Annotated in this window: 110 protein-coding genes, 4 tRNA genes, 1 other RNA gene and 2 pseudogenes (2 of these 117 only partly in view); 46 read left to right on the top strand and 71 right to left on the bottom strand. The window is 65.4% G+C overall.

The features are described from left to right. Positions 1-430, bottom strand: partial view of a LysR family transcriptional regulator gene (locus WKB25_RS02245; RefSeq protein WP_340568479.1) — the beginning only. The gene continues 488 nt to the left of window position 1, outside the view; only the first 430 of its 918 coding nucleotides appear in the window; its start codon is at positions 428-430; its stop codon lies beyond the left edge, outside the window. Positions 431-527: 97 nt separating this feature from the next. Between WKB25_RS02245 and WKB25_RS02240 the strand changes: the two genes are divergently transcribed. Beyond that, on the top strand, positions 528-1,778 hold the full coding sequence (locus WKB25_RS02240; RefSeq protein ID WP_340568477.1) for an SGNH/GDSL hydrolase family protein: 1,251 nt from the start codon (positions 528-530) through the stop codon (positions 1,776-1,778). A 63-nt stretch (positions 1,779-1,841) separates the two neighbouring features. Here the strand turns inward: WKB25_RS02240 and fur are convergent, their stop codons facing one another. Continuing rightward, a complete protein-coding gene (fur, locus tag WKB25_RS02235; RefSeq protein WP_025878865.1) occupies positions 1,842-2,249 on the bottom strand; it encodes a ferric iron uptake transcriptional regulator in 408 nt (135 codons plus the stop codon). A 103-nt stretch (positions 2,250-2,352) separates the two neighbouring features. On the opposite strand from fur, the gene bamE reads away from it, so the two are divergent. Continuing rightward, positions 2,353-2,748 (top strand): outer membrane protein assembly factor BamE, encoded by a 396-nt coding sequence (gene bamE, locus WKB25_RS02230; protein WP_049468453.1) that lies wholly within the window; start codon positions 2,353-2,355, stop codon positions 2,746-2,748. Between the two features lie 36 nt (positions 2,749-2,784). Here the strand turns inward: bamE and WKB25_RS02225 are convergent, their stop codons facing one another. Both WKB25_RS02225 and WKB25_RS02220 read right to left on the bottom strand, forming a co-directional pair. Continuing rightward, positions 2,785-3,042 (bottom strand): RnfH family protein, encoded by a 258-nt coding sequence (locus WKB25_RS02225; protein ID WP_340568475.1) that lies wholly within the window; start codon positions 3,040-3,042, stop codon positions 2,785-2,787. Between the two features lie 3 nt (positions 3,043-3,045). Then, the gene (locus tag WKB25_RS02220) at positions 3,046-3,471 is read right to left on the bottom strand and encodes a type II toxin-antitoxin system RatA family toxin (protein ID WP_025878862.1); all 426 of its coding nucleotides are present in this window, start codon (positions 3,469-3,471) and stop codon (positions 3,046-3,048) included. A gap of 57 nt (positions 3,472-3,528) precedes the next feature. On the opposite strand from WKB25_RS02220, the gene smpB reads away from it, so the two are divergent. After that, positions 3,529-4,032: an SsrA-binding protein SmpB gene (gene smpB / locus WKB25_RS02215; RefSeq protein ID WP_025878861.1), complete on the top strand. Its 504-nt coding sequence runs from the start codon at positions 3,529-3,531 to the stop codon at positions 4,030-4,032. Positions 4,033-4,123: 91 nt separating this feature from the next. On the opposite strand, the gene WKB25_RS02210 is transcribed toward smpB, so the two are convergent. From WKB25_RS02210 to WKB25_RS02190, 5 genes are all read right to left on the bottom strand, one after another. After that, positions 4,124-4,696, bottom strand: a complete 573-nt coding sequence (locus WKB25_RS02210; protein ID WP_100552273.1) for a hypothetical protein — start codon at positions 4,694-4,696, stop codon at positions 4,124-4,126. Positions 4,697-4,853: 157 nt separating this feature from the next. Further along, positions 4,854-5,285 carry a GNAT family N-acetyltransferase gene (locus WKB25_RS02205; RefSeq protein WP_340568474.1) on the bottom strand — a complete coding sequence of 144 codons (432 nt, stop codon included), beginning with the start codon at positions 5,283-5,285 and terminating at the stop codon, positions 4,854-4,856. A 1,134-nt stretch (positions 5,286-6,419) separates the two neighbouring features. After that, entirely contained in the window at positions 6,420-7,451 is a 1,032-nt protein-coding gene (locus WKB25_RS02200) for a hypothetical protein (protein WP_340568472.1), read from the bottom strand. 53 nt (positions 7,452-7,504) lie between these two features. Next, complete coding sequence (locus tag WKB25_RS02195) at positions 7,505-8,059, bottom strand: hypothetical protein (protein WP_340568470.1); 555 nt, start codon at positions 8,057-8,059, stop codon at positions 7,505-7,507. Positions 8,060-8,147: 88 nt separating this feature from the next. Next, positions 8,148-8,270 (bottom strand): hypothetical protein, encoded by a 123-nt coding sequence (locus tag WKB25_RS02190; protein WP_340568469.1) that lies wholly within the window; start codon positions 8,268-8,270, stop codon positions 8,148-8,150. A 426-nt stretch (positions 8,271-8,696) separates the two neighbouring features. Here WKB25_RS02190 and WKB25_RS02185 point away from each other — a divergent pair, with 426 nt between their 5' ends. Next, positions 8,697-9,713, top strand: coding sequence for an IS30 family transposase (locus WKB25_RS02185; RefSeq protein ID WP_340568468.1), 1,017 nt, complete (start codon positions 8,697-8,699; stop codon positions 9,711-9,713). A 115-nt stretch (positions 9,714-9,828) separates the two neighbouring features. Here the strand turns inward: WKB25_RS02185 and WKB25_RS02180 are convergent, their stop codons facing one another. From WKB25_RS02180 to WKB25_RS02170, 3 genes are all read right to left on the bottom strand, one after another. Continuing rightward, the gene (locus WKB25_RS02180; RefSeq protein ID WP_340568467.1) at positions 9,829-10,131 is read right to left on the bottom strand and encodes a hypothetical protein; all 303 of its coding nucleotides are present in this window, start codon (positions 10,129-10,131) and stop codon (positions 9,829-9,831) included. 7 nt (positions 10,132-10,138) lie between these two features. After that, positions 10,139-10,909: a hypothetical protein gene (locus WKB25_RS02175; RefSeq protein WP_340568465.1), complete on the bottom strand. Its 771-nt coding sequence runs from the start codon at positions 10,907-10,909 to the stop codon at positions 10,139-10,141. A 980-nt stretch (positions 10,910-11,889) separates the two neighbouring features. Then, positions 11,890-12,084, bottom strand: a complete 195-nt coding sequence (locus WKB25_RS02170) for a hypothetical protein (protein ID WP_340568464.1) — start codon at positions 12,082-12,084, stop codon at positions 11,890-11,892. Here WKB25_RS02170 and WKB25_RS02165 point away from each other — a divergent pair. Next, the gene (locus WKB25_RS02165) at positions 12,026-12,487 is read left to right on the top strand and encodes a site-specific integrase (protein WP_340568504.1); all 462 of its coding nucleotides are present in this window, start codon (positions 12,026-12,028) and stop codon (positions 12,485-12,487) included. The two genes, WKB25_RS02170 and WKB25_RS02165, sit on opposite strands and share 59 nt — an antisense overlap. A 4-nt stretch (positions 12,488-12,491) precedes the next feature. On the opposite strand, the gene WKB25_RS02160 is transcribed toward WKB25_RS02165, so the two are convergent. The 3 genes from WKB25_RS02160 to ssrA form a co-directional block, all read right to left on the bottom strand. Further along, on the bottom strand, positions 12,492-12,872 hold the full coding sequence (locus WKB25_RS02160) for a HEAT repeat domain-containing protein (RefSeq protein WP_340568463.1): 381 nt from the start codon (positions 12,870-12,872) through the stop codon (positions 12,492-12,494). A gap of 24 nt (positions 12,873-12,896) precedes the next feature. Further along, positions 12,897-13,250 (bottom strand): TM2 domain-containing protein, encoded by a 354-nt coding sequence (locus WKB25_RS02155; RefSeq protein WP_340568462.1) that lies wholly within the window; start codon positions 13,248-13,250, stop codon positions 12,897-12,899. Between the two features lie 119 nt (positions 13,251-13,369). After that, positions 13,370-13,762: a transfer-messenger RNA gene (gene ssrA, locus WKB25_RS02150) on the bottom strand. Positions 13,763-14,080: 318 nt separating this feature from the next. On the opposite strand from ssrA, the gene WKB25_RS02145 reads away from it, so the two are divergent. Continuing rightward, positions 14,081-14,524 (top strand): hypothetical protein, encoded by a 444-nt coding sequence (locus WKB25_RS02145; protein ID WP_340568502.1) that lies wholly within the window; start codon positions 14,081-14,083, stop codon positions 14,522-14,524. Between the two features lie 36 nt (positions 14,525-14,560). On the opposite strand, the gene WKB25_RS02140 is transcribed toward WKB25_RS02145, so the two are convergent. Then, complete coding sequence (locus tag WKB25_RS02140) at positions 14,561-14,977, bottom strand: isoprenylcysteine carboxylmethyltransferase family protein (protein WP_340568461.1); 417 nt, start codon at positions 14,975-14,977, stop codon at positions 14,561-14,563. A gap of 196 nt (positions 14,978-15,173) precedes the next feature. On the opposite strand from WKB25_RS02140, the gene WKB25_RS02135 reads away from it, so the two are divergent. The 4 genes from WKB25_RS02135 to WKB25_RS02120 all read left to right on the top strand — a co-directional run bounded on the left by WKB25_RS02135 (position 15,174) and on the right by WKB25_RS02120 (position 19,847). Continuing rightward, positions 15,174-17,180: an alpha/beta hydrolase gene (locus WKB25_RS02135; RefSeq protein ID WP_340568460.1), complete on the top strand. Its 2,007-nt coding sequence runs from the start codon at positions 15,174-15,176 to the stop codon at positions 17,178-17,180. A gap of 112 nt (positions 17,181-17,292) precedes the next feature. Beyond that, complete coding sequence (gene hchA / locus WKB25_RS02130) at positions 17,293-18,165, top strand: glyoxalase III HchA (RefSeq protein WP_340568459.1); 873 nt, start codon at positions 17,293-17,295, stop codon at positions 18,163-18,165. 5 nt (positions 18,166-18,170) lie between these two features. Next, positions 18,171-18,875, top strand: coding sequence for a PA1136 family autoinducer-binding transcriptional regulator (locus WKB25_RS02125; RefSeq protein WP_340568458.1), 705 nt, complete (start codon positions 18,171-18,173; stop codon positions 18,873-18,875). A 117-nt stretch (positions 18,876-18,992) separates the two neighbouring features. Beyond that, on the top strand, positions 18,993-19,847 hold the full coding sequence (locus tag WKB25_RS02120; protein WP_340568457.1) for an endonuclease/exonuclease/phosphatase family protein: 855 nt from the start codon (positions 18,993-18,995) through the stop codon (positions 19,845-19,847). 18 nt (positions 19,848-19,865) lie between these two features. Here WKB25_RS02120 and WKB25_RS02115 read toward each other — a convergent pair whose 3' ends face one another. Further along, the gene (locus WKB25_RS02115) at positions 19,866-20,129 is read right to left on the bottom strand and encodes a hypothetical protein (protein WP_340568455.1); all 264 of its coding nucleotides are present in this window, start codon (positions 20,127-20,129) and stop codon (positions 19,866-19,868) included. Positions 20,130-20,268: 139 nt separating this feature from the next. On the opposite strand from WKB25_RS02115, the gene WKB25_RS02110 reads away from it, so the two are divergent. Further along, positions 20,269-20,646: a VOC family protein gene (locus tag WKB25_RS02110; RefSeq protein WP_340568453.1), complete on the top strand. Its 378-nt coding sequence runs from the start codon at positions 20,269-20,271 to the stop codon at positions 20,644-20,646. Between the two features lie 40 nt (positions 20,647-20,686). On the opposite strand, the gene WKB25_RS02105 is transcribed toward WKB25_RS02110, so the two are convergent. From WKB25_RS02105 to WKB25_RS02080, 6 genes are all read right to left on the bottom strand, one after another. Continuing rightward, positions 20,687-22,108 carry an efflux transporter outer membrane subunit gene (locus tag WKB25_RS02105; protein ID WP_340568452.1) on the bottom strand — a complete coding sequence of 474 codons (1,422 nt, stop codon included), beginning with the start codon at positions 22,106-22,108 and terminating at the stop codon, positions 20,687-20,689. Then, a complete protein-coding gene (locus WKB25_RS02100) occupies positions 22,102-22,839 on the bottom strand; it encodes an SDR family oxidoreductase (RefSeq protein WP_340568450.1) in 738 nt (245 codons plus the stop codon). Before WKB25_RS02100 ends, WKB25_RS02105 begins: the two co-directional genes overlap by 7 nt. Positions 22,840-22,902: 63 nt before the next feature. Continuing rightward, positions 22,903-26,073 carry a multidrug efflux RND transporter permease subunit gene (locus WKB25_RS02095; protein ID WP_089240410.1) on the bottom strand — a complete coding sequence of 1,057 codons (3,171 nt, stop codon included), beginning with the start codon at positions 26,071-26,073 and terminating at the stop codon, positions 22,903-22,905. Between the two features lie 127 nt (positions 26,074-26,200). Then, positions 26,201-27,424 carry an efflux RND transporter periplasmic adaptor subunit gene (locus WKB25_RS02090; protein WP_340568447.1) on the bottom strand — a complete coding sequence of 408 codons (1,224 nt, stop codon included), beginning with the start codon at positions 27,422-27,424 and terminating at the stop codon, positions 26,201-26,203. A 98-nt stretch (positions 27,425-27,522) separates the two neighbouring features. Next, complete coding sequence (locus WKB25_RS02085; protein WP_340568445.1) at positions 27,523-28,293, bottom strand: SDR family NAD(P)-dependent oxidoreductase; 771 nt, start codon at positions 28,291-28,293, stop codon at positions 27,523-27,525. Beyond that, positions 28,290-28,517: a hypothetical protein gene (locus tag WKB25_RS02080; protein WP_089240403.1), complete on the bottom strand. Its 228-nt coding sequence runs from the start codon at positions 28,515-28,517 to the stop codon at positions 28,290-28,292. The genes WKB25_RS02085 and WKB25_RS02080 overlap by 4 nt, the downstream gene beginning before the upstream one ends. A gap of 147 nt (positions 28,518-28,664) precedes the next feature. Here WKB25_RS02080 and WKB25_RS02075 point away from each other — a divergent pair, with 147 nt between their 5' ends. Further along, positions 28,665-29,696, top strand: coding sequence for a LysR substrate-binding domain-containing protein (locus WKB25_RS02075; protein WP_340568442.1), 1,032 nt, complete (start codon positions 28,665-28,667; stop codon positions 29,694-29,696). A gap of 165 nt (positions 29,697-29,861) precedes the next feature. Here the strand turns inward: WKB25_RS02075 and WKB25_RS02070 are convergent, their stop codons facing one another. Then, complete coding sequence (locus WKB25_RS02070) at positions 29,862-30,557, bottom strand: OmpA family protein (protein ID WP_089240401.1); 696 nt, start codon at positions 30,555-30,557, stop codon at positions 29,862-29,864. A 141-nt stretch (positions 30,558-30,698) separates the two neighbouring features. Next, a complete protein-coding gene (locus tag WKB25_RS02065) occupies positions 30,699-32,114 on the bottom strand; it encodes a deoxyribodipyrimidine photo-lyase (RefSeq protein WP_340568440.1) in 1,416 nt (471 codons plus the stop codon). Between the two features lie 112 nt (positions 32,115-32,226). Here WKB25_RS02065 and WKB25_RS02060 point away from each other — a divergent pair, with 112 nt between their 5' ends. Next, positions 32,227-32,808, top strand: coding sequence for an SUKH-4 family immunity protein (locus WKB25_RS02060; protein ID WP_340568438.1), 582 nt, complete (start codon positions 32,227-32,229; stop codon positions 32,806-32,808). A gap of 76 nt (positions 32,809-32,884) precedes the next feature. Here the strand turns inward: WKB25_RS02060 and WKB25_RS02055 are convergent, their stop codons facing one another. Genes WKB25_RS02055 through WKB25_RS02040 form a run of 4 tightly spaced genes read right to left on the bottom strand, consistent with a single transcriptional unit; the run spans position 32,885 to position 38,070 of the window. Continuing rightward, positions 32,885-33,037 (bottom strand): hypothetical protein, encoded by a 153-nt coding sequence (locus tag WKB25_RS02055; protein WP_340568437.1) that lies wholly within the window; start codon positions 33,035-33,037, stop codon positions 32,885-32,887. Between the two features lie 10 nt (positions 33,038-33,047). Then, positions 33,048-34,397 carry a metallophosphoesterase family protein gene (locus WKB25_RS02050; protein ID WP_340568501.1) on the bottom strand — a complete coding sequence of 450 codons (1,350 nt, stop codon included), beginning with the start codon at positions 34,395-34,397 and terminating at the stop codon, positions 33,048-33,050. 11 nt (positions 34,398-34,408) lie between these two features. Further along, positions 34,409-35,518 carry a phytase gene (locus tag WKB25_RS02045; RefSeq protein WP_340568435.1) on the bottom strand — a complete coding sequence of 370 codons (1,110 nt, stop codon included), beginning with the start codon at positions 35,516-35,518 and terminating at the stop codon, positions 34,409-34,411. Then, positions 35,518-38,070, bottom strand: coding sequence for a TonB-dependent receptor (locus WKB25_RS02040; RefSeq protein ID WP_340568434.1), 2,553 nt, complete (start codon positions 38,068-38,070; stop codon positions 35,518-35,520). The genes WKB25_RS02045 and WKB25_RS02040 overlap by 1 nt, the downstream gene beginning before the upstream one ends. Before the next feature lie 153 nt (positions 38,071-38,223). Here WKB25_RS02040 and upp point away from each other — a divergent pair, with 153 nt between their 5' ends. Together upp and WKB25_RS02030 are read left to right on the top strand one after the other, a co-directional pair. Continuing rightward, the gene (upp, locus tag WKB25_RS02035) at positions 38,224-38,856 is read left to right on the top strand and encodes a uracil phosphoribosyltransferase (protein WP_340568433.1); all 633 of its coding nucleotides are present in this window, start codon (positions 38,224-38,226) and stop codon (positions 38,854-38,856) included. A 152-nt stretch (positions 38,857-39,008) separates the two neighbouring features. Further along, complete coding sequence (locus tag WKB25_RS02030) at positions 39,009-39,290, top strand: PsiF family protein (RefSeq protein ID WP_340568431.1); 282 nt, start codon at positions 39,009-39,011, stop codon at positions 39,288-39,290. Positions 39,291-39,582: 292 nt separating this feature from the next. Here WKB25_RS02030 and WKB25_RS02025 read toward each other — a convergent pair whose 3' ends face one another. The 6 genes from WKB25_RS02025 to rsmD form a co-directional block, all read right to left on the bottom strand. Beyond that, on the bottom strand, positions 39,583-40,470 hold the full coding sequence (locus tag WKB25_RS02025; protein ID WP_340568430.1) for an MBL fold metallo-hydrolase: 888 nt from the start codon (positions 40,468-40,470) through the stop codon (positions 39,583-39,585). Positions 40,471-40,590: 120 nt separating this feature from the next. Beyond that, on the bottom strand, positions 40,591-42,318 hold the full coding sequence (gene ggt / locus WKB25_RS02020) for a gamma-glutamyltransferase (RefSeq protein ID WP_340568428.1): 1,728 nt from the start codon (positions 42,316-42,318) through the stop codon (positions 40,591-40,593). Further along, positions 42,315-42,596, bottom strand: coding sequence for a YfhL family 4Fe-4S dicluster ferredoxin (locus WKB25_RS02015; RefSeq protein ID WP_025878828.1), 282 nt, complete (start codon positions 42,594-42,596; stop codon positions 42,315-42,317). Before WKB25_RS02015 ends, ggt begins: the two co-directional genes overlap by 4 nt. Before the next feature lie 132 nt (positions 42,597-42,728). After that, positions 42,729-43,220 carry a hypothetical protein gene (locus WKB25_RS02010; protein WP_089240385.1) on the bottom strand — a complete coding sequence of 164 codons (492 nt, stop codon included), beginning with the start codon at positions 43,218-43,220 and terminating at the stop codon, positions 42,729-42,731. A gap of 78 nt (positions 43,221-43,298) precedes the next feature. Then, positions 43,299-43,808: a pantetheine-phosphate adenylyltransferase gene (gene coaD / locus WKB25_RS02005; RefSeq protein ID WP_008267036.1), complete on the bottom strand. Its 510-nt coding sequence runs from the start codon at positions 43,806-43,808 to the stop codon at positions 43,299-43,301. 26 nt (positions 43,809-43,834) lie between these two features. After that, positions 43,835-44,413, bottom strand: coding sequence for a 16S rRNA (guanine(966)-N(2))-methyltransferase RsmD (rsmD, locus tag WKB25_RS02000; RefSeq protein WP_340568425.1), 579 nt, complete (start codon positions 44,411-44,413; stop codon positions 43,835-43,837). 702 nt (positions 44,414-45,115) lie between these two features. On the opposite strand from rsmD, the gene htpG reads away from it, so the two are divergent. Further along, on the top strand, positions 45,116-47,008 hold the full coding sequence (gene htpG, locus WKB25_RS01995) for a molecular chaperone HtpG (RefSeq protein WP_340568423.1): 1,893 nt from the start codon (positions 45,116-45,118) through the stop codon (positions 47,006-47,008). Positions 47,009-47,100: 92 nt separating this feature from the next. Here the strand turns inward: htpG and WKB25_RS01990 are convergent, their stop codons facing one another. Continuing rightward, complete coding sequence (locus WKB25_RS01990) at positions 47,101-47,403, bottom strand: hypothetical protein (protein ID WP_340568422.1); 303 nt, start codon at positions 47,401-47,403, stop codon at positions 47,101-47,103. A 131-nt stretch (positions 47,404-47,534) separates the two neighbouring features. On the opposite strand from WKB25_RS01990, the gene ftsY reads away from it, so the two are divergent. The 3 genes from ftsY to WKB25_RS01975 all read left to right on the top strand — a co-directional run bounded on the left by ftsY (position 47,535) and on the right by WKB25_RS01975 (position 50,388). Continuing rightward, a complete protein-coding gene (ftsY, locus tag WKB25_RS01985; RefSeq protein WP_340568421.1) occupies positions 47,535-48,872 on the top strand; it encodes a signal recognition particle-docking protein FtsY in 1,338 nt (445 codons plus the stop codon). A gap of 116 nt (positions 48,873-48,988) precedes the next feature. Beyond that, complete coding sequence (gene mutY, locus WKB25_RS01980) at positions 48,989-50,113, top strand: A/G-specific adenine glycosylase (RefSeq protein ID WP_340568419.1); 1,125 nt, start codon at positions 48,989-48,991, stop codon at positions 50,111-50,113. Positions 50,114-50,118: 5 nt separating this feature from the next. Next, entirely contained in the window at positions 50,119-50,388 is a 270-nt protein-coding gene (locus WKB25_RS01975; RefSeq protein ID WP_025878821.1) for an oxidative damage protection protein, read from the top strand. A 67-nt stretch (positions 50,389-50,455) separates the two neighbouring features. Here WKB25_RS01975 and WKB25_RS01970 read toward each other — a convergent pair whose 3' ends face one another. The 10 genes from WKB25_RS01970 to WKB25_RS01925 form a co-directional block, all read right to left on the bottom strand. After that, entirely contained in the window at positions 50,456-50,905 is a 450-nt protein-coding gene (locus WKB25_RS01970) for a DUF6491 family protein (RefSeq protein ID WP_093820190.1), read from the bottom strand. Between the two features lie 108 nt (positions 50,906-51,013). Beyond that, on the bottom strand, positions 51,014-51,727 hold the full coding sequence (lolD, locus tag WKB25_RS01965) for a lipoprotein-releasing ABC transporter ATP-binding protein LolD (RefSeq protein WP_340568417.1): 714 nt from the start codon (positions 51,725-51,727) through the stop codon (positions 51,014-51,016). Further along, a complete protein-coding gene (locus WKB25_RS01960) occupies positions 51,720-52,961 on the bottom strand; it encodes a lipoprotein-releasing ABC transporter permease subunit (protein WP_025878818.1) in 1,242 nt (413 codons plus the stop codon). Before WKB25_RS01960 ends, lolD begins: the two co-directional genes overlap by 8 nt. A gap of 23 nt (positions 52,962-52,984) precedes the next feature. Next, positions 52,985-53,344 (bottom strand): hypothetical protein, encoded by a 360-nt coding sequence (locus WKB25_RS01955; protein WP_340568415.1) that lies wholly within the window; start codon positions 53,342-53,344, stop codon positions 52,985-52,987. 40 nt (positions 53,345-53,384) lie between these two features. Further along, entirely contained in the window at positions 53,385-53,633 is a 249-nt protein-coding gene (locus WKB25_RS01950; RefSeq protein ID WP_340568414.1) for a succinate dehydrogenase assembly factor 2, read from the bottom strand. 97 nt (positions 53,634-53,730) lie between these two features. Then, positions 53,731-54,516, bottom strand: coding sequence for a succinate dehydrogenase iron-sulfur subunit (locus WKB25_RS01945; RefSeq protein ID WP_025878815.1), 786 nt, complete (start codon positions 54,514-54,516; stop codon positions 53,731-53,733). A gap of 66 nt (positions 54,517-54,582) precedes the next feature. Then, positions 54,583-56,373: a succinate dehydrogenase flavoprotein subunit gene (gene sdhA, locus WKB25_RS01940; protein ID WP_025878814.1), complete on the bottom strand. Its 1,791-nt coding sequence runs from the start codon at positions 56,371-56,373 to the stop codon at positions 54,583-54,585. 31 nt (positions 56,374-56,404) lie between these two features. Further along, a complete protein-coding gene (sdhD, locus tag WKB25_RS01935; protein ID WP_025878813.1) occupies positions 56,405-56,791 on the bottom strand; it encodes a succinate dehydrogenase, hydrophobic membrane anchor protein in 387 nt (128 codons plus the stop codon). Beyond that, positions 56,788-57,180, bottom strand: a complete 393-nt coding sequence (gene sdhC, locus WKB25_RS01930) for a succinate dehydrogenase, cytochrome b556 subunit (RefSeq protein WP_025878812.1) — start codon at positions 57,178-57,180, stop codon at positions 56,788-56,790. The genes sdhD and sdhC overlap by 4 nt, the downstream gene beginning before the upstream one ends. Positions 57,181-57,236: 56 nt before the next feature. Continuing rightward, positions 57,237-57,410 (bottom strand): DUF1674 domain-containing protein, encoded by a 174-nt coding sequence (locus tag WKB25_RS01925; RefSeq protein WP_080149151.1) that lies wholly within the window; start codon positions 57,408-57,410, stop codon positions 57,237-57,239. Between the two features lie 39 nt (positions 57,411-57,449). On the opposite strand from WKB25_RS01925, the gene WKB25_RS01920 reads away from it, so the two are divergent. After that, entirely contained in the window at positions 57,450-58,325 is an 876-nt protein-coding gene (locus WKB25_RS01920) for a folate-binding protein (protein ID WP_340568411.1), read from the top strand. Positions 58,326-58,426: 101 nt separating this feature from the next. Here WKB25_RS01920 and ugpC read toward each other — a convergent pair whose 3' ends face one another. Beyond that, entirely contained in the window at positions 58,427-59,509 is a 1,083-nt protein-coding gene (ugpC, locus tag WKB25_RS01915; protein WP_340568410.1) for a sn-glycerol-3-phosphate ABC transporter ATP-binding protein UgpC, read from the bottom strand. 352 nt (positions 59,510-59,861) lie between these two features. Between ugpC and zwf the strand changes: the two genes are divergently transcribed. The 5 genes from zwf (at position 59,862) to WKB25_RS01890 (ending at position 65,891) form a co-directional block, all read left to right on the top strand. Continuing rightward, positions 59,862-61,298: a glucose-6-phosphate dehydrogenase gene (zwf, locus tag WKB25_RS01910; protein WP_340568408.1), complete on the top strand. Its 1,437-nt coding sequence runs from the start codon at positions 59,862-59,864 to the stop codon at positions 61,296-61,298. Further along, positions 61,295-62,302, top strand: a complete 1,008-nt coding sequence (glk, locus tag WKB25_RS01905; protein ID WP_340568406.1) for a glucokinase — start codon at positions 61,295-61,297, stop codon at positions 62,300-62,302. The genes zwf and glk overlap by 4 nt, the downstream gene beginning before the upstream one ends. Further along, complete coding sequence (gene pgl, locus WKB25_RS01900) at positions 62,299-63,021, top strand: 6-phosphogluconolactonase (RefSeq protein ID WP_340568405.1); 723 nt, start codon at positions 62,299-62,301, stop codon at positions 63,019-63,021. Before glk ends, pgl begins: the two co-directional genes overlap by 4 nt. Positions 63,022-63,079: 58 nt before the next feature. Next, positions 63,080-64,996: a phosphogluconate dehydratase gene (gene edd, locus WKB25_RS01895; protein WP_340568404.1), complete on the top strand. Its 1,917-nt coding sequence runs from the start codon at positions 63,080-63,082 to the stop codon at positions 64,994-64,996. Between the two features lie 235 nt (positions 64,997-65,231). Further along, on the top strand, positions 65,232-65,891 hold the full coding sequence (locus WKB25_RS01890; protein ID WP_340568402.1) for a bifunctional 4-hydroxy-2-oxoglutarate aldolase/2-dehydro-3-deoxy-phosphogluconate aldolase: 660 nt from the start codon (positions 65,232-65,234) through the stop codon (positions 65,889-65,891). A gap of 289 nt (positions 65,892-66,180) precedes the next feature. Here WKB25_RS01890 and WKB25_RS01885 read toward each other — a convergent pair whose 3' ends face one another. The 3 genes from WKB25_RS01885 to ispG form a co-directional block, all read right to left on the bottom strand. After that, positions 66,181-66,828, bottom strand: a complete 648-nt coding sequence (locus WKB25_RS01885; RefSeq protein ID WP_025878804.1) for a response regulator — start codon at positions 66,826-66,828, stop codon at positions 66,181-66,183. Between the two features lie 202 nt (positions 66,829-67,030). Next, positions 67,031-67,780 carry a phosphatase PAP2 family protein gene (locus WKB25_RS01880; protein ID WP_340568400.1) on the bottom strand — a complete coding sequence of 250 codons (750 nt, stop codon included), beginning with the start codon at positions 67,778-67,780 and terminating at the stop codon, positions 67,031-67,033. Next, positions 67,761-69,026, bottom strand: coding sequence for a flavodoxin-dependent (E)-4-hydroxy-3-methylbut-2-enyl-diphosphate synthase (gene ispG / locus WKB25_RS01875; protein ID WP_088101382.1), 1,266 nt, complete (start codon positions 69,024-69,026; stop codon positions 67,761-67,763). Before ispG ends, WKB25_RS01880 begins: the two co-directional genes overlap by 20 nt. Before the next feature lie 114 nt (positions 69,027-69,140). Between ispG and WKB25_RS01870 the strand changes: the two genes are divergently transcribed. Further along, complete coding sequence (locus WKB25_RS01870) at positions 69,141-70,361, top strand: ATP-binding protein (protein ID WP_093819996.1); 1,221 nt, start codon at positions 69,141-69,143, stop codon at positions 70,359-70,361. Then, a complete protein-coding gene (locus tag WKB25_RS01865; protein ID WP_032952096.1) occupies positions 70,358-70,927 on the top strand; it encodes a response regulator transcription factor in 570 nt (189 codons plus the stop codon). Before WKB25_RS01870 ends, WKB25_RS01865 begins: the two co-directional genes overlap by 4 nt. 49 nt (positions 70,928-70,976) lie before the next feature. Here WKB25_RS01865 and pgi read toward each other — a convergent pair whose 3' ends face one another. The 7 genes from pgi to pcnB form a co-directional block, all read right to left on the bottom strand. Then, complete coding sequence (gene pgi / locus WKB25_RS01860; protein ID WP_340568395.1) at positions 70,977-72,491, bottom strand: glucose-6-phosphate isomerase; 1,515 nt, start codon at positions 72,489-72,491, stop codon at positions 70,977-70,979. Beyond that, positions 72,488-72,868 (bottom strand): aspartate 1-decarboxylase, encoded by a 381-nt coding sequence (panD, locus tag WKB25_RS01855; RefSeq protein ID WP_004153087.1) that lies wholly within the window; start codon positions 72,866-72,868, stop codon positions 72,488-72,490. The genes pgi and panD overlap by 4 nt, the downstream gene beginning before the upstream one ends. Before the next feature lie 87 nt (positions 72,869-72,955). Continuing rightward, entirely contained in the window at positions 72,956-73,450 is a 495-nt protein-coding gene (locus tag WKB25_RS01850; RefSeq protein ID WP_340568393.1) for a hypothetical protein, read from the bottom strand. A 66-nt stretch (positions 73,451-73,516) separates the two neighbouring features. After that, positions 73,517-74,356 (bottom strand): pantoate--beta-alanine ligase, encoded by an 840-nt coding sequence (gene panC / locus WKB25_RS01845; RefSeq protein WP_340568392.1) that lies wholly within the window; start codon positions 74,354-74,356, stop codon positions 73,517-73,519. Then, the gene (gene panB, locus WKB25_RS01840; RefSeq protein WP_340568390.1) at positions 74,353-75,168 is read right to left on the bottom strand and encodes a 3-methyl-2-oxobutanoate hydroxymethyltransferase; all 816 of its coding nucleotides are present in this window, start codon (positions 75,166-75,168) and stop codon (positions 74,353-74,355) included. Before panB ends, panC begins: the two co-directional genes overlap by 4 nt. A 34-nt stretch (positions 75,169-75,202) precedes the next feature. After that, positions 75,203-75,688 (bottom strand): 2-amino-4-hydroxy-6-hydroxymethyldihydropteridine diphosphokinase, encoded by a 486-nt coding sequence (folK, locus tag WKB25_RS01835; RefSeq protein ID WP_340568388.1) that lies wholly within the window; start codon positions 75,686-75,688, stop codon positions 75,203-75,205. Positions 75,689-75,691: 3 nt separating this feature from the next. Next, on the bottom strand, positions 75,692-77,071 hold the full coding sequence (gene pcnB, locus WKB25_RS01830) for a polynucleotide adenylyltransferase PcnB (protein ID WP_340568386.1): 1,380 nt from the start codon (positions 77,069-77,071) through the stop codon (positions 75,692-75,694). 49 nt (positions 77,072-77,120) lie between these two features. On the opposite strand from pcnB, the gene WKB25_RS01825 reads away from it, so the two are divergent. Beyond that, a tRNA-Glu gene (locus WKB25_RS01825) sits at positions 77,121-77,195 on the top strand. Between the two features lie 370 nt (positions 77,196-77,565). Here the strand turns inward: WKB25_RS01825 and WKB25_RS01820 are convergent. Next, positions 77,566-78,990, bottom strand: coding sequence for a sugar porter family MFS transporter (locus tag WKB25_RS01820; RefSeq protein WP_340568384.1), 1,425 nt, complete (start codon positions 78,988-78,990; stop codon positions 77,566-77,568). A gap of 187 nt (positions 78,991-79,177) precedes the next feature. Here WKB25_RS01820 and fdxA point away from each other — a divergent pair, with 187 nt between their 5' ends. Beyond that, positions 79,178-79,501: a ferredoxin FdxA gene (gene fdxA, locus WKB25_RS01815; protein WP_005409054.1), complete on the top strand. Its 324-nt coding sequence runs from the start codon at positions 79,178-79,180 to the stop codon at positions 79,499-79,501. A gap of 189 nt (positions 79,502-79,690) precedes the next feature. On the opposite strand, the gene WKB25_RS01810 is transcribed toward fdxA, so the two are convergent. Then, positions 79,691-80,206, bottom strand: coding sequence for a hypothetical protein (locus WKB25_RS01810; protein WP_340568382.1), 516 nt, complete (start codon positions 80,204-80,206; stop codon positions 79,691-79,693). A 32-nt stretch (positions 80,207-80,238) separates the two neighbouring features. After that, positions 80,239-81,132 carry a 4-hydroxy-tetrahydrodipicolinate synthase gene (gene dapA / locus WKB25_RS01805; protein WP_340568380.1) on the bottom strand — a complete coding sequence of 298 codons (894 nt, stop codon included), beginning with the start codon at positions 81,130-81,132 and terminating at the stop codon, positions 80,239-80,241. A gap of 164 nt (positions 81,133-81,296) precedes the next feature. Here dapA and WKB25_RS01800 point away from each other — a divergent pair, with 164 nt between their 5' ends. The 10 genes from WKB25_RS01800 to WKB25_RS01755 all read left to right on the top strand — a co-directional run bounded on the left by WKB25_RS01800 (position 81,297) and on the right by WKB25_RS01755 (position 87,558). Continuing rightward, complete coding sequence (locus WKB25_RS01800; protein WP_025879444.1) at positions 81,297-81,857, top strand: glycine cleavage system protein R; 561 nt, start codon at positions 81,297-81,299, stop codon at positions 81,855-81,857. A gap of 91 nt (positions 81,858-81,948) precedes the next feature. Beyond that, the gene (locus tag WKB25_RS01795) at positions 81,949-82,428 is read left to right on the top strand and encodes a peroxiredoxin (RefSeq protein WP_340568376.1); all 480 of its coding nucleotides are present in this window, start codon (positions 81,949-81,951) and stop codon (positions 82,426-82,428) included. A gap of 84 nt (positions 82,429-82,512) precedes the next feature. Next, positions 82,513-83,913 carry a PhoH family protein gene (locus WKB25_RS01790; protein WP_340568374.1) on the top strand — a complete coding sequence of 467 codons (1,401 nt, stop codon included), beginning with the start codon at positions 82,513-82,515 and terminating at the stop codon, positions 83,911-83,913. After that, positions 83,910-84,416 carry a hypothetical protein gene (locus WKB25_RS01785; protein WP_340568372.1) on the top strand — a complete coding sequence of 169 codons (507 nt, stop codon included), beginning with the start codon at positions 83,910-83,912 and terminating at the stop codon, positions 84,414-84,416. Before WKB25_RS01790 ends, WKB25_RS01785 begins: the two co-directional genes overlap by 4 nt. Positions 84,417-84,425: 9 nt before the next feature. Beyond that, entirely contained in the window at positions 84,426-85,094 is a 669-nt protein-coding gene (locus tag WKB25_RS01780; RefSeq protein WP_340568371.1) for a YoaK family protein, read from the top strand. 409 nt (positions 85,095-85,503) lie between these two features. Next, positions 85,504-86,313: a bifunctional hydroxymethylpyrimidine kinase/phosphomethylpyrimidine kinase gene (gene thiD, locus WKB25_RS01775; protein WP_340568369.1), complete on the top strand. Its 810-nt coding sequence runs from the start codon at positions 85,504-85,506 to the stop codon at positions 86,311-86,313. Beyond that, the gene (locus WKB25_RS01770; protein WP_340568368.1) at positions 86,310-87,236 is read left to right on the top strand and encodes an alpha/beta fold hydrolase; all 927 of its coding nucleotides are present in this window, start codon (positions 86,310-86,312) and stop codon (positions 87,234-87,236) included. The genes thiD and WKB25_RS01770 overlap by 4 nt, the downstream gene beginning before the upstream one ends. Further along, positions 87,227-87,303, top strand: a tRNA-Arg gene (locus WKB25_RS01765). Before WKB25_RS01770 ends, WKB25_RS01765 begins: the two co-directional genes overlap by 10 nt. Positions 87,304-87,372: 69 nt before the next feature. Beyond that, positions 87,373-87,449 (top strand) — tRNA-Arg (locus WKB25_RS01760). 32 nt (positions 87,450-87,481) lie between these two features. Continuing rightward, positions 87,482-87,558: transfer RNA gene (locus tag WKB25_RS01755), tRNA-Arg, on the top strand. A gap of 634 nt (positions 87,559-88,192) precedes the next feature. On the opposite strand, the gene WKB25_RS01750 is transcribed toward WKB25_RS01755, so the two are convergent. Continuing rightward, a complete protein-coding gene (locus tag WKB25_RS01750; protein ID WP_340568365.1) occupies positions 88,193-89,113 on the bottom strand; it encodes a LysR family transcriptional regulator in 921 nt (306 codons plus the stop codon). Between the two features lie 140 nt (positions 89,114-89,253). On the opposite strand from WKB25_RS01750, the gene WKB25_RS01745 reads away from it, so the two are divergent. After that, on the top strand, positions 89,254-89,955 hold the full coding sequence (locus tag WKB25_RS01745) for a pirin family protein (RefSeq protein WP_340568362.1): 702 nt from the start codon (positions 89,254-89,256) through the stop codon (positions 89,953-89,955). A 54-nt stretch (positions 89,956-90,009) separates the two neighbouring features. Here WKB25_RS01745 and WKB25_RS01740 read toward each other — a convergent pair. The 5 genes and pseudogenes from WKB25_RS01740 to WKB25_RS01720 form a co-directional block, all read right to left on the bottom strand. Continuing rightward, positions 90,010-91,538, bottom strand: a pseudogene (locus WKB25_RS01740) (TonB-dependent receptor). Positions 91,539-91,693: 155 nt separating this feature from the next. Further along, positions 91,694-92,235 (bottom strand): annotated as a pseudogene (locus WKB25_RS01735) (alpha/beta hydrolase). A gap of 94 nt (positions 92,236-92,329) precedes the next feature. Then, positions 92,330-93,121, bottom strand: a complete 792-nt coding sequence (locus WKB25_RS01730; protein ID WP_340568360.1) for a Fic family protein — start codon at positions 93,119-93,121, stop codon at positions 92,330-92,332. Positions 93,122-93,123: 2 nt separating this feature from the next. Continuing rightward, complete coding sequence (locus WKB25_RS01725; protein ID WP_340568357.1) at positions 93,124-93,960, bottom strand: hypothetical protein; 837 nt, start codon at positions 93,958-93,960, stop codon at positions 93,124-93,126. A gap of 2 nt (positions 93,961-93,962) precedes the next feature. Then, entirely contained in the window at positions 93,963-94,658 is a 696-nt protein-coding gene (locus WKB25_RS01720; RefSeq protein WP_340568355.1) for a hypothetical protein, read from the bottom strand. A 402-nt stretch (positions 94,659-95,060) separates the two neighbouring features. Between WKB25_RS01720 and WKB25_RS01715 the strand changes: the two genes are divergently transcribed. Next, positions 95,061-96,200, top strand: a complete 1,140-nt coding sequence (locus WKB25_RS01715) for an MFS transporter (RefSeq protein WP_340568353.1) — start codon at positions 95,061-95,063, stop codon at positions 96,198-96,200. 4 nt (positions 96,201-96,204) lie between these two features. Here the strand turns inward: WKB25_RS01715 and WKB25_RS01710 are convergent, their stop codons facing one another. Next, on the bottom strand, positions 96,205-97,356 hold the full coding sequence (locus tag WKB25_RS01710) for an alpha/beta fold hydrolase (protein WP_340568351.1): 1,152 nt from the start codon (positions 97,354-97,356) through the stop codon (positions 96,205-96,207). 183 nt (positions 97,357-97,539) lie between these two features. Between WKB25_RS01710 and WKB25_RS01705 the strand changes: the two genes are divergently transcribed. The 4 genes from WKB25_RS01705 (at position 97,540) to WKB25_RS01690 (ending at position 104,425) form a co-directional block, all read left to right on the top strand. After that, entirely contained in the window at positions 97,540-98,886 is a 1,347-nt protein-coding gene (locus WKB25_RS01705; protein WP_340568349.1) for a cytochrome c, read from the top strand. Then, complete coding sequence (locus tag WKB25_RS01700) at positions 98,883-99,809, top strand: c-type cytochrome (protein ID WP_340568347.1); 927 nt, start codon at positions 98,883-98,885, stop codon at positions 99,807-99,809. The genes WKB25_RS01705 and WKB25_RS01700 overlap by 4 nt, the downstream gene beginning before the upstream one ends. 118 nt (positions 99,810-99,927) lie before the next feature. Next, positions 99,928-102,306, top strand: a complete 2,379-nt coding sequence (locus WKB25_RS01695) for a TonB-dependent receptor (RefSeq protein ID WP_340568346.1) — start codon at positions 99,928-99,930, stop codon at positions 102,304-102,306. Between the two features lie 10 nt (positions 102,307-102,316). Next, positions 102,317-104,425 carry a phospholipase C, phosphocholine-specific gene (locus tag WKB25_RS01690; RefSeq protein WP_340568344.1) on the top strand — a complete coding sequence of 703 codons (2,109 nt, stop codon included), beginning with the start codon at positions 102,317-102,319 and terminating at the stop codon, positions 104,423-104,425. 55 nt (positions 104,426-104,480) lie between these two features. On the opposite strand, the gene WKB25_RS01685 is transcribed toward WKB25_RS01690, so the two are convergent. The 4 genes from WKB25_RS01685 to WKB25_RS01670 form a co-directional block, all read right to left on the bottom strand. Next, positions 104,481-106,076, bottom strand: coding sequence for an alkaline phosphatase D family protein (locus WKB25_RS01685; protein ID WP_340568343.1), 1,596 nt, complete (start codon positions 106,074-106,076; stop codon positions 104,481-104,483). An 11-nt stretch (positions 106,077-106,087) separates the two neighbouring features. Next, positions 106,088-109,018, bottom strand: coding sequence for a TonB-dependent receptor (locus WKB25_RS01680; RefSeq protein WP_340568342.1), 2,931 nt, complete (start codon positions 109,016-109,018; stop codon positions 106,088-106,090). Between the two features lie 141 nt (positions 109,019-109,159). Continuing rightward, entirely contained in the window at positions 109,160-110,197 is a 1,038-nt protein-coding gene (locus tag WKB25_RS01675) for a FecR domain-containing protein (protein WP_340568341.1), read from the bottom strand. Further along, entirely contained in the window at positions 110,194-110,709 is a 516-nt protein-coding gene (locus WKB25_RS01670) for a sigma-70 family RNA polymerase sigma factor (protein ID WP_165376818.1), read from the bottom strand. The genes WKB25_RS01675 and WKB25_RS01670 overlap by 4 nt, the downstream gene beginning before the upstream one ends. A gap of 271 nt (positions 110,710-110,980) precedes the next feature. Here WKB25_RS01670 and aceE point away from each other — a divergent pair, with 271 nt between their 5' ends. Then, positions 110,981-112,585 carry the 5' portion of a pyruvate dehydrogenase (acetyl-transferring), homodimeric type gene (gene aceE, locus WKB25_RS01665; protein WP_340568338.1) on the top strand. Its footprint extends 1,068 nt past the window's final position, so the window shows 1,605 of its 2,673 coding nt (coding positions 1-1,605); it begins with the start codon at positions 110,981-110,983; its stop codon lies beyond the right edge, outside the window.

Below are 112,585 nucleotides of genomic sequence, written 5' to 3'. Positions count from 1 at the left end.
CGGTGCGCTGCTCCAGCAGATCGATCACTTCGTCGGTCAGGGTCAGATCCACCCCTACCTGCGGATGCCGCTGCAGGAATTCCGGCAGCAGCGGCAGCAGGAAGTGCTGGCCGAACGGCACGTTGGCATTCACCCGCAGCCGCCCGCGCGGCTCGGCATGGGCGCTGGCGCAGCGTTCGGCTTCTTCCAGATCAGCCAGCACCCGCAGGCCACGCTCATAGAACGCACAACCCTCCGGGGTCAGCTGCAGCTGGCGGGTGGAGCGCTGCAGCAGGCGCGTTCCCAGCCGCTGTTCCAGCCGTGCAACCAGCTTGCTGACCGCCGACGGCGTCATCTCCAGGCTGCGGGCGGCAGCGGAAAAGCCGCCGGTCTCGATGACCCGCACGAACACTTCCAGTTCGCCGGATCGGTTGATGTCGGTGCGTGCCATGGCAATGAATTTGATTCACAGATGATTGTCCATGCGCAGTCTAGTTCACAGGTGAGCGCGGACGCACCATGGCCGTCCCTGCCACCGGGTCATTCCCATGAATCACTTGAGCCAGCTGACCGCCACCGCCCTGCTTGCCCTGTCCGGCGCCGCCGCCGCGTCACCTGACCCGCACTGGGTCGCCAGCTGGCAAGCCAGCCCGCAGCCGGTGTGGGGGAGCGATTTTCTGTTTCCGACGCTCATCCCCGGCCAGCTGCAGGACCAGACCTTCCGCCAGAGCGCGCGCCTCAGCCTGGGCGGGCCCCGCCTGCGGGTCCGGCTGAGCAATGCCTATGGCACCCAGCCATTGAAGATCGGCGCTGCCAGCGTGGCCGCACATACGGGTGATACGCCGCAGCCGCTGCGCTTCGACGGCCAGCCCGGGGTCGTGATCGGGCCGGGGCAGGACCGCCTGAGCGATCCGCTCCCCCTTCCCACGGCTGATCGGCAGGCCTTGCAGGTCAGCGTCTACCTGCCCGACCCCACGCCGCTGCAGACCTTCCATTGGGACGGGCGGCAGACCAGCTGGATTGCGCCGGGTGACCAGCATCAATGGCCCGCACTGCAAGGCACCAGCAGCACCACGGCCCGCCTGCTGCTGTCGGGCATCGAGGTCGAGGCTGCGGCCAGCGCGCGCAGTGTGGTGGTGATCGGCGATTCGATCACCGATGGCGCCACCGCCAGCCTCGACCAGGACCAGCGCTGGACCGATCATCTCGCCGCGCGGCTGGCACCAGAGGGCGTGGCAGTGGTCAACGCCGGCATCTCCGGCGGTCGCCTGCTCCGCGATGGCATGGGCGAATCGGCGCTGGAGCGCTTCCAGCGTGACGTGCTCGACCAGCCCGGCGTCGCCAGTGTGATCGTCCTGATCGGCATCAACGACATCAGCTGGCCGGGCACCGCCTTTGCCCGCGACGAGACGCGGCCGACCCTGGCCGAGCTGCAGGCCGGCTACCGCGAGCTGGCCAAACGCGCCCATGCGCGCGGCCTGCACATCCTCGGCGCAACCCTGACCCCGTTTGCCGGTGCCCTGCCCGGCACCCCGCTGGACGACTACTACACCCCTCGCAAGGACGCCCTGCGCCAGCAGCTCAATGCCTGGCTGCGCACGGACGGTCCGTTCGATGCGGTAATCGACCTCGACGCCGCCCTGCGTGATCCGGCCGATCCCCCAAGGATGGCGGCTGCCTATGACTCCGGCGACCACCTGCACCCGGGCGATGCGGGGAACCGGGCGATGGCCGAGGCGGTGGATCTGGAGGTTCTGCTGGGTCCATCCACGCATGGCGTGGATCTACCGCGACGCTGAGGCCAGACAAGCAAAAACCCCGGGCATGCCCGGGGTTTCGTCACAATCAGCTGGCTACGTGGCTTACTTGCGCTTCTTGCGCACGTACAGCACCAGCGAGTGCTCTTCCAGCTCGTAGCCGTGGTCGGCAGCGATCTTGCGCTGCAGGTCTTCGATCTCGGTGCTTTCGAACTCGATGATCTTGCCGCTGTCCACATCGACCATGTGGTCGTGGTGGCCGCCGCGGTCGAGTTCGTAGACGGCCTGGCCGCCTTCGAAATTGTGCTTGAGCACGAGGCCGGCGGCCTCGAACTGGGTCAGTACCCGGTACACCGTGGCCAGGCCGATCTCGTCGCCATGCTCCAGCAGCTGGCGGTAGATGTCTTCGGCGGTCATGTGGTGCTGGGCATTGCGCTGCTCGAGCAGCGCCAGGATCCGCATCCGCGGATGGGTCACCTTCAGGCCGACTTTACGCAGGTCGTGGGTTTCCATAGGTCTCCGTTCATTGGCGATTTAGCGCCAGCTGCCTCGGATTGGGTCGCGGTGGCACGCCGGGAGTGTATCATCGGATTGATTTCCCCAACCGCCAGTCCCGATGCGCAATCTCCTGTTGGTCGCCGCCGTCGCCTTGTCCACCACCGGGTGCGGCATCATCTACAAGCAACCCATCTACCAGGGCAATCTGATCCGGGAAGATGCCGTGGCCAAGCTCCAGGTCGGGCAGAGCAAGCAGCAGGTCAACGCTCTGCTGGGCACCCCCTCGGTGCCGGACCCGTTCCACGCCCAGCGCTGGGACTACACCTCGACCGAGCGCGTGAACCGCTTGGGCCGTACCGACGTGAAGAATTTCGTCGTGTACTTCGAAAATGATGTGGTCACCCGTTGGGAAGGCGATTACTTCCCGGCCAACGACAAGGCCCTTGCCCAGCAGACCGTGCGCCAGTTCGGCCGCAATCTGCCGAAGGACAAGAAGAAGAAGGGCGGCCGCTGAGCCACCCTGCCCGTCCTTCGGGACGGGTCTTGAGGATCATCCGCCGCGCGCGCGGCGCCGGCGGTTTTCCTTCGGGTCGGCCTGCAGCACGCGCAGCAGCTCGACACGATCGCCATCCAGCAGCACCTGCTGCGGCCGCGCCAGCACGCCATGCACGGCAACGGCCGGACAGTCGGCACTGCCTTCGAGCCGGGCCGCTGCCACGGCATCAGCCACGGTTGCCCCTTCCTCCAGCTGCAGCCGGCGCGACAGCACCTGTTGTGGCCAGGCCAGCACGACCTCGACCTCGATCATCGTTCAGCCCTCGTCGGCGACGCGGACGAAATCGTTGACCATGCGATCGGCCAACCCCTGGAAGCCGATCGCCAGCGCCGGACCCAGCAGGCGTGAGCTCGGTTCGAAGTCCAGGGTGAGGGTGACCTTGCAGGCATCTTCGGCCAGGGCATGGAATTCCCAGCGGCCATGCAGTTGCTTGAACGGCCCCTCACGCAGCTGCATGTCGATGCTGTGCGGGCGCTGCAGGGTGTTTTCGGTCTGAAACCAGGTACTGAACGAACCCAGGCCCAGGTCCAGGCGAGCGACCAGCCGGTCTTCGCCCTGCTCGAGGATGCGGGCGTCGGAGCACCAGCGGAAGCGGCGCGGATAGGCCTGGACGTCGTTGACCAGATCGAACATGCGCGCGGCCGAATGTTCGACCAAGGCACTGCGGCGGATAGTAGGCATGAATACAGGACGCTTCGGCAATCGACCGGGCGGGCCCGAATCGGAGACAATACGGAAATGAGCAAGAACACCGGCAAGGATAAAGCAAAGAGCGCGACGGCCAACAAGACCATCGCGTTGAACAAGCGTGCCCGTCACGAGTACCACATCGAAGACCGCTTCGAAGCCGGCCTGGCCCTGCAGGGCTGGGAAGTGAAGTCGATCCGCGCAGGCCGCGGCAACATCGTCGACGCCTACGCCTATGTGAAGGATGGCGAGATCTTCCTGATCGGTGCGCAGATCACCCCGCTGATCCAGGCCTCCACCCATGTGGTGGCCAACGACCGGCGCGAGCGCAAGCTGCTGCTGCACCGGAGCGAGATCGACAAGCTGGTCGGCAAGGTCGAGCGAGATGGCTACACGATCGTGCCCACCGCCATGTACTGGAGCAAGAACAAGATCAAGCTGGAAGTGGCGCTGGCCAAGGGCAAGCAGACCCACGACAAGCGCGATGCCGCCAAGGATCGTGACTGGGCGATCGAGAAGCAGCGGGTGATGCGTCGCGGCAACCGCGACGCATAAGGACGCCGGCCCGCTTTCGTGTAGAGCCGAGCCCATGCTCCGCTTCGGCAAAGAAGCAGCCGGGCGCAGGCTCGGCTCTACAAGACGCTGATCAGCCCGCCAGCAGGCCCTGCCCGCGCAGGCGCGGGGACAGCGCCGCGTGCATCACCGCCAAGTGCATCACCACCGACAGCTCCGGGGTATGGCGATCATCGCCGGCACGCCACTGCTGCGCTAGCCGCGCGGCATCAACGGGCAGCAAGGCCAGCAGCTGGGCATCATCCAGCGCATCAGCGGAGGCCTGTAGTTGCCGGGCCAATTGCCGCGACTGCCACACGTGCACGCCGATACTGAGGCTGGCCAGCGACATCAGGGTCAAGGCCAGGCCGTGTTCGAACCACTGTGACAGCACATCCGGGCCCCACAGCAGCGCGGCGAGCACCGCCAGCGCCGGCAGCCGCCAACCCAGCCAATGGAAGCGGCCACGCCGCGGCCAGTGCACCACCACCGCACTGGCGATCAGCGCAGCTGCCGCCGTGGCCGGCAGCTCGGTTGCCCACGTTCCAGCCAGCAACACCGCCAGCACCGCCCAGACCCAGCCGGGCGGCAGTGCCCGCCGCTGGTAATCGGCCCCTACCGGGCCAACCAGCTGACGCAGGCTGCGCTGTTGCATTGCTTCGGTCACCGGCCGTCTCCGTCTCTGTGCTGGCTCGAATGGTCGTGGCCAGTGTGTCGCAAATTCGTGCCAGCGACGTTAGCAATCCGCTATGACGGTGGCTCTACAAGACGGTGGCTCTACAACATGTTGCGGATTGACGGGGGAACGGTTGTGCCCCTACCGCTCAGGCGACAGACAGATCCTTGCTGAGGAAGACCCGGCTGGTGCCCGGCGGATCGCACGGCACCTGGCCGAACACAGTCCAGCCATGCTTCACGTAGAAGTCTGGCGCCTGGAAGCTGATGGTGTAGAGCACGGCGGAACGGCAGCCGCGCCTACGCGCCTCCTCTTCGGCGGCGGCAAGCATCTGCGACCCCAGACCGTTGCCGCGCTGTGCGGGCGGCAGGTAGAACAGGTCGATGAACAACAGGCCCAGCGAGGTGCGCCCGCTCAGGCCCCCCACCACTTCACCGCTGGCCGGATCGGTGGCCAGCACAGCCAAGGTGCGTCGATCGGCATGGCCGGCGGCCTCCAGATTGAACTGATCCAGGCCATCGGCGATCAGCTCCAATGCTTGGGTGCCGGGGGCGTCGGTCACGGCGATTTCGAGCTTCATCCTGTCCTTTCCTTGGGCGGTTGTACGAACCGTCGATGCTAGCAAGGGACCCAAGGGGCCGGGTGACTTTTCAGGTTTTCTGCTTGGCACGTGCAGCGTCAGTCGTGTGCCGACCGTGGCAAAACGAAACAGGCCTTGTACTTTGCAGGACTTGAAGAAACCGGGGGGCATTGTCCCCGTGACGTCATCGGCGCCGGTTTCGCAAACACCAGAATATCGAAGCCCATCAATGCGTTAGCTTGATGGGCTTTTTCGCTCATGACTTCCGCATGGCCAGAAATGGGAGTCGATTGGCAGCGCTTGGTCAACTTCTTGGCCAACATTTGATGTTGACCATTGCCGTCGTCAGCGCGCCGGCGGATCTCTGAGCTGCTGGTTCTCGTCCTGAAGCTGCGTGATTGCTCTGCCCATCACACCAAAGCCGCCTGATTCAAACCCAGAAGCCTCCAGGAATGCCGAGGAGCTTCATCCCCGAGGAAGATGAGCCAGCCCGCGCCACTGTCCAGCGCGGTGAATATATGCCCCTGCTACTCATCAGCCCCATCATACTGCGCTCCAGCACAGCGCGACTTGCGCTGGCGCTTCTCTTCATCGGTGCAGGGGAAATCCAGCGAACCGGTCGCAGAAAGCAGCAGTTGAGCCGCTCGCGATCGATGCGCCCATGTCTTCTGCACGGCCCCCCCGTCGGGGGTCCACGCCTTTGCAAACCGCGTTTGCTCATAGGCCGGCGGAGATTTGGATCTGTCCAGGGCGTGCGAGTCGAATGTGCCCTGACCTGTGGTAAAGGGGACGGTAAGTATCAACTGGGCCGCTGGCTCATTGGAGACCGTAGATCCGTCGGGCGTACCAGCCGGGGCGGGCGATACAGTGCGCACGACGGATTCCGTCGCTGCATGGGTCGGCCTTGGGGGCGCCGCAGGGAGTATATGCACTGGCGGAGAAGGCAGATACGGTCGCTCGACCCATGTTAGAGCTGAGCGGAACTCCTGCGCCTCCCCTTGCGCAGGGCCCAGGTCGCCATGCAGAAGCAGGAACAGAGCGAAGCTGATCTGCAGGGCAATGGTGATAAGCATGCCGACAACGACTTCCACCGACACGCGCTGTCGCCACGGAGGCAACTTGGCACGTACGCGGTCAATCATTTGCTGACGCGGAAACATCAATGATCGGACGCGTATGCGCCGATAGCCACGGGTCCTTCAGAAGGTCACGGACCAGCCCGTCGCCATACGGCGGATTCGTATGCAACTGGAAGGGAGCCGAATAGCTTAGCCAGTACGTCCAAAAGCCTTGCCTGTCACCGATAATGGCGCTCATGCTTTCGAACATCTTTCTCATGATGCTGTAATCAATGTAGTCGGCGAACCGCCCCGCGTCATCTACAGGAGCGGCAAGCGTGGCCGGCATGATCGGGCCTCCGATAGTCAACGACTCATCGAACGGCGTGCGCGGGATGATTGGGATGAGGGGGACGGCGGCCTTACGTACGATGGAGCCAATTCCAGTCATGGCAACGAAACTGCGCGAAAGAAACGGCATCGCTGTACCGAGCGATGAATCCTTGACCACGTCGGGCATGATGATCAACGTGCCCCCTGAGCGGACCACTCTGAGCGCAGCCAACAATCCACCGGCATTGTTATGGCAGATCACCACATCGCGTTCAAGTTGCGGAATTGTTCGTTCAGCGATGCGGTTGAATACGGCATTGGTAGCGACCGTATCAGGAGATTCATAGAAGATGGCCACGCGACGGCCAGGAGGAGAGCACAAGGCTACGGAGATGATGGCGGGTATGAATTCGGCGAAGTGCGGAATGGCAACCACCGCGCCGCCTGTCGGATGGATCCTACCGACCTCTTCATCGCTCACAGGGCACATTGCGCGCACGAATGGCACCATTGCAGCGCCCGGAAGCTGGATAATCAGCGCGTTCCTAAGGTTGTTTGCACGAATCCACGCAGCGAAGTCAGCCTTCGACAATCCCGACGGTACCGCAACATCCTTGTCATCCGCAGCGCGATAGAAACTCCGGACGATGCTGTCGACGTGCGCCGACGACAACCATTTGAAGGCAACCCTGCAAGTGCCGAGGTAGACTACGCAGAACGCCCCGAGCACTTTGGCTAGTGCGCGGTACAGCTGAACAGATCCTTCCTTGCGCACTTTTCGATCTCCTTGAGCCGCTCTGAAATCATCCGCCCTTCATCAATGCCGAGTCAATCCAAGTAGATCTCCTGCATGACCGAGGAAAGGTGCTCCCGAATTCGATAGATCTGGATCAGCAGATGGCTGCGTCTAGTCCTATTGCTGGCCAACACGCTCGCAACACTGCCGGCCTTGGATTCTTCCATGATCAACCATTCGGACAGGGCGGCAAGAAATTTTTTCTGACCCCGCCCATCCGAAGATATTTCGTACACCGCACCGCTCTCGAAAGATATCGTGGCCGAATGCGCCATAGCGCAAATCATTTCGAATGAAGAAACGGATGCGGCTTCATTCCCGGAATGGGTATAGATCTGGCCAATCGGAACTGCAGCGATCTGATCGGAGAAGACAATTACCTCCGAGAAGGCCTGCGCCTTCTTCTTCAATAGTTTCATGGCCTGTGTGGGCGTCCGGGCGTGCCCAATGTCCAGACCGATCGCAGCAACGGAATTGGGATTTCCCATAACCAAGGCCGACCCCTGATATACCAAAGATTTCGAAATTTCGATGTTGGCGATCGTGGTGGCCAATATGCGGATGCACATGGTCTGGGAAACGAGCATCGCGCTTAATCTCCATTCAAACTGCCCCAATCATTAGGCCTGGGCACTGGAAGGAGGGGCAAACGCCCCTCCTTCGACTAGCGGCAGATCACCAGAAACATTCGCAGATGGGGGTAGTTGGCTGCTGCTCAACCAGCATCACCGTTTCTTTGGCCTCGTCAGCCTGTGCGAGAGCGAACTCCAGTTCAGATGTATCAAGAGCAAAATCCATATTCAATCTCCTATTTGTACTGCACCGCCCAATCCGGGCGTAATTAGATCTACATCCCAAGTTCTTCTTCGTCAACATGACCTTTCCCGCTGGAGAGTCTGCCGCCCTTTGCCTGGCGATTCCCAGCTACGCCGGAAACGGACAATCGCCAATAAAGCATTGACGCCTAAGCGTCGTGGCCGGGGTCGGGGGACCTTGATAGATGGTTGAAGAGGAATCCGGAATGGTCGTGTTTACTAGGCTGGAAGCGACATCACGCTATCGACAGGAGGCGACGGTGAAGGCCAGCATTGAGCCTACCCAGTTTGCGGTGGTGTTCAGTATGCCGCCGCCATCCAGCAGCCCAACTGCATTAAGTCGAGGGCGTCGAGGCTGCTTAGACTCAACTTCCAAGTGCAGCGCCCCGCAATCACGTAGGGTGCCCGCATGGGAAAGCAGTACAGTCATTTGAGTTCCGAAGAGCGTGCCGTGCTGCAGATCGAGGTCAGCAACGGTGCCAGCATCCGATCCATTGCCAGACGCCTCAAGCGCAATGCGTCCACGCTGTCTCGTGAATTGGGCCGGCAGGAGGGGGCCGCATACGCTGCCAGGCTGGCTGGTGAGCGCTACCTGCTTCGGCGAAAGAGCAGCGTGCGTAGACGCAGAATCGTCGAGGGCAGTGAATTTTTCCAGAGCATTCGTGACGATCTCGTGCTGTATCGCTGGTCGCCTCAGCAGATTGCTGCCAAGCTTCGATCCATGCATCCGGATGACTCAACCCAACGCGCAAGCCACGAAACGATCTACGCCGCCATCTACGCCCATCCTCGCGGCGGGTTGAAGAAAGAGCTCGTGGAAGCGTTGCGCCAGCACAAGCCGACGCGCGGCCTGCGTCGCACCACGGCAGCCAAACGCACATGGGTGCCGGAGGAGCTTCGCATCGTCCACCGTCCCGAAGAAGTCGCTCAACGTTTGATTCCAAGGCACTGGGAAGGCGACCTGATAAAAGGAGCGTTCAACCGCTCATGCGTGGGTACGCTGGTGGAGCGCAAGACGCGTTTTGTCGTGCTGTGCAAGATGGACGGCTGTACTGCCCAGGACGCATTGGAAGGCTTCACGCGGCAAATGAAAAAGCTTCCTCATTTCCTGCTTGGAAGCCTGACCTACGATCGCGGCACCGAGATGACGTGCTACCCGGAGTTGATGAAGCGGCTGAACATCGACCTTTGGTTTGCCGACCCGCATGCACCTTGGCAGCGCGGCAGCAACGAGAACACCAATGGCCTGCTGCGCCAGTTCATGCCCAAAGGCGCGGACCTGTCCAAGGCGAGCCAGGAGCATCTCAACAATGTTGCAGACCTGATGAACGCTCGTCCGCGACAAACCCTTGGCTGGAAGACGCCCAATCAAGCGCTGGAAGAAGAGTTCGCTCAATTCAACTCACGTGTTGCGCTTGCAAGTTGAGACCGCCCTTTCGGATCAATAGAAAGCCCACCAACCAAATCTGGTTGGCGGGCTCTGGCCGCAACAGCAAGCTACCGATCTCTCCAATCGGCAAACTACCGCGACCGCGACGGCATTACTTCTCTGGCGAATAAACAGGGCCGCGAGCGCGCCTAAAATATAGAAAAATAGATACCACCGATGCAACGAAACTTGCCGCATAGAACAATCCAGCCAGAACTGCAACAGGGATATACGAATTAAAGTAAGGCGCGCTATTCACAGCAAAAAAGGCCGCAAAAACCGGTGCGACAGACAAAAGCACCAAGGCTGTGACGCTGGCGCGATACTCCCAACCCTGCCGAGAGCGGACAAGGGCGGGCATCGACATAATTAATACTGCCAAATAAAATATAGCCAGTATCACGAATATTTTCATACACCCCTCACTTCAAGCCCGCAATATTCCGCATATTGTTGTAGCTACTCATTACGGCACTTGAATCCATTGCCCCAACCTTATTCGAAAAGGCCTGAAGCAATTCTGGCGACCTCGTGTCGCCCAAGTCACCGGCAACTGCTATTGAGGCAGCAATAGGGAACTGCATCCCACCAGTCACGGCGCTAGTCTGCCCGAACAAGTATGCGGCAAACGGACTGGGATGGAATTTAAGAATCTCGGCAGCGGCAACTTGCGTATCAATCGCCAACTTCTGATATTCATCACGAGCAGCGGGCGAAGCCTGGAACACCTCAGTAATATTTTCAGCCCCAGAAGATGACACCAAGCCCTCAAGCTTAACTATCCCCCTATCAACATAAAATGCTTTCGCCTTAACATCCCCCTGCTTAGCCCTATCGAGGAGCTCATCGTCAGTAAGATCTTTCGCATCCAGCCATTCTTTGGAGGTTGGAAAACCCAATGCATCGACCTCACTTTGGGGCTTTCCGTCTAGGCCTGCGAAAATACCATTATATCGAGTCGAAAGATCGGTCAGATATTTACGCTGCTCGGAAGATAGTGAAGAGCCATCACCATCCCACTTGAAGGTGGAGTACCCGTTCCCCTCGGTCACTTTTTTAGGTCCAGATGCAGAATCACTGGAACGCGACTCAGCCTTACTAACCTCCTGCCCCGGAGGCTGTCCGCAAGCAACCAAGAGACTTGCCGATATTGCGGAAAAAATAGCGAATTTCGCACCGAATTTAGTACTCATGGTGCACATCCATTGGCTTTCATGTCATGAACCCACGCAGCACAGGAATTCTCACTAACCGCCTTTGCATACGCTTCGTTTGACCCATTCGTAGTCGAAACGGCGCCGTGATACATCCCGGCATACCCCATGCAAATATTGTAAGAGTCGGGATTTGACTGCCCTGAGCAAGCGGACTCCATCGCCCCTCGGAATTGAATATCACAGGTGCCTCGATGCATCGCACTGCCCCAACAGGCATCATGGCTATTGCATGCAGCGAGAAAGCTCACGCCTGCAAACGGGGCATTTAGATCTCCCGAATAGGTTGACGAATTAGACTGAGAAAGGGCGCTATCCAGAAACCAATTTGCACGAGGCCCCGTCCCACAGCCATTTGGGCTCCATCCGGGACTAAATCCAGGCACAGATGGTGGGGATCCATAATCACAGTTTGCGGGGCGGCTTGCGCGCATCGCCCTGCAGACTTTCTCCTGATCGAGCTCCGGCATCTCATCAGGATATCGCGCGTGCTCTTCTAGAAACCGCTGATTGGCTGCGAATGACTCCTGATTCACTGCACCAGCACATGCGGTTCCGAGACAGCTAAACTGCCCCCCGCCCGCTTTTGGCGCTGTGACCTTGACCGGCGGTAGAGTGACCGTCTGGGAGTAAGCCGAAAAAATACCGCGCTCGCTGCCACTGCCAGCAATATTCCTTTGCCCTTCATACGCACTCCTTGCTTTAGTAGGCCATTAACAATCAAATTTTTTGAAATCTACTTGGACCTCTTGCGACTTTGCCCCCAATTTGCTATCCGCTTATTTATTATCAATCCTTAACGACGGTGTCAAGATGTTTTAGCGCGACGCCTCGCCCTGCCTGATTTCGTCCGGAGGCAAAGATCATCGCTCAAACAATCGTGGGGCAGCACGCCGGTCTTACGGGCCTGTGAGTGTCCAGGAGCGCTGAAGGGGGCCGCCGCGGCGGCCCCGTGGACCTTACAGCTCCGGCAGGCCCAATCGTCTCCGCAGAGCCGACAGAAGCACGGTCGAGGTCCGCACCAGCGCGTGTTGGTCGCGGGTCAGCTCGTCATACATCTTCAGCACCTCCGCGGGAACCTGCCCTGTCCAGGCGATCCTGGCCACCTGCCGCAAGGACCAGGTCCGCAATTGCTGCCAGTTCAACTTCGCCACGGGCCTGCGCACCTCGGAAATGATCGGCCTGTGCTGGTCGGACATCGACTGGCGTAAGGGCACGGTCAAGATCCGGCGCGCCTGGGTCATGGGCAAGATGAAAGCCCCCAAGACCGAGTCCGGCGTGCGCGAGGTGCAGCTGCTGCAGCCGGCGATCGATGCCCTGAAGGCTCAGCGGGCCCACACCGCCACCACCGGCGAGTTCGTCTTCCACGATCCCAGGACAAATGCCCGATGGGGGTCCGACCAAAGCACTCGCGCCGGCGAATGGCAGCGCGCGCTGCGCAATGCCGGCGTGCGGTACCGGTACCCGTATCAGATGCGCCACACCTTTGCCTCCCAGGCGCTCAGCGCCGGCGAGAACGTCATGTGGGTGGCGCGGCAGATGGGTCACCGAGACTGAACGATCACAGCCAAGAAGTACGGGCGCTGGATCCCGTCCATGGTTCCTGATGCCGGCGCCAAGGCCGCGGCAGTCTGGGTTGCCAGGAGGTTCTCTGATCAAGGGCATCCAGTGCCAGTTGCGCTCGATTGCGCACCTCTTCCAGCGGATGCTGCAGCTCAGCCTGCAAAGTCGGAATAACGGTGCTGTCGCCTGATTCGCCGAGCAGTTCCAGCAGTTTTCCGCGCGAGTAACCATCGTGCGCAGCCTCTAGGCGGGCGAGCAGGTGCGGTACCGCAATCGTGGCGGCCGGGCGAAGACCCCAGTAAGCGTCTTCGAAGGTCGCTGGGTCCTGATCCAGGATCTGGTCGAGCCAGAAAACAACGTCGATTCTGTCGAGATCCATGGCAGCTCCTCCTGGAGCCAAGGATTACACCATCTGCACGCCAGAGGCGTCGGTTTCCACCGTGATCATTTCCACCAGCGCCCATAGGCCGGTGATCATCACGCCGATCAGGAGCCAGCCCAACAGCAGCGTGATCAGTAGTTGGCAGATCGCACGTCCGTGGTAACCGGCGTAGAAGTTGTGGGCACCGAAAATGCCCAGGAACAGGGCGAGGAGGATGTAGATTGCCCGGTTCCTTGCGATCGGCAGGGATTGCGATACCGGTGCCGCATAGACGGCGTCGATCGGTCGCTGAATGGCCGGCGGGGCGCCTGCATCGCAGAGTGGGCAGGTCGTCGTATCGCTGCGTGCCTTGCAACTGCATTCGGAGCTGTTCATCAACGCCACGGTGTTTCTCCCTGTCTAAGCGGCGGTTCTGGACATGATGTGGCCAACAAAAAAGCCAGACCCCAATCGACGGGAGATCTGGCTTTTCGTGCCCCGAAGGGCGGTACAAATGGTGGAGGTGGGCGGAATTGAACCGCCGTCCGAAGGCACTCCATCCCCAGCACTACATGCTTAGCTCACCGTTGAATCTCATCCCGGGACAGCACGGCGTGCAAAGCGCATCCAAGGACCAGCCTGTTGTGTTCTTGTGCCGGACTGACAGGCAGCCGCCCAGCGCGATTCCATGATAATGACTCTACGCTGCGAGCATGGACACAAGCAGTTTCGAGGCTCCGCCTAAGTCGGCAGAAGGTCACGCACCGCAGTTTTTAGGCTGCGAGGGCGACCGGAGCGTAGTTGTCGTCGTTGGCAACTAGAGTTTTGCAGCTGGATTTACGAGGAAAGCTACCCCCTCGGCATGCGCCAGGCGACTTCACAACCCCCGTCGAAACCAATGCACCCCCGGCTTCTTCAAGTATTGCAAGGCTTCTGGGGTCAATGCTCGCAAAAAGCTGGCACTGACCCTGCCTAACGATGCGAATACTACGGCAAAGAACCTGAACAGTCACGCGCACGCCGGCTTGGCACTGGCTCCGTTCAGTCGCCCGTGCCGTCCAGAACCAGGCAGGGGCAGGGGGCGGCCAGCGGGTTCCAGCATAGGGGCCTAGCCGACAACGCTGCCCTGCCCCACACTTCCGGCTGTCGCCGGACTCCGTTCCGGCGCCCATGCTCCTCCGCGACACACAGAAGGATCTGCAATGAACAAGCCGCTGATTGCCCTGATGCTGGGCCTGGTCACCGCGAACGGTGCACTCGCCGCGCCGGCCACAACCAGCACCGCCGCACTGGAAGCCCTGCTGGCCTGCAAGGCCGGCTCCGACTTCACTGAAGCGCAGGTGGACCAGGCATTCCATGCCGCTGGCCTGACCCGCGACCCAGGTAGCGTGTTCGAGCCGAAGGACAAGCCCGTGGCGCTGTTCGGTGGAACCGTGGCCAGCGCGGATGTGAGCGTGTCAAATGTCCACAAGAGCCTGCACGTGTACCTGAACAACGTCGACCACAAGCGCCTGGCTAAAGCATGGTCGGTGACCACCGTCGACGATGCCGCCCAGACGGAGGAACCGTCGTACATCAAGCAGACCGACGCCCGTCACACCCTGCATGTCGGCGCCGCTGACGACTACGAGGGCTATTCGGCCTCAGTGACCTGCCAGATCCATCCGTGACCGGACCAATGATCAACTGAAGAGCCGGCCCGGGCCCTACAGCCAACGCCGGACCTGCTGCCGGTACGCGGTGTACTGGGCGCCGAAACGCTCGCCGAGAACACGCTCTTCCGGATGGATCTGAAAGCGCGTGATGTACAGGACAAACATCGGCACCACTGCGAGTGCCAGGAGATTCTGCAGATACAGCATGCCTCCGAGCAGGAACGCCGCTTGGCCCAGATACATGGGGTTGCGCGTATAGCGATAGACCCCTGCGGTGATCAGCACGGTCGATGATGCCGGTCGCATCGGATTGACCGTGGTGCCCGCATGCTGGAATGCCAACTTGGGCAGCAGGTTCATCACCAGTCCCGCGGCCACCACCGCCACCGCAGCCCACCATGACGTGGGCAATTCCGTTGCGGGAAGCCAGAGGCTGATGCCGAGACCGAGCAGGCCGCACAGCAGCATTACAAGAGGTGGAGGAATGACAAGAGGTGGAGGAATGCGGGTTTCCAAATCGCATCGGCCGTCCCGGCATCGTACGTCCGAACCAGTGTCACACGCCGATGCCGGAGCCGTACACCGGCCAGCAATGACCCCACCTGCGCCCTGCTTCCGCGTTGACACGCCTGCCGCTAGAGTGGCGCCAGCGCAGGGAGTCCACATGGCAAGAACAGGCATCGGCTTCATCGGCCACACCACCTTCATTCTCATTGCCCTGCTCACGCTGAGCGGGTGCGCGACGCTGCGCCAGTTCGGCCCATCGGTGCAGGTGGGCACGGTCACCCCGGGCCAGTACATCGCGCTCAAGCGCGGCGACATTCTCACCAGCGGCAAGCTCAGCGCGGCCACCATGGAGACCCTGCGCGTGGCCGGCCTGGACGAAGGCGCCTGTGCCAAGCCCGGCCTGCCCTGCATCGAGGCAATGGAGGGCAGCATCGTCGTCCGCGAGGAAGACAAGCGCTCGTCGCTGGCCGAACTGTGGGTGCAGTACGCGATGACAATGCCGGCACCGAAGCGCGAATCGGCGTCGGTGGCGCGCAGCAAGGCCGCGACCGCTCAACCCGACCCGACCTTCCAACCGCGCCTGGATGCGTGGATGCAGATCGCACGGCAGTCCTATGCGTATCTGTTCTTCACCGAACGCACCGCCAACCAGCGTGGCTTCGAAGACCGCCAGACCCAGGTGCGCGATTACTACAACCTGGCCGTACAGGAATCGGCCGTGCTGCTGTTCGAAGCCTATTCAAGCAAGCAGGTGCGCAACGACAACGGCCGATTCCAGCTGGGCCGCTGGACCTTCGTACTGGCACCTGCTGACGATGGTGCGGCAGCGGACACCCGCGAGCCGCTGGAACTGGTACCGGCCGCATCGATGTCCTTCACCGGCACCCTGCGCAGCGTGCATCGCCGCGATGGCTTCGGCGCCGAACTGGTGGCGGTGATGGCTGAACCGGCCAGCACCGGGCTGGCGGCGACCGCTGCAGGCACCGCACCGGCGGCCGAGCGCGACTGGAGCGAGATGCCATCGCCGTCGATGACGGTGCTGCTGCGTTTTTCCGGCAACAACCTGTGGGAAGTGCTGCACGACGACGAGCCGGAACTGGAGATCCACGACCCCTACCAGGTGGCGGTGGTGGAACTGCACGGCGAACAGGTGCCACTGGCAGCGAACTTCACCGCCGGCTACGCGCTGTGGCTGGCCCGCTCCAACTTCAGCCGGCAATCGCTGCGTACGCTGTTCGGCGGCAAGGGCGGCATCGACAAGCCGCACCTGTTCATGATGCAACCCTATGATCCGGACCGCCGCGTGCTGCTGATGATCCATGGCCTGGCCAGCAGTCCGGAGGCGTGGGTCAACGTGGCCAACGAGCTGATGCGTGACGATGAGATCCGCGGCGACTTCCAGATCTGGCAGTTCTACTACCCGACCAACATGCCGATCGCCCTCAGCCACGATGAGATCCGGCGGATCCTGCACGAGGCACTGCGGCACTTCGACCCAACCGGCACGGCGCTGGCATCGCGCGACATGGTGGTGGTCGCGCACAGCATGGGCGGGGTGATTTCGCGGCTGATGGTGTCCTCCTCCGGTGACCATCTGGTCGACACCCTGCTGGCGACCGCGCAGATGACCCCGGCGCAGCGCGAACTGCTGCGCACGAAGGGCGCGCCGGTGCTGACATTCCAGCCGGAGCCGGAAATCTCGCGGGTGGTGTTCATCGCTACCCCGCATCGCGGCACCGATGTCGCCGGTACGCGCCTGGGACGCTGGCTGGGCCGCTTCGTGCGCCTGCCGCTGACCGTGCTGGAGGATGTCGCGACGTTGGCAAACGACGGCAAGGTCGAGCGCAACGATGACAAGCACGGCTACCAGATGAACAGCATCCAGAATCTGGACAAGGACGATGCCTTCGTCAAGGCCGTGGCCGATCTGCCGATATCGCCGAAGGTGCGCTACCACTCGATCATCGCGCGGGCCAAGGCGGACGGTCCGCTGGAAAAGACCGATGACGGACTGGTTCCCTACTGGAGTTCGCATCTGCCGAAGGCCGTCTCGGAAAAGGTGATCGTGTCTGGTCACAGCGTGCAGGAAGCCACACCGGCCATTGTCGAACTTCGCCGCATCCTGCATGAGGACATGGAGGCTCATCCTCTGCCGGCGAGGTAACGCCGCGTTCGCCGGTCGTGCCGCTCCCTTCGATCCTGGTTGCGGGAAATCCCTCATCGCGCGTACGCATCCACCCTCCTATGCTGACCCGACATCCCCGAAGGAGGTCCACATGAACACGTCAGAGCCCAGCCGCCAGCCCAGCCCCGATCCGGCCGAGCGCGATGCGTTTTTCCCGTCACCGTACTCGCTGTCCCAGTTCACTTCGGCAACCACCGATCTGTCCGGCGCGGACTATCCCGATGCCCGACGTGACGGACGCTGGAAAGTGCTGATGATCGCCGCCGACGAACGTTACCTGCCAACCGCCAACGGCCATCTGTTCTCGACCGGCAACCATCCGGTGGAGACGCTGCTGCCGATGTACCACCTGGACAAGGCCGGTTTCGGGATCGACGTAGCCACGCTGTCGGGCAACCCGGTGAAGTTCGAGTGGTGGGCGTTCCCACGCGAGGACCGCGAGATCGGCGGCCTGTACGAGCGCTACGAATCGCGCTTCCGCCAGCCTCTGCAGCTGGACGACGTGGCGGGGGCACTCGATGCCGGTTCGGACTATGCCGCAGTGTTCATTCCCGGCGGTCACGGTGCGTTGATCGGCCTGCCGGAAAGCCGCGCAGTGAAGACCACCCTGCAGTGGGCGGTGGACAATCAGCGCCACATCATCACCCTCTGCCACGGCCCTGCCGCGCTGCTTGCTGCCGGCGTGGATGAAACCGATGGCGGTTCATTGTTCCGCGGCCATCGGATCTGCGCGTTCCCCGATGCGCTGGACCGGCAGACCCCGGATATTGGCTACATGCCCGGTCAGCTGCCGTGGTTCTTCGGCGAGCGGCTGGCCCAGCAGGGCGTGCAGATCGTCAACGAGGGCATCGATGGCAGCGTGATGCAGGACCGCCTGCTGTTGACCGGTGACAGCCCGCTGGCGGGCAATGCGCTGGGCAAGCTGGCCGCGCGCACCCTGCTTGACGCATTGGCCGCGCGCTGATCGACATGGACAGCGTCGTGCCGTCATTGCTGGTGCTGGAGCGCGCACGTTCGCTGGCGGCGGTTGGCGCGTTGCTGCGCAGCACCGGCGCGCCGCTGGGCTATGACCGCACGCTGATGTTCGCCACCGGGACCGATCTGGAGCGTGGCGCGCAGCGCCTGTACTGGATCGATGGCGATTGGTTCGACGAGGGCGCCAGCACTGACATGGTGCACTACCTGCATGCGTGCCCGGTCAACCGCCATGTGCTGGACAGCGATGCGCCGTTCTTCTGGAGCAAGCAGCAGGGCGCGCGTGGCGAACGCTACCAGGTCGTGCGGCAACCACGCGGCGAAGGTCTGCACGGCCTGCAGGTGCCCGTGTTCGGTGCTACCGGATTGGAAGGCGCGGTCAGCTGGGGCGGGCGCACGATTGACGCATCTCCATCAGCACGGTTGCTGCTGGAGCTGATCGGCACCGCCGCCTTCCGTGCGGCGCATCGGCTGTCTGTCGCTCCGCCTCTGCTGACTGCCGGAACGTTGAGCCCACGTGAGCGCGAAGTGCTGCGCTGGATCGCCGCCGGCCGTCGCCAGGCCGACATCGCTGCCACGCTTGGGCTGTCCGCGCGCACCGTGGAAAACCACCTGCGCAGAGCACGCCAGCGACTTGGCGTGGCGACCACCGCACAGGCGGTGCGCGCGGCCAGCCGGCGCGGTGAGATCGGAGACTGAAACCAGGAGCCGTGGCTGCGGCGGGCGCACGGAAATCGCCCGCTCCGGCATACCTCCACCCTCCGTTTCCGTGGCATCCTCCATGAAACCGCTTTCATGGAATGGAGGGATTCCACGATGTTGTCTCGCTTCCGCACGTCCGCGCTCTGCGCGCTCCTGGCTTTTGCACTACCCGCCGTCACCTGGGCAGCCTCGCCCGCCACGTTGAAAGTGATGTCCTTCAACGTACGCACCCCTGCCGACACCGACCCTGGCAAGCGCTGGCAGGACCGCCGCGATGCCATGGTCAAGGTGATCCAGCAGGCGCACCCGGCGGTGATCGGCACCCAGGAGCTGGTGCTGGAGCAGGCCAACTACCTGGCCGAGCATCTGCCCGACTATCGCTGGTTCGGTGAAGGCCGGCGCGGTGGCAGTGGCGACGAACACATGGGCGTGTTCTACGACAGCAAGGTGCTGGCGGTGGAAGAGTCCGGCAATTTCTGGCTGTCCGATACGCCCGAGGTCGCAGGCAGCATCAGCTGGGGCAACCTGTTCCCGCGCATGGTCACCTGGGCAGTGTTCCGTCGCCTGGATGACGGCCGTCGCTTCTACTTCATGAACACCCACCTGCCCTACCGCGACGAGGACGAACCGCGCCGGATCAAGGGCGCCGAACTGATTGCCACGCGCGTGGCCGCGTTGCCTTCCGACCTGCCGGTGGTGCTGACCGGTGATTTCAACAGCGAGCCCGGCGGCGGCACCTATCAGGCCTTTACCCGGGTTCTGCAGGACACGCGTACCCAGGTAAAGACAGCACAGGGTCCGCGCCTGACCTTCCATAACTTCACAGGAACGGCGACCGCCGAGCTGGACTGGGTGCTGGTACGTGGCTTCCACGCACGCAGCTTCCTGACCGATGACCGCCGCATCGACGGCGTGCTTCCCTCCGACCACTTCCCGCTGGTCGTTGAGCTGGACTGGCCGAAGCACTGAGCACTGCAGCGACCCTCGCTACGACGGGGGTCGCTTGCCCAGCAGGCGGTACAGCGCCTGGTGCTGGTCGCGCGCCTGGCAGATGCGTGCGCCGACGGCGAGGAACAGCGCAATGCCGACAAGGCCAATACCCAGCATGGAATCGGGCAGGCGCAGGAAGCCGATCACCGCAGCCATTGCCGCCAGTACCAGCAGCATCACCACGGCGACCGACAGGCCGGCCCCCGGCAGGCCGGGATCGCCCAGCAGCGTCCGTTGGGTCGATTGCTTCTGTTCGCTCATGTCCCGTCCTCCCTTGGTTTCCCCACTAGTTACACGGTGGGCCGCAGTTCCGGCAGAGTCAGAAACGTCATGACCGCGAGAACGCGCGCGGCGGCGCACGCGCTACCCTGCCGGCACCCTCATTGAGCGGAGACGGCACATGACCCATCGCAGCCGACTGGCGGGCTTCATCATTGATTGCCAAGACACGCCTGCCGCAGACAGCGCCCGCTTCTGGGCCGCAGCGCTGGGCCTGCAGGCCGAGCCTGCCCGTGCCGAAGGCGACGCAGAGTACGCCGATCTGACAGGTGCGCCGGCAGGCTTGAACGTAGAGGTGCAACGGGTCGATCATCCGTCGCGGGTGCATCTGGATATCGAAAGCGACGATATCGACGCCGAAGCCGAACGGCTGGAAAAACTCGGTGCGCGCCGGGTCGGTTTCGTCAAACGCTGGTGGGTGATGGAAGCGCCCACCGGTCATCGTTTCTGCATCGTGCGCATGCGCGCCCCCGATGCGCCGGCCAACCTCTGGCCATAGCGAAAAAGGGACGGAAGCAGATGCTCCCGTCCCCTGCCGATCAGCGCGCCTGGGCCACGCTCGGCGCCTGTGGTGACTGGCCCCAGCCACCCAGGGCCTTGTACACGCCCACCACGCTGACGTTGACCTCCGATTCGGCGGCGGCCAGTGCATCATCGGCGACCAGCTGCGTGCGCTGCGCGTCAAGCAGGGTCAGGAAGTCCTCCGATCCCTCCCGGTAGCGGATCTGCGCCAGCGATTCGGCACGTCGCGCCGCCTGCGCCTGCTCGACCACGATGGCCAGCCGCGCCTGCTGCTTGGAATAGCGGGTCAACGCGTTCTCGGTGTCTTCCAGTGCCAGCAGCACCGCCTGCTCGTACTGCGCGGCCACGCCCTCGGCCTCGGCCTTGCTGGCACGCAGGCGTGCCTTGACCGTACCGAAATCGAATGCCGCCCAGCTCAGCGACGGGGTCAGCGACCAAGCCTTGTTGTTGCCGTTGACCAGGCCGCTGGCATCGCCACCGAGGAAGCCGACGAAACCAGACAGCGACAGCCGCGGGAACAGATCGGCGGTGGCAACACCGACACGCGCGGTGGCGGCAGCCAGGCGACGCTCCGCGACCCGCACGTCGGCACGCTGACGCAGCAGTTCGCGGGTATCGCCCAGCGGCAATGCCTTGGCAAACGCCGGTACTTCGTGCGGTGCCAGCATCGCGGTCAACACTTCCGGGCGCTGCCCAAGCAGCACGGCCAGCCGGTTGCGCGACTGCGTCTCGGCCACTTCCAGCAGCGGGATGTCGGCTTCGATGGCCTTCAAGCGTGCGCGGCTGCTCTGCACGTCCAGCTCGCTGCCGGCACCCAGTTCCCAGCGTGCCTCGGTCAGCCGCTGCGTATCGCGCAGGTTGACCAGAGTGCGCTGGGCCACCGCGATGCGCTTCTGGGTGCCACGCAGTTCGAAGTAGTTGCGTGCCACTTCGGCAGCGATCAGCACCTGCGCGTCGGCAAGGTTGGCCTGCTCGGCGTCCAGGTCGGCACGCGCAGCCTCTGCCGCGCGGCGCTTGCGGCCGAACAGATCCAGCTCCCAGCCCGCATCGAAGCCGAGCTGGTAGCTTTCACTGAACACCCGCTGCCCACCCAGCTGCGGATCGGGTTGCTTGCGGCGGTCGTAGCTGCCGCCAGCGGTAACGTGTGGCGCCTGGTCGAAGCGGCTCTCGACGAACACTGCACGGGCCTGGCTGACACGGGCGACCGCCACGCGCAGGTCCAGGTTGTCCGACAGCGCGCCGTGCATCAGTTCTTCAAGCACCGGGTCATCGAACTGCGCCCACCAGCTGGCCACCGGCGAGGTGGTGCTGAACACCGGCTGCTGCGCGCCCTGCAGGACGACGGGCTCCTGCACCGGTGCCTTGTAATTGGGGCCGACGCTGACACAGCCCGCCAGCACCAGGCTGGAGACGGCCATCGCCAGGGTGCGGATCACCATGGCAGCACCTCGCCCAGGTAGGTGAAGCTGCCGCTGGCACCGGACTCGCCGATCAGCGACATCTGCACGCTGGAGCGTGCGCCCTCGGCGATCTCGATCTCGCCGTTGCCACCGTTCATGTCGGTTTTCACGTAACCGGGGTGCACGGTGTTGACCTTGATCGGCGTATTGCGCAGCTCATGGGCCAGGGCCAGGGTCCAGCTGTTCACCGCGGCCTTGGACGCGTTGTACGCCGGGATCTTGAAATCGTAGATGCCCGAGGTCGGATCGGCATGCAGCGTCTGCGAGCCGAGCATGCTGGAGACATTGACGATGCGGCCGGACTTGGCCTGCTTGATCAGCGGCAGGAAGGCCTGGGTCACTGCCACCAGCGCGTACACGTTGGTGTCGAAGGTGCGACGCCAGGTGTCCAGCGACTGTTCCGAGGGCAGCTGTGCCGGGTTCTCGATCATGATGCCGGCGTTGTTGACCAGGATGTCCAGACGACCATGGCGCTGGCTCACCTGCTCGACCGCCTCGGCGATGCTGGCGCCATCGTTGACGTCCAGCTGCAGCGCCTCAACCGGCAGGCCCTCGGCCTGCAGCTTCAGTGCCAGTTCGACAGCGGTCTCGCGCTTGCGACCGGCCAGCAGCGTGTGCACGCCGGCCTGCGCCAGCTGGCGCACGGTTTCCAGGCCGATGCCGCGGGTTGCGCCGGTGACCAGCGCGATCTTGTTCTGATGGGTGTTCATGGATTCATTGCCTCGGTAGGGGGAAGCGGGCGCCGGTGGTTACCGGCGCCGCTGTTTTCCATGTCAGTGGTGGATGGTCGGCTCGCCGTGCTGCACCAGCTGGCCACCACCGTTGCGGGTGACGAACTTGCGCAGTGCCACGTAGAACACCGGGGTCAGGAACAGGCCGAACAGGGTCACGCCCAGCATGCCGGCGAACACGGTGATACCGGTCACCGAGCGCACTTCGGCGCCAGCACCATGCGACAGCACCAGCGGCACGGTGCCGGCGATGAAGGCGATGGAGGTCATCACGATCGGGCGCAGACGCAGGCGGCAGGCTTCCAGTGCCGCTTCGACGATGCCCTTGCCGCCCATCTCCAGCTCTCTGGCGAACTCGACGATCAGGATCGCGTTCTTGCACGCCAGGCCCATCAGCACCACCAGGCCGACCTGCACGAACACGTTGTTGTCGCCGCCGGTCATCCACACGCCGAACAGCGCGGACAGCAGGGTCATCGGCACGATCAGGATCACCGCCAGCGGCAGCGACCAGCTTTCGTACAGCGCGGCCAGCACCAGGAAGGCCAGCATGATCGCCACCGGGAACACGATGAAGGCAGCCTTGCCCTGGGTTGCCTGCTGGTAACTCAGGTCGGTCCATTCGGTAGCCATGCCGACCGGCAGCACCTTGGCGGCGATGGCGGTGAGGTTGTTCATCGCTTCGGCCGAGGACAGCACACGCGGGTCGGCTTCACCGGCCAGGTCAGCGGCCGGGTAACCATTGAAGCGCAGCACCGGGTCCGGACCGTAGGTTTCCTTGACGGTGACCATCGAGCCGATCGGAACCATCTCGCCACGATCGTTGCGGGTCCGCAGCTTGCCGATGTCCTCGACGCTGTCACGGAACTGGCCATCTGCCTGTGCGATCACCTGCCAGGTACGCCCGAACTGGTTGAAGTCGTTGACGTAGGCCGAACCCAGGTAGGTCTGCAGCGTGTCGAACAACTCGGTCAGCTGTACGCCCTGGGCCTTTGCCTTGACACGGTCCACCTCGGCATCCAGCTGCGGCACGTTGGCCTGGTAGCTGGTGATCGGGAAGGCCATGCCCGGGGTCTGCGCAACTGCCCCCTGCATCGACTGCACCGCGTTCTGCAACGCGCCATAGCCGAGGTTGCCACGGTCCTGGATGAACATCTGGTAGCCGTTGCCGTTACCGAGGCCAAGGATCGGCGGCGGCATCATGGCGAAGGCAAACCCTTCCTGCAGGCCTGCGATCTTCTGGTTGATCTCCGCATTGATCTGCGCGGCAGTGCGGCCATGGCGCTCGCTGAACGGCTTGAGCGGAATGAACGCGACACCGGTGTTGGGCGTGTTGGTGAACTGCAGGGCATTCAGGCCCGGGAACGAGATGGTGTGAGCCACACCGTCGGTTTCCTGAGCGATCTTGGCGACCTTGCGCAGCATCTCATCGGTACGCGCGATCGACGAACCCTCCGGCAGCTTCACACCCGCGATCAGGTACAGCTTGTCCTGGGTCGGAATGAAGCCCGGCGGCACCAGCTTGAAGATGAAGCCGGTACCGACCAGCAGCACCGCGTACACCACGAAGACCGCACCACGACGACCGAGGATCTTCGACACGCCACGCTCGTACTTTTCCGAGCTGGACTTGAAGAAGCGGTTGAACGGACGGAACACCCAGCCGAACAGACGGTCGATGATGCGGGTCGGGGCATCCTTCGGCGCGCCATGCGGCTTCAGCAGGCGGGCGGCCAGGGCCGGCGACAGGGTCAGCGAGTTGATCGCCGAGATCACCGTGGAAATGGCGATGGTGACCGCGAACTGCTTGTAGAACTGACCGGTGACGCCCGACAGGAACGCCATCGGCACGAACACCGCACACAGCACCAGCGCGATGGCGATGATCGGCCCGGACACTTCGCGCATCGCCTGATGCGCAGCGGCCAGCGGGGTCAGGCCTTCTTCGATGTTGCGTTCAACGTTTTCCACCACCACGATCGCGTCATCGACCACGATGCCGATCGCCAGCACCAGGCCGAACAGGCTCAGCGTGTTGATCGAGAAGCCCAGCAGGTACAGCGCGCCGAACGTACCGACGATCGACACCGGCACCGCAATGAGCGGGATGATCGAGGCGCGCCAGGTCTGCAGGAACAGGATCACCACCAGCACCACCAGCGCGATGGCTTCCAGCAGGGTGGACACCACTGCCTTGATCGAGTCGCGCACGAAGATGGTAGTGTCATACACCGCCTCGTACTTCACGTCGGCAGGCATGGTCTTCTGCATCTCGTCCATGCTGGCCATCACCGCGTCGCGGATCTCCAGCGCGTTGGCGCCGGGGGCCTGGAAGATGCCGATACCCACCGCGTTCTTGCCATCCAGCTGCGAGCGCAGCGTGTAATCGCCGGCACCCAGTTCGACCCGGGCCACGTCCGACAACCGCACCACTTCACCGTCGGCGCCGCTCTTGAGCACGATGTCGCCGAACTCCTGCTCGCTGCGCAGGCGGCCCTGGGCGTTGATCAGGGTCAGGAACTGGCTGTTGGGCATCGGCTCGGCGCCGAGCTGGCCGGCCGAGACCTGCACGTTCTGCTCGCGCATGGCGCGCACCACATCGCTGGCGGTCAGGCCGCGCGAGGCAACCTTGTCCGGGTCCAGCCAGGCGCGCATGGCGTAGTCGCCACCGCCGAAGATCTGCGCGTCGCCCACGCCCTGGATACGTGCCAGCGCGTCCTTGACGTGCAGGCGGGCGTAGTTGCGCAGGTACAGGGTGTCGTACTTGCCGTTGGGCGAGGTCAGGTGCACCACCATCAGGAAGGTGGGCGACTGCTTCTGGGTGGTCACGCCTTGCCGGCGTACGTCCTCGGGCAGTCGCGCCTGGGCCTGGGCGACACGGTTCTGCACCTTCACCGCCGCTTCGTCCGGGTCGGTGCCCGGGCGGAAGGTGATGGTCATCTGCAGCACGCCGTCAGAGCCGGCCACCGACTTGAGGTAGATCATGCCCTCAACGCCGTTGATGGCCTCCTCCAGCGGGGTGGCCACGGTTTCAGCGATCACCTTGGGGTTGGCGCCCGGATAGACCGTGCGCACGACCACCGACGGCGGCACCACTTCGGGGTACTCACCGATGGGCAGCATCGGAATCGAGATCAGGCCGGCGGCGAAGATCACGATCGACAGCACCGCCGCGAAGATCGGCCTGTCGATGAAGAAACGGGAAAAGTCCATGGAAGAATTCCTGGAAAAGGCCGTCGGCGGGCAACAGCCGCCTTGCCCCTCACCAATCTGGTGAAGGCAGTGACGGCTGCCGCTGGCACCGGCAGCTAAGCGGAGACGCGGATCAGGAGCCGGCGGATCAGTGGTTCAGTGCGGCAGTTGCATCGCGACCCGGCGCCGGCGCAGCGGTGGGCTGCATCGCCACCGCCTTCGCCTGCACCGGCATACCGGGCATGAAGACCTTCTGCACGCCATCGATGATCACCTTGTCACCGGCGGCCAGACCCTTCTCGACAATGCGCAGGCCTTCGGCGGTGCGGCCAAGCTGGATGTCGCGGCGCTGGGCCTTGCCATCCTTGTCGACCACGTAGACGTACTTGCGGTCCTGGTCGGTCAGCACGGCCTTGTCGTCGATCAGCATGGCCTGGAACTGGCCGCTGCCGAGCAGCTGCACGCGGGCGAACAGGCCCGGGGTGAACTGGCGATCGGCGTTGTCCAGCAGCGCGCGGACGCGGATGGTGCCGGTGCTGCGGGTCACCTGGTTGTCGAGGAAGTCGACCTTGCCCGTGTGCGGGTAGCCTTCTTCACCGGACAGGCCGACCTTCACCGGCAGCTCGCTGTCGCGCTCGCTCGGGCGCTCGCCCTTGCGTGCCATCTGTGCGTACCGCAGGAAGGTGCTTTCATCGGCATCGAAATAGACGAACACCGTATCCAGCGAGACCAGCGTGGTCAGCACGCTGGCACTGTCACCGGCGGTGACCAGGTTGCCGGCGGTGACCATCGCGCGACCGGCACGGCCATCGATCGGCGCACGCACCTTGGTGAACTCAAGGTTGAGGCGGGCTGCATCCAGGGCGGCCTGCGCAGCCTGCACTGCCGCGCCTGACTGGTCGGCGGCCGCGCGACGCTGTTCGGCCGTCTCGGTGGAGATTGCCTGCTGCTCGGCCAGGCGCTTGGCACGCTCGGACTCGCTGCGGGCCAGCACCGCCTGGGTGCGTGCACGGGCCAGTTCGGCGTTGGCGCGGTCGTACTCGGCCTGGTAGCTGCGGGCATCGATGGTGAACAGGACGGCGCCCTTCTTCACTTCTTCGCCTTCAACGTAGTTGACCTTGTCGATATAGCCGGACACGCGCGGGCGCAGTTCGACGCTCTGTACGGCCTCGACGCGGCCGCTGAATTCGTCCCACTGGCTGATCTGCTTGAGCAGCACGGGGGCCGCGCTGACCTGCGGCGGGGGCGGTGCGCCGGCTTCTTCGGCATGGCCACCGCTGCAGGCAGCCAGAACGGCGGCAGCGAGGATCGACACGCCAGCCATCGCCAGGCGATGACGGAAACGATGTGGAGTGGTGTTGGGGGAAGTCATGGCATGCATCCGTACGGAGGGGTGGTACAGCTATTTGATATTTGAGAATTGCTATCAACTTTCGGCGGCGTATCCTGCGACCTCAACAATGGTCGAGGTCAAGCAACGCCTGCGGTGTCGCGCCACAGCGGCGGTATTTCCAGATGCAGCAGACCGCGCGGCAGTTCGGCATCACTGCTGTCGCAACGGACGATCGCGCGGTTGTCGCGGCAACCATCGAGCAGGGACACCACGCGGCGACCGACCAGCAGCGAACTCGGCCATTCGATGCAGGCGTTGGCGGCGTTGGCCGGGGTGCATACCGGGCTGCACACTTCCAGCATCTGCGCGCGAACGCCCACGGCCTGCGCTTCCTGGTGCACCACCTGCGCGTACATGCGCAGCGCGGCCGTGGTGATCGAGGTCTCGCCATAGCCGGCCCACGGCTTGAGCCCGGCCGGGCTGCCGATCATCACGTAGCGTCGGGCGTGCACGTTGTCCTGCAGCAGCGGCAACAGATGACGCACCGCGTGCACATGCGGCATCAGGTCAGCCTGCAATGCCGCCGCCAGTGCGTCACCGCCGCGCTCGACCACACGACCGCGGTTGTACGGACCACCCATTGCCGCGATCACTGCCGCAAGCGGGCGCGGACGCTGCGCCACGCGTTCGGCCAGCACGCATGCCGAACTGTCGTCGCTGAGCGAACCGAGCATCGTCTGCAGGCCCGGCTCATCGGCAAACTGCTCGTGCAACGCAGCCAGGCGGCGCGGATCGCGGCCGACCACCAGCACGGGGCTGCCGGCCTCCAGCAATGCGCCGACTACCCCCTGGCCGACGGCACCGGTGCCGCCGAGAACCAGGACCTCGGGGGTCAGAATCCCATTCACGGGACATTTCCTCCCAAATCCGGGATAGTCCCGATTCGACGCAGTCGGTCACCCTTGTGCGAAGCAAGGCGCAAGGCCCCGCCACGCTGCTGACGCATGGGTGCGGTAAACTCACGAAAGTCCTTGTGTACCAAGGAACTAGGGCGGGATTCGACGGTCATCGCCAGGTCCAGGGCGTTCTGGCCGGCGATCCGGAAGCGGGCAAGAATGTTGCGCAGGCTCATGGCGGATGGGCTCCAATTAGCGAATGGCGCCACGATAGACCTCAAACCCCTACTTGATTAGTCCTGATTAAGGGGAATAATCATCCCGTCCCCGGTCCAATCGTTCTGTCACGATTGCCCCATCCCCGACGTCCAGGATTCCTGACCATGTCCCACGATCTCAACGAGACGCTGATCTTCGTCAAAGTGGTCGAGCAAGGCAGCTTCATCGCGGCTGCCAAATCGCTCGGCCTGCCCAAGACCACGGTCAGCCGCAAGGTGCAGGAACTGGAAACGCGCCTCGGTGCGCGTCTGCTGCACCGGACCACGCGCCGCCTCGGGCTCACTGAGGCGGGCTCGATCTATCACGAGCATTGCCAGCGCATCGCGCGCGAGCTTGAAGAAGCCGAAAGCGCGGTCAGCCAGCTGCAGTCGGGCCCACGCGGCTGGCTGCGCTTCACCGTGCCCTATTCGATCGGCATCACCTGGATCGCGCCGCTGCTGGGCCAGTTCCACGCGCAGTACCCGGAAATCCGCCTGGACATGCACATGGGCAACGAGAAGCTGGACCTGATCGCCGGCGAGGCCGATCTCGCCTTGCGCGTGGGTGCCCTGCCCGATTCCAACCTGGTGGCGCGCAAGCTTGGCAGCCTGCGCACACAGGTGTTCGCCAGCCCGGCCTACATCGAGCGCTACGGCGAGCCGCTGCATCCGGAAGAGCTGCAGTTCCACCGCATCCTGGCCATGCGCAAGCCGTACCACACGGGCAATTCGCCACGCTTTACCTGGCAGCTGGGCGAGAACGGTGGCGAACTGCGCGACTTCCCGGTGACGCCGCTGATGACAGCCAACGACATGTCGGCGCTGAATGGCGCGCTGGTGTGTGGCGAAGGCCTGCTGCTGACCGGCGACGTGATGGCCAAGCCGTTCGTCGAGTCGGGTATGGTGCGCCGCGTACTGGCCGGCTGGACCGGGCCGGAAGTGGATTTCAATGCGGTGTTTGCCGGTGGCCGCTTGGTCTCGCCGAAGGTGCGCGCGTTCGTCGATTTCCTGGTGGAGAAGCTCAACTTCGACGCCAACTACATGCTGGCGCAGTGCCCCGGTGCGAAGCTGGCGCGGCAGCAGCAGGAACAGGAAGAAGCGGCGTTGGCGAGCAGCGGCAAGCGGATTCTGGAGAAGGTGGCGGTTTCGGCGGCGTAATTCACAACAATGCCGTGAGCCCATCCTGGTGGATGCCGACCTTGGTCGGCATGGCTCTCCACTTGGGCTATCGGCGTGCCGAGCAAGCTCGTCACCTACAAAAATGCCGCCTGCAAGGGCGGCATTTTCGTTCCGGCTGCGCCGGAACAGCAATAACGCTGCGCGTTATTGCTTCAGAGGAATCACACGGATCTCGACGCGGCGATTCTTGGCACGGCCGGCATCGGTGCTGTTGTCGGCAATCGGGTAGGACTTGCCGGCGCCCAGGGTCTCGATGCGGACGCTCTGCACGCCCTGACCGATCAGATACTGCGCCACCGAATCAGCGCGCTCCTTGGACAGGCGGTTGTTGACCGCGTCGCTGCCGATGCTGTCGGTGTGGCCGACCACTTCGATCATGGTCTGGTTGTAATCGCGCAGGGTGCCAGCAACGCCATTGAGCGAGCCGTAGAACTGCGGCTTCAGTGCCGACTTGCCGAAGTCGAAAGTGATGCCGTCCGGCAGGTTCAGCATGATGTTGTCGCCCTGGCGCTCGACGTCGATGCCGGTGTTGGCGGTGCGCTCGCGCAGCGCGCGCTCCTGGCGATCCTGGTACTGACCCACGGCGGCACCGCTGAGTGCACCGATACCCGCGCCGATCAGCGCATGCTGGCGACGCTCGGTCGCGCTGTCGCCGGTCAGCAGGCCCGCGGCCACGCCGATGGCGGTACCGATCAGGGCGTTGCGGCCGGTGCGGTTCTGCTGCTCGGTCGGGTTGCCGTACGGATCACTCTGCACATAGGAGCCGCCGGTGGCGCAGGCCGACAGGACGGCCGCACTCATCAAGGCCAGTGCGACGTTGCGGGTGGTGTTGCGGATCATGGTGTTCTCCTTGGTTTCCGGTCGGGCCGGTGGCTTGCGGGCGGCAACGAGGATAAACAGTCGGACGCGATGTCGGCATGATGATCGCACCGGCCGACAGGGACGTGTTCAGCTAGCTGTCTGCACCGCTCTGCCAGCGCTTTACCCCGCCGCCGACTGACGGTAGGCGGCCAGTGCCGCATCACGGCCTGCCGCCAGGTCCACCAGCGGCGTGCGCGGATACCCGGGCGCGCGTTCGGCCAAGAGCTGCGGGTGCTGCCAGGGAGCGAACCGCGCCTTCACCGGCAGCGCCGCCAGCTCCGGCACCCAACGACTGATGTAATTCGCCTGTGGATCGAACTTCTCGGCCTGGGTAACGGGATTGAATACCCGGAAATAGGGAGCCGCGTCGGCACCGGTACCGGCCACCCACTGCCACCCCATCGTGTTGTTGGCCAGGTCCGCGTCCACGAGCGTGTCCCAGAACCAGTGGGCGCCGTGCAGCCAATGCGCACGCAGGTGCTTGCACAGGTAGCTGGCGACGATCATCCGCACCCGGTTGTGCATGTAACCGGTATGCCAGAGCTCGCGCAGGCCAGCATCGACGATGGGCACGCCGGTGTTGCCGCGCTGCCAGTCCTGCAGCTGGGCGGCACTGGGGTTGGCCCAGGGGAAACGGTCGAAACGCGGGTTGAGATTGTCCGTGGGCGTTTTCGGGAAGTGGTGCAACAGGTGGTAGGCGAAATCACGCCAGCCGAGCTGGCGCAGGTAGCCGTCGATGTCGGCATCTGTCCCAGCGCTGCGCAGGCCTTCCAGCGCGTGGGCAATGCGCCACGGGGCGATTTCGCCGAAATGCAGGTGCGGCGACAGCCGCGAAGTACCTACCCGGTCCGGCAGATCGCGCTGCTCGCGATAGCCGCGCAGCGCACCCTCCTCGAACACGGACAGCGCCTCGAGCGCGCCGGCCTCACCCGGCTGCCAGTGCTCCCAGAAGCCGGAGTCCCAGTGCAACGACGGCGCCAGCGGCAGCGCGTCCAGCGCCAGGCCTTCCACCGTGTGTGCGGCCAACGTGCGCGGCGCCTCCTGCAGGGCTGGCAATCGCCAATGGCTGAGCACGTTGCGCCAGTACGGAGTGAATACCTTGTAGGGCTGCCCCTGCTGGGTGGCGATGTCCCAGGGCTCGAACAGCAGGCTGCCGTTGCAGCTCTGCGCATCGATGCCCTGCTCGCGCAGCGTGCGTTTGACGGCAGCATCGCGCGGTTGCGTCGCCGGTTCGTACTTGCGGTTCCAGTACACCGCCTCGGCGCCGGTCTGATCAATCAGCGCCTGCAGGGTCGGCAGGCTGTCGCCGGCACGCAGCACCAGCGAGGAACCGCGTGCACGCAGGTCGGCATCCAGTGCTGCCAGCGAGCGGTGGCGCCAAGCGTTCGATGCGGCACCCGGCGCCCAATCGCCCTCTTCGTGCGGGGCGTGGATGTAGACCGGCACCACATCGTGGCCCGCTTCCAGCGCCGCCTGCAGCGCCGGATTATCCTGCAACCGCAGGTCCCGACGGAACCATACCAACGCTACCGACACGTGCACTGCCTCTCTGTTGCTGGGCGGCCATGATAGCCAGTGCCGGTGAAGGCGATGCGTGCGACCGGCTCTGCCAGGCTGCGTGCTCTTCCGCCTCCGCCCAGCCCTCGTCATGGATGATCTTCGCGCCACGTTTGCCCGCTTCGGCCCCCTGCAACCGCAGTCCGCCGACGCTTGGCAAGGACCGTTCCCGCTGCCGGACGTGCTGGCCGGGTTCTACGCGCGCGTCGGCCCGTTCGGTGAGGTGCTCAATCCCGCCAAAGGCCCCAGCGGCATCACCGTACCGGGCGTAGAGGTGTGGCTGCCGCCGTTGCAGCGCCTGTGGGCATATCAGGCAGGCTACCGCTGGAATGGCATTGATGGCGAGCCGATCAGCGACTGGCCGGCGCAGTGGCTGGTGATCGCCGACCGTGGCGCCGATCCTCTCATCCTCGACATCAACGATGGCCGCGTTCTGTTTGCCCGTCATGGCGCGGGCCATTGGCACGCCGACGAGTTCGTCGCCGACGTACCGACCTTGATGGCCGCACTGGCGTCGGCGGGCAGCGTTTACCTCGAGGCCGATGAGGACCTGTACAGCGATGACGATGATGGTGGGATCCGTCCGGTTCATCGCGAAGCGGCGCTGCGCGCTGTCGCTGCGGTGCTGGGAAGCATGGACGAGGCAGCGCTGTTCCTGGACGCGATGCAGTAGATCCACGCCGTGCGTGGATGGTGTACGGGAAGGTTCAATCCACGCATGGCGTGGATCTACTTCATGCCTTCCCGGATCACCCACCCGTCTTTCTTTCCTGCGGCGCCTGCTTCGGCTGCGCGGTCAGGAACGGGTGCAGGACCGAATCCGCGGCAGCCACCGCGCTGCCCATCAGCAACAGGGCAACGGCAATGGCGGCCATGGGAACGATGCGTTGGCGCGTGCTCATCAGCCTGTCCTCACTCCCAGCAACGATCGGTGCGGCCCTTGGCGGTCTGCGCGCGCGCGCAGTCACGCGGAGCAATCCGCCCCTCCTGCAATTCCACCCGTTGCTTGCTGCCACTACCATCGCGCTTCAGCTCGAAGGCGTCGTACAGGCGTCCGGTGACCGTGCGCGCCTCGTAGCGCAGTTGCTGCGAATCGATACGCAACACCTGGAACAGCTGGGTGTCCTCGCCCACAGGTTCCATCGTCCTGCGTGCTTCGTCCGACAGCCGGTACTGCTTCGGCCCCGCCACGGTAACCACGTACTGCGGCGTTGCCGCCTGCCCTTCACCGCGACGGCCGTAGGTGTGGTCATGCCCCTGCAGCACCAGATCCACCTTGTGGCGTCGCACCACCGGCAGCAGCACATCGCGCAGGGCGGCGTTCTCGCGGCCCTCGCGCGGTGAATAGAACGGCTGGTGCAGCAGCACGATGGTCCACGGCTGACGGTTGCCGGTCAGCACCTTGTCCAGCCACTGCGCCTGCGCCTTGGCGGTGCCGAGATCCAGCGCCGAAGTGCCGTCGACCACGGCCACGCGCACGCCCTGCGCATCGAACCAATAGCTGGTACCCGCCGCCGCATCGGCACCGTTGCCCGGCAGGGCGAAGGTCACCGGCCAATGACGGCCCAGTACGCGGCGCTCCTGCGGGGTGTCCTCGAATTCCTCGAAATACTCGTGGTTTCCGATCGCCGGCGCCACCAGCGTCTCCTGCGCCAGCCAGCTGGTGGCGGCGAACCATTCGCCCCATTCGCTGTCGTCCATGTTGTCGCCACCACTGACCAGGTCACCGGCGAACAGGCTGATCCGCGCATCCGGTGCAGCCTTCTGTGCGGCCCGCACCACGCGGCTGACATGACTGACGTTCTTGTTCTGGGTATCGCCGAAATACAGCAGGGTCAGCGGCTGGTCGGCAGCGGCAAGCGTGCGCAGCTGGTTCCACGCGCTCCAGCTGCCATTGCCCTGTACGCGATAGACGTACTGGGTGTCCGGCTGCAGGCCGTCAATGTCGGCGCGATGATGGTGCGACAGGCCGTTCTCGGTCTGCAGCACCTGGGTCTTCGCGCGCACCTGGCGGATGCCCTCGATGGCCGGCGAATCGTCGGCCAGTGCGATTTCCAGCAGCGGCGACTGCACGCTGCCATCGGTGCGCCAGGCCACCGCGAAACCGTGGCCGGGGTCGACCGACGGAGAGGCGACGATGCGGTCCGGCACCGATGCGGCTGCGTAGTAACGGCTGCCCGACGGCACCTGGGTGTTGGGCTCGGCCGCCGCCATCGCCAGCGATGGCAATGCGAACAGCAGGCCGACCGCAAGCAAGCGCATCAAACGCGCGCTCACGAACCGCACTCCAGCGGCAGGGCCAGCTGCTTGGCAATGCTCTCCCAGTCGAACGCCACCACACCCTGGTCATCGTGCACCGCATACAGGGCGCCGTGCGGGAACCGCGGCGTCGGCTGCTGCATCATCCAGATGCCATCGGTGTTGGCCACGGTATTGCCCTGGAACGCGCCCACCGGCTTCAGCGTCTGGCGGTCGAACAGATGGAACACGCTGCGCTGCTTGCCCTGCTCGGTGGTGATCCACCAGCCGTCCTTGCCGCAGGTGCGCAGCATCACGCCTTCGGCCTGCGCCTTGAACACGTCTCGACCGAAGGTGGTGCCGGTGAAGCGCCCGGCCAGGGTGTAGACCTTGAATTCGCTGGCGTAGCTTTCGTCCTCTTCGGCGATCAGCAGGCGATCATTGGCCGGATCACCCCAGATCGATTCGACCACGCGCAGCGCGCCGGCTTCGCTGGTATCACCGATGCTGGCCGACAGCGTTGCCTGGACCTTGGTACCGTCGCGGGTCACGTGGTACTGGCGCACGCGCTTGTCCAGCTCCGCCAGCGGCGGCAGGATGTCCTTGCCCTGTGCGTCCTCGCCGTTGTCCCAGGAGTCGGTGACGTAGACGCTGTAGCCATCGGTTCGGCGGTCCACCCAAAGGCCGTAGGGCTTGCGCAGGTCGTCGGCACCGAAGGTGGCCAACGGAGCGAAGTCCGGCAGTGACAGCACCTGCACGCGATGGTTGTCGCGCTCGACGATCCACAGCAGGTCATCGATGACCGCGATGCCATTGGGACGATCGAACTGGCCAAGGCCGGTGCCGGTGCTGCCGACGTCGCGCATGTGCTGGCCATTGCTGCCGTCGTAGACCACCAGCTTGTCGGTGGCCTTGGCCGTGGCGATCAGCCATGTCTTGCCGTCCGGCGCCTGCCAGGAGGCCGGCGAATCGATGTTGTCCGCCGGGGTCATCGGGGTCAGGAACGCCTCGGCGATGGTCGCCACCTTGCGCTCGACGGGTGTCACAGCGCCGGCCACAGCCGGCGCCTTGTCCGCTGCCGGCGTGCAGCCGGCGGCAAGAACGGCGGCCAGCGAGGCGGCCATCAGGGTCGTGCCGCGCACCATCACAGTGCCACCTTCAGGCCAACGGCGTAGGTGCGGCCGTACTCCTCCAGCTGCAGGGTGCGCGAGCGCGTGCCCTGGTACAGCTCCAACGGCTTGTCCAGCAGGTTCTGCGCTTCGAAGTACAGGCTCACGTTCGCGTTGAACTTGTAGTCCAGCGAGAAGTCGAGCTGGGTGTTGGGTGCCACGTAGATATCGAACGCACGGCCCTTGCCGATGCTGTCCAGGTACTCGCTGCGGTACACCGCCGCCAGGCGCGTGCTGAGGCCGTACTTTTCATAGCCGATGTGTGCGCTGTACACGTGCTTGGAGGCGCGCGGCAAGGTGAAGTCTTCACCGGCGCGATCCTCGATGCCCGCATCGAATTCGGTGTCCAGCCAGGTGCCACTGGCGCCCACCAGCAGGCCGTCCAGGCCAGCGGGCAGGAAGGCCAGCTGCTGTTGCCAGTTCAGCTCCGCACCACGCACCGTGGCCTTGCGGCCATTGATCGGCTGGGTCACGTCGAAACCGCCGTAGGCCGGATCGTTGGTGCGCACGGTCTGCACGATATAGCCGTCGATGGACTTGTGGAACAGACCGAGCGAGACGATGCCGGTGCTGCCCAGATACTTCTCCACCGACAGATCGATGTTCTTCGACTCGTACGGGTCCAGCTCAGGATTACCCAGGCGCACTTCCTCGTCGCCACGGCTGTAGCCGACGCGCGGCGAGATATCGCCGAAGGACGGGCGCGAAACGGTCTTGTTGGCCGAGGCACGCAGCACCCAGTCATCGGCCGCGTCGTAGCGCAGGTGCAGGCCCGGCAGCACGTTGGTGTAGCTGCTGTTGGCCACGCGCGGGGTCACGGTGTAGCTGCGGCCGTTGGCAGCCACATCGACCTGGTTGCCCTCGGCCTTGAAGCGGGTGTTCTCCACGCGCACGCCACCGATGATGCGCAGCGCACCGACATCCCAGGTGCCCATGGCATAACTGGCGAAGATGTCTTCACTGGCAATGTAGTCCTCTTCCAGCGAAGTCATCGCATTGGCACCGACGTCCTGCGGACGGGCGCTGTACTGGCCGCCGCTGGCCGCCCAGAACGCACGCATGGCATCCGAATCCATGCCGTCACCCAGGGTACCGTGGCGGTGATCGGGCGAGCCCGTGGTCCAGCTGGACAGGGCAATCTTCGGGCCGACGCGCAGTTCGCTTTCGTCGACGTTGACGTCGCGGTCGCGCCAGCGCCCCAGCAGGCCGAACTTGATGCTGCTGTTGTCGCCGTCGAAGCGCACGTTGACCTGCGCGCTGTGTTCCTTGTCGTTCACCTGCTTGGGCGAAAGCACGATGCGATCGAACGCATAGTTTGCGTTGTCCAGCCACTGGGGATTGTCGAAGCTGTAGCTGGGCAAGCGGCTGCTCTGGTCCAGCGTGCCGTTGAAGGCCTTGCCGTTGAGCTTGAAGCGCGCCTCCATTTCATCGTTCACCCGCTCTTCGGTACGGGTGAAGCCGAGCTTGTAATCGACCACGGCGTTGGTCAGCCTGTTCTCGCCCCCCAGGCTGGCCGCGAAGGTGTTCTCTTCCTTGGTGCGGTAGCGCATGCGCTTGTCGATGGAATCCTTCGGCATTCCATCCAGGCGGTACTGGTCGCTGCCGGTCTTGACCATCTTCGCGTCGTCGAAATTGAAGATCACGCGCTGGCGGGTTTCGGCGTCGTCGAACTGGCTGTACAGCGCACGCAGGTAGTACTTGCTGTCGTTGTTCGGGCGCCAGTCCAGGTTGAGGTTGGCGCCGATTCGCTTGCGCTCGATCTCATACTTGCGATGCTGCAGGTTGATCGCGGTGACGTCGCCCGGCGCGGCATCGTCTTCGCCGTCGTACTCCACTTCGGTGTTGTCCGATTCGAACTTGCGCTTCTGGTAGTTCACGCCCAGCGCCACGCCGAACGTGTCGTTGAACACTTCGCTGTAGTTGAAAGCGGCCTTCGGGCTGGTTTCGCCGGACAGCTGCTGGTGGCTGGCTTCGATCTTGCCGCGCAGGCTGCGGCCGTCACGATCGAAGGCCGAGGCCGATTCAACCAGGATCGCGCCACCGATGGCGTCGCCCGGCATGTCCGGGGTCGGCGACTTGACCACGCGCAGGCGCTCGGTCGAATCGGACGGAATCACATCCAGCGGCGCGGCACGGCTGGAATCTTCCGGAGTGCCGATGGCGATGCCGTCGACGCTGACGCTGTTGAGGTTGGCATCCAGGCCACGCACCACCACGAAACGGCCTTCGCCCTGGTCGCGGGTCACACTGATGCCCGGCAGGCGCTGCAGCGACTCGGCCACGTTCTTGTCCGGGTACTGGCCCAGCGCATCGGAGGATACGGCGTCTTCGATGGCATCGCTGCTGCGCTTGAGGTCAACCGCACGCACCTGCGATTCCAGCTGCGCACGTACTTCGATACGGTCCAGATCGGTCGCCGCAGCGCCGCGGCCGGCCCCTGCAGCGGTTTCGGCCGCCAGAGCCGACGGGCTGGCCGTCACCAGCAGCGAGAGGCTGATTGCCAGACCCAACGTGTTCTTCTTCTGCACAGCTATCCCCAACGGTGTAAAGATTGGGTCAGCACGGTATGTCCGGCAGGTTGCATGGGCATGACACCGGTGGAGTCTGGCCTGCCGGACCCGGCTCGGCACCACCGCGCATTCCGCTTAAAATGGGGCTCTCCCTTTCTGCCAGACCCTCCCATGAAGATCGTCGAAGTGCGCCACCCGCTGGTGCAGCACAAGATCGGCCTGATGCGCAACGCCGCGCTCAGCACCAAGGATTTCCGCGAACTGGCCAACGAACTTGGCACGCTGCTGGCCTACGAGGCCACCGCCGACCTGGAAACCGAGCCGCACACCCTGTCGGGCTGGTCCGGCCCGGTCACCGTTCAGCGCATCGCCGGCGCCAAGATCACCGTCGTGCCGATCCTGCGCGCCGGCCTGGGCATGCTCAGCGGCGTGCTGTCGCTGATCCCGGCCGCCCGTGTCAGCGTGGTCGGCCTGCAGCGCGATGAAGAAACCCTGCAGCCGGTGCCCTACTTCGAGCGCCTGACCGGCCGCCTGGAAGAGCGCGACGCGCTGATCCTCGACCCGATGCTGGCCACCGGCGGCACCCTGATCGCCACCATCGACATGCTCAAGCGCGCCGGTGCCCGCCGGATCAAGGGCATCTTCCTGGTTGCCGCACCGGAGGGCATCGAAGCAGTGAAGGCCGTGCACCCGGACGTGGAGATCTACACCGCCGCGATCGACGCGCAGCTCAACGACAAGGGCTACATCCTGCCGGGCCTGGGTGATGCCGGCGACCGTATCTTCGGCACCCGCGTGGGCTGAGATCGACCGGGGTCGGAGCGCTTTCGAAAGGAAGTGCTCCACCTGCTCCAGGCACCTTCACGTCGGCATTGCGGCGACGGGCGAATGCTCCGCGCACCCGCCCTGCCCTACCCTGGAGCCACCATGAACGCTTCTTTGCTGCTCGCCGCTCATTGCTGCTCGCCGCCGTCCTGCTGGTCGGCCTCCCGCTTGCCGCCAACGCAGCCACTCCGCAGCAGCAGCGCATGGCCGACTGTTCGGCCAAGAACAAAGGGCTGAAAGGCGACGCCTACACGTCCGCGCATAGCGCATGCCTGAGTTCGCACGCAGCTGCACCGGCAGCCCCCACCACGCCGCAGGAACGCATGAAGAAGTGCAACGCCGACGCCGTCACCAAGAAGCTCGCCGGCGCCGCCCGCAAGACCTTCATGAGCAGTTGCCTCAAGGCATCGTAAAAGCAGCGAAGAAAGGCCCATCCACGCATGGCGTGGATCTACTGGCCGTCACCTCGAACCTATCCACGCACGGCGTGGATCCACTGGCCACCAGAAAACTGTCGAAGGCGGGGCGGTGTCGGATTGCGGGGTGTCAGCCGCATGGATGCGGCTGCCAAGCCTACAGGGACGTACTTGCGGCGTCCCCGCCATCCGACACCGCCCCGCCAACTCACGGATAGCCCGCTGTTGCTGTTGCTGTTGCTGTTGCCGTTGATTCGGCAGGTGCAGGGCGCAGCCCTGCCCGCAGACCTCACCCCAACGCCCGCGCCTTCAACTCGCCCTGCTCATGCAGCGTGACGAAACGCCCCTTCTCATCCCGCCCGACCTGCGCCAGCGCCACCTGCGGGTCATGGGTGAAGAACAGATGCACGTTGCGCGCCAGCTTGTCTTCCAGGAACTGCCGCTTCTCGTCGATCAGCAGCTCGGCATTGCGGTCGTACCCCATCGTGATCGGCACGTGCACCCACGAACGACCCGGAATCAGATCGGCGCAGAACACCACGCCGCCGTGCGGCCCTGCGCCTGCGCGGTCCTGCCCCACGATCTCGGCCAGCATCAGCCCCGGCGTGTGCCCGTCGCTGTAACTGAAACGCACACTGTGGCCGAGCACCTTCGAATACTCACCGTCCACCACTTCCAGGCGCCCACTGGCCTGCAGCAGGCCCGGCAGTTCCGGAATGAAACTGGCACGATCACGTGGGTGCGGCTGCAACGCGCGCTGCCAATGCTGCGCGCCGACCACGTACGTCGCATTGGGGAACAGCAGTTCCGGTTCACGGCCTTCGCGCCACGCCGCCAGCAGGCCACCGGCATGGTCGAAATGCAGATGGCTGAGCACCACCACATCGATGTCTTCGTGCTCGAAGCCGGCTTCGCGCAGTGAATCGATCAGCACATGCTGGCTTTCCTGCACGCCATAGCGCTCGCGCATGCGCGGATCGAAAAACGCACCGATGCCGGTTTCGAACAGCACCGTCTTGCCTTCCAGCGGGCTCGCCAACAACGCGCGACAGGCCAGCTCGATGCGATTGAGCTCATCCGGTGCTACCCATTTCTCCCACAACGCACGCGGCGCATTGCCGAACATCGCACCGCCATCCAGGCGCTGGGTATTACCGCGGATCGACCATAGTTTCATGGCGCAATTATCGGTCGCCGCTCGTTAAATAATCGCTAGCCAGGAAATGAAAAACCCCGCCGTTGCGGGCGGGGTTCTCAGGTCTGCGTCCGCCGGGCATGGCCCGGCGCTACCGCCGGATCAGGGGGCCGGCACGACCTGGGCGCTGCCGACCGGGTTGCGCGGATCGCTGCCGCCAAACAGCTTGTTGGCCTTGCGGTCCCACTCTACTGTCTGCAGATTGCCCCACACATGGCTGGAACCACGGCCACCGGCGGCGACCTCGCCCGGCAGGTCGATCTTGTGGCCCATCGCCTGCAGCTGCTTGATGGTCGCAGCGTCGAAAGCGTTGCTCTCGGCCTCGATCAGGTCCGGCAGCCACTGGTGGTGGTAGCGCGGCAGCGCAGCGACCTGCTGCGCATCCAGGCCAGCGTCGTAGCCGAGGATGCCCAGCAGCACCATGGTGATGATGCGACTGCCACCGGGCGTGCCCAGCACGATCACCTTGTCGTCGTTCTCCATGAACGTCGGCGTCATCGAGCTGAGCATGCGCTTGCCCGCTTTCGGTGCATTGGCGGCGTAGCCCATCACGCCAAAGGCGTTGGGCGTGCCCGGCTTCAGCGCGAAGTCGTCCATCTCGTTGTTGAGCAGCACACCGGTGCCCTTCGGAATCAGGCCCGAGCCGTACAGCAGGTTGACGGTCTGGGTGGCGCCGACACGGTTGCCGTCACGGTCGATGATCGAGAAATGGGTGGTCTCGTCATCTTCCAACGGGGTCGGGTTGCCCGACAGCAGGTCGCTGGGGGTGGCCTTTTCCGGGTGGATGGTGGCACGCAGGCCCTGCGCGTAATCCTTGCTGGCCAGCACCTTCTGCGGGATCTGCACGAAATCCGGATCGCCGAGGAAGAAGGTGCGGTCACGGTAGGCACGGCGCATCGACTCGACCACCAGATGGGTGCGGTGCGCCGCATCCATCTGCTTGATGTCCCAGCCTTCCAGGATCTGCAGCATGCTGGCCAGGGCGATGCCACCGGAGGACGGCGGCGGCGCGGTGGTGATCTTCCAGCCGTTGTAGTTGAAGACGATCGGCGCGCGCTGCTTGACGCGGTAGCCGGCCAGTTCCTCGGCGGTCCACTTGCCACCGGCCTGCTTCACGCCGGCCAGCAGCAGCTTGCCGGTCTGACCCTTGTAGAAGCCATCGAAGCCACCGGCTGCCAGGCGCTCCAGGGTCTGCGCCAATTCCGGCTGCTTGAACAGGTCACCGGTGGCGATCGGCTTGCCATTGCGCAGGTAGACCTCGCGCGTGCCGGGATAACGCTCCATCACTTCGCGGCGCGAGGCATAACCCTTGGCCATGCGCTCATAGACCGGGAAGCCGTCGCGGGCGATGCGGATCGCCGGCTGCAGCGAAGCCGCCAGCGGCAGCTTGCCGTGCTTGGCCGACAGTTCGACCAGCGCCGCCGGCAGGCCGGGAATGCCTGCCGACCACGGACCATTGACCGAACGATCGCGGTCCAGGTCGCCCTTCTTGTCGAGGAAGGCCTGCGACGTGGCTGCGGCCGGCGCGGTCTCGCGCGCGTCCAGCATCACGTCCTTGCCGGTCGCCGCATCGTGCAGCAGGAAGAAGCCGCCGCCGCCCAGTCCGGAACTGATCGGCTCGACCACGGCCAGGGTGGAGGAAACCGCCACCGCCGCGTCGAAGGCGTTGCCGCCCTGGGCCAGGATGTCGACACCGGCCTGGGTGGCCAAAGCGTGGCCGCTGGCGATCGCGGCGCCATCAGGGCGCTCGGCGCGGGCCGGGGCATCAGCCCAGGCAAGGGGGCTCAGCAGCAGGCCGAGCAACAACATGGGGCGGGCGAACGGCTTCATTCGGATGGGGGCTCCGCATAGAGTTCGGGATGATCGTGCTGCAGTTGGCGCAACTTGGCCAGCAACTCGATTTCGGTTTCGACGATGTCCGGATCGGGATCGATGCATTCGACCGGGCAGACGACCACGCACTGCGGTTCGTCGAAATGGCCCACGCACTCGGTACAGCGGGCGGGGTCGATCACGTAGATGGTTTCACCCATCGTGATGGCCTGGTTCGGGCAGGCCGGCTCGCATACGTCACAATTGACGCAGAGCTCATTGATTTTCAGCGACATGGCGATACTCCACGCCCGCGCCTTGGGACAAGGACCGACCTGCGCGGGCGCGCGGGCCGGTCAGGTCATCAGCGGCGCCCATCGCAGGGCGCCGCCCGGGTCGTGCCGCAGCACGACCGCCGCGGCTCGGTCTTACTTGGCTTCGACGAAAATGTACTCGGCACCGGTCGGCTGGACCACGGCCTGGACGCGGGCGTTGTCGGCGGACTGGCCGATGAAGACGACGCGCACGCCCTTCATGGAATCCGGCGAGACGTCCTTGAACACGACTTGGATCATGTCAGCCATCTTGCCCGAGGCCGACGAACCGAAGGCCAGCATGTTGCCCGGCTGCACGCCACGGGCCACGGCCTGGGTCGCGCTCTCGGTCTGGCGCTCGTACTTGGCCTGGAAGTCCGGGTCGGTTTCCGGCGAGAGGTAGTACAGGAACGGGCTGTTGGTGATGTTGCCCATGTTCTGGATGGCCACTTCCTGCAGGTACTTCTTCCAGCCTGCGTCGTCTTCCTTGGCCGGAGCGACCAGCGCCTGCTTGGCTTCGTCGACCGGAGCGGCTTCTTCCTTCTTGCAGGCGGTGAAAGCCAGGGCAAACGAGGCGATCAGCATCGCGCGCATGGTGTTGTTCATGGGTTTCCTCCCGGAATGTTGCGTGTTGGTGTGCGTAATGGGGTGCGTGGTACTACAGGATCTACTGCTGGGCAGGGCTTACGACTGCGCCGACTTCGCTTCGCGGACCTTGCGCAGCGCCTCGAGCACGGCGGCCGGCACGAAGCCGGACACATCGCCACCCAGGCGTGCGATCTCGCGGACCAGCGAGGACGAGATGAAGCTGTGCTGCTCGGCCGGGGTCAGGAACAGGGTCTCGACCTCCGGAATCAGGTGGCGGTTCATGCTCGCCATCTGGAATTCGTACTCGAAGTCGGACACCGCGCGCAGCCCGCGCAGCAGCACCCCCCCCTGCACCGAACGTACAAAATGGGCCAGCAGCGTATCGAAGCCGATGACCTCGACGTTGCTGTGGTGGCCCAGGGCGCCGCGCGCCAGCTGCACGCGCTGTTCCAGCGGCAGTGCCGGTCCCTTCGAGGGGCTCTGCGCCACGCCCACCACGACCTTTTCAAACAGCGGCGCGGCCCGGCTCACCAGGTCGATATGACCGTTGGTGATGGGGTCGAACGTGCCGGGATAGACGGCGATGCGGCGGTTGGCCACGGTCATGGGCGGTTGCAGATGTTCAGATGAGGTCAAAGTGTAGCAGTGGCGCGGCGGTACAGGGCAAAGCGCACCTCGCGGGTGCTGCCATCGCGGTGCAGCAGCCATTCCGGGGGCAGCACCGGCACGTGGCTGGCCGGCGACTCCAGGTACAGCCAGGCATCGGCGGCCAGATGCCGCGGCAGCTGGGCCAGCACGTCCTGCCACAGGCCATCGGCGAACGGCGGGTCGATGAACACCAGATCTGCCTGCTGCGCCGGCGCGGCCTGCAGCCAGCGCAGCGCGTCGGCCTGGGCGACCGTGACGCTGTCGCCTGCCTGCAGTTTGGATACGGCCGCGGTCAGATTGCGTCCCAGCTGCGGATCGCGTTCGACCAGGGTGGCATGCGCGGCACCGCGCGAGACGGCTTCCAGCCCCAGCGCACCGCTGCCGGCGAACAGATCCAGCACGCGTGCCCCGCCCAGCTTGGGCATCAGCCAGTTGAACAGGGTTTCGCGCACGCGGTCGCTGCTGGGCCGCAGGCCCGGCAGGGTCGGCACCGGCAGCCGGGTATTGCGCCAGCGCCCGCCGATGATGCGGACCTGGCCGTCATTGCCACCACGGCCGCTCATCGGCGCCCCCGGCGGGGTTCATTCGAGAATTTCAGCATGAGCGGGATTGTAGTTCGGCCGGGCTTTGCCCGGCACCCGCAGTAGCCAAAGCAGAAGCCGAAGCAACAGCCAGAGCGGGCTTCCTGCGGGTTGGCGGGGGGGGTCCGGTTGAGGGGGCCGCTGCAAGTACGTCCATGTAAGCTCGGTCGCCGCATCCATGCGGCTTACGCCCCCTCAACCGGACCCACCCCGCCTTCGACAGTTTCCTGCGATCTGTCGGAACGTCTCTTGGGGTCAGATCCTGGTTTGGATTTCGATATCTGAGAGATTTCATCCACGCATGGCGTGGATCTACTGCAGGTCGCGACGATCTGTCGAAGGCGGGGCGGTGTAGGTGGGCAGGACCGTTGGCGCCATGGATGGCGCCATCGAGCCCCCATGGGTGAGGGCGCTTTGCTTGCGAAGCACTGCTTCGCAAGCGCCCGAACGCCCAGCCGCTAGCGGCTGGGCCGGTCTGGGGGTTCACGGCGTGTCCTGCCAACCCACACCACCCCGCCAACCCAACGGACAACCCAGAGCCGGCTGTGGCTTTCGCCGTTGCCTCGGCCTCTGCGGGTGCAGGGCGCCGCCCTGCCCGACCAACCCCTTGATTTCGGGACAATCACCCTTACCCCTTGGCGAGGCCGCACGCGCTGGCGCGGCATTGCACATGGAGCCCTATCGATGACCGACACCATCCACACCGAAACCCTTGGCTTCCAGACCGAAGTCAAGCAGCTGCTGCAGCTGATGATCCACTCGCTGTACTCCAACAAGGAGATCTTCCTCCGCGAGCTGGTCTCCAATGCCGCCGACGCCGCCGACAAGCTGCGCTTCGAGGCCCTGACCCAGCCCGAGCTGCTGGAAGGCGACAGCGAACTGCGCGTGCGCGTCAGCTTCGATCCGGCCGCGCACACCATCACCATCGAAGACAACGGCATCGGCATGAGCCGCGCCGATGCCATCACCCACCTCGGCACCATCGCCAAGTCCGGCACCGGCGACTTCCTGCGCCAGCTGTCCGGCGACCAGAAGAAGGACTCGCAGCTGATCGGCCAGTTCGGCGTCGGCTTCTACAGCGCTTTCATCGTCGCCGACGAAGTCGAAGTCACCTCGCGTCGCGCCGGCCTGGCAGCCAATGAAGGCGTGCGCTGGACCTCGCGTGGCGAAGGCGATTTCGACGTCGCCACCATCGACAAGGCCGAGCGCGGCACCCGCATCGTCCTGCACCTGAAGGACGGAGAACACGACTTCGCCGACGGCTGGCGCCTGCGCAGCATCCTCAAGAAGTACTCCGACCACATCGGCCTGCCGATCCAGATGCCCAAGGAAGATGCCGAAGAAGGTGCCGCGATCGAGTGGGAAACCGTCAACCGCGCCAGCGCGTTGTGGACCCGCCCGCGTACCGAAATCAGCGATGCCGAGTACACCGAGTTCTACAAGCACGTCGCCCACGATCACAGCGATCCGCTGGCGTGGAGCCACAACAAGGTTGAAGGCAAGCTGGAGTACACCTCGCTGCTGTACGTGCCGGGCCGTGCGCCGTTCGACCTGTACCACCGCGATGCACCCAAGGGCCTGAAGCTGTACGTGCAGCGCGTGTTCGTGATGGACCAGGCCGAGCAGTTCCTGCCGCTGTACCTGCGTTTCATCAAGGGCGTGGTCGATTCCAACGACCTGTCGCTGAATGTCTCGCGCGAAATCCTGCAGTCCGGCCCGGTCATCGATTCGATGAAGGCCGCGCTGACCAAGCGTTCGCTGGACATGCTGGAGAAGCTGTCCAGCGACAAACCAGAGCAGTACGCCACGTTCTGGAAGGAATTCGGCCAGGTGCTGAAGGAAGGCCCGGCCGAGGACTACAACAACCGTGAGAAGGTCGCCGGCCTGCTGCGCTTCGCCTCCACCCGTGGCGACGGCGATGCACAGGCGGTGTCGCTGGCCGATTACATCGGCCGCATGGCCGAAGGCCAGGACAAGATCTATTACCTGACCGGCGAGAGCTACAGCCAGGTGCGCAACAGCCCGCACCTGGAAGTGTTCCGCAAGAAGGGCATCGAAGTCCTGCTGCTGACCGACCGCATCGACGAGTGGCTGATGGGCTACCTGACCGATTTCGACGGCAAGGGCTTCGTCGACATCGCCCGCGGCGACCTCGACCTGGGCGCGCTGGAGAGCGAAGCGGACAAGCAGGAACAGGAAGCAGCTGCAAAGGACAAGCAGGGCCTGGTCGAGCGCCTGAAGACCGTGCTCGGCGATGACGTGGCCGAAGTGCGCGTGTCGCACCGGCTGACCGATTCACCGGCGGTGCTGGCCATCGGCGAGCAGGACCTGGGCCTGCAGATGCGGCAGATCCTGGAAGCCAGCGGCCAGAAGGTACCCGACAGCAAGCCGGTACTGGAGATCAACCCGGGTCACCCGCTGATCGCCAAGTTGGACGCCGAAGCCGATGGCGCACGTTTCGACGATCTGGGCCGGGTGCTGTTCGACCAGGCTGCGCTGGCCGCTGGCGACAGCCTGAAGGACCCAGGTGCTTACGTGGCCCGTCTGAACAAGCTGCTGCTGGAGCTGTCGGCCTGATCGATGCCGGGATCGCCCAGCCTGGTAGGTGCCAACCAAGGTTGGCACCTACCAGAGCCGGTCGGATCAGGCGCGTCCCAGAGCCGGTCGGATCAGGACTGCCGATCCAGCAGCGAGCCCAGCATCTGGTCCTCGCGGCGGATCAGCGCAGCGTTGGCAGCAAAGGCCACCACCTCTGCCTTGGCGGCCAACAGGTCACCCAGCGGCGCGGCCGGGTCGGCATCGCTAGCTGGGATCACGCGGGTCTCCACCCCACCCTGCGCTGCCGCTTCGCGCTGCAGTTGCAGGCGCGGTGCATCCGCGGTCGCCAGGTTGGCCACGTTGTGCGCGGCCACCTGCGCACCCCGCTGGGCCGCACGCATCCCGCTGAGGGCAATACCGGTCACATCGTTCATCGGGGGTCTCCCAGGCCGCCCAACGCAGCCCTCCGGACCGGTTAACGGCCGCGCGGCTGCGACCTTGAGTCCACGCCGGGCAGACAGGCCCGGGTGGTAGCATATCCCTCTGATTTCAGCGCCTTTTGCCAATGCTCAGTTTTTTCCGCCGCAAGAAGCCCCAGGACGCCGCCACACCGGATGCGCCCAAGACCCAGCACTACTCGGCTGAAGAGCTGGCGGCGGCATTCCCGTCGGCCGCGCCGCCCGAGCAGGCGCCGGCCGCACCGGTAGCCCCGCCCGTGGCGGAAGCGCCTGCCCCGGCTGCCACGCCCGAAGTCGTCGCGCCCGCAACGTCAACCGCACCGGCCCCGCAGGCGACGCTGGAAGCACCGCAGGAAACCACTGTGCAAGCCCTGCCGGACCGCGTGCTGGCACCGGAGAACTTCGCAGCCGAAGCGGCCGCCGCCGCTGCGGTCCTCGCTCCGCTGGCCCCGGTCATCCCCGCGCAGGAACCGGCCGCCCCGGCCGCCGACCTGCCGGTGCTGGTCGATGCCCCACCCGCCCCGGCCGGCAAGCCCGGCTGGCGCGAGCGGTTGCGCAACAGCGCTTTCGCCCGCAGCTTCGGCGGCCTGTTCTCGCGTAATCCCAAACTCGATGACGACCTGCTGGACGAGATCGAGACCGCACTGCTGACCGCCGACGTCGGCGTTGCCGCCACCACCGAGCTGATCGCCGACCTGCGCAAGCGCATGAAGGCGCGCGAATTCATCGATGCCAACGCCCTGCTGGCGGCACTGCGCGCGGACCTCATCGCGATCCTGCAGCCGGTGTCCAAGCCGCTGGTCATCGACCGCAACGCCAAGCCCTTCGTGGTGCTGACCGTCGGCGTCAACGGCGTCGGCAAGACCACCACCATCGGCAAGCTGGCCAAGCGCTTCAAGGACGAGGGCCACAGCCTGATGCTGGCCGCTGGCGATACCTTCCGTGCTGCCGCCGTGGCCCAGTTGCAGATCTGGGGCGAGCGCAACGGCGTGGCCGTAGTCGCGCAGGGGCAGAACGCCGATGCCGCCTCGGTGGCCTACGACGCACTCCAGGCCGGCAAGGCCCGCGGCACGTCGGTACTGATCGCCGATACCGCCGGCCGCCTGCACACCCAGTCCGGGCTGATGAACGAGCTGGGCAAGATCCGCCGCGTGCTCGGAAAGATCGACGAGAACGCGCCGCACGAAGTTCTGATGGTGATCGACGGTACGACCGGCCAGAACGCGCTTTCGCAGCTGCGCCAGTTCAATGCCGCGGTCAAGGTGACCGGCCTGGTGGTGACCAAGCTGGACGGTACCGCAAAGGGTGGCGTGGTGTTCGCGCTGGCCCGTGAGTTCGGCATTCCGATCCGTTTCGCCGGCATCGGCGAGCGCCCGGAAGATCTGCGCGTGTTCGATCCGGAAGCGTTCGTCGACGCCCTGTTGCCCGAAGCGCTGGGCGCCTGATACACCGTGCAGCCACGCATGGCGTGGCTCTACTGCAACCCGGTAGAGCCACCCCACGTGTGACCGGCCGCTGCCATAGTAGAGCCACCCCATGGGTGGCTGCCCTTGGAGCACCAATGCCCCGCCAGCCGAACGCCAGCGCCACGCCCGCTCATGAGCAGGGCTTCGTCGCCCACCTGCTGCACTGGTTCGACAACCACGGCCGCCACGACCTGCCCTGGCAGCATCCGCGCAGCCCGTATCGGGTCTGGTTGTCGGAAATCATGCTGCAGCAGACCCAGGTGGCAACGGTCATTCCGTACTTCCACCGTTTCCTGCAGCACTTCCCCACCCTGCCCGACCTTGCCGCCGCCAGCAACGACGCGGTGATGGCGCAGTGGGCCGGGCTGGGTTACTACGCCCGTGCGCGCAATCTGCATGCCGCCGCCAAGCGCTGCGTGAGCGAGCATGGGGGCGAGCTGCCGCGTGATTTCGATGCCCTGCACGACCTGCCCGGCATCGGCCGCAGTACCGCCGGCGCGATCCTCAGCCAGGCCTGGAACGACCCGTTCGCGATCCTCGACGGCAACGTCAAGCGTGTGCTCAGCCGCTATCACGGCGTCGAAGGCTTTCCTGGCCTGCCCGCCGTCGAAAAGCAGCTGTGGGCCATCGCTGAAGCGCAGGTCGCGCAGGTACCGGCGGGACGCATGGCCGACTACACCCAGGCGCAGATGGACCTCGGTGCGACGGTCTGCAGCCGGTCCAGACCGGCCTGCGTGATCTGTCCCCTGCAGGCCGATTGCGTGGCACGTCGCGAAGGCCGTACGGCCGAGCTGCCAACAGCAAAACCGAGCAAGGTGCTGCCCGAACGCGAGGCGGTGGCCCTGCTGCTGCGCGACAAGCAGCAGCGCGTGCTGCTGCAGAAGCGGCCGGATACCGGCATCTGGGCGCAACTGTGGACGCTTCCGCAGGCAGATGCGGGCAGCGAGCTGCAGGACTGGTTCGACGTGCACGTCGATGGTTCACTGGAAGATGCCGAGGAACTACCGGTGCTGCAGCACACCTTCAGCCACTACAAGCTGCATCTGCAGGTATTGTCACGGCAGGTGCACGGCCTGCGCGTGGAAGAACCCACGCTGCGCTGGGTCGGCGCTGCCGAACTGCCCGCACTGGGCTTGCCAGCCCCCATCCGGAAGCTGCTTGATGGCACCCCCATCAAGACCCCGAAGCAAACCTCCGCGAAATCCCGCAACCACAAGTGAGTGCCATGCCCCGAACCGTCTTCTGCCAGTACGAACAACGCGATGCCGAGGGCCTGGACTTCGTGCCTTACCCGGGTGAGCTCGGCCAACGTGTGTTCAACCACATCGGCAAGCCGGCGTGGACCGCATGGCTGGCACACCAGACCATGCTGATCAACGAGAACCGCCTGTCGCCACGAAAGCCGGAGCATCGCGCATTCCTGGAAACGGAACTGGTGAAGTTCCTGTTCGAGAAGGACGCAGAGAAGCCTGCTGGTTTCACCCCGGAAGCCTGATCTGGAGGCAGCGCCGGGCCATTCCCGGCGTTCACGCATCCGCCGGGCATGGCCCGGCGCTACCGGCCTATTTCGTGGACTCTTCGCGTTCCTGCACCTGTGCCTGGCGCATTTCCTTCTCCTCTGCCCGCAGCGACTTCACGTCCAGCTTGCGGATGGTCTTGATGAAGCACGGCATGCGCGGGCCACCGGTCGGGTCGCGCACCAGCACCTTGTCGAACGGTGCGGAAACGCGGCCCATGTGGCTGGTCAAGCCGATCGCTGGCGCGTAGGACAGATCCGGGCACGGCCCGCTCAGCTCCAGCAGGTAGGCCTCGCTGGGCTTGGTCCACACCGCCAACGCGCTGTCGCCCAGTTCGGTCCAGCCATTGAGGCTGCCGAAGAACTGCATGTCCTTCTGCGGTGCGCCTGCGTGGGCACGATACAGCTCCAGCTTCTCGGCACTGCCCAAGCGGCCAGTGGTTGCGCAGCCAGCCAGGGCCAGGCACAGCCCGGCGATCAACAACGGTGTCTTCATGGCGATCTCCACGGACGAACTGTGCACATCATGCGCCCAGTCAGGCAGCGCCGGCGCGACGGCCGGCGGCCCAGTTCAGCCGTTGGTCGGCGGTCCCAGGTCGCCCGCTCAGACGTCGGCGTGGGCCAGCGCGTGCAGGCGCCCTTCGCGCAGCTCCAGCACCCGGTCCAGGCGCCGCGCCAGCGAGCGGTCATGGGTGACCAGCACCAGGCTGGTGTGGCGGGCACGGTTGAGCTCCAGCATCAGCTCGAACACGGTCGCGGCCGTGCGGTCATCGAGGTTGCCGGTCGGCTCGTCACCCAGCACGCAGGCCGGGTGATTGACCAACGCGCGCGCCACTGCAGCACGCTGGCGCTCGCCACCGGACAATTCGCCGGGCTTGTGGTCCAGGCGATGGCCGAGGCCGACCGATTCCAGCAGCGCGGTCGCACGCGTACTGGCCTCCGCCACTGCGGTACCGGCCAGCATCACCGGCATCATCACGTTTTCCAGCGCGGTGAATTCCGGCAGCAGGTGGTGGAACTGGTAGACGAAACCCAGCGCCTGGTTACGCAGCAGGCCGCGCGAGGTGTCCGACAGCGCGGACATGCGCTGGCCGGTGACGTAGACCTCGCCCGCGGTGGGCGTGTCCAGCCCGCCCAGCAGGTGCAGCAGCGTGCTCTTGCCGGCACCCGAGGCGCCGATGATCGCCACCGTCTCGCCGGCGGTCACCATCAGGTCCAGGCCATCGAACACCGGGGTCTGCATCCGCCCTTCAGCGTAGGTCTTGCCCAGCGCTTCGGCACGGATCACTTCATCGCCGCGATTGAAGACCTTATTCATAACGCAGGGCCTCCGCCGGCTGGGTGCGTGCTGCCCGCCAGGCGGGATACAGAGTGGCCAGGAAGCTCATCAGCAGCGCGACCAGGGTGATCACCACGATGTCGCTGGTCTGCATGTCGGTAGGCAGGCCGGTGATGTAGTACACGTCCTCCGGCAGCAGCTTGACGTTGAACACCGACTCGATGGCGCCGAGGATGCGCTCCAGATTCAAGGTCAGGGTAATGCCGCCGATCAGGCCTGCGAGGGTGCCGAAGATGCCGATCAGCGAGCCCTGCACCATGAACACCTGCATCACCCCGCCCGGGGTCAGGCCGAGGGTGCGCAGGATCGCGATGTCGGCCTGCTTGTCGGTCACCAGCATCACCTGCGATGACACCAGGTTGAACGCGCCCATGGCAATAATCAGCGAGAGCAGGATGCCCATCACCACTTTTTCCATGCGCAGCGAGTGGTACAGGTTGGCGTTCTGCTGGGTCCAGTCGCTGACCCGATAGGCGCCGCCGAGGTTCTGCGCCAGGTCCACGCCCACCTCCAGCGAGCGGTCCATGTCATGCAGTTTCAGGCGGACACCGGTGGCGCCATCGGAACGCAGTACGCGCTCCAGGTCTTTCATGTTGGCAAAACCCACACCGCGATCGACTTCGTTGTAACCGGCCTCGAATATGCCGCTGACGGTGAAGCGTTTCATCCGCGGCACCGCGCCGGCCGGCGTGCCCTGCACTTCCGCGAAGGTCACCAGCACCTGGTCACCGACGTCCACTCCCAGCCAGACCGCCAGTTCCTTGCCCAGCAGCAGGTTGAAGCTGCCCGGGGTCAGGCTGCCGTAGCTGCCCTTGGTGACCTTCTTGTCGATCACCGATACCTTCGGCTCCAGCGCCGGGTCGATGCCCTGGATGATCGCACCCTGCACACGCGGGCCACTGATCATCGACTGGATCTCGATGTACGGCGCAGCACCTGCCACGCGCGGGTCCTTGTTGGCCACGTCGACCACGCGCATCCAGTCCGGCATCGGTTCGCCGTCGCGGCTGATGGTGGTGTGTGCGGTCATCTGCAGCAGGCGGCTGCGGATCTCCTTCTGGAAACCGCTCATCACCGCCAGTGTGGTGATCAGCACCGTCACCCCGAGCGCGATGCCCAGGATCGATGCCATCGAAATGAAGGAGATGAAGCCGTTGCGGCGCTTGGCGCGCAGGTAGCGCAGGCCAATGGCCACGGGAATGGGTTTGAACATGCAGGCACGCCAGTCGATTCAGCCTATGGTGCCACCGACCGGGGCTTACGGGAAACGGCGCGTGCGGATACGGCCAGTCGCAGTTCACGTCGCTGCCCGCGATCGAGTACATCCGGCCAGAACAACAGCCGTCGACGGCGCCAGCCTTCGCGCCACTGCAGCAGCAGCCAGGGCCCGCGCACCACCAGTCGCGGCTCGGGAATGTCCTGCCCGTCCACGCGCAGCGGCTCAGGCAGGGGCGGCAGCTGCAGCAACGCACGGGGCCGCCGCAGGCGCCAGGCCAGCTCGGCCAGGCCCAGCACCCAGACCCCGATCAGTACGGGAACGAGGTGCGCCGACGGCAGATCCGAGGCACGCAGCAGCCACGGCGCGGCCAGAAGCACCGCCAGTTGAGCGCTGGCCTGCAGCCGCGAGGGGCGCCACTCAAAGCTTGAGGGCGAGGATCTTGTGCATGAGGGGGACGGCGTGCGCATGTGGGCAGGCCTCGTAGCCCATGAACCAGCGCCACAACTTATCGTCCTCGCAGTCGAGCAGGAACAGGAAAACCTCGCGCTCTTCGGTCGGCGCACTGCTCCATTCGCGGTCCAGGTAGCGACCGAACAACTGGTCCAGTTCGCGCATGCCGCGCCGGCAACGCCAACGCAGCTTCTTCAGCAGAACATCGTCTTCCATCGTGTCTCTCCAGATACAGCAAAGCCACGCATGGCGTGGCTCTGCTGGGAGGTGCAGCCACGCGTGGCGTGGCTCTACCGGGAACAGCCGGGCCGTATCAGGCGCGGCGTTCCATCATCAGCTTCTTGATCTCGGCGATCGCCAGCGCCGGGTTCAGGCCCTTCGGGCAGGTCCGGGCACAGTTCATGATGGTGTGGCAGCGGTACAGCTTGAACGGATCTTCCAGATCGTCCAAGCGCGCACCGGTGTCCTCGTCGCGCGAATCGATGATCCAGCGGTAGGCCTGCAGCAGGATCGCCGGGCCCAGGTAACGCTCGCCGTTCCACCAGTAGCTCGGGCAGCTGGTCGAGCAGCACGCGCACAGGATGCACTCGTACAGACCGTCGAGCTTCTTACGGTCTTCCGGCGACTGCAGACGCTCACGGTCCGGCGGTGCCGGGGTCTGGGTGCGGATCCACGGCTTGATCGAGGCGTACTGCGCATAGAAGTGGGTCAGGTCCGGAACCAGATCCTTGACCACGTTCATGTGCGGCAGCGGGTAGATCGGCACTTCCTTCTTGCCGCAGTCCGAGATGGCTCGGGTGCAGGCCAGGGTGTTGGTGCCGTCGATGTTCATCGCGCACGAACCACAGATACCTTCGCGGCACGAGCGGCGGAAGGTCAGGGTCGGGTCGATCTCGTTCTTGATCTTGATCAGCGCGTCCAGGACCATCGGGCCGCAGGCGTCCAGATCGACGTCATAGGTGTCGGTGCGCGGATTGCTGTCGTCGTCCGGACTCCAGCGGTAGATCTTGAAGGTGCGCACGTTCTTGCCGCCGGTCTTGGCGGGGAAGTGCTTGCCCTTCGTGATCTTGGAATTCTTGGGGAGTGAAAACTCGGCCATGGCTGCTCTCGTTGGCTCAGGCGGCCCGCGCCCGAGGGCGCGGATTGCATGTTAGGCGGGGTCGGATCAGTACACGCGCGGCTTCGGCGGCACCACGGACACGTCATCGGTCAACGTGTACATGTGCACCGGACGGTAGTCGAAGCTGCACTTGCCCTTCTCGTCCACGCTGACCAGGGTGTGCTTCTGCCAATTGACGTCGTCGCGGTCCGGGAAGTCCTCGTGCGCGTGTGCGCCGCGGCTCTCCTTGCGCTGCTCGGCCGAGTTGATCGTCGCCACCGCGTTCAGCAGCAGGTTGTTCAGCTCGTAGGTCTCGATCAGGTCCGAGTTCCAGACCAGCGAACGGTCGGAGACCTTCACGTCCTGGAACGAATCGAAGATCTTGTCCATCTTCTCGCAGCCTTCCTTCAGCGTCTGGCTGGTACGGAAGACCGCCGCGTCGGCCTGCATGGTGCGCTGCATGCGATCGCGGATGACCGAAGTCGGAGTATCGCCGTTGGCGTGGCGCAGTTTGTCCAGCAGGCCCAGCGCCTTGTCGCAGGCGTCGGCCGGCAGGGTCTTGTGCGCCGCACCCGGGGTGATCGTCGCCGCGCAACGGTTGGCCACCGCACGCCCGAACACCACCAGGTCCAGCAGCGAGTTCGAGCCCAGGCGGTTTGCACCGTGCACCGAAACGCAGGCCGCTTCGCCGATGGCGTACAGGCCCGGCACAACCGCATCGGGGTTCTCGCCGTCCTTGCGCACCACTTCACCGTGGTAGTTGGTCGGAATGCCGCCCATGTTGTAGTGCACGGTCGGGATCACCGGGATCGGCTGCTTGTGCACGTCGACGCCAGCGAAGATGCGGGCGCTCTCGGCGATGCCCGGCAGCTTGTCGTCGATCACGCCCGGGCCGAGGTGGGTCAGGTCGAGCAGGATGTGGTCCTTGTGCTCGCCGACGCCGCGGCCTTCGCGGATCTCGATGGTCATCGAACGGCTGACCACGTCGCGCGACGCCAGATCCTTGTAGTGCGGTGCATAGCGCTCCATGAAGCGCTCGCCGCTGCTGTTGCGCAGGATGCCACCTTCACCGCGGACACCCTCGGTGATCAGGCAACCGGCGCCGTAGATGCCGGTCGGATGGAACTGCACGAACTCCATGTCCTGCATGGCGATGCCGGCGCGCATGGCCAGGCCGCCACCGTCGCCGGTGCAGGTGTGCGCCGAGGTGGCGCTGAAGTAGGCACGGCCGTAGCCGCCGGTGGCCAGCACCACGCCCTGGGCGCGGAACAGGTGCAGCGTGCCGTCGGACATGTCCAACGCCAGCACGCCGCGGCAGGCGCCTTCGTCATCGAAGATCAGGTCGAGTGCGAAGTACTCGATCATGAAGCGCGCGTCGTGCTTCAGCGACTGCTGGTACAGCGTGTGCAGCATCGCGTGGCCGGTACGGTCGGCCGCCGCGCAGGTACGCTGCGCCGCCGGGCCTTCGCCGTACTGGGTGGTCATGCCACCGAACGGACGCTGGTAGATCTTGCCTTCGGCGGTGCGGCTGAACGGCACGCCGTAGTGCTCGAGCTCGATGATCGCCGGAATCGCTTCACGGCACATGTATTCGATGGCGTCCTGGTCGCCCAGCCAGTCCGAACCCTTGATGGTGTCGAAGAAGTGGTAACGCCAGTCGTCCTCGCCCATGTTGCCGAGCGCAGCGGAGATGCCGCCCTGGGCGGCGACGGTGTGCGACCGGGTCGGGAAGACCTTGGTCAGGCACACGGTCTGCAGGCCCTTGGCGGCCAGGCCGAACGTGGCACGCAGGCCGGCGCCGCCGGCGCCCACCACGACCATGTCGTACTTGTGTTCGGTAATCTTGTAAGCGGACATCTAGTCTGGATTCCTGTCTTGGCGCCTGGGCTCAGGCAACGCCGAGGGCGATGCGGCCCACCGCAAACACACTGACGATCATGCCGAGCACGGCAACGAACTTCACCGCGGTCTGCAGCACCAGGGCCAGCAGCGATTCGTGGATGTAGTCCTCCAGCACGACCTGCAGGCCGAGCTGGGCATGCCAGAACATGGCGATCAGCAGGCCGATCAGCGGAACGGCGTTCCACGGCTTGGCGATCGCGGCGGTGGCGGTCACGTAATCCGAGCCCAGCAGGCCCAGCACGAACACCAGGAACCAGATGCCCAGCACCACCAGCGCGGCGGCGGTCAGGCGCTGATGCACGAAGTGCTCGGTGCCGGTCTTGGCCGAACCGAGACCGCGCACGCCCTTCAACGGGGTACGGAACTTGCTCATGCGGCACCTCCGAACAGCACATAGGCCCACACGGCCAGGGTGATCAGCAGGCTGCCGATCACCGACATCCAGCTGCTGCGGATGAAGGTGGCAATGCGGAATCCGATCGCGAAGTCCTGCACGATATGGCGGATGCCATTGCACAGGTGATAGGCGAACGACCATGTCCACGCGAACAGGAACACGCGGCCATACCAGGCCCCGGCATGGCCGGTGAAGCAGTTCCAGGATTCGGGCCCCATCATCAGAGCCAACAGGCCTCCGGCGATGATGAGGGCACCAACAGACAGAAAGACGCCAGTGGCTCGATGCAGGATCGAGGTGGCCATCTGAATCTGCCAGCGATACACCTGAAGGTGCGGAGAAAGGGGACGTTGTCTGGTCGCCATTCGCTGGGCTCGTTGTCTCGGCTGGGCGGCATAAGGCCGCGTTGGCTCAATGCTGATCAAAAATCGATGCAGCGTCCGTTTTTTTCCCAATCGCCATACCGCACCGGATCAAGTCCGCCGCGGCCACCGAATTCCTCTTCCACCTCTGGTTGTTCCACGGGCACAGGGACCGGGGGAACCAGCGGGGCTTCAGCTTCGGCGTCGGGAGTGGGGGTTGTTTGGCCTATCATGATGGGTCTCGCAACGCACAAATTTTAGACCTCGTTCACGTGCCTGACAACCTTCCCCCTGCTTTCGTCGCATATCCGCGCCTGCCCGGCCATCAATTGCTGAGCCTGCAGGGCGTGGATGCAGTGGCTTTTGCCCATGCCCAGTTCAGCAGCGATGTGACCGCCCTGCCCCTGCTGCATTGGCAGTGGAGCGCGTGGCTGAGCGCCAAAGGCCGCACCCTGGCGGTGTTCCAGCTGCTGCGGCTGGCCGATGATCATGTGCTGCTGGTGCTCGCTGACGGTGATGCCGATGCGATTGCGTCGCAACTGCAGCGCTTCGTGTTCCGCCGCAAAGTGAAATTGCAGGTGCATGCCGACCTGGCAGTGGCCGGGGCCTTTACTGCGCCGGAAGCCGCCACCGGCGCTGCCATCGCGCTGGCTGGCAGCCACGGCTGGGAGCTGGACCTGGGCAGCGACGCACTTCCCCGCACGCTGCGCATCGGCCCGGTCGAGGCCTTCCCGGCCAGCGACGAAGCCGAGGACGCCGCCTTCGCCCTGGCCTGGCGCCAGGCCGACCTGCGCTTTGGCCTGCCGCGACTGGAAGCGAGCCAGCGCGAGGTGTGGACCCCGCAGCAGCTGGGCCTGGACCGTCTCAACGGCTACAGCGTGAAAAAGGGCTGCTACCCCGGTCAGGAAATCGTCGCGCGCACCCACTTCCTCGGCAAGGCCAAGCGCGCGGTGCAGCTGCTGCATACCGCAGCACCGGCGCAGGCCGGCGATGGCGTGCAGCAGGACGGTACTGCGCTGGGTAGCCTGGCCAGTGTGGCCGGCGTTCTGGCACTGGCCGTGCTGCCGCTGGAGACCGGCGACGGCGAACTGCAGGTGGGTAATGCGCCCGCGCAGCGGATGCCGCTGCTGGACGGGTTGGCGCGCTGAGGCGCCGATCCGGTACGTCATCCACGCATGGCGTGGATCTACTGAACCCTGAGAGAAAGGTAGTGCCGGCCGCCGGCCGGCACTAACGGTAACGGTAACGGTTAGAGTCGCTCGCCTGTTTCCGCATTGAAGAAATGCAGGCCCTGCGGGTGGATCGCCACCCGGATGTCCTCGCCCACGCCCGGCAGCGACTGCGGCGCCACGCGCATGGTCAGCGCGTGCTGGCCGCTGCTCATGTTGACGAAGATCTCGTTGCCGACCGGCTCGATGCCTTCGACGCGCGCGGTGAACGCGTGCGTGTCTTCGCTGTCTGCCGGTTGCAGGTGTTCGGGACGTACGCCCACCGCGATCGGCTTCTGCAGCCAAGCCGGATCGATCGTCGCCTGCCCCAGCGGAGCACGCCAGTCGCCGTCGACCACGGTCACGCCACCGGCATCGCCCTGCAGCGTGCCGCGCAGCACGTTCATCGCCGGGCTGCCGAGGAAACCGGCCACGAACAGGTTGGCCGGACGGTCGTACAGCGCCATCGGCGTATCGATCTGCTGGATGACACCGTCCTTCAGCACCACGATGCGCTGGCCGAGGGTCATCGCTTCGACCTGATCGTGGGTCACGTAGATCATGGTGGTGCCCAGCTTGCGGTGCAGCTGCGCGATCTCGGTGCGCACGCTGTGGCGCAGCTTGGCATCAAGATTGGACAGCGGCTCGTCGAGCAGGAACACCGCCGGCTCACGCACCAGCGCACGGCCCAGTGCAACACGCTGGCGCTGGCCGCCGGACATCGCCTTGGGCAGCTTGTCCATCATCTCGGTCAGGCCCAGCGTCTGCGCAGCTTCGCTGATGCGCTTGTCGATGGTGGCCTTGTCATGGCCGCGCAGCTTCAGGCCAAAGGCCAGGTTCTCGGCCACGGTCATGTGCGGGTACAGCGCATAACTCTGGAACACCATCGCGATGTCGCGATCTTTGGGCGCCACGTCGTTGACCACGCGATCGCCGATGGTCAACGTGCCGCCGCTGATCTCTTCCAGCCCGGCCACCATCCGCAACAGGGTCGACTTGCCACACCCGGACGGACCGACCAGCACCATCAGTTCGCCGTCGGCGACCTCAAAGGTGGCGTCCTTCACCGCGACCTGGCCGTTGTCGTAGACCTTGCGCACACCCTGCAACTGCACTTTTGCCATTTCACTCATCCAGTCCGCCCGACGCCGGGCTGTCTTTTGGGACTGCCTCGGCCCTCCCGATGGCAGTGATGATTGCGCGGTTGCCGCATGACGGCGACCACTGCAATCGAATACAGTTGCCCATTCTGCCATGTAAACGTTTTCACGTGGCACTATCCGACAGTCGGTGCGCGCCGACCTGCATCGTCGACCGAACGAAGGGTTGCCGCTGTAGTGGTTTCGATTGGAACGGTGCTCCGGCAACCCGGAAAGCCGATCCAGATGAGCCTCGGACAGGCAGTTGCGCGGATGTCCCCCGAACCCAGCCATGAAGCGATTGACAACGATGTCACCCGGATCTGAAACTCGAGCGATGCACGACACACTCTTCCTGTTTGGTGCCACAGGTGATCTGGCCCAGCGCTACCTGTTCCCTTCGCTGCTGCGCCTGCTTGGCGACGGCCTGCTGCCGGAGGATTTCCGCATCCGTGCGCTGGCCCTGTCCGGCCACGACACCGAAGCCTTCCATGACATCCTGCGGCCACGACTGCAGCAGGCGATGCCGATGGCCAGCCAGGAGGACATCGCCTCCCTGCTGCGTCGCATCGACTACCGCTCGGTCGACCTGCGTGACGTCGACTCGGTCGCCGCCGCGGTGTCCGACCTGGTCGACCGCCGCTGCGTGAGCTACCTGGCGATCCCGCCGGGACTGTACATCTCCACCTGCGAAGGCCTGGCCAAGGGCGGCGCGCTGGCCGCACCTGCGCGCCTGATGCTGGAAAAGCCGATCGGCAGCGACAGCGAAAGCGCCGAGGAGATCATCACCACCATCGGCCAGTGGATCGACGAAGACCGCGTGTTCCGCCTTGACCATTATCTGGGCAAGGCGGCGGTACAGAACCTGATCGCGCTGCGCTTCGGCAACACGCTGCTGGAAGCGGTGTGGAACCGCAACTACATCGAATCGGTGCACATCCTGGTCGCCGAAAGCGAAGGCGTGGATGGCCGCGATGCCTACTACGCCCGCTCCGGCGCCCTGCGCGACATGGTGCAGAGCCACATCCTGCAACTGCTGTGCATGGTGGCGATGGAGCCGCCGGCGTCGTTGGAGGCCGACCGCATCCGCGATGAGAAGGTCAAGGTGCTGCGTGCGCTGCGCCCGCTGGATGCCAAGCACGCTGCGCGTGACAGCGTGCGTGGCCGCTATACCGCCGGCAGCATCAACGGCCAGCCTGCACAGGCCTACCAGCCGCCGGAAGGCAGCGATGTGGAAACCTTCGCCGGCGTTACCGCGCACATCGACAACTGGCGCTGGAGCGGCGTGCCGTTCCACCTGGTCACCGGCAAGCGCCTGCCCGAGCGCACCACCCGCGTGGTGGTGACCCTCAAGCCGGTCACGCACTGGTTGTTCGAGCGTCCGCAGCGTGCGCAGGCCGCACCGAACCGCCTGGTGTTCCAGCTGCAGCCACAGGAGAACATCGAACTGGGCCTGATGAGCAGCCTGGCCGGGCCGGAATGGGGCGCACTGGAACTGCAGCCGCTGGAGCTGGAGCTGTCGGTGCCGACCGGCCTGCATCGCCGTATCGCCTACGAGCGTCTGTTCCTGGACGCCTTCAACGGCAACCACACCTTGTTCGTGCGCGATGACGAAGTGCGTGCCGCCTGGGCCTGGATCGACAGCGTCGCCGATGCATGGAAGGCGGCCGACCTGCCGCTGGAACCCTACCCTGCCGGCCAGTGGGGCCCGGCCAACGCGGTCGACTTCCTGCCGCAGGGCGTGGATGCGCCGGATAGTGGAGCGTCGGCATGAGTGCCAGCTCGCAGCCGGTGCTGGTCGCCGACATCGGTGGCACCAACGCCCGCTTCGCGCTTGCCGACACCTCGCAGGACGCCCCGCTGCTGAAGGAGAGCATCCGCGAGTATGCAGTGGCGGAGTTCCCGTCGCTGGGTGATGCCGCGCGCCACCACCTGGACCAGATCGGCGCCACCGCAAGCCGTGGCGTGTTCGCAGTCGCCGGTCGTGTCGATGGTGACGAAGCCCGCATCACCAACCATCCGTGGGTGATCTCGCGCAGCCGCACAGCCGCGATGCTTGGTTTCAACGAACTGCACCTGATCAACGACTTCGCCGCGCAGGCGATGGCGATTTCGCTGCTGCAGCCCGATGACGTGGTCCAGGTCGGCGGTGCCGCCTGGGTTCCGGGCAAGCCGGGCCAGCCGCGCAACTACGCAGTGATCGGGCCGGGGACCGGCCTCGGCGTCGGCGGCCTGATCCTTCGCCACGGCCGCTGTTACCCGCTGGAAACCGAGGGCGGCCATGTCAGCTTCCCACCGGGAACACCGGAAGAGATCCGCATCCTGGAGATCCTGTCCGAGCAGTTCGGGCGCGTCTCCAACGAGCGGTTGATCTGCGGCCCCGGCCTGGTCAACATCCATCGCGCAGTCTGCGAGATGGCGGGTATCGACCCGGGCCAACTGCAACCGGTGGACGTGACCGCCCGCGCCCTGCACGGCGATCCACAGGCGATGCGTACCGTGGATGTGTTCTGCGCGGTGTTTGGCGCCATTGCCGGTGATCTGGTGCTGACCCAGGGCGCCTGGGACGGTGTGTTCTTGACTGGTGGGCTGACTCCGAAGATGCTCGATTCATTGCAGCACTCCGGTTTCCGCCAGCGCTTCGAACACAAGGGCCGGTTCTCTTCGATCATGGCGCGAGTGCCGTCGCTGGCCGTGATGCATCCCCACGCCGGACTGCTGGGCGCTGCTGCCTATGCTGCCGACGCCGAACGTGACGCACCAGGAGTTGCCGCATGAGCCCCACCTTTCACGACGACCGCATCGAGTTCATCAACCACGGCGATGCCGATGGCTGGATCGAAGCGGTCGCTGCCGAAATGGCACAGGCGATCAACCACGACATCAACGAGCTGGGCCGCGCACGCATCCTGTTGTCCGGCGGCACCACGCCGGCACCGGTGTACCAGGCACTGGCCGAGCTGGACGTGCATTGGGACCGCGTTGAAGTGAGCCTGGCCGACGAGCGCTGGCTGTCGCCGCAGGATCGCGACAGCAATGCATGGCTGGTGCGCGAGAACCTGCTCACACGTGCCGAAGGCGCGCACTTCGATCCGCTGGTGCGGATCGGCAAGCCGCTGCCGGAGTGCGTGTACACCGCCAACCTGCAGGCCCAGCACAGCCAGGCCCCGAGCCTGGTCGCACTGGGCATGGGCAACGACGGCCATACCGCCTCGCTGTTCCCGGGGTCGAAGGACCTGACCCGAGCGCTGGAAAGCACCCTGCCGTATGCCGCGCTGGATGCCACCGGCTGTCCCGGTGCCAACCAGTGGCCGCTGCGCATCACCCTCACCCCGCGCGGCCTTGCCCAATGCCGCCAGCGTCTGCTGCTGCTGCGCGGCAAGCAGAAGCTGCAGGTGCTGCGCCAAGCCCTCGACAGCAACGACCCGCAGCAGTATCCGATCCTCAACGCAATCAACCTGGAGGGCGCGCGCCTGCGCGTCCACTGGGCTGATTGATGTCGGCGGCGGCGCCCTGCCGTCGCCCGCCTCTCGCCACCTCGAACGCCGGTAGCCAATGAGCCTCCATCCGCAACTGCAAGCCATCACTGAGCGCGTCATCCGCCGCAGCGCCGCCTCGCGCGCCGCCTATCTGGCAGCGATCGACGCCTCCCTGCGCGATGGCCCGTTCCGCAGCCGCCTCAGCTGCGGCAACCTCGCCCACGGTTTCGCCGCCTGCGGTGGTACCGACAAGAGTCGCCTGCGCGGCGGCGTGACGGCCAACCTGGGCATCATCACCGCCTACAACGACATGCTGTCGGCGCACCAGCCGTTCGAGACCTATCCCGAACAGATCCGTGCGGTGGCCCGCGAACTGGGCGCGACCGCGCAGGTGGCCGGTGCCGTGCCGGCGATGTGCGACGGCGTCACCCAGGGCCGTGGCGGCATGGAGCTGTCGCTGTTCTCGCGTGATGTCATTGCCCAGGCCACCGCGATCGGGCTCAGCCACGACATGTTCGATACCACCGTGTACCTCGGTGTGTGCGACAAGATCGTGCCGGGCCTGCTGATCGGCGCCCTCGCCTTTGGCCATCTGCCGGCGGTGTTCGTGCCGGCCGGCCCGATGACGCCGGGCATTCCCAACAAGCAGAAGGCCGAAGTGCGCGAGCGCTACGCCGCCGGCGAAGCCACCCGCGAAGAACTGCTGGAAGCCGAATCGGCCTCCTACCACGGCGCGGGCACCTGCACCTTCTACGGCACCGCCAATTCCAACCAGGTGCTGCTGGAAGCAATGGGCGTGCAGCTGCCAGGCGCGTCGTTCGTCAATCCGGATACGGCGCTGCGCGATGCACTGACCCGCGAAGCCACCGAACGCGCACTGGACATCACCGCGCTGGGCGATGACTTCCGTCCGCTGGGCCGGATCATCGACGAGCGCGCGATCATCAATGCGGTCATCGCGCTGATGGCCACCGGCGGCTCGACCAACCACACCATCCACTGGATCGCGGTGGCACGTGCGGCCGGCATCGTGCTGACCTGGGACGACTTCGACGAGCTGTCGCAGCTGATCCCACTGCTGGCGCGCGTCTATCCGAACGGCGAGGCCGACGTGAACCGCTTTGCTGCAGCGGGTGGCCCGGCGTTCGTGTTCGGCGAACTGATCAAGGCCGGCCTGATGCATGGCGACCTGGTCAGCGTCGCCCGTGGCGGCATGGCCGACTATGCGCGCGAGCCGCAGCTGCGCGATGGCAAGCTGGTGTACCTGCCGGGCCTGGAGCGCAGCGCCGATGAAGAAGTGGTGCGCGGTGTCGACAACCCGTTCGAGAGCCAGGGCGGCCTGCGCCTGCTGCGCGGCAACCTGGGCAAGTCGCTGATCAAGCTGTCGGCGGTGAAGCCGCAGTACCGCACCATCGAAGCGCCGGCCGTGGTGGTCGATGCACCGCAGGTACTGAACAAGCTGCACGCTGGCGGCCTGCTGCCCGAGCATTTCGTGGCGGTGGTGCGTTACCAGGGGCCGCGCGCGAACGGCATGCCGGAACTGCATTCGCTGGCGCCGCTGCTGGGCCTGCTGCAGAACCAGGGCCGGCGTGTGGCGCTGGTCACCGATGGTCGCCTGTCCGGCGCGTCGGGCAAGATTCCGGCCGCGATCCACGTGACGCCGGAAGCTGCGCGTGGTGGTCCGCTGGGCAAGGTGCGCGAGGGCGACATCATCCGCCTGGATGGTGAGGCCGGCACGCTTGAAGTGCTGGTGGACGCAGCCGAATGGGCCGCGCGTACACATGCGCCGAATACGGCGCCGGCCGCCAATGACCTGGGCCGCAACCTGTTCGCGATCAACCGGCGCGTGGTGGGTCCGGCGGATCAGGGTGCGATCTCGATTTCGTGCGGTCCGGCGACGGCTGACGGTGGGCCGTGGGATTACGACGCGGAGTATGAGCTGGGGCACGATGCTGCGGCTGCGGCGGCGCCGCATGAGGCGAAGGACGCGTGAGGGATTGAAGAGCGTTGCGGGTTTGTCGCAGCGGTAGATTTCCTGGCTGAGGGCGCGGTCAGCCCCAGCCGGGACACGCCGTAAACCCATCCATGGGGGCTCGGTCGCGGCATCCATGCCGCTCACGGTCCCGTCTGGGGCTGACCGCGCCCTCCTGACACTCTCCGGCGCGTCAACGCCGCGAAGTGATCATTGAAAGCACAACAAGAGCGAAAGCAAAGGCAGAAGCAGAGCTATGGGTATCGAACAACATCAGATGCGGGCGGCGGAGTTGCTGCATGCGGCAGGCATCCTGCCGGTGGTGACGATTCATACGCTGGACCAGGCACGTGCGGTCAGCGCGGCGCTGCTGGAAGGCGGATTGCCGGCGATCGAGCTGACGCTGCGGACGCCGGTGGCGATGGAAGCGCTGGCGATGCTCAAGCGCGAGCTGCCGGATGTGGTGGTCGGCGCCGGTACGGTGTTGACGGTGGAGCAGATGCAGCAGTCCATCGATGCGGGCGCGGATTTTCTGGTGACCCCGGGCACGCCGCCGGTGCTGGCCGATGCGCTGGCTGCGGCACCGCTGCCGGTAGTACCGGGTGCGGCGACGCCGACCGAGCTGCTGGCGCTATATGCGCGCGGTTTCCGCGTGTGCAAGCTGTTCCCGGCCACGGCCGTGGGTGGCCTGGCGATGATCAAGGGCGTGGCCGGCCCGATCGCCGACCTCAAGCTGTGCCCGACCGGTGGCATCACCGAGAACACTGCGGCCGAATACCTGGAGCAGAAGAACGTGGTCTGCATCGGCGGCTCGTGGATGGTGCCGGGCAACTGGATCGACGCCGGCCAGTGGGACAAGGTGCGCGAAAGCGCGGCGCAGGCCGCGAAGATCGTCAAGCGCGTACGCGGCCACTGAAACAGTACGGGGTCAGAGCCCTTTCTCGCCGGGAAAGGGATCCGACCCCAGTCTACGAGCGCGCGCAGCGCGCGACCCACCCCTGCTCTTCATTCTTCATTCCGCGGTAGCGGCGCACGGAACCTGTCCGTGGCCCTGCGGAGGGATTGCGCAGGGGCGTAAGCGCCATGGATGGCGCGCCCGAGCCTCCAGGGATGGATTCACGGCGTCCCCTGCGCAGTCCCTCCGCAGGGCCAACCCGATGGAACCAACCGCACACCGCGAGGGGCTCAGCCGTTGGCCGAAACCCTTACAGCGGCCGCGCCGGATCCACCAGCCCGTACTGGCTGGCCATCCGCGCCAACGCGATGTTGTCGTGGATTCCCATCTTCTCGAACAACCGCGCCTTGTGCGTGTTGACCGTCTTCGCGCTCAGGCTCAGACGACGGGCGATATCTTCCTGGCGCAGGCCCTGGGTCAGCAGCAATGCCACTTCCAGCTCACGCGGCGACAGGTTGTCGAACGGCGAGCCGTTGCCTTCCACCGTGGACAACGCCAGGTTCTGCGCGATGCTCGTGCCCAGGTAACGCCGTCCGGCGGCCACGTCGCGCACCGCGCGCAGCAGCTCCTGTGCATCGCAGCCCTTGCCGATGTAACCGGCAGCGCCGGCTTCGAGCAGGCGCTTGGGCAGCGGACCGTCCTCCAGCACCGACACGATGACCACCCGCGTGCTGCGGTGGCCACGGACGATGCGCTCGGTCACTTCCATCCCGCTCACGCCGGGCAGGTGCAGATCACACAGCACCACGTCCGGTTGCAGCTGGCGGATGGCGGGCAGCGCGTCTTCGCCGGTCTCGGCCTCGCCCACCACTTCAATGTCGGTTTCACTCGACAGTATCATCTTCATCCCGGTGCGGACCAACGCATGGTCATCCACCAGGTAGACTCGAATCGTCATTCACGTACCTCTTCGAATGCGGCCAATACGGGTCAACCTAGGCAGGAGCACCTGACCACTGCAAGCGCGGATGTTGCGCAATTCCGGCGTTCTGCCTTGCGCATCACATTCTTCACGCACTGATCGTGCCCCTTGCCCTGCAGAACCCGTTACAACGAAACAACCCATCCCCCAGGTAGACGCCCTTGGGAGGGCATCCACGTCACTCCCCTTGCGTGATCGCTTCGCTGGCCGTCGCTGGCGGCGAACCGTGCCGTCGCCATGGATGACGGCGGCTGAACATGACCAGATAGCACCCTACCACCCAAACCAGCGCGGCACACCATCCGGCCAGGATGTCGGAGGGGTAATGCACCCCCAGGTAGACCCGGGAAACGCTTACCAGCAGGCTGAACGACGGCGCCAGCAGCAGCACCGGCCAGCGCCAGCGGGTATTCCAGGCCAGCAACACCAGGGTGACCGCCAGGGTCATCGAGCCCATCGCGTGGCCGCTGGGGAAGCTGAACGTGGACTCCGGCGCGATCGATTCCCACAGGCTGGGGCGGTCGCGCTGGAAGAAGTGCTTGCTGCCCATGTTCAGCAGCGCCGACCCGACGAAGCTCACGGCCACGAAGGTCGCTTCGCGCCAACGCCGGTGCCAGGCCAATGCGCCGACAATCAGCACGTCGGCCGGGATCAGGAACCACTCGTAACCCAGTTTCGACAACAGCACGAAGATGCGGTCCAGCCACGGCGAATGCAGGCCGTGCATCTGCCACAGCAGCGGCGCATCGAAGTGGAAGGACTCGAACTCGTGCACTTCGTCGGCCAGGGCGACGAATCCGGCCAGCGGCAGCAGCACACCGGCAAACAGCAACAGCAGCCGCCAGGCATTGCGCGCCATCCAGTGGCGGAAGCCGGAGGCTGACTCCGGTGCAGCGAGGATCGTCGGCTTACCCGGCGCTTCGGACATAGGTGCGTTCAACGTAATCATCGATCAGGGCGACGAATTCCTGGGCGATGTTCTCGCCACGCAGGGTCACCTTCTTCTCGCCATCGACGAACACCGGTGCCGACGGTGCTTCGCCGGTACCCGGCAGCGAGATGCCGATGTTGGCATGCCGCGACTCACCGGGCCCGTTGACCACGCAGCCCATCACCGCCAGGGTCATGTTCTCCGCACCTGGATGCTGGATCTTCCACAGCGGCATTTTTTCGCGCACGTGGTTCTGCACCACCTTGGCCAGTTCCTGGAAGAACTCCGAGGTGGTACGGCCGCAGCCCGGGCAGGCTGTGACCAGCGGGGTGAACGCGCGCTGGCCGGTGGTCTGCAGCAGTTCCTGGGCAACGATCACTTCCTGCGTACGCGACTGGCCCGGTTCGGGCGTCAGCGAAATGCGGATGGTGTCGCCGATGCCTTCCTGCAGCAGCACGCTCAGCGCCGCCGCCGAGGCGACGATGCCCTTGCTGCCGATGCCGGCTTCGGTCAGGCCCAGGTGCAGGGCGAAGTCCGAACGCTGCGCCAGGTCGCGGTAGACCGCGATCAGTTCCTGCACGCCGCTGACCTTGGCCGAAAGAATGATGCGATCGCGCGGCAGACCGATGTCCACGGCCTGCTCTGCCGAATCCAGCGCCGAACGGATCAACGCCTCGCGCAGCACGCGGCCGGCGTCCCAGGGCTGTTCGCGATGGTTGTTCTCGTCCATCAGCTTCGCGGCCAGGGCCTGGTCCAGCGAGCCCCAGTTGGCGCCGATGCGTACCGGCTTGTTGTAGCGGATGGCGAACTCGATCAGCTGGGCGAACTGCAGGTCCTTCTTCTTGCCGAAGCCCACGTTGCCCGGGTTGATGCGGTACTTGGCCAGCGCCTCGGCGCAGGCCGGTTCGGCGGTCAGCAGCTGATGGCCGTTGTAATGGAAGTCACCGATCAGCGGGACATCGATGCCCATCATCGCCAGCTTGTCGACGATGCGCGGGATCGCCGCGGCCGCTTCGACGGTGTTGACGGTCAGGCGCACCATTTCCGAGCCGGCGCGCCAGAGCTCGGCGACCTGCTTGACGCTGGACGCCACATCGGACGTGTCGGTATTGGTCATCGACTGAACCACGACCGGCTTGCCACCGCCCACGGTGACTCCACCGATCTGGACCGCTTGGGTCAGGCGACGGGGCCAGGAAGTGGCATCGGAGGGGGCTGTAGGGCGGGTGACGGCGTCATGCATGCGGGCATTCTAACGCCCGCCCCGACCTTCCGGGTGTGTCGCATTCAGGCGGCAGTGCGGCTGCGGCCGATTGTCGCAGGCAGGCATTCCCGCGAACGCATACGATGGGCGCGAATGACCGGTCCCGACGCCCCGTTTCTCCGAACCCTATGCAGCCTGCGCTGGCTGGCCGTGGCTGGCCAGGCGGCCACCATCCTGGTCGCGACCTGGGTGCTGGGACTGCCCTTGCCGCAACTGCCGCTGTGGTCGGGCGTGGCCGTGCTTGCCGTGTTCAACCTGTATACGCAGCTGCGCCCGGAACCGGCCGATACCGCGCCACTGACCGCCTTCGGCCACATCCTGGTGGACGTGATCATCCTCACCTGGATGGTCAGCTGGAGCGGTGGCATCGCCAATCCGTTCGGCTCGCTGTTCCTGATCCTGATCGCCCTGGCTGCGTTTGCCCTACCCCTGCGCTGGGCCCTGGCCGTGGCCAGCGCCTGCCTGCTCGGCTATGCCGCCAGCGGACTGTTCGGTCAGCCGCTGCCGGCGGGCTACTTCAACGCACTGGACCTCAATCGCTGGGGCGTGATCGCCACCTTCCTGCTGTCCGCTGCAGTCGTACTGATCTTCTCCACCCGGCTGGCGATCGCCCTGCGTGAGCGCGAACTGGAACTGTCGGCGCTGCGCGAACGCTTCGCGCGCAACGAAGGCATCGTCGCCTTGGCCACGCATGCGGCCTCGGTGGCGCACGAACTGAACACGCCGCTGGCGACGATGACCCTGCTTGCCGACGACGTGGCCGAGCGCAGCGAAGAGCCGGAAGTGCGCGAGGACATGGAAACCCTGCGCGAGCTGCTGGTGCAGTGCCGCGAGCGCGTGCTCGCACTGGCCGCGCCGGCCTCCAACGACCGCCCCGGGCGCGCCCACTCCACGGCCCAGCAGGTGCTGGAGCAGTGGCGGCTGGTGCGACCGACCATCGACCTGCACCGCAACGACGACGCACCGCTGCGCCTGCCGCTGGACCCCGGCGTCGGCCACCTGCTGATGGTGCTGTTGAACAACGCGGCCGATGCCGGCGAGCAGGCCGGACGACCGCGCGTCGACCTCAGCCTGCGCATCGAAGGCGACGACCTGATCGGCGAAGTGCGCGACTACGGCCACGGCTTCAACGCCCGCGCCGCCGTGCTGCCAGGCAAGCTGTTCGGCAGCAGCAAGAGTGAAGGCATGGGCGTCGGCCTTGCGCTGTCCCATGCCACCATCGAACGCCTGGACGGCGAGATGTGGATGCGCCCGGCCCAAGGGGCCGGTAGCCGCGTCGGCTTCCGCCTGCCGTTGGCCCCCCGCGAGGAATGACCATGACTGCTTCCACCCTCGGCCTGCTGGTCGACGACGACGAACTCTACCTGCGCACGCTGCAGCGCAGCCTGGCCCGCAAAGGGCTGGAGACGCAGACCGCACAGGATGCCGCCAGCGCGCTGGCACTGGCCCGCCAGCATCCGCCGGCGTTCGCGCTGATCGATCTGAAGCTGGGCAGCGATTCCGGCCTGGCGCTGATCCAACCGCTGCGCGCGCTGCGTGCGGACATGCGGATCCTGCTGGTGACCGGCTATGCCAGCATCGCCACCGCGGTGGAGGCGATCAAGCTCGGCGCGGACGACTACCTGCCCAAGCCTTCGACGGTGCCGATGATCCTGCGCGCGCTGGGCGAGGAAGACGACGGCCCCGCCGATGACGGCGAGATGGAAGTGCCCGATGCGATGACCCCGATCAGCCGCCTGCAGTGGGAACACATCCAGCAGGCGATGCATGAAACCGGCGGCAACGTGTCGGCGGCCGCGCGCCTGCTCGGCATGCACCGGCGTTCGCTGCAGCGCAAGCTGGCCAAGCGGCCGAGCCCGGAGCGCGATCCGAGCCGGTAAGGCGGCGTCGTATGCGCCGGGCCATGCCCGGCGGCATTCCCCACCCGCGTCAGCCCTTCAGCTTGGCCAACAGCTCACGGGTCAGCGGGTCGTTGACCTCGACATCCTCACCCTGCAGAGCGGGCAGCAGGCCACTGGCCAGCTGCTTGCCCAGCTCAACACCGAACTGGTCGAAGGCGTTGATGTTCCAGATCACCGACTGCACGTACACCGCGTGTTCGTACATCGCGATCAAGGCACCCAGCGCCTGCGGGGTGAGCGCGTCGAGCAGGATCATCGTGCTCGGGCGACCGCCCGGGTAATCGCGGTGCGGATCGTCGCTGCCCTGGCCGTTGGCCAGCGCTTCGGTCTGCGCCAGCAGGTTGGCCATCAACGCCTGGTGGTTGACCGTATACGGATCGTCGTTGTGCACGCAGCCGATGAAATCGGCCGGAATAATGCTGGTGCCCTGGTGCAGGGCCTGGAAGAAGCTGTGCTGCACATCGGTACCGGCACCGCCCCACCACACCGGCACGGTGTCGGTGGTGACCGGCTGGCCGTCGCGCTGCACGCGCTTGCCCAGGCTTTCCATCACCAACTGCTGCAGATAGGCCGGCAGCAGCGCCAGGCGCTGGTCGTAGGTCATCACCGCGTGCGTGGCAGAGCCCAGCAGATTGCGGTTCCAGATGTCGGTCAGGCCGTGCAGCACCGGCAGGTTGCGCTCCAGCGGCGCGTCCAGTGCATGCGCATCCATCTGCGCGGCACCTTCCAGCAATTGCTCGAAGCGCTCGAAGCCGATGGCCAGTGCGATCGGGAAGCCGACGGCCGACCACAGCGAATAGCGACCGCCCACCCAGTCCCACATCGGCAGCACACGATCGGCGGCGATGGCGAAGGCCTTGGAGGCGCGTTCCGGATTGGCGCTGACCGCGTACAGACGCTCGCTGCCGCCCAGCCAATCGTGCAGGATCTGGCCGTTGAGCAGGGTTTCCTGGGTACCAAAGGTCTTGGAGATCAGGATGCCGGCGGTCTTCGCCGGATCCAGCGTGGCCAACGTGCGCTGCATGGCGGCGCCGTCCACATTCGACACGAAATGCACGCGCAGGCGTGCACCGGTGACCGGACGCAACGCGTCGGCGACCAGGCGCGGGCCGAGATCGGAACCGCCGATACCAACGCTGACCACATCGGTCACGCCACTGTCTTCCAACGCGCGCACCAGCACGCCCATGCGCTGGCGGATGCCGCGCGCGGTGGCATAGGCCTCGGCCGCCACCGGCGCATCGACCACAGCACCGCGCAGCGCGGTATGCAGCGCGGCGCGACCTTCGGTCAGGTTGACCTGCTCGCCACGGAACAGGCGCGTGATCGCACCGCCGACATCACGTTCGGCAGCCAGCGCCAACAGCGCCTGCAGCGCCGCGGCATCGTATTTCTGCCGGGCGAAGTTGACATACAACGGACCGACCCGCAGCGCCAGGTCCTGCACACGGCCGGGTTCGGCGGCGAGCAGGCCGGGAATGCTTGCGCCCTTCAGGCGCTGGGCGTGGGAATGCAGCGAGTCGAATCCGTTGTTCGTTGTCATGCGGCCTGGGTCGGGATCGTGTCGTTGGTGTGGGAGATCTGGTTGTTGCCATCCACGTACACCAGCTTCGGCTTGAAGCTGTCGGCTTCCTGCTCGGTCATGCTGGCGAAGGCGGCAATGATGATGATGTCACCGACCTGCACGTGGCGCGCGGCGCCACCATTGAGCGAGACGACGCCGCTGCCGGCTTCGGCGCGGATCGCATAGGTCGAGAAGCGCGCACCGTTGGTCACGTCCCAGATGTGCACCTGCTCGAATTCACGGATGCCGGTGGCAGCCAGCAGGTTGTCATCGATGGCGATCGAGCCTTCGTAGTTCAGCTCGGAATGGGTGACGGTGGCGCGGTGGATCTTGGTCTTGAGCAGGGACAGGTGCATGGGGGCGCTGCAACGGCAAAGGAAAGAGCGGATTCTAGCACCCGCTTGGCCGTCACCAGGGGGCTGCGACGGGACGCTGAAGGCCGTTCAGGCGCCCTCGGCCGGTAGCGCTGCCGGGGCATGCCCGCAGGCGCCCTGCAGCGACAGGCCGAACACCGTATGGAAGGTCAGCCCGGCGACCAGGCCGAAGCCGCCCGCGGCCAGCACCGACAGGCCGTAGCTGATCACGTCGAAGGTATCGACATAACGCAGGCGCTGCAGCAGCGGACCATTGTCCGCGCCCGGCCAGGCACAGGTCGCCATGGCCAGCGCACCCAGACCGAACCCCACGAGCAGGAAGGCGGTCCGGCGCAGACGCCGCTGGGACCGCAGGATCAGCGCCATCGGCAGCAAAACCGCGATGGCGTTGCACACGCCCAGCACGAACATCAGCGCACCGCCGGTGAGTGCCGGTACGGGCGTACGCGCGACGTCGAGCGCGAACAACAGGCCACCCATCAGCTGGGCAGGCACCATACCGGCGGCCAGTACCGCCAGGATCGAGGCCCGGGCAAGACGGCCGGTAGTGGTGGGGGTACTCATTTCCGGTCTCCCGTCCATGGGAAGGTGAGAGGCGCCCGCTGCGCGCGCCCCTGAGCCGCATGCGGCTCAGAACTCCAGGTTGTCGATCAACCGGGTGGTGCCCAGGCGGGCGGCGACCAGGGCCACGCGGCCACCGCCATCGAAGCTCGGTTCGGCCAGCTCCGGGGTGCGCAGCACCGCGTAATCCACCTGGAAGCCGGCCGCCTGCAGCGCAGCCGTGGCTTCGGCCTCGATCTGCGCGCGCGTCTGCCCGGCCACGTAGCCTTCGCGCATGCCCAGCAGGGTGCGATGAAGGGTAGTCGCCAATGGGCGCTGCTCGGCGCTGAGGTACTGGTTGCGCGAGCTCTTGGCCAGGCCATCCTCATCACGCACGATCTCGGCACCGACGATCTGGATCGGGAACGACAGCTCGGCCACCATCTGCTTGATGACTGCCAGCTGCTGGTAGTCCTTGCGACCGAACACGGCAACGTCCGGCTGCACCTGCAGGAACAGCCGCGCCACCACCGTGCACACGCCATCGAAATGGCCCGGGCGGCTGGCGCCCTCCAGCACTTCACTGACGCCGGGCGCATGCATCTGCGTGGTCTTGTCCACGCCCAGCGGGTACATCGCTTCGACGCTGGGCAACCACACCGCATCGCAGCCCACCTGCTCCAGCCCGGCCACATCGGCTTCGGGGGTGCGCGGATAGCGGCTGAAATCCTCGTTCGGCCCGAACTGCGTCGGGTTGACGAAGATGCTGGCCACGACCTTGTCGGCGTACTGCTTTGCCAGCGTGATCAACGCATGGTGCCCGCCATGCAGGTTGCCCATGGTCGGCACCAGCGCCACGCGCAGGCCCTCGCCCTTCCACTGCGCGATCTGCGCGCGCAGTGCACCGAGTTCGTTGAAGGTCTGGATCATTGGGCGTACGCGTGCTCTTCGTCGGGGAAGCTGCCATCGCGCACGGCATCGGCGTAGGCACGGGTGGCACCGGCCACCGAGCCACCTTCAGCCAGGAAGTCCTTGACGAACTTTGGACGACGGTGGCCGCTGTCCAGGCCGAGGAAGTCGTGCAGCACCAGCACCTGGCCGTCGCACTGCGGGCCAGCACCGATACCGATGGTCGGCACGGGAACGGCAGCGGTGACGGCAGCGGCAACCGGCGTCGGCACGCATTCGAGCACCATGATGCTGGCGCCCGCCTGGGCAACGGCCTTGGCGTCGTCCACCAGCTGGCGCGCGGCATCGCCACGGCCCTGGATCTTGAAGCCACCCAGGCGCAGCACCGACTGCGGGGTCAGGCCCAGGTGCGAGCAGACCGGAATCTCACGCTCGACCAGGTAACGGATGATGTCGACCTTGAAGCCGGCGCCTTCGATCTTGACCATCTCCGCGCCCGCCTGCAGCAGCTGCAGCGAAGCATCCAGCGCGCGTTCCGGGGTGGCATCGGCACCGAACGGCAGGTCGGCGATCAGCAGCGCGCGCTGCAGAACGCGGGCGACCGCGCGGGTGTGGTAGACCATGTCGGCGACGGTCACCGGCAGGGTCGAATCGTGGCCCTGCACGACCATGCCCAGCGAATCGCCGATCAGGATCAGGTCGACACCGTTGGCATCGAACGTGCGGGCGAAGCCTGCGTCGTAGGCGGTCAACATGACCAGCTTCTGGCCATTGCGCTTGGCCTCGGCCAGGGCGGGAACGGTCCAGGGCTTGCTGTCTGCGTGGGTGCTCATGTGCTGATAACCGGGGGAGATAACCCGGGCATTATCACCCTAACGGCGCGATCCCGCAGGCATCCACCCGCATCACTGCATCCCGCACGCGGCCATGGCCGGGAATGGCCAGATCGGCGGCGATTTCGGCCAATGGCACCAACACGAACGCCCGCTCGTGCAGGTAGGGATGCGGCACTTTCAGCTCGGGCAGGTCCAGCACCTGCTCGCCGAACAGCAGCAGGTCCAGATCCAGCGCACGCGGGCCCCAGTGCACGGCAGGGTCGCGTACGCGGCCGAAGCGCTGCTCCAGCGCGAGCATGGCCTGCAGCAGTGCGACAGCGGACAGATCGGTGTCGACCGAGGCCACCGCATTGACGAAGGGTGGCTGGTCCTCGTTTCCCCATGCAGGCGTCGCGTACAACCGCGACGCCTGCGTCAGCCGGGTTCCGGGCAGTTCGCCCAGCGCGGCGATGGCCGCGCGGACGGTGTTGGCTGCGTCGCCAAGATTGGCGCCCAGCCCGATCCAGGCACCGGTCATGGATTACTCGGCAGCACCGGCAGCTGCGCCGTCTGGACGACGACGGCGACGACGACGCTTGCGCGGCGCCCCACCCTCCTCATCGCCGGCCTCGCTGTGCAGCGAATCCAGCGACGAATCCAGCTCATGCCCGGACTGCGCCTGCGCTTCGAGCCAGAACGCGACGTCGGCTTCGTGCTCTGCCGATGCCACCTGGCGCAGGGCCAGGAAATCGAAGGCGGCACGGAAACGGGGATGGCTGAGCGTGCGCATCACGCGCTTGCGCTGGCGCGAACTGAAGCGCGCCTGCAGCAGCCAGATCTCCTGCATCGGCAGCGAGAAACGGCGCGGCAATGCAATGGTGCTCAACTGCTGCACAGTGACGCGGTCGGCGGCGCGACGCTGCGCCTCTTCCGGTGCCACGCCCTGCTTGAGCAGGGTTGCCTGCGCGCGGCAGTAAGCCGGCCACAGCAGCAGCGCGAACAGGAACGCCGGCGACACGGGCTCGTCATTGGCCACGCGTGCATCGGTGTTGGCCAGGCCCTCGATCAGCATGCGCCGCAGCGCGCCGGTGCGGTTCGACTTCAGCGCCTTGGCGCTTTCCGGGAACAACACGTCGAACAGGCCATAGCGTTCCAGTCCTTCGAAGCTGGCCACGCCGTGTCCGGACAGGAACAGCTTCAGGACTTCCTCGAACAGGCGCGCCGGTGCGGCTTCATTGAGCAGGCCGGCCAGCTGCGGGATCGGTGCAGCGGTGCCCTCTTCGATCTGGAAGCCGAGCTTGGCCGCCAGGCGGACCGCACGCAGCATGCGCACCGGGTCCTCCTGGTAGCGCTGCACCGGGTCGCCGATGAGCTTCATCAGGCGTGCCTGCACGTCTTCGAAGCCGCCGGTGTAGTCACGCACCGAGAAGTCCTCGATGGCGTAGTACAGGGCATTGCAGGTGAAGTCGCGGCGGATGGCGTCGTCTTCGATGCTGCCGTACACGTTGTCGCGCACGAGCATGCCGTTTTCCATCTCGCGGTCGCCGCTGCCGTCATCGATGTTGGCACGGAAGGTGGCGACTTCGATGATCTCGCGGCCGAACACAACATGGGCCAGGCGGAAACGGCGGCCGATCAGGCGGCAGTTGCGGAACAACTGCTTGACCTGTTCGGGCGTGGCATCGGTGGCCACGTCGAAATCCTTGGGTTGGCCATTGACCAGCAGATCGCGCACCGCGCCGCCGACAAGGTAGGCGCCGAAGCCGGCATCGCGCAGTCGATAAAGCACGCGCAAAGCGTTCGGGCTGATGTCCTTGCGGGAGATCGTGTGCTGGTCGCGCGGGATGACGCGCAGGCTGAACGGTGATGTAGCAGAGGAAATGATGTTGGCGCTTCCGGTTGAAGTTTCGGGATTGCCCAATGGCATCGAGGTGCATATACTAGCGCTCCTGCACCGGCAGCGACACACTGCTCCCTTCGTCTAGTGGTTAGGACGTGGCCCTCTCAAGGCTAAAACAGGGGTTCGAGTCCCCTAGGGAGCACCAGTCGCCGCAGCAGGAACCGAAAAAGCCCGCCTTGTGCGGGCTTTTCTGTTTTCCGGAATCGTGTCGCCGACTGGGCTGGTCGCTTGAGCGCCTCCCTGCTCCTGCGTGGGAGGGGGCCCGCCCCCTCGTGACAATTTTCCGCGACGGCGGTAAGAACAGCCTCGCTCCTCCGCAACAAATTCAACCCCGACGCGCTTGCCTGCGTCCGCCATCCGCGGTCTGTCGAGAGGCGGCAGGCCGGCCGATCCAGGACCGTTAGCGCCATGGATGGCGCCATCGAGCCCCCATGGATGGGTTTACGGCGTGTCCTGGAGCGGCTGGCCTGCCGCCTCCCTCGGAACAGGGAGGCGCTGAAACCGAGGCCGAGCCGTCAGCCTTCCATCTGCTCCAGCTCCTTGCCCTTGGTCTCGCGCACGTAGCGGACGACGAAGATGATCGAGAGGATCGCGGCAACGGTGTAGATGCCGTACGCACCGGCCAGGCCGATGCCGGCCAGCAGCATCGGGAAGGTCACGGTGATCGCGAAATTCGAGGTCCACTGCGCCGCACCGGCCACGGCCAACGCCGGGCCGCGGATCTGGTTCGGGAACATCTCGCCCAGCATCACCCACATCACCGGGCCCCAGGACATGTTGAAGAACACCACATAGACATTGGCCGCCACCAGCGCCAGCCGCCCCATGCCGTCGGACAGCTGCAGGCGCCCCTCGGCCAGGCTGCCACTGGCGAAGGCCACCACCATCAGCACCAGCGCCACCGACATGCCGACCGAACCGACCCACAGCAGCGGCTTGCGGCCGATGCGATCGATCAGCACCACCGTCAGCAGGCAGGCGCCGATGCTCAGCGCACCGGACAGGACGTTGATCAGCAGCGCATCGCTTTCCGAGAAACCCACCGCCTGCCACAGCACCGCGCCGTAATAGAACACCACGTTGATGCCGACCAGCTGCTGGAACATCGCCAGGCCGATGCCGACCCAGACGATGGCACGCAGCTTGCCGGTGGCCTTGTCGAGCAGGTCGCCGAATCGCGGCTTGTGCTGGTCCTGGGCCAGGCTCGCTTCGATCTCGGCCTGCTTGTTCACCGCGGCGCGTTCACCGTACAGCCGGCCAAGCACCGCCCTCGCCTGCGCCTGCCGGCCCTTCATCACCAGGAAGCGCGGGCTTTCCGGGATCACCAGCAACAACAGCAGGAACAGCAGCGACGGCAGCGCCTGCATCCAGAACATCCAGCGCCAGGCTTCCTGCCCCAGCCAGAGCGGCTCGGTCGAGGCACCTGCCGCCCGGGCCAGCAGATAGTTGCTGAGGAACGCTGCGAACAGGCCGCAGATGATCGCCATCTGCTGCACGGTCGCCAGCCGGCCGCGATAGCGCGCAGAGGCGACTTCGGCGATGTAGGCCGGCGACATCACGCTGGCCGCACCGACGGCGAATCCACCGAGCACGCGTGCGCAGACGAACAACCAGGAGGCATGCGCAGCGCCGGCACCCAGCGCCGACACCAGGAACATCACGGCCGCCACGATCAGCACGCCGCGACGTCCCAGCCGGTCGCCAAGCCAACCGGCCAGGAACGCACCGATCGCGCACCCAAGCAGCATCGAGGCGACCTCGAAGCCGAGCGCGGCCTCGCTGGAGTTGAAGGCCTGGCGCAGGCCGTCGACGGTGCCATTGATGACGCCACTATCGAAACCGAACAGGAAGCCGCCAAGGGTGGCAGCGCAACTGATCAGGACGATGAAGGCCGTGTTCTCACCGCCCTTGGAGGCGGCACCGGGCTGGACTGGCGACATGAAGGATCCTGCAGTGGAAGGGGGCCGACCGAAGCGGGCCGACGGCCCTGGCAGCGTCGCACAGGGCGGGCATGCCGCGAAATGGGCATTCCAGACACCAATCCGCCCCACTTTCACACGGCAACCGGCAGCGGGGGCCAACCTGTTCTAGAATTGGCAGGTTCAGAAAGCGATCCGCCCCCTACCCATGCCCTTTGTCGTCACCGAAAACTGCATCAAGTGCAAACACACCGATTGCGTGGAAGTGTGCCCCGTGGATTGCTTCCACGAAGGCCCGAACTTCCTGGTGATCGACCCGGACGAGTGCATTGACTGCACCCTCTGCGAACCCGAGTGCCCGGTCAACGCGATCTTCCCGGAAGACGATGTGCCCGCGGGCCAGGAAGGTTTCGTCGCCCTCAACGCCGAACTGGCGAAGGAGTGGCCGGTACTGACCGTGCGCAAGGACCCGCCGGCCGACGCCGGTGAGTGGGACGGCAAGCCGGACAAGCTGAAGCTGCTGGAGCGCTGAGGCGCCGGCTACGGCTACGGAAAAGGGCGCCATCGGCGCCCTTTTCTGTTCCCGGTCCTGACGAAAGACGCCGACCAAGGCACGTAATCCGGTAGTTGCCAACCTCGGTTGGCACAAAAGCGCCGACCAAGGTCGACCTCTACCAAAGCGGGTGCGGACCAAGGCCCGCACCCACCCGGCCGGTCTCTACTACCGTGCCAGCTTCGCCTTCAATGCGGCAATCAGCTTCACCGGCGCTTCGGCGGTGGCCGGCAGGCCACGCGGGTCGACCGCGGAGATATACGCACCGGCGTCGACGGCGACCACGCGGACCAGGAAGTTGCTGCCTTCATAGGCCACGTCGTACGAGCCCAGCAGCTGCGCGCGGGTGGCGATGGTCAGGCCTTCCACGCCTTCCAGCGCGGTACCGACCTTGGAGAAGGCATCTTCCTTGCTGCCGGCAATGGTGAAGCCGGTGGCGCTGACCGCCGGAGCGGCGGCGGCCGGAGCGGCCGGCTTGGTCGCCGAGCTCAGGGTCGGCACCTGGTTGTTGCCGGCGCCTGCCGGCAGGTTCAGGTCCGGCGGCACTTCCAGCGGACGCACTTCCGGGGCCAGAGCGTAGTCGCCCTTGACGCCACGCTTGAAGCAACCGGTGGTGCCGGCTGCGGTGGCCACGGCAAGGAGCGCGAAGGACAGCACGCGGACGGCGGAAACGGATTGGCGCATGTGAATCTCCTGGATCAGACCAAGACGGAAGGTCAGTGGCTGGAAAGGGCTTCGAGGGCGGCGATATCGCCGGCGAGATGGTCGGCGGCAGGCGTGTGTGCTGCCGAAAGCGGCAGCAGCGGCAGGCGCAGATCGTGACCGATGCCGATCCGACGCAACAGCGCCTTGACCGGAATCGGGTTGGATTCGATACCGCAGAAGTCGTGGAACGGCTGCAGGCGCGCATCCCAGGATTCGACGGCTTCATGGTCGCGGGCAGCGGCGAGGTCGCACATCCGGCGATAGGCGCCGGGCAGCACGTTGGAACCGACCGAGATCAGACCGTCCATGCCGGCCTGGATCGAACGTGCGGCCGTGCCGTCATCGCCGGTGAGCACGGCAAAGGTCGGGCTGCGCAGGTCCAGCAGTGCCCGTACGCGGCCGGTATCGCCCACCGCTTCCTTGATGCCGACGATGTTCGGATGGCTGGCGAGTTCGGCCACGGTCTCCGGCAGCATGTCGCAACCGGTACGGCCGGGCACGTTGTACAGCACCACCGGCACTCCGGCCTGGTCGGCGACCGCGCGGTAATGCGCGATCAGGCCAGCCTGGGTCGGCCGCACGTACGGCGGGGTGACCACCAGCGCGTGGGTGGCGCCAAGCGCGGCAGCACGGCGGGTCTGCTCGATGGTTTTGGCGGTGCCGGACAGGCCGGTACCGGCCAGGACCGGAACGCGGCCGGCGATGCGTTCGACCGCGCTGGCCAGCAGCTGGTCGTACTCCGCATCGGACAGGGTGGCTGCCTCGCCGGTGGAGCCGGCAACGACAACGCCTTGGACGCCGCCCTCCAGTTGCAGGTGCAGCAGGCGCTGCCAACCGTCGGGGTCGAGTGCGCCGTCGGCCCGGAAGGGGGTCGCCAGCGCGGTGATGAGGCCGGAAAGGGACAAGGACGTGCTGCTCTTGGCTGGGGAGGGAAAACGTCCGCCACGGAAGGGCGCGGGCGTTCCGAATGTTACTTGCGGCGCGAAAGCACGGGCAAGTATGCTGGACACCGGTGGATCCCCGCCTCTGGCGGGCATTCAGACTAACGCATGCATTACCCGGAATCGCCTTGACCGACACCACCCCGCGCCCAGCGCCGAGCGAAAACCACCTCCTGATCAACGCCTATACGACGCATCCGGAGTCCCCCCTGTTGTCCGTCACCCGCCGCATCGCCGACAGCGGGTGCAATCTGGTGGATGCACGCCTGGCCACCGTGGGCCGCGATGTCTCGGTGACCGCACTGGCCACCGGCTCCTGGGATTCGGTCGCCAAGCTGGAAGCGATGCTGACCCGGCTCGAGCGCGAGGAAGGCCTGAAGCTGGTCTGGTACCGCACCGAAGCCAAGCAGGCGCAGTCCAACCTGCTGCCCTACATCGTCGAAGTGATCGCCGCCGACAAGCCGGGCATCCTGTTCCAGCTGGCCGATTTCTTCGACCGCCAGGGCATCACCATCGAGACCCTGCAGAGCACGCGTTACCGCGCCATGCAGACCGGTGCGGAGATGTTCAGCGCACAGGTCACCATCGGCGTGCCGGCCAACATGCACATCGCTGCCCTGCGCGACGATTTCCTCGAGTTCTGCGACCACTTGAACCTGGACGCGATCATGGACCCGATGAAGTTCTGATTGAAATCCTGATTCTTCGCGCGCTCCTCACGGGCGCGTGGCGTTTCATGCAATTGTCGTAGAAAGAACCCAGGCTCGACAGAAGGACCTCATGAACAACGGCGATACCCTGGACAGCACCACCCTCTCCCTGCCGCTGGCGCTGTCCGGCGGCGCCCAGGCCACCCTCGGCGATTACGCCGGCCAGTGGCTGGTGCTGTACTTCTACCCCAAGGACAGCACCCCGGGCTGCACCACCGAGGGCATCGACTTCAACGCACTGCTGCCCGATTTCAGGAAGGCAGGCGCGGTCGTGCTTGGCGTCTCCCGCGACTCGGTGAAGTCCCACGACAACTTCTGTGCCAAGCAGGGCTTCGCGTTCCCGCTGGTCAGTGATGCCGACGAAGCGCTGTGCAGCGCCTTCGACGTGATCAAGATGAAGAACATGTACGGCAAGCAGGTACGTGGCATCGAGCGCAGCACCTTCCTGATTTCCCCCGACAGCCGCATCGTGCAGTCATGGCGCAAGGTCAAGGTCGCCGGCCATGCCGACGCCGTCCTTGCCGAACTGAAGGCCCATCAGTCCAAGTGAGTCCCATCGCCCACTTTGTCCGCCCCCACCCTGCCCTGCAGCAGGTCGTGGTGGTTTTTCCCTGTCCGTAACCAGGAACCGATGATGACCCGAGGCAAGCGCATCTACGTGCTGGATACCAACGTGCTGATGCACGATCCCACCGCGCTGTTCAAATTCGAGGAGCACGATGTCTACCTGCCCATGCAGGTGATCGAGGAGCTGGACAACGGCAAGAAGGGCACGACCGAAGCGAGCCGCAATGCGCGCCAGGTCAGCCGCTTCCTCAACGAGATGGTGCAGGCTTCGGGCCTGGACAACCTGGCCGACGGCATTCCGCTGCAGCGGCCACAGGGCCTGCAGCTGCGCGGCAAGCAGAGCGTAGGCCTGCTGCGCTTCCAGACCAGCCATTTCGACGCGGGCAAGAGCTTTGGCAAGGTCATCCCCGACAACGCCATCCTCGGCGCGATCCTGGCGCTGAAGGAAGAAACGCCGGAAATCCCGGTGGTGTTCGTCTCCAAGGACATCAACCTGCGGATCAAGGCAGCCATCGCCGGCATCGTGTCGGAAGACTACGAGAACGACCGTGCGCTGGACGATTTCAGCCTGCTCTACACCGGCGCCACCGAGCTGCCGGAAGACTTCTGGAAGCGCCACGGTGAGGATCTGCGCAGCTGGAGTGACAAAGGCCGCACCCACTACGAAATCCTCGCCCAGGACGGCGAAGAGTGGTACCCGAACCAGTACGTGTACCTGCCGGGCGAAGACGAAGTCGAGCTGCGCGTCAGCAGGATCGTCGGCGATGGCAAGGTGGTGCTGTCCCTGGTAGATGACTTCCGCCACGGCAGCCATGCCGTGTGGGGCATCAGCGCGCGCAACCGCGAGCAGAACTTCGCGCTCAACGCACTGATGGACCCGGAAATCGACTTCGTCACTCTGCTCGGCACCGCCGGTACCGGCAAGACCCTGCTGGCGCTGGCCGCCGGCCTGGCGCAGACGATGGACCAGCAGCGCTACCGCGAGATCATCATGACCCGCGCCACGGTCAGCGTCGGTGAGGACATCGGCTTCCTGCCCGGTACCGAGGAAGAGAAGATGACGCCGTGGATGGGCGCGTTGACCGACAACCTGGAAGTGCTGACGCACAACCAGGAAGGCGGCACCTGGGGCCGCCAGGCGACCAACGACCTGCTCGCCAGCCGCATCAAGATCCGCTCGATGAACTTCATGCGCGGCCGTACGTTCCTGTCGCGCTACCTGATCCTGGACGAGGCGCAGAACCTGACGCCCAAGCAGATGAAGACGCTGATCACCCGTGCCGGCCCCGGTACCAAGATCGTCTGCCTGGGCAACGTCGAACAGATCGACACCCCGTACCTGACCGAAACCACGTCGGGCCTGACCTACGCCGTCGACCGCTTCAAGAACTGGCCGCACAGCGCGCACATCACGCTGCGTCGCGGTGAACGCTCGCGGCTGGCCGATTACGCCTCGGAGGTGTTGTGAACCGCTGCACCCGCCTGCTGCTGCCATCGCTGGCGGCAGCCGTTGCCACGCTGCTCGGTGCCTGCGCGACCACGCAGGGACCGGCCAGCGTGCCGACCACAGAACGCAGTGGCCAGTCCTGGGTGGTCACCCGCCCGATCATCGCCGCGCAGGTGCTCGACACCTGCTCGCGACCCAGCCCCGGCCGCGAGGCCGGGCGGGTCGGCGGCTACTGGGCACCGAGCCGACAGCAGGTGGACCAGCTGGAAGCGAAGCTGGCATCGCTGGAAGCGCAGGTGCCACACGTCATGGATTTCGATCGCCAGTACGTGGGCATCGAACTGGACGGAAAGCAGGTGATCTACATCAACGCGTTCCATCTGCCTGAAAACAACAGCCTCCGGCCCGCCCGCGAGGCGGTGCGGGTCTGCGATGGTGGCGCGCAGTTCTGGGGCGCGGTCTTCGACCCGGCCAGCGGGATCTTCAGCGAGCTGCAGTTCAACGGCGGCTTCGGCGGGCCCTGAGGGCCTGCCATGGGAATCCGCCTGCCCACCTGGGTCTGGATCGGCGCGGTCGCGCTGTCGTGCGTGGCCGGCATGGTCAATGTGGTCGGCTTCCTGGGTTTCGAACACCAAGCGGTCAGCCACATGACCGGCAGCACCAGCCAGCTCGGCATGGCACTGGCGCAGGAGGATTGGCGCGCGGTCGGCCACCTGTGGGGTCTGCTGATCGCGTTTTCGCTGGGCGCGATGGTCAGCGGGCTGCTGATCCAGGACAGCGCACTGCAGCTCGGCCGGCGCTACGGCGTGGCGCTGGCATTGGAATCGCTGTTGCTGCTGGCGGCCATTCCGCTGTTCAAGCAGCATCAGATCTGGGGCGCATTGGCGGCTGCGATGGCGTGCGGACTGCAGAATGCGATGGCCACCACCTTCAGTGGTGCCGTCGTACGCACCACCCATCTCAGCGGCATGTTCACCGATCTCGGCATCGGCCTCGGCCACCTGCTGCGCGGACTGCCGCTGCAGGTACGGCGCCTGACCCTCAGCGGCCTGATCATCAGCGGCTTCCTCGCGGGCGGCGTGATCGGCGCCTGGCTGTTCGTGCGCTGGCAGTACGACGCCCTGCTCGCCCCTGCCCTGCTGACCGGACTGACCGGCCTGGGCTATGTGTTCTACCAGCAGTGGGCACGCTGGCGGCGCTGAGCATGGCGTCATCCACGCATGGCGTGGATCTACGTTGTCCCTCCGATCATTTCCGCGATATCCACGCATGGCGTGGATCTACTGCAGGAAGCCGTCAGAGGCGGGGCGGTGTGGGGCTGCAGGACCGTTGGCGCCATGGATGGCGCCATGCATGGCGTGGATCTACTGACCGTCACCGGGAAGCTGTCGAAGGCGGGGCGGTGTCGGATTGCGGGGTGTCCGCGCCATGGATGGCGCGGCCAAGGCTACAGTGCCGTACTTGCGGCGTCCCCGCAATCCGACACCGCCCCGCCTCCCGCGCAGAAATCCAGAGCCGCTGTTGCTGTTGCTGTTGCCCCGGCTTCTGCGGGTGCCGGGTGCAACCCGGCCGGCACTACCCCCACACTGGGCAGCACGGCACAATCACCACATGAGCCCGACCACCCCCGCCTCCGCCCTCACCATCGCTGGCTCCGATTCCGGCGGCGGCGCCGGCATCCAGGCAGACCTGAAAGCCTTCGCCGCGCATCGCGTGCATGGCCTGTCGGTGATTGCCGCGCTGACCGCGCAGAACACCCGCGGCGTCAGCGCCGTGCACGTGCCGCCGGTCGCCTTCCTGCGCGCGCAGATCGAGGCCTGCTTCGACGACTTCGACATCCACGCAGTGAAGCTGGGCATGCTGGCCAACGCCGAGGTGATCCACGCCGTGGCCGATGCACTGCAACGCCATCGACCACCGCACGTGGTGCTGGACCCGGTGATGGTCGCCACCAGCGGTGCCCGCCTGCTGGAGGACAGCGCGCTGCAGGCAATGCGCGAACGGCTGCTGCCACTGGCCACCCTGGTCACCCCCAATGCACCGGAAGCGGAGCTGCTGGTGGGCCGCAGCATCGCCAATGGCAACGACGCAGAGCAGGCCGCCGCCTCACTCCTTGATCTGGGTGCCGGTGCGGTACTGCTGAAGGGCGGCCACCTGCATGAGGGCAACCGCGTGGTCGACCGCTACTTCGATGGCGTCAGCAGCGAAGAGTTCATCCATGCCCGCCTGCCCTTGGATGCGCACGGCACAGGCTGCACGCTGGCCTCGGCCATCGCAGCGCAGCTGTGCAACGGGCTGAGCCTGGCCAATGCCTGCGAAGCCGGCATCGATTACGTGGCGCGCGGGCTGCAGCAGGGCTATGCGCCCGGCCGCAGCGAGGTACTGGTGCTCGACCACTTCGGCGCGGCACCGCACGCATGAGCGATTCGCCACGCGTACTCGCCGTGGACAGCGGCGATGGCCACCGTTACGAGGTCATCGCCTGCGTGCCTGCACAGCCGCTGGCACGGCTGTTGTGGCTGCCGGCGCTGGGCGTGGCCGCACGCCATTACCTGCCGCTGGCGCAGGCACTGGCCGCCCGGGGCGTGGCGGTCTACCTGCACGAATGGCGCGGCAATGGCAGCAGTTCGCTGCGCCCGTCACGCACCCAGAATTGGGGCTACAAACAGATCCTCGACCACGACCTGCCGGCCAGTCAGGCGCTGATCGCCGCTGACGACAACGCGCAGGACGTGCTGCCATGGATCATTGGTGGTCACAGCCTGGGCGGCCAGCTGGCCTGCGTACACGCCGGGCGCCAGCCGCAGGCATTCGATCGATTGTGGTTGGCTGCCAGTGGCACCCCGTTCTGGCGTACGTTCCCACCACCACGCGGCTGGCTGCTGCCCCTGATCTATCGCTTCCTGCCGTGGATCGCGCGACGCCAGGGCGTGCTGCACGGGCGCCGGCTCGGTTTCGGCGGCACCGAAGCACGCGGGCTGATCGCCGACTGGGCACGCGTAGGGCTGAGCAATCACTACGCCGCCGCAGGCATGGACGAGGACCTGGATGCGCAGATGGCGCGCGTGCACGGCAGTGCGCAGGCGGTACTCATGGAAGACGATTGGCTGGCACCTATCGGATCCATGCAGGCGCTGTTGGCCAAACTGCCGAATGTCGCCTCACAGCTGCGCGTGCTTTCTGCGCAGGAGCTGGGTACGCGAGCCGACCACTTTGCGTGGATGAAACACCCGGAGGCTGTCGCAGAGGCGTTTTTCATTCAGTTGGGTGAAAATTTTCACAAAAGCGTTGACGACTCGCGCCGACATCCGCATAATTCCGCTCCTGTCGCAGGGCGCCCGTAGCTCAGTTGGATAGAGTACCTGGCTACGAACCAGGCGGTCGGGAGTTCGAATCTCTCCGGGCGCACCACTCGACAGACCTTCAGCATCCGCCGCTGGAAGTGCAGTAAAATAGAGAAGTAAGTTGATTGTGTACCGCGCGCCCGTAGCTCAGTTGGATAGAGTACCTGGCTACGAACCAGGCGGTCGGGAGTTCGAATCTCTCCGGGCGCACCACACACGATCAACACAACAAGTTTATGTAATTGGCGCCCGTAGCTCAGTTGGATAGAGTACCTGGCTACGAACCAGGCGGTCGGGAGTTCGAATCTCTCCGGGCGCACCATTACACCGAAACAGCAGGCCTCGGCCTGCTGTTTTTTTTGTGTTTTTTGGCAGGGCTGCGCCCTGCACCCGCAGAGGCCAAAGCAACGGCAACAGCAGAAGCAGGCATTCCGTGGATGGCGGGGCGGTATGGGTAGGCAGGACACGCCGTAAACCCATCCTTGGGGGCTCGATGGCGCCATCCATGGCGCCAATGGTCCTGCCTGCCCACACCGCCCCACCTCTGACAGATTTCCGCGATCGGGTAGATCCACGCCATGCGTGGATGAATCTCCATCAAGATCGAATATTTCGAATTCGGAATGAAGAGCATCCACGCATGGCATGGATCTACGTGTCGACCAAGGTCGACACCCACCAAGAGCAGGCCAAGAGCAGGCCAAGAGCAGGCAATACCATTCCAACAGATCGCGTCCAACAGATCGCGGAGATCTGTCGAAGGCGGGGTGGGTCCGGTTGCGGGGGTGTAAGCGCCATGGATGGCGCGCCCAAGCCTCCATGGATGGATTCACGGCGTCCCCCGCAACCGGACCCACCCCGCCATCCCACGGAATGCCCGCTGTTGCTTTGGCTTTGGCTTTGGCTTTGGCTGTTGCCGTCGATTCGGCAGGTGCAGGGCGCAGCCCTGCCGAACCCTACCCCTCCGCCATCGCCTGCCACCATTGCGCCAGCAGCTCCGGCCGTCGCAGGCGCTCGCGCCACCAGCGCAGGGCCGCGCCATCTTCGCCGGTACGCCACGCCAGCCAGAAGGTCTCTTCCGGCTTGTGCTCCTCGACCTCGCGGATCACCAGCTGGCCGCGTGCCACTGCAGCCCGCGCGCACGGTTCGGGCAGGAAGCCGAATCCCAGCCCTTGGCACTGCAGCTTCAACTTGCTGGCCATGTCCGGCACGGTCAACGTCTCCTGGCCCATCAACAGGCCCACGGTGCGTGGCAGCAGGCGTCGCGCCGAATCGGATACCGCGATCGCGCAGTACGGCGCCAACTGCTCGCGGCCCAGCACACCCCGCACGGTCGCCAGCGGATGCCCGGGCGCCACCGCAAACACGAAACCCACGCTGCCCAGCGGCTCGACCACGTAGCCCCCGCCACTGGGACCCTCGCCTGGTGCACCGACCAACAGGTCGGCGCGCCGGTCCAGCAGTGCTTCCCAGGTGCCGGACAACGCCTCGCCAAACAGGCGCAATCGGGTCGGCGCCGCCACCTCACGGAACGCAGCAATATCCGGCCCCAACAGCCAGGTCGGGAACACCGAATCCACCGCCATGGTCAATTCAGCCTCCCAGCCCGAGGCTACGCGCCGTACCCGCAGCTCAAGCTCCCGTGCCGCACGCAGCAGGTGCCTGCCCTCCTCCAGCAACGCGCGCCCGGCCTCGGTCGGCTCCGCCCGCGGGCCGATCCGGTCGAACAGCTGCACCCCAAGGTCCTCTTCCAGCTTGGCCACGGTGTAGGAAATGGTCGAGGGCACCTTGTGCAGGGCCTTGCCGGCGCCGGCGAAGGAACCTCGCCGGTCGATGGCGTCCAGGATCTGCAGGGCATCGAGGCTGAGCTTGAGCATTCGAAATTTTCGATGATGGCTGTCAAAACTATCCGTTTTTCAAACCCAAGGTGCAAGCGGATACTTCTCTCCAACGGGGAAACACAGCGGCTACCAGCCCACCCCGCACCATCGAAACCATCGAACAAGGAGATTCCATCATGCTGCAGATCCGCAAGAGCGCTACCCGTGGCCTGGCCGAGCATGGCTGGCTGTCCTCGCGCCATACCTTCTCGTTCGCCAGCTACTACGACCCCCGCTATGTGAGCTTCGGCCCGCTGCGGGTCATCAACGAAGACAAGGTGACCGGCGGCCAGGGCTTCGGCACCCACAGCCACAGCAACATGGAGATCGTCTCCTACGTGCTGGGTGGCGCGCTGGAGCACAAGGACTCGATGGGCACCGGTTCGGTGCTGCGCTACGGCGACGTGCAGCGCATGAGCGCCGGCAGCGGCGTCAGTCACAGCGAGTTCAACCATTCGGCCACCGACCCGGTGCATTTCCTGCAGATCTGGATCTTCCCGCAGACCGAGAACATCACACCGTCGTATGAAGAGACCCACTTCACGCCGGAGAGCAAGCGCGGCCAGCTGCGCCTGATCGCCTCGCCAGATGGCGCCGATGGCTCGCTGCACATCCACCAGGATGCGCGCATCTTCGCCACCATCCTCGATGGCGAGCAGAAGCTGCATCACGCCCTGGCTGCCGGCCGCGGCGCGTATGTGCAGGTGGCGCGTGGCCAGCTGCAGGTCAACGGCATCACCCTGGAAGCGGGTGACGCGCTGCAGGTCAGCGACGAGGCACAGCTGACCCTGGAAAACGGCAACGACGCCGAAGTGCTGGTGTTCGACGTGCCGCTGTAACCCGAACGCCCGCGATGCCGTCTGGCATCGCGGGCATGTCATTTCGCAACGCGATCAGAACTTGTACGTCACCGCCAGCCGCACGGTGCGCGGCTCGCCCCAGGTGTAGGTGCTGTACCAGCTGAAGATCGTGTAATAGCGCTTGTCCAGCAGGTTGTTGACGTTGACCGTGGCCGACAGGCGATCGTTGAACTGGTAGCGGGCCATGGCATCCAACAGCCAGTACGGCTGGGTGCGATGGACCACCGACGCACCACTGGCCGGGTTGGTGATGTTGCCGAACGTGGAATCCTGCCAGCGCGCGCCGCCGCCGACGGTCAGGCCCTGCCAGTCGCCGCGCAGGCGGTAGCTGCTGTGCAGGCTGAACTGGTTTTCCGGCTCCAGCGTGGACACCTTGGTCCCTGCCTGGCGGGCGATCTTGTGCGCAAAGCCGCCCTGCACTTGCCAGCCTTCGGCCAGTTGTCCGGACAACTCCAGTTCGTAGCCTTTGGTGCGCACCCCCATCAATCCGCGATAGGCGATATCGCCGGTCGGCGTCTTGCCACCGGTAGGCTGGGCGAAGTTGTCCTGGTCAAGCTGGAACAGCGCCGCGCTGGCATTGAAGCGGCCGTCGAAGAACTCCGCCTTCAGGCCCATTTCATAGCTGCGGCCTTCCAGCGGATCCAGCGTCCTGCCCTGTTCGTCGCGCTCCCCCTGCGGCTTGAAGATGGTGCTGTAGCTGGCGTAGACCGAATAGTGCTCGCCAAGGTCGTAGACCACGCCGGCATAAGGCACGAACACGCCGGTCTCGCGCGTCTGCGGCGAACGGTAGCTGGCCAGGCGGCTGCCGACGATCACCTTCAACGGGTCGGCCACGTCGAAGCGACCGACCACGTACAGGCCATTCTCGCGGGTCACCTCATTGTTGCCATAACCGCGCTGCCACTCCGGCTCGGGGATGTCGCCCTTCCAGCTGTTGTAATCGGCAACGGCGGTCGGGTAGCCAGGCTGCGGCGAGTAACCGGTGTTGGTCCGCCGGGATCGCCCATGCCGGTCAGCAGGCCGGTCGCGCCCTTGAGCACTTCGATGCGGTCGTAGATCGCGGTATCGCTGAGCGTATTGCCCGCCGAATAGGCCGAGTCACGCGACATCGGAATACCGTCGTACTGGAAGTTCTGCACGGCAAAACCACGTGCGTAGTACTCCGTACGCTCACTGTCGTAGGTAACGATGCTGATGCCCGGGGTCACCCGCATCACGTCATCGATGCCGTCCAGGCCGAAGTCATCCATCTGCGCACGGGTGATCACGCTGATGGTCTGCGGGGTCTGCCGCGGCGTCAGTACCAGGCGGGTAGCGGTGGCGATGGTGCCCGGCGTGTAGGCGCCGCTGCCTTCGGTGATGGTGCCCAGCTGGTTGGCGGTGACCTGCACGGTCTGCAGCGTCTGCGAGGGCGTTTTGCCCTCTTCTTCAGCCGGTGCGGATTGCGCCGAGGCGGCGCCGGCAGCGGCCACTGAGGTCAGCAGAAGACCATGGGCAAGGGCCCTCGCCAACGGGCGATGACGCAGGGAGAGCTCGGAAAAACGAACAGGCACGGACGACACGACGGGACCTCCACGAAGAGGGGGATCCTCTGGCGGCGGCTCGAGGGAAAGGGGGAATGGCGGCCAAGGGCCGCAGGCGCAGGAGTTTACTCTGCTACACCCCCGCTGTCGTGGGTGGCGCCAGCGCCTGAGCAGGCGCTGCCCCTTGGCAAACGTCAGCCGTCGACGGCCGCCACCGCTTCCAGGATCAGTGCTGCCACGTCGGCCGGATGCGAGGCGAGCGAGGCATGGCTCGCTTCCAGCTGCAGCAAGCGCTTGGTCTGCATGCGTTCGGCCATGGCCTTCTGGTTCTGCGGCGAGATCATCCGATCCTGGCTGGGCAGCCACAGATGGCCATCGCTGTCCGGGGCGAGGCTCGGTGCCGCTTCGGGCAGGTGCTGCTGGGTAATGCCACCCGGGCTCTCACCGCTGTCCGGCGCAAACGCAGCGATATGGACCAGCGCCTGCACATTCGGCTGGTTGCCGGCTTCGGTGATCACCGCGCCCCCGTAGGAGTGCCCGACCAGTACCACCGGGCCATCGATCTGGCGGATCATCCGGCGCGTCCGCTCGGCATCGTCGGCCAGCGAGGTCAGCGGCAGATCGACCGCCTTCACCTGGTCGTGGCCCTTGCGGTGCAGCTCCAGGATCACCTTGGCCCAGTGCGCGGCCCGGCCCAGAACCCATGGCCGAGGAGGACGGTCGGTGTGGCGCTCATGCGCTGATCTCCGGCAGCGGCCGGGCGGAATGCCGACTGTCGGGCTACTTTGCGCAGGCGACGTTATTCCCCGGTGAGGCTTTGCAGTCGGAATTCAGACGTGCGGTTCTGGTGTGCGCTTCAACAGTGCATCGATCTTCTGGTACTCCTCGAACAACGCCAGCCGACCACGTTGCGGGCATAGTGCGGGGAGAAACCTGTCAGCCAACGTCAATGCCTCGCTGTAGCACGTTGCGAGCATCGAAAAGTCACCTGTGCGGGCGCACATGGCAGCCAAGTGGAACAGCCGTCCCCGACCACGGTGCAGCAGAATCAGGCCCAACATCAACCGGGGTACGGCGTGGCCATCATGCGCAAGCATATCGGCGGCAAACAGCATGCGTGCCGTGCGTCCATTGCCGTCGACAAACGGATGGATCGACAACAGGACCAGATAGGTGGCCAGTGCCCGCTCGATACCCGACCGTTCGGAACGTCGACGCCGTGCGTTGAACAAGCGCACCGACGCTCGGATGGCCTCTACCGCTGGCGGTCCGCGGAACCGTCGACTGTAGGAATTCTGCGTCACGATCCCTATTCCGTGCATGCGCTGTGCAGGGCGCATGCAGGTGATCGTTTCCAGTGCCATCGACAGCTGCCCCAGGGTGCATGCACTGAACGCCCGGCCGAGCGCCAGTTCGAGCATTCCTTGCGCGTGCAGCCGCTCATGACGTTCCAAGTTCCGCCCAAAGACCTCCGAATGATCAAATGAGTCATGCAGCAGCAGAGCGGTTACTACCGGCAACGGACAGGTGACGTCCCGCCGAAGCGGAACATCACACGACAGGCGCAGCTGGGAAAAGGCATCAGCGATCCACTGACCGCTGCAGGTGAAAGTGATATCCATGGCTACTGGCGCTCGTAGATGGTAACCAGCTCGTCTCCGGCGTCGGATCGACTCAGCTGGTAGAGGTCGTTCCACTGCGCTGCGTTCGGGCGTGGATCCACACCGGGCGGCGGCAAACCCTGCAGGCGAGCATCTTCGGCAAGCGCACGCAGGAACTCACGAGACTGGATCTGCACCTGCTTCGGTGACGCCATGGCGTCCACATCGGCCATTACGGTATCTATCAGGTACTGCACGGTGTGATCTCCCAGCGCCAGTGGCACCTCCAGGCGAGCTCGAAGTACGCCGGCACTATCCCGATTCGTAGGTCCAAATCGCTCCTCGTAGAGTGCGCGCTCGGCAACCGCACCTTGTTGATAGGCATACAAAGCACCATGAGCACCGGCATCGAAATGTTGACTCATGGCCAGCATGTACTCACCACGCTTTTTGAATGCGGAGCCCGCTATCGTCAAGAGCATCGGATCGCGGGTTCCTGCCAGTTGTCGCGGATCGATCGACTCTGCCAGTGCCAGGTCGGCAGCTTTCGGGTAGTGATGGCGATCCATCCATGCCGCCTCTTCAACCGACAGCGCGATCAGACGGGGATCGCCCGCAAATGCCTCCCGCGCCGTCAGTGTGCGCTGCTGAGGTGGTTTCTTCATGGATGCCAGGGCTTCCGCGTCACGATGCGCCTTGATCCCTGCCATCGCGTCGCTGTAGGGCTGCAGGAAATGATCCCTATGATCTGCGGATTGCAGCGGATCGACATCCTCACCGACATATGAATCCAGCAGCCACAGTCCGCCACCGCAGGTCAGGACCGCCAACAGGCTTGCAGCCTTCCAGGTGAACTTCATGGTCAGCTCCCGAACCCGAGATGATCGCAGTAGTTCTTGAAGGCAGCACTGGATGTACGGCAGGCCGCGTCCATCTGCGACTGGTCATAGGCCGGCTGGGAAGTCCAGGGCTCGATCCACTCCCACTGCAGAAACCTTGCATACGCCGTGGCCTGGCCTATCACGAATACACCGAATGCCGGGAATGCCCCGCCCAGCTTCTGCTGCCCATCCGCGATCATGTCCTCCCGAAGGCGTTCATCGCATTGATGCTTGTCATTGCCATGGGTTCCGTAACACATGTCATGCGCATCACAAGCGGCCTTGAACATCGCTCCGAACGCGGCCGCACCGCCCTGCAAGGCCCCTGGGGCAACCAGAAAATCCGGCACCGGCACGCCCCCCGCCGTGCCACAGCCATTCACCGACAGAACCGGCGGGTTGTAGAGATCGCAACCTTGACCGTGCCACGCGTAACTTGGGGCATCGGTACACCATGAGATCTTGTGATACTCGTCGCGCGGATCGGACGAACCGTCACCACCGCCCCAGCCTCCACCAGCTCCCCCCCCGCCCGGGCTGGGAAAGATGGGCGGATAGACCCAGCATCCCGAATCGGTGCAGGTACTGGTTCCAGCCGTTGCGACGTCGGCAACGGCGACGCTTCCCAGACCAACAATGCTGGCCACGACCAGCTTCAACGCGTGCGATGCGTTCATTGACGATCTCCTCCTTGAAGGGCCACTCGGTAAGCAGGGGATCCCCTGCGCCAGTCGCTTCTGCGCGACGGAGAGAGCTTAGGAGGTGCTTCGTGGGCCCTGTATCGGGAAACGTCCATGCTTCGGCCAAGGGTTCCGCTCGTTGGCGCAACGCTAGGGGAAGGGTCGCACTTCCCTGCGCGCGACATGTACGCGAGCCATTGCCCATTGCGCGAGTATCGATTCGGCGCACTGTCGCTGCATGCACCATCGTCTCAATGGATCGAATGCGCTCCTCACAATTGGAAACTGGGGGAATCGCGACGATGCATTCGTATTCGACATTCGATGTCATTCACGGCACTTGCCCGCGGCCAATGAAAACGTTTTCATGTGTATGCCCCTCTGGAGCCTTCCTCGCGCATGACGCCGTCTTCTCCCCGCGCCCAGCAGCACGCGACCCGCGCTGCGTTCTTCATTCCCGGCTTTGCCACCGCTGCCTGGGCACCGATGGTGCCCTTCGCCAAGGCCAAGGCCGGGTTGTCCGATGCCAGCCTGGGCGGGCTGCTGCTTTGCCTTGGCCTCGGCTCGCTGCTGGCGATGCCGCTGGCCGGTGCGTTGACCGCGCGCCTGGGCTCGCGCCGCTTGATGATCGCGACCACGGCCTTGATCCTGCTCGCCCTGCCACTGCTGACGCTCGCCCCCACGCCGCTGGCACTGGGAGCAACGCTGTTCGTGTTCGGTGCGGGTGTGGGCGCAATGGACTGCACGATGAATATGCAGGCGGTGGCCGTCGAGCGCGATGCGGGCCGCCCGATGATGTCCGGCTTCCACGCGTTCTACAGCATCGGCGGCTTCGTCGGCGCCGGCTGCATGACCGGGCTGCTGGTTCTCGGCACGCCCCTGTGGCTGGCGTCATTGGTTGCCGTGGCGGCGATGCTGCTGGTGGCCCTGTTGTCGGCACCGCACTGGCGCCCGCAGCGCATTCTGCATGACGGCCCGATGCTGGCCCTGCCGCACGGCGTGGTGCTGTTCATCAGCGTGCTCGCCTTCGTGGTGTTCCTGGCCGAGGGTTCGATGCTGGACTGGAGCGCGGTGTTCCTGGCCGAAATACGCCACGTGCCGCGCGACCAGGCCGGTGCCGGTTTTGCCGTGTTCACGCTGGCGATGACGGCGATGCGCCTGTTCGGCGATGGCATCGTCGAGCGCCTTGGCCGCACCCGCACCATCGTCATTGGCGGCATCACCGCGGCAGCCGGTTTCGCGCTGGCCACGCTGGTGCCCTCTTTCGCCATGGCGCTGGTCGGCTACGTGCTGGTGGGCCTGGGCTGTGCCAACATCGTGCCCGCCCTGTTCTCGATGGCCGGCCAGCAGCGCGCGATGCCGGAGAGCATTGCGATCACCGCAGTCACCACGCTGGGCTACGCCGGCATCCTTGCAGGCCCTGCAGCGATCGGCGCGCTCGCCCATGCCACCAGCCTGGGCTTTGCCTTCCTGTGCGTGGCAGCGATGCTGCTGGGCGTGGCGGCATCGGCGCGTTCGCTGGCCCGCCGCCTGCCCTGAAGGCTCAGCTGCGCGCTGGGGTCTTTGCCGGTGCACCGACGCCGTGTACCAGCCACTCGGCCTGGGCCGGCAACTGCGGCGCTGGGCACGCGGACTTCGGGTGGTGTTCGTCGCGCGCCATCCAGTCGTCGACCACCCCGGCCAGCAGGTCCAACCGCAGCGGCAGGGTGATGTGATCTTCGCCGCGCATCTCTATGTAGTGTGCACGCGGGTTGGCCTGCGCCAGCGCACGTCCCTGGCTGACCGGAATGTGCTGGTCGCCCTGCCCGTGCAGCAGCAGCACGCAGGCACGGGTATCGGCCAGCGCGCGTGCCACGTCCACCTGGTCCAGGTCCACGTCGATGCGGCGGCTGGCGGCGGCCACCACCTGGTTGATGTCCTGGCTGCCGTAGCGCCAACGTGCATACGAAGCGATCGCCTGCGCCTTCAACCCTTCCGGCTGCAGGGCCATCAGATGCGGAATCATGGTTCGGATCGCTACGCCGGCATTGGCGAACGATTCCATCGCCACCACGCCGGCTACCTGGTCGCCCAGCTTGTCGGCGGTGAACAGGGCGGTGGCCGCGCCATAGGAAACACCGAACAGGTACAGCGGACCGGTCACTTCGCCGCGCGCGCGCAGTTCGGCGATGACATCCACCACATCGTCCGATTCGTAGGTGCCGTAGCCGGAGGGACCGGCGCCGGACTGGCCATGGTTGCGCAGGTCCAGGGTGATCACGCGGTAGCCCGACTCGGCCAGCTGCAGCGACCATGGCAGCATCGAATCACCGTTCATCATCCAGCCGTGCAGCAGCACCACGGTGCCGCGCGGTGCCTGCGCGCGGAACGGCTGCGGTACGGACAGGCTCAACCCGGTATCCAGCGGCAGGCCGTTCTGGTGCTGCTGCGGCAGGTAGTGGTAGCGCGCACCGTAGTCGCCCGGATCGAAAGCACGCCAGAAGATCGGCACGCCATCACGGCCCGGGGCGAAGCCATGCCGGTTCGGCAGCGCGGCCACAGCTGCGGCGATACGCGGTTGATCAAGCAGGGTCGAGACGCCACCGGGCGCGATCAGGCGGTCGCTGAGCGAGGTGGACGAGGCCGTCATCGAGGAAGAGCATGCAGCCAGCCACAGGCCGGCGCACGCCAGCAAAAGCAGCAGCAGGCGCTTCATGGGCAGTCAGGGGAAAAGTGCGACAGCGTGGCAGGTTAGCGGCCGCGCCCTGCGCCATCTATCGCAGCTGGATGACGGGTTAATGACAACGCAGGATCGATTCAGCTTGTCACAATGTCGCGACGGGCCAGAGCATTGATCCGGATCAATGAATGCCATCGCACGAGTGGCCACAGTGCCGGCATGCGCATCCCGTTCAAGCTCGCCATTGCCCTGGCCGCCACCTTGGCCGCCGCCTACGGCATCGCCCGCAGTACACCGTACTGGTTCGCCCCGCGGCAACAGGCCGAGGTCGATATCCACGACCCGACCCTGATCGAGCAGGGCCGGTATCTGTCGCGTGCTGCCGACTGCGCCGCCTGCCATACCGCACCGGGCGGCAGGCCGTTCGCCGGCGGCCTTGGCATGCAGACCCCGATGGGCACGCTGTACTCGACCAACATCACACCGGACACGGAGACCGGTATCGGCGCATACGACTATGCGGATTTCGAGCGCGCGGTGCGGCGTGGCATCCGCCATGACGGCCAGCCGCTGTATCCGGCCATGCCCTACGCCTCGTACGTGATCGCCAGCGATGCCGAGATCAAGGCGCTGTATGCCTACTTCATGGGTGCGGTGCAGCCGGTCCGGCAGGACAACGCCGACAGCACGATTCCGTGGCCGGCAAACATGCGCTGGCCGCTTGCCTGGTGGCAGCTGTTGTTCGCACGCCCGCGCAGCTTCAGCCCTGATCCCACCCTGGATGCCGTCCAGCAGCGCGGCGCCGAACTGGTTGAAGGCCTGGCCCATTGCGGCGCGTGCCATACCCCGCGCGGGCTGGCCTTCCAGGAAAAGGCGATGGCCGACGATGGCAGCCGCCAGTTCCTGTCCGGCTCGGTGCTGGAAGGCTGGTACGCGAAGAACCTGCGCAATGAACAGACCGGCCTGGCCAGCTGGAGCGAAGCCGAAATCGTCGAGTTCCTGCGTACCGGCCGCACCGATCGCTCCGCGGCTTTTGGCGGCATGGCCGATGTGGTCGAGCACAGCACACAGTACCTGTCCGACGCCGATCTGCTGGCGATGGCGCGGTACCTGAAGCATCTGCCGGCCCGCGAAGGGCGCAGCGCGCAGTGGACGCCGGGCACCGACACCACTACCGTCGCACTGCGCGGCGGCGACTACCGGGTGGCCGGTTCGCTGGCCTACGCCGAACACTGCCAGGCCTGCCATCGCGCAGATGGCCGCGGCATGCCGCGGGTCTACCCTGCCCTGGCCGGCAACTCCATCGTGTTCGCCGATGATCCCAGCTCGCTGGTGCAGGTAACCCTGATTGGCGGGCGTACACCGCACACGCCGCATGACCGGATGGCGTTCACCATGCCGGGCTTCGAGCAGCTGCCCAATGCGCAGCTCGCCGACATCCTCACCTTCATCCGCAACAGCTGGGGCAACCAGGCCAGCGCGGTCAGTGAACTGGACGTGGCGCGCATGCGCCGGGTGGTGCGTGACAAGCCGGTGCATGTAGTCCCGCAGGAGACGGCGCAATGAGGCGTTCGAAGAAGCGTTCGACAGCGTTGATCGCCAGCGCGGTGGTTGCGGTGTTGCTGGCCGGTGCCGGCACGCTGCTGTACCAGCACCTGTACCCGGACCTGGACGTGGAAGTGGCAAGGACCCTGGACATCCTCGACGGCCACGGCCAGGTGGTGGGCCAGTACCACGTGCCCAGTGCCGAGGAGATCGCCAGCCTCGGCAACGCCGACGCGGTGATGTTCGGCCGTCGCCTGCTCAACGAGACCGCACGCCTGCTGCCGGACAACGTCGGCAACGATCTGAACTGCAATTCCTGCCACATGGCCGAGGGCAAGCGACCGTTCGGCAATCATTACTTCAACACCGGCGGCGGCAGCTACCCGCGCTACATGCCGCGACCGGGCAGGGAAATCGGCTTGGCCGAGCGCATCAACGGTTGCCTGCAGCGTTCGATGAACGGCAAGCCGCTGGCCAAGGATGCACCGGAGATGCGTGCGATGCTGGAATACATGGCGTGGCTGAGCCGCCCGGTACCGGAGGGTGCGCGCGTGGCCGCGCCCAGCGAAGGGCCGATCGACAGCACGCTGACGCCGGACCCGATACGCGGGCAGGCGCTGTATGCCGCGCAGTGCGCCGCCTGCCACGGCGACAACGGCGAAGGCCAGCGCGATGCCAGCGGCGATATCGCGTTCCCGCCACTGTGGGGCGAGCGCAGCTTCAACATCGGTGCCGGCATGGCGCGGCTGTACAAGGCCGCAGGCTTCGTCAAGCACAACATGCCGCCGGCGATGACCCGTGACCCGCCACTGGGCCAGCAAGTGATGCCCGACCAGGACGCGGTGGATATCACCAGCTACTTCATTCACCAGCCGCGCCCGGACTTCGCCGGCAAGGCCAAGGACTGGCCACGCGACCCGAAACCGAAGGACGCGCGCTACTGAGGAACGCCGCCGGTGTTGCCGGCCGTCACACAACACACTCCCTGCATCTGCGCGTCACCGCCATGTCATCGGCGCTGCCGACACTCCCGGACTTTCCTCCCCTGAAGGTCCGGTTTCGATGCGAACGATTGCGCGCTTTCCCCGTATCTCGCTGCTTGCCCTGCTGATTGCTCCCGCACTGGATGCCCTGGCTGAAGCACCGCAGGGCGATGCAACCGATACGCGAAGCGCCGACGCGCGGACCCTGGACCAGGTGCAGGTGATCGGCCAGGCCACCAGCTATGCCAAGACCTCGGTGCGCCAGGAAACCTTGAACCGGCAGACCGTGTTGAGCAGCGTCAATGGCGCGCTCAACGAAGTGCCCGGCGTGGTCGTCAGCGAAGCCGATGCCACCGGTTCCTCGGTGTGGGGCACGCAGATCAGCATGCGCGGCTTCGTCACCAACCGCGATACCCAGCAGATCGGCACCACCATCGACGGCCTGCCCAATGGCGGTTCCGGTTATGGCGGCGGTTCGCTGGCCAACCGCTACATCGACACGCTCGACCTGGAAACGGTGGAGGTGAGCCAGGGCACGGCCGATATCTCCTCGCGCTCGAACGAAGCATTGGGCGGCACCCTGAACTTCATTACCAGCGATCCACTGCAGGAGCAGCGCCTGCGCATGGTGGTGGGTGCCGGCGATAATGAAGCGCGCAAGTACTACGTCCGCTACGACACCGGCTTGCTGGGCGGACATACCCGCGCGTGGATCAGCGCATCATCGGCGCGCGTGCATGACTGGATCGATGGCACCGGCCACACCAGCAACGACAACATCGCCGGCAAGTTCATCACCGAACTGGACCGCTGGACCCTGACCGGCTACCTGTCCTACAACGATGCCGACGAGCCGGAGTACACCAGCGTTTCACCGAAGGGGTTCGCCACCAACCCGGACCGCGACGGCCTGGTCGGCACCCTGACCGGCATTCCGTATCTGGACCAGAACTACCGCTCCGGTTCACGCGCGCTGCGCGAGAACACCTTCGGCTACCTGCGCGCAGCCTTTGATGGCGGCAACGGTTTCAAGGCCTCGATGGCCGCCTACGGGCACCGTATGCAGGGCCGCGGTGACTGGCTGCCGCCGTACCTGGCCGATGTCAGCGACGATGGCGCCGGTCGCCCGCAGTCGGAGTACCTCGGCGGCAGGACGGTCTACGGCGGCAGCAACCGTGGCCAGATCTACTTCGTGGACCCCGATGGCAGTTCCGCCCAGCGTCTGGCCAACTGCACGCCGCGACTCGGCTTCAGCGCCGAGTACGACCCCAACTGCTACGCCGGCAATGTGCAGGGCGCGCAGTCCTACCGCCATTCCCACTACGACAACGATCGCATGGGCGTCACCGCCGACGTCGAATGGCGGCAGACCTTCGGCGCGATCGACAACACGATCCGCGGTGGTCTGTGGGTGGAGAAACTCGACCGTTCCGTGCGCCGCGACTGGCACCGCCTGCTCAACGTCGGCCAGGACATCGCCTTCGACCACCAGCCCTACTGGGTGCAGTTCGAGGACAAGTACAAGGTCGATGAGCAGATGTACTACGTCGAGGACGTGGCCCGCTTCGGCCCCTTCAGCGCACGCCTCGGCGTAAAGCAGTTCTTCGTCGACCAGTCCCGTCGCCGTGTGATCGGCGCCGCCGAGAATGTGAAGTCCGATTCGAAGTCCGATCCGCTGCTGTCCGCCGGCTTCACCTGGGCCCCGGGAATGGAGGGCATGGAGCTGTTCGCCGGCTACTCGCAGAACTTCGCGGCGATCCCCTCCGGCGTGCTGGGTGAAACCGATCCGCAGCGCTTCCGCAACGTCGAACCGGAAACCGCCGACAACATCGAACTGGGCATGCGCATCAGCCGCTGGCCGCTGACCGCTTCGGTCACCCTGTACAACATCAAGTTCGACAACCGCATCGTCTACCTGCCGGCCGGTCTGGTCAGCGGCATCGACTACCTCGGCGAGACCGATGGCGTCTACGAGAACTTCGGCGGCGTGGAGAGCAACGGCCTGGAAGCGGCCTTTGGCTACGGCTGGGACAATGGCTGGCGCATCAATGCCGCCTACACCTACAACCGCTCCAAGTATCTGGGCAGCGGCAACGACGCGCGCGACAAGCAGTTGGGCATCGTCGACGGCGCCAAGGTGATCGGCCAGCCCGAGCAGATCCTGGTGGTGTCGGCCGACTGGCAGGGTGAGAACTGGAACTTCGGCCTGTCCGGTCGCTACCTCGGCGAACGCTACCTGGATGCGGCCAACGTCAACAAACTGCCTTCGGCTACCGTGTTCAACGCCAACATCGGCTTCGACCTGCAGGGCCTGTCGCCGCGCCTGAAGGGAATGGGCGCCAACCTGGTGGTGAGCAACCTGACCGACAAGCGCTATCTTGCAGGGGTGGACGGCCGCGACAACGCCTTCATCGGCGCCCCGCGCACCGTCGGCATCTCCTTCCGCGTGGACTTGTGAGTGTGACCCTGTGACTGATACCGGCCGACGCCGACTGTTGCAGGCCGGCGTCGCCGCCGGCCTTTCGCCGCTGCTGCCCAGCATAGCCCGGGCAGCAGCGATCGCCCCCGCCTCACGCACGCGCAGCCTGCAGGACCTGCAGCACATCGTGGTGTTCATGCAGGAGAACCGTTCGTTCGACCACTACTTCGGCACGTTGCCGGGCGTGCGTGGCTTCGGTGACCGTTTCGTTGCGCCGGCATCGCCGCTGCCCGGTGGTGACCACCCGCGCAGCCTGTGGCTGCAGCCCGATGCCAGCGGCCAGCGCGCGATCGCCCCTTTCCCGTTGGATACTGCTGCGCACTTCGGCTACATGCGGGTGGAAGGCACGCCCCACACCTGGCCGGATGCACAGCAGGCGTGGGACCACGGACGCATGGCGCACTGGCCCAAGGCCAAGCGGAACCATTCGATGGGCTACTTCCAGCGCAGCGACATGCCGTTCCAGTTTGCCCTGGCCGATGCGTTCACCCTCTGTGATGCCTACCACTGCGCGATGCAGGCCGGCACCAACCCGAACCGTGTGTTCCTGTGGACCGGCCACAACGATGCCCAGGCCCGCGCTGGCGGCCCGGTGATCGCCAACTCGCACGACAATTTTCCCGAGCAGGGCGGCTATCCGGACTCGTACCGCTGGACCAGCTATGTCGAGCGGCTGCAGCAGGCCGGCGTGTCCTGGCAGATTTACCAGGACATGGCCGACAACTTCACCGACAACCCGCTGGCCGGGTTCGAGGCCTTCCGCCAGGCGCACCGCGGCGACCCGGGGCATGATCCGGAGCTGCGCGCACGCGGCGTCAGCACCCGTGGACTGGCGCAGCTGCGCGAGGACGCGATCAGCGGCCGCCTGCCGCAGGTCAGTTTCATCATCGCCGATGCAGCCGGCAGCGAGCATCCAGGGCCCTCCAGTCCCGCGCAGGGCGCCGCCTACACCGCACGCGTGCTGGATGCGCTGACCGCCGATCCCGAGGTGTGGAGCCGTACCGCCCTGCTGTTGATGTTCGATGAGAACGATGGCTTCTTCGACCATGTGCCGCCGCCGGCACCGCCCTCCCCGCAGGGCGATGGCTGGGCCGGTGCATCGGCGGTCAGCACCGAGGGCGAATACCACCGCAACCCGGCGCCGGGCGACGAGAAATACGATGCCGCCGAGCTGCGTGGTCGCCCCTATGGACTCGGCCCGCGCGTCCCGTTGTATGTGATTTCACCGTGGAGCCGTGGCGGCTGGGTCGACTCGCAGGTGTACGACCACACCTCGGTGCTGCGCCTGATCGAGCGCCGCTTCGGCGTGGCCGCGCCGGACATCTCGCCGTGGCGGCGTGCGGTCTGCGGTGACCTGAGCAACGCCTTCGACTTCGCCCAGCGCGACACGCGCCCCTTCGTCAAGGCGCTGCCCGATGTCACCGCTGTCGCAGCGCGCGCCGCCGCCCTGCCCGGCCGTACCGTGCCTGCGCTGCCCGATGGCCTGCATCCGGCCCGCCAGGAGCCGGGCGCGCGTCCGGCGCGGGCACTGCCCTATCGGCCGCAGGTGCAGGCCACGTCGGTGGATGGCGAGGGCCTCACCCTGCAGCTGGCCAGCGACGGCGCCACGGCCGTGCTGCATGTCTACGACCGCCTGCGCCTGGACGCCATCCCGCGCCGTTACACCGTGGTACCGGGTGCCCCGTTGCAGGATCGTTGGCCGCTGGATGCACAGGGTCGTTACGACCTCTGGCTGCTGGGGCCGAATGGATTCCATCGCCACTATCGCGGCGCTGGCACGCTCGCACCCTTGCATGCACAGGTGGAGCGCGCCGACGGCCAGCTGCGGCTGGTGCTGCGCAATCCATCGCCTTCAGCTCGGAAGGTCCAGGTGCAGGGCGGTGCCTACGCGGGCCACATGCCCGTACAGGAACTGCAGCTGGTGGCCGGCGCGGAAACCGTATTGGCCTGGGACCCGACACCAACCGCAGGCTGGTACGACCTGATCGTGCATTCGGAGGGCGTCGAGCAACGCCTTGCCGGTCGTGCCGAAGATGGCCGCCCTGGTACGAGCGACCCCGCCATGGGCACCGCACCGTTGCGCTTCGAACACGGCTGAACGCACTTCCGTAGCGCCGGGCGCTTGCCCGGCGCTACAGGGCAGGACAGCAGGCTCACGCCTCCTGCAACCCCGGTCGGCCGTGCTCCACTGCGTAGCGCTTCCAGCTCTGCAGCGTGCCGTTCGGCCGCATGACCGCATCAAGCGTCTTCATGTCACCGATCCAGGTATCGCGGGTGACATCACACAGCACGTAACCACGCTTGTCCGTCGTCGCTTTCAGGTGGGGGCTGTGCCGCAGCTGGTTCTCTGCATACGCATCCACGCCCTGCCCGTCGGCGCCCGAGCTGATCGAGGTCGCCAGGAACTCGCTGGAAATCACCCCGGAATCGGCATTGTCCTGCACCAGGTCGCTGGCATAGTGGCGGTGCGCATCGCCACAGGCGGTCACCACGTTGCCGAAACCAACCCTCTGGATGTGATCGAGCAGGCGCCGGCGGCTGCACAGATAACCGGACCACTGGTCATCGGAGGACTGCACCACGCCGTCCTTCTCGCGCATGTAGTTGCCCAGTGAGACCTGGTGCGCGATCGCGTGCCAACGCGGCGCGGCATCGGCCAGGCCATCGAACAGCCATTGCTCCTGCTTCGCACCGACAATGCTGCGCTCGGCAGATTCCACCTGTCCGCGCTGCGCCGTGTCCACCTGCTTGCTGCGGTACTGGCGGGTATCGAGCAGGTGCAGGTCCAGCAGCGTGCCGTAACGCGCGCGACGGAACATCTGCATATGACCATCGCGCGGGAACGACGAAGCACGCAGCGGCATGTTTTCGTAGTACGCCTGGAATGCCTGTGCGCGGCGCAGCAGGAACAGTTCGCTGGGCGTACCGTCCTGGTCTTCGGCCCCCGCCCAGTTGTTGTCCACTTCATGGTCATCGAACGTCACGAACCACGGTGATGCGGCATGCGCGGCCTGCAGGTCCGTATCGGTCTTGTACTGCGCGTAGCGGCGGCGATAGTCGTCGAGCGTATAGGTCTGTGGGCCAACGTGGTCGCGCAGGTTGGTGAACGGCTGACCGTTCATCTTCCGCACGCCGGGCTGGCTTTCGCCCTCGTAGATGTAGTCGCCGTAATGGAACACGAAATCGAGTGGTTCCTCGGCAATATGTCGCCACGCCGTGTAGTGCCCCTCCTCGAAATGCTGGCAGCCGGCCACCGCGAAGCGCACGCGCTTGATCGGCGCGTTCGCCGCAGGCAGGGTGTGGGTGCGCCCGATCGCACTGGCATGGCCTCCCACGGTGAAGCGGTACCAGTACGGCCGCCCAGGCAGCAGGCCATCCAGCTCCACGTGCAGCGCATGGCCCAGCTCGGGGTGGGCCAGCGAGGTTCCCTGCCTCACCACCTTGCGCATGGCCTCGTCAGCGGCCACCTGCCATCCCACCACCATCGGCCGGGTGGGCATGCCGCCACCGAACACCAGGGGCTCGGTGGCCAGCCGCGTCCACAACACCATGCCGTCGGCTGACGGATCACCGGATGCCACGCCGAGGGTGAACGGCGTACTGGCAAAGCGCGGTGAAGCCAGCAGATTGCGTGGATTCAACGCCGCCGCATCGTTCTGCGCGGCCAGCGCGCGGGCGGTCCCGGCCCACGCACCCAATGCCGAAAGACCCGACAGGGCAAGGAAGCGCCTGCGATTGATCGTATCCAAGACGACCGCCCTCAGTTGTAGATGATGTGGAAGTAGAAGAAGCGACCGTAGTCATCGATCTCGGTGCGGAAGCGTCCGTTCGGACCGGTGCTGTAGGTTGGCTGGGTATTGAACAGGTTCTTCGCCTCGTACTTCAGCGTCACGTGCTTGCTGACCTTGTGGCTGAAGGCCAGATTGAAGGTCATGTACGGGTCGTAGTACGAGTCCAGCCACTGGGTATCGCCGAAGTCGACCAGCATGCGGCTGCGGTAGGTACCGGACACACGCAGCTGCGAGCTCTTCCACGGCATGCGCCAGATCACCGAGCCGTTCACCGACCAGTCCGGCTGGTACAGCAGGCGGTCCAGGCGGCGCTCGCTGCCATCGCTGATGCGATAGTTGGTCTGCCCATCCAGGCGGGTGGCATTGAGGTACATGTCGAAGCGGTGGCGGCCCCACTGCAGATTGCGGTTTGCCACCGCGAACTCGACACCGCGCAGCGTCGACTCATCGGTGTTCATCGGCTGGGTGACGCGATAGCGGACGTCGCCGATGTTCTCGAACGTGGTCAAGGTATAGATGTCGTCCTTTATCACCTTGTCGAACAACGCGACCGACACCAGGCCGTTGTTGCCGTTGAAATACAGGTCCCAGGCCAGGTCGAGATTGGTCGAGCGGCGCGGCTGCAGCGAGGCATTGCCCTGCTTGATCGTGCAGAAACCTCCGCCCAGCTCGTCATCGCCACAGCTGGTGCTGGTGGCCTGGGCGATGTTGCTGGGTGTCGGCCGCCCCAGCGTGCGGCTGGCGGAGAAGCGCAGGCGCTGGTTCTCGCTCAGCTTGAAGGTCGCATTCAATGACGGCAGCAGGTTGTTGTAGCCGCCACTGCTCTTGCGGAATGCCGACGTGTAGGTGGTACCGCCATCATCGCTGAACGGGCTGAACGCATCGAAGGTGGTGTGGTCATAGCGCAGGCCACCAATCAGCAGCAGCCGGTCCCAGGCGTAATGCGCCGAGACGTAGGCATTGGCGATGTCTTCCACGTACTTGTAGTCGCTGGTGAAATCGGCATTCGGGTAGGCCGCATCGTTGTTGCCCAGCTTCGGGTACAGCTCGTCATGCCACTTGCGGTTGTCGATCAACGGGAAGCCGGGGACGCTGCCCAGCAGGGTCGAACCCGGGTACAGATAGTCGTTCAGGGTCGCGCTGGTCTTGTAGTAATCGAAATCGATGTCCTGCCAGATCTTCAGGTGGCGATACTCGGCACCGGCGGCGAGACCGAAGCCGCGCGCATCGGCATCGATGTTGTAGCTGAAGTCGGCACGCAGGTTGTCGATGCTCTCCTTGGCGTCACGCGGCGAGATGTAGGCCTGCGCGGGATTGAGCTTGAACGCCGAGCTGGTCAGCAGACTGGAGTCCGAGACGCCCACCGCGTTCGGAAAGCCATGGCTGTCGTTGGCATAGTCGACGAACAGGTTGCTCGGGTACGCGCGTACGCCCCAGTAGACCTGGGTGTTGTGGAAGGTCTCCTCGGTGTGGCCGGCGCGCAGGGTCAGCCGCGAAAGGTCGCCGATATCCCAGTTGAAGCTGGCGATCGCACCGCGGTTGCTGCGGTCCCAGCGGTCATGGCGGTTCTTGATGTAGATGCTGTTGATCTGGGTGGTGCCGCCGTCCTCGGTCTGGTTGCGTATCGGGAACTTGGCATTGCCATACAGATCGGTCTTGTTCATCGTCGAGTTCTCGTAGAACCGGTACGAGTACAGCAGCAGCGAGGCATAGAACGGATCGTCCGACGGCTTCCATTCCAGCTTGGCCGAGCCACCGAAGTTGGTGATGTAGTTGGTGTAGGTGCCGGTGCTGAAGTTGCCCGGCGCGCGCAGGCCGTTCCAGCCTTTCGCCTCGTCCGGGCCGGTGGTTCCATCGGTGAGGTACTTGCCGGCATCGTTGTAGTAATAGTTCGATTCCACCCAGCGCTTGACGCTGTTGCGCGAACGCTGTTCATAGCGCGCGACAGCGACGATGCCGAACTGATCATCGGCACCGAACTGGTTGGAGAACACCGCTTTGGCGCTCTTGCCGAAGTGGCCCAGGGTCTTGTGGTCGCCGCCCGCGCTGCGCCCTACGTTGGTCTCGGCCGTGGAATAGATGCCGGCCAAGTCGGCGAACACATACTTGCCGGAGCGATCAAAGGCACTGCGGCTGATGATGTCGATCACACCACCAATGGCATCCGGTGCCTGCTCGGCGCTGAAGCTCTTGTAGATGTCCGTGCGGGTGCCGATGTCGCTGGGAATCAGCTGCAGGTTGTTCATGCGCTCGCCGGAGCCACTGCCGCCCACGCTGGCGATCGCAATGCCGTCGATGGTCGTGTAGTTGAGATTGGCCTGCACGCCGCGCACGGTCACATAGCGCGGTTCGCCCGCGTCTTCCACCGCACTCAGGCCGGGCGCGGCCATCAGGCTCTCGGCCAGCGTCTCGTCGCCGTAGCTGTCCATCTCATCGTAGATCACCGAATCCTTGATCACCGGCGAGGTTTTCTTCTGATCGATCACCTCATGGGCGGCGATCACCTTGATTGTTCCCAGCGTCGGAGCGACCACGGCTTCCGGCTGCTGCGGCGCCGGTGCGGCGGGCCTGGTTTCGCGCTGGGCCGGTGCCGCATCGATGGCGATCACGTTGCCGTCCAGCACCGTGTAGCGCAGGCCGGTGCCGGCCAGCAGGGTGTCCAGCGCCTGCTTGACGGTGGCTCCCCGCGGCACCGCGCCCGCCATCGGTGCATTGCCCGCTCCGGCATACAGGAACTGCACGCCGGAGCTGCGTGACAGCTGCTCCAGTGCCTGGCTCAAAGGCTGCGCGGCGATCGCTGCAGTGACCCTGGTCTCAAGGCCGTTGGACGCCGCCTGCGCATGCGCGCCCAAGCAGGGAGACAAGGCCAGTACCACCGACAGATAGAGCTTCTTGCGCATCACGGTTCCTTGCAGGAGAGAGGACTGCTGCTACCGCGTCGGCATTCGACAGCGGCTTCTCCCAAGTAAGAGCCGGCATCGGCGGAAGTGGAGAACGCCGATTCGATGAATTTTTTCTGACAGCCCATCGCCGAACCGCGATCAACGGCTGGACACCCACACCGTGTCCGCTTCGCGACGGATGACGAAGCGCGCGTCCCGCTGCAGGAATGCCTGCAGCGCAGCGACCCGGTGCGCTTCCAGGCTGCCCGACAGGCGCGCCGCCCGCGCAACGTCATCGGTCACCCGCACCTGCACCTGGTTGTGGCGGTTGAACGCAGCCGCCACCTCGTCCAGCCGCTCATCACGGAACGACACCCGGCGCTGCTGCCAGTCCAGCAGCATCGACATCGGCATTTCCAGCGGCTGCACCGCATGACTGAGATGATCGACCTGGACCACCCGCCCGGCAGGCAGCTGCGCCAGCCGGCGTTGCCCATCACCGGCGGTCCAGACCTCCACCTCGCCGGATACCACGCCGATGCGCGTGCTCCGCAACCGGCGCGACACATCGAACACGGTGCCGATGTCACGGATCTGCAGATCACCGACCCGCACCTGGAAGGGCCGGCGATCCGCTGCGATATCAAACGTGGCCTCACCCTGCAGCAGTTCGACGCGGCGGCTGAACCAGCCGATGTTCACCCGCAGGCGGCTGTCTGCATTCAGCCGCACCTGCGTCTGGTCAGCCAGTAGCACCTCACGCAGTTGCCCGTGCCCGGCGACCAGCATCTGTTCGCGCGGCATCAGCCACGGCAGCAGACCGGCCACCAGCAACAGGCCGCACGCCACCGCAGCCATCCGCCTCCAGAGCGGCCGGCGCGTTCGTGTTGCAACCACGGCGCGCGGCGCGGGCACGGACGCGGCAAACAACGGCACCACTTTCGCCGTTGCCGGCAGCATCGGCAGCACTGCCCTGCTTCCCTGTTCCTGCGGGTGCACCGACATCGCCGCGCCCACCTGCCGGTGCAGATGCAGGGCATGCAGGTACGCGCGCACGTGCTCGGGCGAGCCCTTCATCCACGCCATGAACTCGGCGCGCTGCGCAGCGCTCAGGTCACCCTCGCGGTTGCACAGGAACCAGTGCGCAGCCTGTTCGGCCACCTCGTCATCCATCGCTGCAGGCTCCTGCCGGTTCATCCGTCCTTCCCGGCGCCCAGCGCCTTCCTGCAGGCATCCAGCCCCTTGCCGATGTGCTTGCGCACCATGTGCACCGACACATCCAGCTGTGCCCCCACCTGTTGGCAATCCAGCCCTTCGCGGTAATGCAGTTCCATCACCCGCCGCGTCGTGGGCGGCAGTTGCGCGATAGCGCCACGGATCCCGCTCCAGCGCTGCGCCCGCTCGAAATCAGCTTCGATGTCCTCCTCGCTGCGAAGTACCTCGGCCAGCAGGTCGACGTCCTCGATCTGCGGCAGGCCGGAGCGCGAGCGTGCCTGCTCACGGGCCAGGTTGGCTGCCACGGCGAACAGATAGGCTTCAGGATTCTCGATCGCCGCAGCGTCTTCGCCGGTGCTGCGCAGCAGGCGCAGGTAAACCTCCTGCGCCAGATCCTCGGCATCGGCAGCCTGTGAACCACGCCGAAGGAAGAAGCCACGCAGCAGGCGGCGCCGCAAGGCGTAGCTCTTCTCCCAGATCCTGACGCTGTTCACAACCGACCAACCATCCCGAGGCTGGAAAACCCAGCAGGGTGCACACCGACGATGACAACCGCATTGCAGCGCCGCCGGGCAAAGCTCAGGTTCGCGCAGACCCAACCCTCACCTGTCTACCGGCCAACCCATGCGCCGCCTACGCTTGTCTCCCCGGCAGCCAGCAAGGCCGCCCCCGCGCCACGGCCCTGTCGGCGCGACTCCGCTCCAGAGCTGTCGCCCTGCCGGCGGTGCCGCACAGTTGCCGACCGGCGCTCTCTGGAGACGCAGCATGAACCAGGCACACTTCCCTCTCGACACCGATCTGCAGGAAACCCGCGAATGGCGCGAGTCCCTGCATGCGGTGATCAAGGCCGGCGGCCGTCCGCGCGCGCACTACCTGCTGGACCAGCTCGATGACCTCGACGTGCAGCAGCATGGCGACCTGCACACCCGCGCATGGACCGCTTACACCAACACGATTCCACCCGAGCGCCAGCCCGCCTACCCGGGCGACCTGGCCATCGAGCGTCGGTTGAACGCGATGATCCGCTGGAACGCCATGGTGATGGTGCTGCGCGCCGGCAGGCACTCCAATGTCGGCGGCCACATCGCCACTTACCAGTCCGCAGCGGTCATGTATGACGTGGGCTTCGATCACTTCTTCCGTGGCCGTACCGACACCTTCGACGGCGACATGATCTACATCCAGGGTCATTCGGCGCCGGGCATCTACGGCCGGGCGTTCGTGGAAGGACGCATCAGTGCCGAGCAGATGGACAACTTCCGCCGCGAAGCAGGACGCGAGGGCTTGTCTTCGTATCCGCACCCGCGGTTGATGCCGGAGTTCTGGCAGTTCCCCACTGTATCGATGGGCCTGGGCCCGCTGACGGCGGCCTACCAGGCCCGCTACATGCGCTACCTGGAATACCGGGGGCTGAAGCAACATCAGGGTCGCAAGGTCTGGGCCTTCCTCGGTGATGGCGAAATGGACCAGCCCGAATCGCTGGCTGCCATCTCGCTGGCCGGGCGCGAGCGCCTGGACAACCTGGTGTTCGTGGTCAACTGCAACCTGCAGCGCCTGGACGGACCAGTGCGCGGCAACGCCAAGGTGATCCAGGAACTGGAAGGCACCTTCCGTGCCGCCGGCTGGAACGTGATCAAGGTGATCTGGGGCGGCGGCTGGGACGACCTGCTGGCACGCGATCACAGCGGCCTGCTGCGCCAACGCATGATGGAATGCGTCGATGGTGACTACCAGACCTTCAAGTCACAGAGCGGTGCCTATGTACGCGAGCATTTCTTCGGGCGCTACCCGGAACTGCTGACGCTGGTCGCGGACATGAGCGACGACGAGATCTGGGCGCTGGCGCGTGGCGGCCACGACCCGCAGAAGGTGTACGCCGCCTACCAGCAGGCAGTGAGCACCCCGGGCCGGCCCACCGTAGTGCTGGCCAAGACGGTGAAGGGCTTCGGCATGGGTGAGGCCGGCGAAGGCCAGAACATCAATCACCAGTTGAAGAAGATGAGTATCAATGCGGTGCGCGCTTTCCGCGACCGTTTCGATCTGCCGGTCAGCGATGAACAGCTGGAGGAAATGCCGTACCTGCGCCCGGCGCCGGGCAGCCCGGAGGCGCTCTACTTCGCGCAGCGTCGCCAGGCGCAGGGTGGCCAGCTGCCGGCACGACTGGCACAGGTCGATCCGCTGCCGCTGCCAGCGCTGTCCACGTTCAACGCACAGCTGCAAGGCAGTGGTGATCGTGGCCAGTCCACCACCATGGGTTTCGTGCGCATCCTCACCACCCTGCTCAAGGACCCCGAGCTGGGCAGGCTGGTGATCCCGATCGTGCCCGATGAATCGCGCACCTTCGGCATGGAAGGCCTGTTCCGCCAGATC

Source organism: Stenotrophomonas sp. G106K1 (genome assembly GCF_037969685.1).
Lineage (GTDB): Bacteria > Pseudomonadota > Gammaproteobacteria > Xanthomonadales > Xanthomonadaceae > Stenotrophomonas > Stenotrophomonas lactitubi.
This window is presented reverse-complemented; position numbering and strand designations above follow the sequence as displayed.

Bases quoted from the DNA above. Each gene is read 5' to 3' on its own strand.
- WKB25_RS02240 (WP_340568477.1), top strand. From the start codon at position 528: ATGAATCACTTGAGCCAGCTGACCGCCACCGCCCTGCTTGCCCTGTCC.
- fur (WP_025878865.1), bottom strand. From the start codon at position 2,249: ATGGAAACCCACGACCTGCGTAAAGTCGGCCTGAAGGTGACCCATCCG.
- bamE (WP_049468453.1), top strand. From the start codon at position 2,353: ATGCGCAATCTCCTGTTGGTCGCCGCCGTCGCCTTGTCCACCACCGGG.
- WKB25_RS02225 (WP_340568475.1), bottom strand. From the start codon at position 3,042: ATGATCGAGGTCGAGGTCGTGCTGGCCTGGCCACAACAGGTGCTGTCG.
- WKB25_RS02220 (WP_025878862.1), bottom strand. From the start codon at position 3,471: ATGCCTACTATCCGCCGCAGTGCCTTGGTCGAACATTCGGCCGCGCGC.
- smpB (WP_025878861.1), top strand. From the start codon at position 3,529: ATGAGCAAGAACACCGGCAAGGATAAAGCAAAGAGCGCGACGGCCAAC.
- WKB25_RS02205 (WP_340568474.1), bottom strand. From the start codon at position 5,285: ATGAAGCTCGAAATCGCCGTGACCGACGCCCCCGGCACCCAAGCATTG.
- WKB25_RS02195 (WP_340568470.1), bottom strand. From the start codon at position 8,059: ATGCTCGTTTCCCAGACCATGTGCATCCGCATATTGGCCACCACGATC.
- WKB25_RS02190 (WP_340568469.1), bottom strand. From the start codon at position 8,270: ATGGATTTTGCTCTTGATACATCTGAACTGGAGTTCGCTCTCGCACAG.
- WKB25_RS02185 (WP_340568468.1), top strand. From the start codon at position 8,697: ATGGGAAAGCAGTACAGTCATTTGAGTTCCGAAGAGCGTGCCGTGCTG.
- WKB25_RS02180 (WP_340568467.1), bottom strand. From the start codon at position 10,131: ATGAAAATATTCGTGATACTGGCTATATTTTATTTGGCAGTATTAATT.
- WKB25_RS02175 (WP_340568465.1), bottom strand. From the start codon at position 10,909: ATGAGTACTAAATTCGGTGCGAAATTCGCTATTTTTTCCGCAATATCG.
- WKB25_RS02160 (WP_340568463.1), bottom strand. From the start codon at position 12,872: ATGGATCTCGACAGAATCGACGTTGTTTTCTGGCTCGACCAGATCCTG.
- WKB25_RS02155 (WP_340568462.1), bottom strand. From the start codon at position 13,250: ATGAACAGCTCCGAATGCAGTTGCAAGGCACGCAGCGATACGACGACC.
- WKB25_RS02145 (WP_340568502.1), top strand. From the start codon at position 14,081: ATGCTGGGCCTGGTCACCGCGAACGGTGCACTCGCCGCGCCGGCCACA.
- WKB25_RS02140 (WP_340568461.1), bottom strand. From the start codon at position 14,977: ATGCTGCTGTGCGGCCTGCTCGGTCTCGGCATCAGCCTCTGGCTTCCC.
- WKB25_RS02135 (WP_340568460.1), top strand. From the start codon at position 15,174: ATGGCAAGAACAGGCATCGGCTTCATCGGCCACACCACCTTCATTCTC.
- hchA (WP_340568459.1), top strand. From the start codon at position 17,293: ATGAACACGTCAGAGCCCAGCCGCCAGCCCAGCCCCGATCCGGCCGAG.
- WKB25_RS02125 (WP_340568458.1), top strand. From the start codon at position 18,171: ATGGACAGCGTCGTGCCGTCATTGCTGGTGCTGGAGCGCGCACGTTCG.
- WKB25_RS02120 (WP_340568457.1), top strand. From the start codon at position 18,993: ATGTTGTCTCGCTTCCGCACGTCCGCGCTCTGCGCGCTCCTGGCTTTT.
- WKB25_RS02115 (WP_340568455.1), bottom strand. From the start codon at position 20,129: ATGAGCGAACAGAAGCAATCGACCCAACGGACGCTGCTGGGCGATCCC.
- WKB25_RS02110 (WP_340568453.1), top strand. From the start codon at position 20,269: ATGACCCATCGCAGCCGACTGGCGGGCTTCATCATTGATTGCCAAGAC.
- WKB25_RS02105 (WP_340568452.1), bottom strand. From the start codon at position 22,108: ATGGTGATCCGCACCCTGGCGATGGCCGTCTCCAGCCTGGTGCTGGCG.
- WKB25_RS02100 (WP_340568450.1), bottom strand. From the start codon at position 22,839: ATGAACACCCATCAGAACAAGATCGCGCTGGTCACCGGCGCAACCCGC.
- WKB25_RS02095 (WP_089240410.1), bottom strand. From the start codon at position 26,073: ATGGACTTTTCCCGTTTCTTCATCGACAGGCCGATCTTCGCGGCGGTG.
- WKB25_RS02090 (WP_340568447.1), bottom strand. From the start codon at position 27,424: ATGACTTCCCCCAACACCACTCCACATCGTTTCCGTCATCGCCTGGCG.
- WKB25_RS02080 (WP_089240403.1), bottom strand. From the start codon at position 28,517: ATGAGCCTGCGCAACATTCTTGCCCGCTTCCGGATCGCCGGCCAGAAC.
- WKB25_RS02075 (WP_340568442.1), top strand. From the start codon at position 28,665: ATGTCCCACGATCTCAACGAGACGCTGATCTTCGTCAAAGTGGTCGAG.
- WKB25_RS02070 (WP_089240401.1), bottom strand. From the start codon at position 30,557: ATGATCCGCAACACCACCCGCAACGTCGCACTGGCCTTGATGAGTGCG.
- WKB25_RS02060 (WP_340568438.1), top strand. From the start codon at position 32,227: ATGGATGATCTTCGCGCCACGTTTGCCCGCTTCGGCCCCCTGCAACCG.
- WKB25_RS02055 (WP_340568437.1), bottom strand. From the start codon at position 33,037: ATGAGCACGCGCCAACGCATCGTTCCCATGGCCGCCATTGCCGTTGCC.
- WKB25_RS02050 (WP_340568501.1), bottom strand. From the start codon at position 34,397: ATGCGCTTGCTTGCGGTCGGCCTGCTGTTCGCATTGCCATCGCTGGCG.
- WKB25_RS02045 (WP_340568435.1), bottom strand. From the start codon at position 35,518: ATGGTGCGCGGCACGACCCTGATGGCCGCCTCGCTGGCCGCCGTTCTT.
- upp (WP_340568433.1), top strand. From the start codon at position 38,224: ATGAAGATCGTCGAAGTGCGCCACCCGCTGGTGCAGCACAAGATCGGC.
- WKB25_RS02025 (WP_340568430.1), bottom strand. From the start codon at position 40,470: ATGAAACTATGGTCGATCCGCGGTAATACCCAGCGCCTGGATGGCGGT.
- ggt (WP_340568428.1), bottom strand. From the start codon at position 42,318: ATGAAGCCGTTCGCCCGCCCCATGTTGTTGCTCGGCCTGCTGCTGAGC.
- WKB25_RS02015 (WP_025878828.1), bottom strand. From the start codon at position 42,596: ATGTCGCTGAAAATCAATGAGCTCTGCGTCAATTGTGACGTATGCGAG.
- WKB25_RS02010 (WP_089240385.1), bottom strand. From the start codon at position 43,220: ATGAACAACACCATGCGCGCGATGCTGATCGCCTCGTTTGCCCTGGCT.
- coaD (WP_008267036.1), bottom strand. From the start codon at position 43,808: ATGACCGTGGCCAACCGCCGCATCGCCGTCTATCCCGGCACGTTCGAC.
- rsmD (WP_340568425.1), bottom strand. From the start codon at position 44,413: ATGAGCGGCCGTGGTGGCAATGACGGCCAGGTCCGCATCATCGGCGGG.
- htpG (WP_340568423.1), top strand. From the start codon at position 45,116: ATGACCGACACCATCCACACCGAAACCCTTGGCTTCCAGACCGAAGTC.
- WKB25_RS01990 (WP_340568422.1), bottom strand. From the start codon at position 47,403: ATGAACGATGTGACCGGTATTGCCCTCAGCGGGATGCGTGCGGCCCAG.
- ftsY (WP_340568421.1), top strand. From the start codon at position 47,535: ATGCTCAGTTTTTTCCGCCGCAAGAAGCCCCAGGACGCCGCCACACCG.
- mutY (WP_340568419.1), top strand. From the start codon at position 48,989: ATGCCCCGCCAGCCGAACGCCAGCGCCACGCCCGCTCATGAGCAGGGC.
- WKB25_RS01975 (WP_025878821.1), top strand. From the start codon at position 50,119: ATGCCCCGAACCGTCTTCTGCCAGTACGAACAACGCGATGCCGAGGGC.
- WKB25_RS01970 (WP_093820190.1), bottom strand. From the start codon at position 50,905: ATGAAGACACCGTTGTTGATCGCCGGGCTGTGCCTGGCCCTGGCTGGC.
- lolD (WP_340568417.1), bottom strand. From the start codon at position 51,727: ATGAATAAGGTCTTCAATCGCGGCGATGAAGTGATCCGTGCCGAAGCG.
- WKB25_RS01960 (WP_025878818.1), bottom strand. From the start codon at position 52,961: ATGTTCAAACCCATTCCCGTGGCCATTGGCCTGCGCTACCTGCGCGCC.
- WKB25_RS01950 (WP_340568414.1), bottom strand. From the start codon at position 53,633: ATGGAAGACGATGTTCTGCTGAAGAAGCTGCGTTGGCGTTGCCGGCGC.
- WKB25_RS01945 (WP_025878815.1), bottom strand. From the start codon at position 54,516: ATGGCCGAGTTTTCACTCCCCAAGAATTCCAAGATCACGAAGGGCAAG.
- sdhA (WP_025878814.1), bottom strand. From the start codon at position 56,373: ATGTCCGCTTACAAGATTACCGAACACAAGTACGACATGGTCGTGGTG.
- sdhD (WP_025878813.1), bottom strand. From the start codon at position 56,791: ATGAGCAAGTTCCGTACCCCGTTGAAGGGCGTGCGCGGTCTCGGTTCG.
- sdhC (WP_025878812.1), bottom strand. From the start codon at position 57,180: ATGGCGACCAGACAACGTCCCCTTTCTCCGCACCTTCAGGTGTATCGC.
- WKB25_RS01925 (WP_080149151.1), bottom strand. From the start codon at position 57,410: ATGATAGGCCAAACAACCCCCACTCCCGACGCCGAAGCTGAAGCCCCG.
- ugpC (WP_340568410.1), bottom strand. From the start codon at position 59,509: ATGGCAAAAGTGCAGTTGCAGGGTGTGCGCAAGGTCTACGACAACGGC.
- zwf (WP_340568408.1), top strand. From the start codon at position 59,862: ATGCACGACACACTCTTCCTGTTTGGTGCCACAGGTGATCTGGCCCAG.
- glk (WP_340568406.1), top strand. From the start codon at position 61,295: ATGAGTGCCAGCTCGCAGCCGGTGCTGGTCGCCGACATCGGTGGCACC.
- pgl (WP_340568405.1), top strand. From the start codon at position 62,299: ATGAGCCCCACCTTTCACGACGACCGCATCGAGTTCATCAACCACGGC.
- edd (WP_340568404.1), top strand. From the start codon at position 63,080: ATGAGCCTCCATCCGCAACTGCAAGCCATCACTGAGCGCGTCATCCGC.
- WKB25_RS01890 (WP_340568402.1), top strand. From the start codon at position 65,232: ATGGGTATCGAACAACATCAGATGCGGGCGGCGGAGTTGCTGCATGCG.
- WKB25_RS01885 (WP_025878804.1), bottom strand. From the start codon at position 66,828: ATGACGATTCGAGTCTACCTGGTGGATGACCATGCGTTGGTCCGCACC.
- WKB25_RS01880 (WP_340568400.1), bottom strand. From the start codon at position 67,780: ATGTCCGAAGCGCCGGGTAAGCCGACGATCCTCGCTGCACCGGAGTCA.
- ispG (WP_088101382.1), bottom strand. From the start codon at position 69,026: ATGCATGACGCCGTCACCCGCCCTACAGCCCCCTCCGATGCCACTTCC.
- WKB25_RS01870 (WP_093819996.1), top strand. From the start codon at position 69,141: ATGACCGGTCCCGACGCCCCGTTTCTCCGAACCCTATGCAGCCTGCGC.
- WKB25_RS01865 (WP_032952096.1), top strand. From the start codon at position 70,358: ATGACCATGACTGCTTCCACCCTCGGCCTGCTGGTCGACGACGACGAA.
- pgi (WP_340568395.1), bottom strand. From the start codon at position 72,491: ATGACAACGAACAACGGATTCGACTCGCTGCATTCCCACGCCCAGCGC.
- panD (WP_004153087.1), bottom strand. From the start codon at position 72,868: ATGCACCTGTCCCTGCTCAAGACCAAGATCCACCGCGCCACCGTCACC.
- WKB25_RS01850 (WP_340568393.1), bottom strand. From the start codon at position 73,450: ATGAGTACCCCCACCACTACCGGCCGTCTTGCCCGGGCCTCGATCCTG.
- panC (WP_340568392.1), bottom strand. From the start codon at position 74,356: ATGATCCAGACCTTCAACGAACTCGGTGCACTGCGCGCGCAGATCGCG.
- panB (WP_340568390.1), bottom strand. From the start codon at position 75,168: ATGAGCACCCACGCAGACAGCAAGCCCTGGACCGTTCCCGCCCTGGCC.
- folK (WP_340568388.1), bottom strand. From the start codon at position 75,688: ATGACCGGTGCCTGGATCGGGCTGGGCGCCAATCTTGGCGACGCAGCC.
- WKB25_RS01820 (WP_340568384.1), bottom strand. From the start codon at position 78,990: ATGTCGCCAGTCCAGCCCGGTGCCGCCTCCAAGGGCGGTGAGAACACG.
- fdxA (WP_005409054.1), top strand. From the start codon at position 79,178: ATGCCCTTTGTCGTCACCGAAAACTGCATCAAGTGCAAACACACCGAT.
- WKB25_RS01810 (WP_340568382.1), bottom strand. From the start codon at position 80,206: ATGCGCCAATCCGTTTCCGCCGTCCGCGTGCTGTCCTTCGCGCTCCTT.
- WKB25_RS01795 (WP_340568376.1), top strand. From the start codon at position 81,949: ATGAACAACGGCGATACCCTGGACAGCACCACCCTCTCCCTGCCGCTG.
- WKB25_RS01790 (WP_340568374.1), top strand. From the start codon at position 82,513: ATGACCCGAGGCAAGCGCATCTACGTGCTGGATACCAACGTGCTGATG.
- WKB25_RS01780 (WP_340568371.1), top strand. From the start codon at position 84,426: ATGGGAATCCGCCTGCCCACCTGGGTCTGGATCGGCGCGGTCGCGCTG.
- thiD (WP_340568369.1), top strand. From the start codon at position 85,504: ATGAGCCCGACCACCCCCGCCTCCGCCCTCACCATCGCTGGCTCCGAT.
- WKB25_RS01770 (WP_340568368.1), top strand. From the start codon at position 86,310: ATGAGCGATTCGCCACGCGTACTCGCCGTGGACAGCGGCGATGGCCAC.
- WKB25_RS01750 (WP_340568365.1), bottom strand. From the start codon at position 89,113: ATGCTCAAGCTCAGCCTCGATGCCCTGCAGATCCTGGACGCCATCGAC.
- WKB25_RS01745 (WP_340568362.1), top strand. From the start codon at position 89,254: ATGCTGCAGATCCGCAAGAGCGCTACCCGTGGCCTGGCCGAGCATGGC.
- WKB25_RS01730 (WP_340568360.1), bottom strand. From the start codon at position 93,121: ATGGATATCACTTTCACCTGCAGCGGTCAGTGGATCGCTGATGCCTTT.
- WKB25_RS01725 (WP_340568357.1), bottom strand. From the start codon at position 93,960: ATGAAGTTCACCTGGAAGGCTGCAAGCCTGTTGGCGGTCCTGACCTGC.
- WKB25_RS01720 (WP_340568355.1), bottom strand. From the start codon at position 94,658: ATGAACGCATCGCACGCGTTGAAGCTGGTCGTGGCCAGCATTGTTGGT.
- WKB25_RS01715 (WP_340568353.1), top strand. From the start codon at position 95,061: ATGACGCCGTCTTCTCCCCGCGCCCAGCAGCACGCGACCCGCGCTGCG.
- WKB25_RS01710 (WP_340568351.1), bottom strand. From the start codon at position 97,356: ATGAAGCGCCTGCTGCTGCTTTTGCTGGCGTGCGCCGGCCTGTGGCTG.
- WKB25_RS01705 (WP_340568349.1), top strand. From the start codon at position 97,540: ATGCGCATCCCGTTCAAGCTCGCCATTGCCCTGGCCGCCACCTTGGCC.
- WKB25_RS01700 (WP_340568347.1), top strand. From the start codon at position 98,883: ATGAGGCGTTCGAAGAAGCGTTCGACAGCGTTGATCGCCAGCGCGGTG.
- WKB25_RS01695 (WP_340568346.1), top strand. From the start codon at position 99,928: ATGCGAACGATTGCGCGCTTTCCCCGTATCTCGCTGCTTGCCCTGCTG.
- WKB25_RS01680 (WP_340568342.1), bottom strand. From the start codon at position 109,018: ATGCGCAAGAAGCTCTATCTGTCGGTGGTACTGGCCTTGTCTCCCTGC.
- WKB25_RS01675 (WP_340568341.1), bottom strand. From the start codon at position 110,197: ATGAACCGGCAGGAGCCTGCAGCGATGGATGACGAGGTGGCCGAACAG.